Here is a 115343-nt window from a genome sequence, read left to right as displayed (position 1 = left end):
CTCGACCCGCCATCCGACAGAACCCAGTTCTCCCGCCGGCTCTCGCCGCTATAGGCAAGACAATCGTCAGGCGAAAGCTCGCTCGGATGCTGCATGTCGACAAACCGGCTGCCGGGGGCCGCGACCAGAATGCGCGGCACGACGCGGATTTTGCGCCAGATGGTGAATTTGTCTGACGGTTGCGACGAGATACGGATCGCCAGATCGTAATCGTCGTCGACGATGTTGACGAGACCATCGGAGAGCGAGATCTCGAAGCTCATCTTCGGATACCGTTCCTTGAAACCGGAGAGGATCGGCGGCAGCACTGCCTTGCCGAACCATGTGGGCGCGCTGATCCGCAGTCGTCCCTCATCGGTCTTGTGGGCGTTCATCACATCCCGGCGGGCATTTTCAAGCGACTCTATGGCCGGCTGGACCTGCGCCGCAAAAACCGCGCCGTCCGTCGTCAGTGAAACCTGCCTTGTGGTTCTGACGAAAAGCTGAACGCCGAGATCGGTTTCCAGTGCCGCAATGGCGCGCGTCACCGCCGCCGGCGTCATGTCGAGTTCGCGGGCCACCTGCGCGAAATTTCGCTTTTCGGCGGCAAGCAGAAAGATCCTGAGGGCTTTGTAATCGTTCATCTGATTATTTCAAAAATTGCAACTCAATCGAAAGCAATATTGCAATTCCGCGCGCTGATCAATCGGCCTAAATCTCTGTCCACGAACACAGACAACCGCCGAGAAAGAAAGGCACTCAGATGATCAAGGATATCAAGGGACTGCACCACGTCACGTCTATGGCGTCGGATGCTCGTCAGAACAACCGCTTCTTCACCGAAACGCTCGGCCTGCGCCGGGTCAAGCAGACCGTCAATTTCGACGACCCGAGCGTCTACCACCTTTATTACGGTGACGAAAACGGCTCTGCCGGCACGGTCATGACCTATTTCCCGTTCCAGCACATGATGCTTGGCCGCCCGGGCGTCGGCGAAGTCGGCGAAACCCAGTTTTCGATCCCCAAGGGCGGATTGAAGTTCTGGCAGGAGCGTTTTGCTGCACAGGGCGTCAGCGGGCTTGAAACCGATACCGTCTTCGGTTCCAACCGGTTGCGCTTCATGGGGCCGGATGGCGATGCGCTGGCATTGATCGAATCGGCCGATGACAGCCGTAAGCCCTGGCTTGCGGAAGGGATCCCCGATGATGCGGCGATCCGCGGTTTTGCCGGTGCACGTTTCAACCTGCATGACACGGCGGCGACGGAAGAACTGATCGGCTTCATGGGCTATCAGCGTGCCGAGACGGAAGGCGATGTTACGCGCTTCATCATCCCCGGTGGCAACGGTGCCGATACGATCGATCTCGTCTCCCTGCCGAAGACGCCATTTGCCCGTCAGGGTGCAGGATCGGTGCATCATATCGCCTTTGCCGTCGACAATCGCGAAAAGCAGCTCGAAGTCAGGAAGGCGCTGATGGATACTGGATATCAGGTGACGCCGGTCATCGACCGTGACTATTTCTGGGCGATCTACTTCCGCACGCCGGGCGGCGTGCTGTTCGAGATTGCCACGAACGAGCCTGGCTTCAACCGTGACGAAGACACGGCTCATCTCGGCGAAGTGCTGAAGCTGCCGACCCAGTACGAGCCCTTCCGCGACCGCATTGAGGCCAATCTTGAGCCGTTGGCCGCGTAACGGCTGGTAGAACAACAAAAATTGAGACGCCGCGTGTCCCAGTGACCGCGGCGTTTCAATGTTTATGCCGGGAGCGTCCGTAGCGCTTGGCAATATGGGCGTTGAACGCCAGCGCCACATGCACAAGCAGCCGGTCTCGCACATCGTCGGCCATATCGAAAAGCGGCATCAGGGCCGCGCCGATATTCTGCACCGTCCGGTCCTCGATCCCCCGACAGATCAACAGATCTTCGACGCGCGGTTCGCCCGCCTCGTCGGCAAGTTCCACCAAGTGCTGACGTGGAATATGGAAGACAAGCGCTTCGAAGCCGCCGCGTATCGCAATGCCCGCTCCCTGTCTCAGGCTGATCAGGCAGATGGAGCCTTTCGGATAAGACTTTATCGGTGCCGCAGGCCTGTCCGGCCAGACATCGCGATGCTCGACATCGGTCATATAGAGAACGACGAGAAAGGCATCGTCAGCCGGCAGGATAACCGGCTGGTCACCATCCTCATAATTCCGCCAGAGATGAGTAATCGAAAGCTCCGCTCGCCGCAGCGGTCTCGTCATCATCAATCGGGCATTGTCTGTCCCGAAATATTCAGCAATCCTCTCGCCGACCGGCAATGCTTCACTCACATGCGTCTCGCTTGTTCCCGTATCGGCAGCTTCTGTGCCGTTCGTGGCGGGTATTGAGAAAGGTTGCAGGGTCCAGTTAGCCATTTCGACTGAAGCGGTATGGCGTAATCAATCATAATCGACAATCATGTGCGGTATAGAACGGAATAGACTAAATCTCGCAGCCATGGCATCAAATAGCGTGTCACCCATAAGCGGTTGAAAGAGAAAGTAGTGCCCCTTGCTCCGTAAATCCATTAGCGGGTCGAAATATTCTGCCGGCCAGAAAACCGACAGTTTCGGATGCCCTTTCGACAAACTCTACAAGGATCAATCTCTCCAGGGGGCGGATATCTCTTTTTTCCGCAAGGGCACGCGTGAGAACAGGATCGAGCAGGTCGTAACGCCTGCCAGCGATCGTGGTTTTGCCATCGGCATATCTACGCTTGCGGGTCACACACGCCGGATCTTCCACGAACATCATTCGACCACCCACGCGTTTGAAGAAAATTCGCTCTACATCCGCAATCTCGCCGAGCCCTACAGGGCCGATCTCGTCGGGGCATTCGACATGCTCCTGCTTGAGATTTCCCCGGCGTCGCTGAGAAAGGTTGCCGAGGAGGCCGATTTTTCCGGCGTCGCAATGTTGGAGGCGGAAACCGCGTCGATCGACCCGGTGCTTGCCAATCTGGTGCGCGCGCTGATCCCGGCGTTGGAGCGCCCGGAGGAAGCGAGCAAGCTGTTCGTCGATCAGTTGGCAACGGCGATCGGCACGCATCTGGTCCAGCGTTACGGCGGCAGGATACAGCCACCCTTGAGCCGATCAAGGAAACTGTCGCGTGCACATGAGGCGCTTGCCAAGAATCTTCTTCTCGAAAACCTCGATGGAGACATATCCATTCTGGATGTCTCGCGTGCCTGCAATCTGTCGCGAGGCTATTTTATCCGCGCTTTTCGCGAAACGACCGGTGTGACACCCTATCAATGGCTCCTCAATGAGCGGATAATGCGCGCACGCGAATTGCTGAAAGATTCGGAGGCGCCGCTCTCCGAAGTGGCCATCGCCTGCGGTTTTGCCGACCAGAGCCATTTTACCCGCGTTTTCACCAATGTCGTGGGAACGACGCCCGGGCACTGGCGGCGCAACGCCTGAGCGGAAGCCGCTGATTTAAACTCTATCGGCCGCCGGCGCAGAGGTTTGCAGCCCCGCGGCCGTTTTTGCCGTCTGTCAAACTAACGTTCCTTACGTTCAATCCGCAGGACTTTAAGACAAGACCCTTGCCGGCAATTAAGCAATTTTCCGCAGAGCTGCCGAATGAGTGTTTGGCCACGGCCAACGATGCGAGCTGTAGAGAAGGTGCAACTACATTGTTTCGAAAATCGCAATTCATTCGCAATTAATATTGCAATTCCGTGAATTTCAAAATCGCTTTAGGTTCCTTCTCAGCAGCCAAGATGAACGAGAGTGAACGGAGCGGCAAAGCCTGAAAGGCTCCGAAAACTTGAGAACTTCCTGAAACGAGCGCCGACACCCCGGCGCCCGGCGGGGTGCTGCTGCCAAGTCAAAACCTGCCGCATCAGCGGTTCAACAAACGCCAAGAGGAACCTGAAATGTCCAAGCTCGAAGTCCTGACCCCGAAGAACAGCCAGCTTATCTTCATCGACCAGCAGCCGCAGATGGCTTTCGGCGTCCAGTCCATGGACCGCCAGGTGCTGAAGAACAATGTCGTCGGCCTCGCCAAGGCTGCCAAGATCTTCAGCGTGCCCACCACCATCACCACGGTCGAGACCCTTTCCTTCTCCGGCCACACGTTCCCGGAACTGCTGTCTGTCTTCCCTGAAAACGATATCCTCGAGCGCACCTCGATGAACTCCTGGGACGACCAGAATGTTCGCGATGCACTCGACAAGAATGCTGCCGAAGGCCGTAAGAAGATCGTCGTTTCGGGCCTCTGGACCGAAGTCTGCAACACGACCTTCGCCCTGTCTGCGATGAACGACCGCTCCGACTTCGAAATCTACATGGTGGCAGACGCCTCCGGCGGCACCACGTCCGATGCCCACAAATACGCGATGGACCGCATGGTTCAGGCGGGCGTCATCCCCGTCACCTGGCAGCAGGTGCTGCTCGAATGGCAGCGCGATTGGGCGCACCGCGAAACCTATGACGCCGTCACCTCGCTCGCCAAGGAACATTCCGGCGCCTACGGCATGGGCATCGATTATGCCTACACCATGGTTCACGACGCTGCCGAGCGCGTCACCCACGGCAAGCGCATCGGCCCGAACCCCGCCAACAAGTAAGGCCCGATGAGACCGCTCCGATAGCCCCTGATCGGAGCGGTTTTCTGTCACCGAGGAGGTTTCCCCATGAAAGTCTATCTTCTGTCTCTCGGCGCCGGTCTGCTGGTCGGCATCGTCTACAGCCTGCTCAACGTTCGCTCGCCCGCGCCACCGGTCATCGCTCTGGTTGGCCTGCTCGGCATTCTCGTCGGCGAACAGATCATTCCCCTGGCAAAGACCCTCTGGGCCAAGGAGCCTGCGGCGATCTCGTGGATCCAGCAGATCAAGCCGCACATGTTCGGCCATATGCCCAAGGGCAATGAGCGCACCGCCGATCTCGCCGGTAGCCGGATTTCCTCGACAAAGGAGCAAGGCTGATGCCGACGCGCCGGACCCTTCTCGGCGCGGCGTCCAGCCTCGCCTTTCCTTCGCTTTTCTCGTCGGCCCGCGCTGCCGATCCCGTCAAAATCGGAACCGATACAATGCATCCCGACACCATTCTCCATAACGGCCGGGTCACCACGCTCGACCGCACCAATCCCAACGCCACCGCGATCGCCATCAAGGATGGCCTGTTCCAGGAGGTCGGCACCGATGCCGAGATCATGGCGCTCGCCGGTCCCGATACGAAGATCGTCAACCTCAAGGGCAAGCGCGTCCTGCCGGGCCTGATCGACAACCACACCCACGTCGTGCGCGGCGGCCTCAACTACAATATGGAATTGCGTTGGGATGGTGTCCGCTCGCTGGCCGATGCGATGGATATGCTCAAGCGCCAGGTGGCGATTACGCCGGCCCCGCAATGGGTTCGCGTCGTCGGCGGCTTTACCGAACACCAGTTTGCCGAAAAGCGCCTGCCGACCATCGAGGAAATCAATGCAATCGCCCCCGATACGCCGGTCTTCCTGCTGCATCTTTATGACCGCGCGCTCTTGAATGGCGCTGCCCTTCGCGCCGTCGGTTACACCCGCGACACGCCGAACCCGCATGGTGGCGAAATCACCCGCGATGCCAACGGCAATCCGACGGGCATGCTGCTCGCCAAGCCGAATGCCGGCATTCTCTATTCGACGCTGGCCAAGGGTCCGAAACTGCCCTTCGATTATCAGGTCAATTCCACCCGCCACTTCATGCGCGAACTCAATCGCCTCGGGATTACCGGCGTCATCGATGCCGGCGGCGGCAACCAGAATTATCCGGATGACTACGAAGTCATCCAGAAACTGTCCGACGAAAACCAGCTCACCGTTCGGCTTGCCTACAATCTCTTCACCCAGAAGCCGAAGGAAGAGAAGGAAGATTTTCTCAACTGGACGCAGTCGGTCAAATACAAGCAGGGCAACGATTATTTCCGCCACAACGGTGCCGGCGAAATGCTCGTCTTCTCCGCTGCCGATTTCGAGGATTTCCGTCAGCCGCGCCCGGAAATGGGTCCGGAAATGGAAGGCGAACTGGAAGAGGTCGTGCGGGTTCTGGCCGAAAACCGCTGGCCCTGGCGCATGCACGCCACCTATGACGAAACCATCTCGCGCTCTCTCGATGTCTTCGAGAAGGTCAACAAGGATATCCCGCTCGAAGGCCTCAACTGGTTCTTCGACCACGCGGAAACCATTTCGGAACGCTCGATCGACCGCATCGCGGCGCTTGGCGGCGGCATCGCCACCCAGCATCGCATGGCCTATCAGGGCGAATATTTCGTCGAGCGTTACGGCCATGGCGTTGCCGAAGCCACGCCGCCGATCCGTCGCATGCTGGACAAGGGCGTCAACGTTTCGGCCGGCACCGATGCCACCCGCGTCGCCTCCTATAACCCCTGGGTATCGCTGTCCTGGATGGTAACCGGCAAGACGGTCGGCGGCATGCAGCTTTACCCGCGCGCCAATTGCCTCGACCGTGAAACCGCGCTTCGCATGTGGACCGAAAAGGTCACCTGGTTCTCTAATGAGGAAGGCAAGAAGGGCCGTATCGAAAAGGGCCAGTTCGCCGATCTCGTCGTGCCGGACAAGGACTTCTTCGCTTGCGCCGAGGACGAGATCTCGTTCCTAACTTCGGACCTCACCATGGTCGGCGGCAAGGTCGTCTACGGTGCCGGTGATTTTGCAGCACTCGACGAAAGCAACATTCCGCCCGCCATGCCGGACTGGTCGCCGGTGCGCAAGTTCGGCGGTTACGCCGCCTGGGGCGAGCCGGAAGGTGCCGGCGCCCGCTCGCTGCGCCGCACGGCGATCTCGACATGCGGCTGCGCCAGCGATTGCGGCGTCCACGGCCACGACCACGCCAGCGCCTGGACCTCGAAACTGCCGATCGCCGACATGAAGGGCTTCTTCGGCGCGCTGGGCTGCTCCTGCTGGGCGGTGTGAGGCCGGGGCATGCCGGCTGTCGGATATGGTGTTGAGGCGGTGCAGCTTGCTGCCTCTGATCTCCCCCCTTGTGGGGGAGATGTCACCGAAGGTGACAGAGGGGGGTGAGCAACGGTGCGGCAGATGGTTCAAACGTGGCATTTGCGCCGGAGGCACCCCCCTCTGTCCTGCCGGACATCTCCCCCACAAGGGGGGAGATCGGCTGGGCGCTCCCTTCGCATTCCATACGCAGTGGCCGCTGGTCTTCATCCGATCCAATAGTTTCCGAAATCGCAATTAAATCGACACGTTTACTGCAATTGTTGGCGGCAATCTTTCCGGCCAATATCGCTCCATCAACAGACAACAGCGCCGCTCGGTTCGACCGGCCAAACCTTAAGAGGAGCAGACATGACCGATCATTCTCCAGCCGCAACACGCCCGGGCACCGTGCTCGCCCGTGTCGCAACCGCCCCTGCGACGCGCACCGTGGCACTTCTGGCGCTCTGCGCTGCCTATATCCAGGGCCCGCTGACCAAGATCTTCGATTTCAACGGCGCTCTGGCCGAAATGGAGCATTTCGGTCTGCATCCTGCCGGCTTCTTCGCCGTTGCCGTCATCGCCTTCGAACTGACGGCCTCCGCCATGGTCGTGTCCGGCTTCCTGCGCTGGGCAGGCGCGCTTGCGCTGTCGGGCTTCACGCTTCTCGCAACCTTTATTGCCCTTCGCTTCTGGGAAATGGCACCCGGCATGGATCGCATGATGGCGACCAATGCCTTCTTCGAACATCTCGGCCTCGCTGGCGCTTTCGTCATCGTTGCCGCAATCGATCTTACCAAAGGACAAGGCAAATGAGCGCCGCACCCTCCAAATCTGGCGGAGGCAGCTTTGCCCCGCTCGCCCAACCGGTCTTCGCAGTCCTCTGGGCGGCAACGGTTCTCGGCAATACCGGCAGCTTCATGCGTGATGTCGCAAGCTCCTGGCTGATGACGGATCTTTCCGCTTCGCCGGCCGCGGTTGCCATGGTTCAGGCGGCAGGTACGCTGCCGATCTTCCTGCTCGCCATCCCGGCGGGCGTGCTCACCGACATTCTCGATCGCCGCAAGTTCCTCATCGCGGTGCAGATCCTGCTGGCATCGGTCAGCCTTACGCTGATGGCGCTCGCCCATACTGGCCTTCTGTCGATCAGCTCGCTGATCGCTCTCACCTTCGTCGGCGGCATCGGCGCCGCGTTGATGGGGCCGACATGGCAGGCAATCGTTCCGGAGCTTGTGCCGCGTCAGGATGTCAAAAGCGCCGTGGCATTGAATTCGCTCGGCATCAATATCGCCCGGTCGATCGGCCCGGCTGCCGGTGGTCTCCTGCTTGCCGCCTTCGGGGCAGGTGTCACCTATGGTGCGGACGTTGCGAGCTATATCGTTGTCATCGCCGCTCTCGTCTGGTGGCCGCGGGCAAAGAACGCCAATGATGCACTTGCAGAAGGTTTCTTCGGCGCATTCCGTGCCGGCCTTCGTTACACCCGTGCCAGCCGTCCGCTGCATGTCGTGCTCGCCCGTGCTGCAATCTTCTTCGCCTTCGCCAGTGCCGTCTGGGCGCTCCTGCCGCTCGTTGCCCGCCAATTGCTTGGTGGTGATGCAGGCTTCTACGGTATCCTGCTTGGTGCGGTCGGTGCCGGTGCCATCGGCGGTGCGCTGATCATGCCAAAGCTTCGTCAGCGTCTCGATGCCGACGGTCTTCTGCTCGGTGCGGCGATCATCACCGCTCTGGTCATGGGGGCGCTTGCACTCGCCCCTCCGAAATGGCTCGCCATCGTCGTTCTTCTTTTCCTTGGCGCCGCCTGGATCACGGCTCTCACCACACTCAATGGTGCTGCCCAATCCATCCTGCCCAACTGGGTGCGTGGCCGCGGACTTGCCGTCTACCTTACCGTCTTTAACGGCGCGATGACGGCAGGCAGTCTTGGCTGGGGTGCGGTCGCTGAAGCTGCCGGCATTCAGGGAACGCTGCTGATCGGCGCTGCCGGATTGCTCGTCGCCGGCGTGATCATGCACCGCCTGAAACTGCCGACTGGCGATGCTGACATGATCCCCTCCAACCACTGGCCCGAGCCGCTTGTTGCGGAACCCGTCGCCCATGACCGCGGCCCTGTGCTGATCCTCATCGAATACCATGTCGAAAAGCACCACCGTACCGCCTTCCTGCATGCTCTCGACGAACTTTCCCAGGAGCGCCGCCGCGATGGTGCCTATGGATGGGGTGTGACCGAAGACAGCGGTGATCCGGAAAAACTGGTGGAATGGTTCATGGTCGAATCCTGGGCCGAGCATCTGCGCCAGCACAAGCGGGTCTCGAATGCCGATGCCGATCTGCAGGGGAAAGTGCTCGCTTATCACAGCGGCCCGGAAAAGCCCGTCGTGCGTCACTTCCTGACAATCAACCGGCCCGGTACGGCTTGAGCAGCGACGGAGAGGCGGTGTCCGCCGCCTCTGATAATTTCAAAAATCGCAATTAATTCGAAATTATTGATGCAATTGTTGGCTGCAATATTTTTCGACAATATTCGGTGCATCAGACACGCATACCTTGGCTTTCAAAACCACACGGACACCCCCGGAGTTCAAGATGACCAACACGATCCTCCCCCTCACTCGCCGCGGCGCTCTGCTCTCTGGAGCTGCCGTTGCTGCAACTCTCGCAATTCCAACCTCGTTCCCCCTTGCAGCCAATGCTGCATCCACCAAGCACCCCACAGAAGGAAACAAGACCATGGCTTATGTAACCACCAAGGACGGCGTCGAAATCTTCTACAAGGACTGGGGCCCGAAGGACGCCCAGCCGATCGTTTTCCATCATGGCTGGCCGCTGTCGTCGGACGACTGGGATGCGCAGATGCTGTTCTTCCTCTCCAAGGGCTATCGCGTCGTCGCCCATGACCGCCGTGGCCATGGCCGTTCTGCCCAGGTCTCCGAAGGTCACGACATGGACCATTATGCAGCCGACGCATTTGCCGTCGCCGAGCATCTGGATCTGAAGAATGCGGTCCATATCGGCCATTCTACCGGCGGCGGCGAAGTTGCCCGTTATGTGGCCAAGCACGGCCAGAAGGCCGGCCGTGTCGCCAAGGCGGTTCTCGTCTCTGCCGTCCCGCCGCTGATGCTGAAGACCGACAGCAATCCGGAAGGCCTGCCGATGGAAGTTTTTGACGGTTTCCGTTCTGCACTTGCCGCCAACCGCGCGCAGTTCTTCCGCGATGTTCCGGCCGGCCCGTTCTATGGCTTCAACCGTGACGGCGCCAAGGTTCAGGAAGGTGTGATCCAGAATTGGTGGCGTCAGGGCATGATGGGCGGCGCAAAGGCACATTACGACGGCATCAAGGCCTTCTCCGAGACGGACCAGACGGAAGACCTGAAGGCGATCACCGTACCGACGCTCGTCCTGCATGGCGAAGACGACCAGATCGTTCCGATCGCTGATGCGGCACTGAAGTCGATCAAGCTTTTGAAGAACGGCCAGATCAAGACCTATCCCGGCTTCTCGCACGGTATGCTCACCGTCAACGCCGACGTCCTGAACGCCGATCTGCTGGCGTTTATCAAGGGCTGAAATTGAACAAGGGCCGCGGCATTGCATTGCCGCGACCCTTTCTGTCTGCGCCGGATAAGGACGCAGTGAGATTTGTTCCTGTTTCATGACAATGATCAATCTCCCCCTGCTCTCGATGCTTTAGCCATTATTTCGATCCCCCGCCTCGGCGGACGGCATTTCGCAATACCAGCCCTCAGGCGATCGAAATGAAACGTCTATGCGAAAGAGCCCGGTTCCCATGGCACTTCCTCCCAGCTCCCGCCAGGTGCGCGCCTTTCTCGCACTTGTCCATCATTTGAAATTCACCCGCGCGGCCCAGGAACTGAACGTCTCCCAGCCGACATTGACGGTGCAGATCAATCAACTCGAGGAACAGCTGGGCATCAAGCTATTCGACCGCAACAAGCGGCGCGTCGAGCTGACACCGGCCGGGCGCAACATCCTGCCGCTGATGGAACGCCTCGCCATGAACATGGACGAGATCCTGCTCGCGGCAACCGACCTCACATATGCGCGCAGGGGTATAGTCAAGATCGCCGCCCTGCCATCGGTTGCGGCAAGTTTCCTGCCGCGTGCGATCATGGTTTTCCGCGATCAGAACCCCGGCATCGAGATCAATGTCTGGGATGTCGTCGGTGAAGATATTATCAAGCTGGTAAAAGCCGAAGAAGTCGATTTCGGCATTGGCACGCGCATCAGTTCCGACCGGACGATCAAGGTCGAGGATTATGTGTCCGATAGCCTCTGTGCGTTCTTTCCTGTCGACCACCCGCTGGCCAATGCTGCGCCGGTTCTGCAGATCAGTGACTTTGCCTCCTATCCGCTGGTGCTGACGCGAAAAAACAGCACCGTCCGGGTGCTTTTCGAGCGTTCGATGGAGCGTGAAGGCTGCGAGGTGAGCGTCGTCATGGAAGCCAACTACATGTCGACGGCGCTGAGCATGGTGCGGGCAGGGGTCGGCGTCGCCATTCTGCCGACCTCCGCCGTCGAGGCAGGGAATATGACAGGTCTTGCCTACAAGCTCGTGGATGCTCCCTGGTTCAATCGCCGGGTGGGCATTATCCGCAAGGAGGACCGTTCACTTCAGCCGGTCGCGCAGCGTTTTATCGAAACCATGCACAGCATGCCGGATCTTCGCACCGACGAAAGTTTCAAATCGGTCCGCAGGCTCGATAAGGTGCCGGCCAGAACATCAGGACCGGGGGGCGGCAGATCGGATGGTTTACTGGCCTCGGCTCCATGAGGGTCGGCCTGATCGGCCGCGGCCAGTCCCGCCGAACTGGCCTTAAATTGCACAAGCCTCTGCGTAGGATTGTAGCCTAACCTTAAGCGGCGGCGATTGCCTCGATCTCAAGCAGCCAGTCCGGGTCGTAGACATCCGTGATGATCGTCGAGAGAGCGACAAGATGCTCGCCCATCACCTCGAAGCGCACCTTTGCATTGATATCGCGGTCTTCATAACGCTTGAGGAAGGTCGTGACCTTGACCAGGTTAGACAGGCCCATTCCTGCGGCTTCGAGCTGGGCAATGACATTGGCCCAGCAAAGCCTTGCCTGCTCTTCGAAGCCTGCAGGCACCTTGCCGTCCTTGTCTGCCGGTATCTGCCCGCTGATGAACAGCAGCCTGCTGTGGCCGGATAGATCGACCGCCTGCGAATAGCGCCGATGCAGGGATTGCGGTGCGTTCTCGGCATTGACTGGTGTGATCTTCAGTTCGTCTGTCATGCAAAATACTCTTCATCATTGAGCCGGGACGCGCGCACATGGCATGCCGCCTGCTCCTGCATACCAACCTTGACGAGCGGCGGCGGCTCGCGTCGGCAGATCTCTTCGGCCAGCGGACAGCGGGTGACGAAAGAGCATCCGACCGGCGGATTGGCCGGGCTCGGCAGGTCGCCCGTCAGAATTATCCTTCTGCGGGCGCGTTGCGCGATCGGATCGGGCAGCGGTACGGCAGAAAGAAGCGCCTCGGTATACGGGTGAACCGGCCGCGCGAAAACCGCTTCCGTAGGCCCGGTCTCAACCAGTTTTCCCAGATACATGACCGCCACGCGATCGGCGAAGTGACGCACGACCGAAAGATCGTGGCTGATGAACAGGTAGGAGAGGCAGAAGCGCCTCTGCAGGTCGAGAAGCAGGTTGAGGATCTGCGAGCGGATCGACACGTCGAGTGCCGAAACCGGCTCGTCGAGAATGAGCAGTTTCGGCTGCAGCGCCAATGCCCGTGCGATGACGATGCGCTGGCGCTGGCCGCCGGAAAATGCGTTTGGCCGCCGCTCTGCATGCTGCGGATGCAGGCCGACAAGCGAAAGCAGTTCGGCTACCCGCTCGGCCCGCGACTTCGCATCGCCCACGCCATGGATAGCCAGCGGTTCGGCAATGCTGTCGCCGACTGACATTTTCGGGTTGAGCGCCGAAACCGGATCCTGAAAAACGGTCTGGATATCGCGGGAAAGCCGGATACGGGTCTGGCGTTCTCCATGCCTGACCTCCTCGCCGGCAAAGGAGATCGTGCCGGCGGTCGGGATCTGCATTCCAAGGACGGCCGCACCGAGCGTCGATTTTCCACATCCGCTTTCGCCGACCAGCGCCATGCTTTCGCCGGGCGCGATATCGAAATCGATACCGTCCACGGCCTTCACATGACGGATATCGCGGCCCCAGAAGCCTTTGCTGATTGGGAAATGGACCTTCAGTCCACGAACCGAGAGAAGAGGTGCCATCAGATAAGCGCCTCCACGCGATCGCTGTGCCAGCAGGCGGCGCGGCCGGTGTCGGGCCTTGGCGCAAGTGCCGGCATTTCGCTCAGACACCTGTCGCCGGCCACCGGACAGCGTGGATTGAAACGGCATCCGGCCGGCCATGAGCCGATATCGGGCACCGTGCCCTCGATGACCGGCAGTTCGGTCTTTGCCTGCCCGTCGAGCCGGGGAATGGTGGAAAGAAGAAGGCGCGTATAGGGGTGGCGCTGGCTGGCAAAGATCGTCTCGACCGGTGCCTCCTCGACGATCCGGCCGGAATACATCACCGCAACACGGTCTGCCATATCCGCGACCACACCCATGTCGTGGGTGATCAGCAGAATGGCCGTGTCGGTCTCGTCCCTCAGCCGTTTCATCAGTTCGAGGATCTGCGCCTGGATCGTCACGTCGAGCGCGGTCGTCGGCTCGTCGGCGATCAGGAGTTTCGGTCGACAGATCAGCGCCATGGCGATCATCGCGCGCTGGCACATGCCGCCGGAAAGCTCGAACGGATATTGCCGGTACCGCAGCTGCGGCTCGGGAATGCCGACCTCCGCCAGCATGTCGATGGCGGCGGCCTTGGCCTCACGGGACGAGACGCCGCGATGGATGATCAGGCTTTCCTCGATCTGCCTGCCGATCGGCATCAGCGGATTGAGCGAGGCGACCGGTTCCTGGAAGATCATCGCCAGCTCCGCGCCGCGCCGCAGCCGTCGCCGTTCCTCGCTGATACTGACAAGATCGGAGCCGCCGAGGTCCACTCTGCCCCTGTCGATCTTCGCCACCTTGGGAAGCAGCCCCATCACGGCAAAGGCCGTCATCGATTTGCCGCAGCCGGATTCTCCGACCAGCGACAGGATCTCTCCTGCACCGATCGCAAGCGAGACACCATCGACCACCGTATTGCCGCGGATCGAGACCGAAAGATCGCTGACGTTGAGGACTGGTCCGCTCATCGCACCTCCTCGGCCGTTGCGGCCCATGGGTGGTTCGGATGCGCCATAGCGACGAATTCATCGCCATTGCGCATCACGGCGGAGGGGATGGCGAAATTGACGGGATAGAGCGTGTCCTCGACGATCTCGACGGGAAATTCGCCCGACAGCCGGTTCGCGACATCGGCCCGCGCCCGGCGGTCGACCATGATCGTCACCCCGCTCGCGTCGATGCGCGGGCTCATGAAAGCGTCTTCCAGCGACAGTCCGAAACATGCCACATAGGATAGAAGCTGCACCACGGCAGGCATGATCTGGCGTCCGCCCGCGGCACCAAGTGCCATATAGGGCCTGCCGTCGAGGGTGGCGATGATCGGGCACATGTTGGCGAGCGGTCGCACACCCGGTGCGATCGAATTCGGCTGTCCTTTTCGCGGATCGAACCACATCATGCCGTTATTCATCAGGAACCCGGTCTGCGGCAGCACCACTTTCGAGCCGAAACGGGAAAGCAGCGTATTGGTGAGCGACACCATCGTACCTGTGGAATCGACGACGCTGACATGGGTGGTGCAGCTCCCACCACCGGCATGGCCAAGGCTATGCAGGCGATATTCCGATGCCCGGCGCAGCGCCCGCGCGAAGGCGAGCGCGCTCTTGCCGGACAAGGGGTCTTCCGTCGGCAATGTCTTGTCGAGTTCGCTGATTGCGTCGATCATCGTCGGCCCGCCGGACAGGCCGCCCATGGCATAGATGTCGAGGCCGCGATAACCGTGTTTCAGCGGCTCGAGCCAGCGAGGACGGTAGCTTGCCAGATCCTCGGCACCAATGCGCGATCCGCCATCCTGAAGATCGGTAACGATCTTGCGGGCCGTCTCACCCTCATAGAAGTCGCGCGCCCCGGCCTTTGCCAGCCGCTCCAGCGTTACAGCCTTTACCGGCATAGGCAGAAAGGCGTCGACGCCGCGCTCGGGCGCACGAGGCGGACGGCCATCGACAAGGAATATTTCTGACGATGCGTGGAAACGCGACAAGCCTGCAGCATCTATCGCCAGCGCCAGAACGGTAAACCAATCGAGCCTGGTTCCGCGGCGCGCATGCTCGATCGCCGGCTGCAGAGCCTCTTCCCATGTAAGCGTCCCGAATTTCTCCAGCGCTTCCGCCAGTCCCGCAATGGCGCCTGGCGTGCAGATCGAGGAATAACCGATGAGATTTCGGTCGCCGACGATCGATGGCCAGTTGAACCAGTCGCCGTCGCGACCGGCAGTCAGCGGATAATCTTCCGTATCAAGGTTCTGCGCCGAGATCACGTTGAAATCGAGCGTGTCTACAACGCCTGTAGTGCCATCCGCCCGTAGCATGAAACCACCGCCACCGATGCCGGAAAGCCAGGGTTCGACGATACTCAGCACGAGTGTCGTCACGACAGCCGCATCGACGGCGTTGCCCCCGCGCGAAAGCACGGCGGCGCCTGCTTCGGCTGCAAGTCGGTTCTGGCAGGCAACCAGCCCGTTGCGGCTGCGTGTCTCGCCCTTGCGGATGGTCCAGCTCTCGGTCATGCGTTTTTTCCAAATCGCCGCGCGCCGATCGGCTGCGGTATTCTCGCCTCGACGGCGAAGCGTTTTTGATTGGCAGAGCCCTGATGAAAACGGGCGATCTCGTCTGCGGTGGCCACCCAGGCCGCCGGCTCGGCCGCAATCTCCTGCAGAAGATCTTCGAGCAGTGCGATGCGCTGGGCGCGACCGGAAATCCAGTCATGCACGGTCAGAGTGAAGAGACCGCCGAAACGGTGCAAGGTGCGCCACTCCGATTTCCAGTCCTCCAGCACCATCCGGCCTGACTGCATCGGAAAGCGATCCCGCCCGCCACCTTCGAATTTGAAGAATATAGCGTCATCGACGGCCCATTGAACCGGGATTTCCGTCACGCCCTCGATCTCATAAGGATGGTCGAAACCGGAAAGCGAGCTGTCATAGCTGAGCCCCAGCCGCCTGACCTCGGACAGCATATGCGGCGTCATCTCCCAGGCGGGCGAGCGAAAGCCTGTCGGGCGCTTGCCTGTCTGCTTGACGAACAGTTCGAGGCTCGCCTCGATCGCGCCGGTAAACTCTTCATCGGAAATTTCCGAGACGATCTCGTGGAAATATCCGTGCAGGCCAATCTCGTGCCCGGCATCCAGCAGGGCCGGCAGCATGTCCGGATGCTGTTCGGCGACATGGCCCGGCACGTAGAAACTCGCCTTGAAGCCGAACCGGGCGAAAAGTTCGACCAGCCGCCATAGCCCGGTGCGTGGGCCGAAATTGCGGATCTCGTGGGTGCCGAGCCGTTCCGGCGCATTATCCCCCTGCGACCACAAAAACGGCGAGTTGGCATCGACATCGACCGACAAAAGCACCGCGGACTGCTTTCCCTCCGGCCATTGATAGGCAGGGAAGGCGGAAAGTGGGGCAGCCGGATCCGGCTTCTCATCTGACATTGCGTCCTCGTCGGCCTAGAGGGCTTTCTTCTTGTCCTGATAGACGGCGAGCGATCCGATCGAATTGCCGCCATCGACTGCCAGCGTCGCGCCGGTGATGTAGGACGCGGCGGAAGACGACAGGAACAACACGGCATTCGACACGTCGTCGCTGCTTGATGCACGGCCGAGCGGAATGGCGTCGGTCACTGTCTTGATATGTTCCTTGCTCAGGGCGCTGACGCTGCTGCCGGCCGCAAAACCCGGCTCGACGATGTTCACGCGAATACCGTATTCAGCAAGCTCGATGGCAAATCCCTTTGTCAGCCGATCGAGTGCGGTCTTGGAGGTCGAATAGGTTACGGCGGTGCGCCGCATCTTGCGGGCGGCACCTGAGGAAATGTTGACGATCGATCCCTTCACGCCCTTGCCGACCATCTGCCGGGCAAACAGTTTCGACAGATAGAACGGCGCCCTGAGGTTCACGCCCATGATTGCGTCGAAATCGTCGATATCCATGTCGAGCAGAAAGCCCGAGGGATAGATGCCGGCATTGTTGACGAGAATATCCGGCGCACCCCATCGTTTGGCAATCTCGGCGGCGAAACGGTCCATGTCGGGCGAACTCATCAGGTTCGTCGTGATACCGAAAGCCTGATCTCCGTAGATGCCGACGGTTGCTGCCAGCGCTTCGGCGCGGTGGTCGGTGAGGCAGAGCTGCGCGCCAGCCTCCGCGAAGGCCTTGGTTATCCAGCCGCCGATGATGCCACAGGCACCTGTTACGATGACCTTCTTGCCGGCAAATTCATTCTTGAAATCCATGTCGGGATTACCTTGCTTTCGGATCGAGGCGGTCACGCACGTGGTCGCCGATCAGGTTGATCGATAAAACGAGAAGGAAGAGGGCAAGCCCGGGGAAGGTGGCGATCCACCAGGCCGTTGCCACATAGTTGCGGCCGGTCGAAAGCATCGCCCCCCAGCTTGCCGTCGGCGGCTGAACGCCGAGGCCGAGGAAGGAAAGCCCCGCTTCGAAAAGCACCATCAGGCCGAATTCGAGCGTCGCGACGACCGCAAGCGAGCCTGCAATATTCGGCAGCACATGCCGGCCGAGCAACCGCAACCAGCTTGCGCCCATGAAATGCGACAGCCGCACATAGGGCATGTTGGCGACCGAAAGCGTCTGGCCATAGGCGACGCGCGCATAACGCGGCCAGCGGGTCAGCGCCAGCACGATGACCACGTTGACGAGGCCCGGCCCCATCACCGCAACGGTGATGATAGCAAACAGGATCGCCGGTACCGACAGCACGATATCGACCAGCCGCATGATGACGATCTCGACCCAGCCGCGATAAAAGGCGGCGATCATGCCCAATATGCTGCCGAGCGTGCCGGACAGGAGGACCGAAGAAAAGGCGACGAACAGCGAAATCCGTGCGCCGTAGATCAGCCGGCTCAGGACATCGCGCCCGAGTTCGTCCGATCCGAGAATATAGGTGACGCCGCGCGAGACAGTGCCGGGTGCCTTCAGCCGGGCAAGAAGGTTCTGCGTGTTCGGATCGACCGGCGCCACCAGCGGTGCGGCGAGCGCGAGCAGCACCATGGCTGTGATGATTATGAGGAAGGGCAGGGCAGCCCAGGGTATATTGGAGGACCGTGCCGGTTTGGTGGGCGCGACAGATTGTGGTTGCGCACTCATGAGCCGGCTCCCATGCGGATGCGCGGATCGATCAGGCTGTAAAGCAGGTCGGCAACGAGATTGAGGCCGATGGCCGTGATCGCGCCGAGCATAACCACACCCTGCACGACCATGAAGTCGCGGGCGGTGATCGCCTGTATGGTCAATTGTCCAAGCCCCGGCCAGGCAAACACCGTCTCGACAATGACCGCACCGGCCAGAAGATTGGCGATCTCCAGCGCCGAGACCGTCACGACCGGGATCGATGCATTGCGCAACAGGTGGCGGAAGATGATGCGGCGCATCGGCAGGCCCTTGGCGTGGCCGGTTCGCACATAATCCTTCTCCAGTTCGTCGAGCACGGCCGTCCTTGCAACGCGAGCGAACGTCGCCATCGACAAAAGGCCGAGCGCGATCGAAGGCATGACGATGCTCGACAGTTCACGCGCACCCGATGGCGGTGCCCAGCCGAGCCAGACGCCGAAGACCATGATCATCAGGATGGCGCTCCAGAAGGTCGGCATGGATTGTCCGGCAAGCACGAGGGCGGAAAGCAGCCGCGCGATCGGCCTGCCGCGACGGATCGCCAGCGTGATGCCGACCGGAATGCCGATCCCGAAGGCCACCACCAGCGCGCCGGCGGCCAGCATCAGCGTATAGGGCACACGGGTCCAGATCAGTTCGGCGACCGGGATGTTCTGCACGTAGCTGCGCCCGAGATCGAAGAACATGAGGTTGCCGATATATTCGAGATACTGGATGGCGACCGGCCGGTCGAAGCCAAGCGCGATCCTCATCCGGTCGACATCCGCCTGCGAGGCATCCATCGGCACCAGCAGCAGAACCGGGTCGCCAGCCAGCCGCTGCAGGAAGAAAATCAGGGTCATCACGCCGAAGATGGCGATCAGCGCTTGAAAAAGGCGCTTGGCAAAGAAGATCGGCACTTGCTTTTCCGCTGGTTGGGAGGGCAGCAATCCGACGATTGCAGATCGCTGCCGGCTTCCATCAGTCGTTCCAGGACATACGGTTCAGGAACATGCTTTCGTTGGCGGTCGGCTGCCATTCAAGGTTTTTGGCTCCGCCGTAAAGAACGGCAGCTTCGTAGAGCGGTACCATCGGCACGTCGTCGGCGACAAACTTGGCGACGCCGTCATAGGCCTGCTGGCGTTCCTTGTCATCGAGCGTATTGCGGGCGGCGACAAGCAGCGCATCGATCTTCGGATCCCGCAGCGACGACCACGAGCTTGAGGAATGCAGAAGCGGGAAGAGCACGCCGTCGACATCCTGGCAGGCGCAGGACCAGCGGCCGAAGGCGAAATTCGCCTGCTGCGCCGGTTCGCTCTGGGCACGCTTCAGATACGCGGCCATGTCGGTCAGCTGGATCTCGACATTAAAGCCGACATCGGAAAGCATCTGGGCGAGCGCCTGTACGATACGCTGGTCGAAGACAGGCGAGGTCGCAAACGAAAGCTTGGTCTTGCCGGCGCCTGTCTCCTCGACGATCTTCTTGGCGCCTTCCGGGTCGAATTCCACGTTCTTCAGGTTAGGCACGAAACCGAAATAGGTATCGTTCGCCATCTGGCTTGCCGGCTTGTCGAAGCCGCCAAGCAGGCCTTCGACAATGCCCTGCTTGTCGATCGCCATGGCGACAGCCTGGCGGACTTTCGGGTTGTCGAGTGGCGCGATTGTCGGGTTGAGCTTCAGATAGGCGATACGCTCCGTCAGCGCACTCAGCACCTTGGCCGAACCACTGCCTTCCAGCTGCTTTGCCTGGTCGGCATCGAGTGTCACGATCAGATCTGCATTGCCGGCCTGGAGATCGGCAAGGCGCGTTGCGGCATCGGGAACTGCGCGAAATTCGGCCTTTTCGAACGGTCCCTTATCGCCCCAGTAATCGGCATTGCGGGAAAGTGCGACCAGCGAGCCGCGGTCCCAGCGGTCGAACTTGTAGGGGCCGGAGCCGACGGGTGCCGCATTGAAGGCGTCGTCGCCGATTTTCTCGACCACATGTTTCGGTACGATCGACAGCTTTACCAACTGAGCGAGCAGAACCGGATAAGGCCCGTCGGTCGTGATCGTGACCTCGTTCTCGCCTGTCACCGCAGCCGACTTGATCTTGTTGAACTGGCTGAGCTGCGGGCTCTTGAAGGCCGGATCGATGATCCGCGTGACCGAGAAGGCGACATCCTCGGCGGTCAGTTTCTCGCCGTCATGAAACTTCACGTCGCTGCGCAGCTTGAAGACGACTTCGGAGGGAGACTTGTATTCCCAGCTTGTTGCGATCTGCGGTGCGATCTTTCCCGCATCGTCGCGAGTGATCAGGTTGTCGAAGACGTTGCGGTAGACGTAATAGCTGTCGGGGTTCCACTGCTTCTGCGGATCGAGCGAGGATGGCTCGTTCACCAGATCGACGACGAACATGTCCTTGGCGCTCGCGGGGCCGCTAAGGAAAGTTGCTCCGCCCAGAGCGGCGGCAAGCAGAAGTGCCGAAGTAATACGTCTCAAACCTGGCATTGTCAGTTCGTCCTTGTTCGTTCCTGGTTCGGTTGAAATTCATTGGTCTCGGCCTTGGTCCTTGCGGCCCGCTTGCGGCGGGTGACCGGTTCGTTAAGGATGGCCGAAGATTCAAGAAAGCGTGCTGCAAGATAGGCTTCCAGCAGGTCGGTCGCGGCGGCGAAATGCGCTTTGACGCCTTCGCTGTCGCCGGCAAGCAGGCAGGCTCCAAGTGCCGCACGGTCAGCTCCCTTAAGCTTTGCCGTGCTGCGTGCCTCGAAGAATGTGACGAGCCGCGCCGAACGATCCCACAGGTCGAAAAGCCAGCCGCTCACCGTCGGCATGTTGAGCCGTGTTGCCAGCAGTGAAAGCAGGTCGCGTTCAGCGCGCCGCAGCGTTCCCTGCAGATCGAGAGACGGGTCGCTGCGTCCGTGAAGGGCCGCATACATGTCGCACAGCTTCGCTACATGTGCCTGGTCCGCCTCGGTCAGTTTCACCTCCGCCAGAATGGCTTCCAGATGCCGCCGCCCGGCAACGATTTCGCGAATCTCGCCGGCAGAAACCGGGGCGACCTGCCAGCCGCTTCTGGGTGCCGCCGTCACAAGGCCGCTCGCCTGAAGGCGCTGCAGGGCCATGCGCACCGCACCGCGGCCGATGGCGAACTCATCGCAAAGCCGGGCCTCCGAAAGCACTTCGCCGGGCTTCAATACGCAATGCACGATTGCGCTGCGCAGCGTCTGTTCGGCAGAGAGACCTTTGCCCAGACCGGGCACCGGCGACGAATAGGCATCACTATCAAGCATTCTGGTATCTCAATTCGTTATTCTGGCAGCCGAAATGGCCGTCCTCTGATCCCTTCATCGTCAGATTCACGAAACTTGTCAAAGCAGATTCCTGGAGCCGGAGCCGACCGTGTGGCCATACCCTCTAACCTTCAACTATTCCGGCTTTCTGGCATCAGGCTGTTCACCTCGACTTTCAGGATTGCATAGCGAAATTTAAGATGTCAACATGAGTTTATGAAATGTCATTTATTTTAATTGACATCTCAGAATTAGAATAAAGTTGCATGACCTGCGCCGGTCAGCAGTTCAAGCTAAGGCGTTTCGAGAACTGATTTTCGCTGATAAGGGGAACAACTCATGCGATCACACAGGCATATTCTCGCTGGCATCATTTTCGCCGCAACCAGCATTGCATTACCGTTACAGGCTTACGCCTCTAAGGATCTTTTTGTCATTGATCTGCCGGGCGAGCCGTCGTCGCTTGACCCGCATGTCCAGTGGAATCCGGACAGCTACAACGTCTATCGCAACGTCTTCGACAACCTCGTCACGCGTGATGACGAGGGCAAGATCGTCCCGCAGATTGCCACCAGCTGGGATTATCTTTCCGACACACAGATCCGCTTCAAGATCCGCGATGACGTCACCTTCCATGATGGGACTAAGCTGACAGCCGAAGATGTCGCCTTCTCGGTGAAGCGCATCACCGATCCCGCCTTCGCCAGCCCCCAACTCGGACAGTTCAACCAGATCACCGATGCGGTCGCTGACGATCCGACGACGATGACGCTGACCACCAACGGTCCGTATCCGCCCCTCTTCGCCCAGTTGGTCAAACTGTCGATCGTGCCGAAGGCCGTAGTCGAGAAAGTAGGCAAGGACGCCTTCAATCTCAGCCCTGTAGGCTCCGGCCCGTACAAGTTCGAAAAATGGCAGCGCGGCGTCGAGGTGACGCTCGCGCGCAATGAGAGCTATTGGGGTGACAAGGGCGCCTTCCCGAAAGCCGTCTTCCGCGCCGTGCCGGATGCCGCGACCCGCGTTGCCAATCTGCAGGCTGGTGCGAGTGATCGTGCGACCTATCTGAACGGCGACCTCGTTGCGCAGATCCAGTCGTCGGGCAAGGGCAAGGCCCTGGTTGGCAATACCGAGCGTGTCGCCTATCTAGGCATGAATGTCACCAAGGCGCCGCTCGACAAGCCTGCAGTTCGCGAGGCGATCGCCATGGCGATCGACAAGGTCGGCATTGCCGAGGGCATCCTGGCGACCGGAGAAAAGCCGGTCCCGGAAATCGCCTCACCCGCCCATATGGGCTGGGTCGAAGGCATCGAGGCGCTGCCTTTCGATGCGGCCAAGGCAAAGGAGATCATCTCTTCCACGCCCGGCGCAGACACACCCATCAAGCTCTTGACTTCGCCGGTCTATGACCAGCGCGTCGTGCAGGCGATCCAGCAGATGCTCAGCGATGCCGGCATGAAGATCGAGATCGAGATGACCGACATGCCCAACTGGCTGAAGCAGATGCAGGGTGGGCCTGGCGTCATCCCCGCAATCGCCTTCAGTCGTTGGAGCTGCGGATGCCAGGATGCCGACGGAATTCTCTATCCGCTGCTGCATTCGTCGAGCGGCTGGTCGAGCATCAAGGATGCCGAGATCGATGCAGCGCTCGATCTAGCCCGCAAGTCGCTGTCGCAGGAAGAGCGACTGGCCGCCTACAAAAAGGTGCATGAGAAGGTGAATGCGGAAAACCTCATCATCCCGCTCTATCAGGCCTCCGTTGTCTACGGCGCCGCCGAACAGGTCTCCTTTACGCCGACGCCGAACGAAAGCATTTTCCTCAACCGGATCGAATGGAACGATTGAGCGTCGCCTCGTGGAGGAGGATGTCTCGACCTCCTCCAGCGATATTTACGCTCCCCCGCCGAGCCTGGATTGCTGCTTGCGTGACGATCGACAAAAGTGCTCCGTGAAAAATCATTATATCCGGATAAATATAACGCTGGCCAAGGTGGTGCGTCTCGATATATTTGCCGGAATATTTCGATGATTGAGGGAGCCTGACAATGAAAATCGTTGACCGTCGCTGGATCAATAAAGCCGTAGTTGCGGCCGCAATGACCTTCACTGTCATGGCATCGGCCATGACACCTGCCTCCGCGCAGGAAAAAGTCACCGTATTTGCCGCCGCCAGCATGAAAAACGCGCTCGACGCAGCCAACAAGGCCTGGAGCGCTGAAACCGCTAAGGAAGTGACTGCCTCCTATGCGGCAAGTTCGGCGCTTGCAAAACAGATCGAAAGCGGCGCGCCGGCAGACATCTTCATCTCGGCCGACCTCGACTGGATGAAATATGTTTCCGACAAGAAGCTGGTGAAGGAAGACACCAAGTCCAACTGGCTCGGCAACCGCATCGTGCTGGTCGCACCGAAGGAAAATGCCAAGCCGGTCGATATCAAACAGGGCTTTGATCTCGCGGGTCTTCTCGCCGGCGGCAAGCTTGCCATGGGCGCACCGGACAGCGTTCCGGCGGGCAAATACGGCAAGGCCGCGCTTGAAAAGCTCGGCACCTGGGCATCGGTCGAAAAAAGCGTTGCCGGTGCCGAAAGCGTGCGCGCCGCACTCGCACTCGTCTCCCGCGGCGAGGCGCCCTACGGCATCGTCTACGCAACCGATGCCGCTGCCGATCCGGGCGTTGCCGTCGTCGGCACCTTCCCGGAAGAAAGCCATGCTCCGATCATCTACCCGATCGCTATCCTGTCCGAATCCAAGGCGCCGGATGCTAGTGCCTACCTCGACTATCTGAAGTCCTCCAAGGCCGCCCCCTTCTTCGAGAAGGAAGGTTTTACGGTTCTGAAGTAACGTCTTGAACAACAGGAAATGGCGGCTTCCGCTTCAGCGGAGGCCGTTTTCATGCGGAGTGGATCGTTGGACTGGCTGATATTGAGCGATGAGGAATGGGTGGCGATCAGGCTCAGTCTCTGGGTCTCCGGCATCGCCATGATCGTCAGTCTGCCCTTCGGCATCGTTACCGCCTATCTACTGGCGCGGGGAAAATTCTGGGGCAAGTCGATCCTCAACGGCATCGTCCATCTGCCGCTGATCCTGCCGCCTGTCGTTACCGGTTTCATCCTGCTCGTGCTTTTCGGCCGCCGCGGCGTTATCGGCTCTTTCCTCAACGAATATCTCGGCATCGTTCTTTCCTTCCGCTGGACGGGGGCTGCGCTTGCCTGCGGCGTTATGGGGTTTCCGCTGATGGTGCGCTCCATCCGCCTGTCGATCGAGAGCGTCGATCGCAAGCTAGAGGAGGCCGCCGGAACGCTTGGTGCAAGCCCTGCCTGGGTGTTCTTGACCGTCACGTTGCCGCTGATCCTGCCCGGTATCATTGCCGGCATGATCCTCGCATTTGCAAAGGCGATGGGCGAGTTCGGCGCAACGATCACCTTCGTCTCCAACATTCCGGGCGAGACGCAGACGCTGTCGGCCGCCATCTACACCTTCACCCAGGTGCCGGGCGGCGATCTCGGCGCCATGCGCCTCACCATCGTTGCGATCGTCATCTCCTTTGCCGCATTGCTCGCCTCGGAACTGCTTGCTCATGTCGTTGGAAAGAGGGTGAGCCCGCAATGACCCTTCTCGTCGAAGCAAGACAAAAACTCGGGGCCTTCTCGCTCGATGCCGGCTTTTCATCCGAAGGCGGGGTCACCGCGCTGTTCGGCCGTTCGGGGTCCGGCAAGACGTCCATGGTCCGGATCATTGCAGGTCTTTCGAAACCCGATCATGGTCAGCTGGTGATCGATGGCGAAGTGCTGGTCGATACGGAAAAACGCATTTTCGTGCCCACGCACAGGCGGCGCTTCGGCTACGTCTTTCAGGAAGGTCGACTTTTCCCGCATCTCTCGGTCCGCCAGAACCTCACCTATGGCCGCTGGTTCGCGCCAAAGAATGCACAATCGGCCGAGTTCGACCGGATCATCGACATGCTTGGCATCGATGCGCTGCTGGAGCGGCGGCCCGGTGGCCTGTCCGGTGGCGAAAAGCAGCGCGTGGCAATCGGCCGTGCCCTGCTGTCAGCGCCGCGCCTACTGTTGATGGACGAACCGCTTGCCGCACTCGACGAAGCCCGCAAGGCCGAAATCCTCCCTTATCTGCAGCGCCTGCGCGACGAGACGGCAACGCCAATCGTCTATGTCAGTCATTCGGTTGCCGAGGTGGCGCAGCTCGCCCATAAGGTGGTGATGATGAAGGATGGCCGGGTCGAAGCAACCGGTACACCATCCGAAATTCTCTCACTGCCATCCACCGACCGACGGGAAGCCGGTGCGGTACTGTCCGGCACAGTTCAGATGGCGGATACTGCGCACGGCCTTTCAACGGTCAATCTTTCGGCGGCCAGCATGACTGTGCCGACCGCAAGGCTTGTCGCCGGCCAGAACGTGCGCATTCATATTCCCGAACGGGATGTGATGGTCGCGACGATCCGCCCGGAAGGCCTGAGCGCGCTCAATATCATCGAAGGACATGTGTCTTCGATCGAGCCGGATGGCGAGGGAATGGCGCGTATCCACATCCGCTCAGGCGACGATATCGTGCTTGCCCGCATCACCACGCTCTCGGTGGAGCGGCTGCAGCTTGCCGTCGACAAATCCATCTTTGCGGTCATCAAGACGGTCGCTCTGGAGCGATAGGATACACTGTCGGAAACTGAGGGTAATCGATTTTCGTGCTCGCCGAAGGATTGACCGAGGATTGATAGCGATCAATCTATAGGCGCAATACTGCTTCGGCTCGGGAGGACGATGCACAGCCATGTTATCCGAAGGCCGAAAGAAAAATCGCGTCACGCTGCTGGATGTTGCCCGTCATGCCAGCGTCTCGCGCGCAACAGCGTCGCTCGTCATCCGCAAGAGCCCGCTGGTCAGTACCGAGACCCGCGCCAAGGTCGAGGCGGTGATGCAGGAGCTTGGTTATGTCTACAATATGGGCGCGGCAAGGCTCAGGGCCGATCGCAGCCTGACGATCGGCGTCGTCATTCCAAACCTCGTCAATCCGTTCTTCACCGAATTGCTGGCGGGCATTGATCGGGTCATCGATTCAGCCGGCATGGTGGTGATCCTGGTCAATAGCGGAGACCTCGTCGCCCGTCAGGAAACATTGCTGACGCGCATGCGCGAACACGGCGTTGATGGCATTATCCTCTGCCCGGCCGCTGAAACGGAGATGTCGCTGGTCGAGAAGATGGTCGAGTGGGACCTGCCACTCGTCCAGGTCCTGCGCCGCGTTACCGACGATTGCGATTATGCCGGTGTCGATTATGCTTTTGGCATGCGCCAGGCGGTGGATCATCTGGCGGAACTCGGGCATCGGGATATCGCTTTCGCCCTGCATGGTCCGGTTCATTCGGCCTACCAGGAGCGGGTCGACGGCTTTCGTGACGCAATGCAGGCGCGTGGGCTCGACCCCGAAAATGTCATCCGCGTGCCGCACCAGATTGCCGCAATCGCGGAGGCCGCCGGATTGTTTACCGAAGGTTCGCGTCGATCGAGCGCAGTCGTCTGCTTTAACGATGTCGTCGCTCTCGGCCTCTCTGCCGGGCTCTACGATCTCGGCATCAGCATTGGTCGCGATTTCTCGCTGGTGGGTTTTGACGATGTCGCGGATGCCGAGGCAATGCGCCCGCGCCTGACATCCGTTGCAACCTTTCCCGAAGCGATCGGGGAAGGAGCTGCAAAGCTGCTTCTGGATCGATTGGCCCAGCCGGATCTGGCGCCTCGCAAACTCGTGAAGGCACCGCAGCTGCATATTCGCCAATCAAGCGCCATTTGGCGTGGAAGCAGCTTGGGAAGACAGCAAGAATCGGGTTGACGTTGTCGGACAACTGATTTAGATCGATCTAAATCGTCGCATGGAGGTGCGGCATACGAGCGCGGAGGAGCCCTTGTACACTTTCAATTTCGAGCCCGTATTGGCGGGTTTTGACAAGCTCCTGCTCGGCGCCTGGGTAACGGTGCAGCTGTCCTGCGCCGCGATGGTGATCGGCCTGATCCTGTCGATCCTCTGTGCTGCAGGCAAGACGTCGCGGGTTGCGCCGCTGCGCTGGGTCATCGATGCCTATATCGAGATCATCCGCAACACGCCCTTCCTGGTGCAGATCTTCTTCATCTTCTTCGGCCTGCCGTCGCTCGGCATCCGGCTGTCGCCCAACAGCGCGGCGCTCGTTGCGCTGGTGGTGAATTTCGGTGCATACGGCACGGAAATCATCCGCGCCGGCATCGAGTCGATCCAGAGGGGCCAGGTCGAGGCAGGTACCGCGCTCGGCCTCTCCAAGCTGCAGATCTTTCGCTACATCATCATGAAGCCGGCGCTCCGGACGGTTTACCCGGCGCTGACCAGCCAATTCATCTATCTGATGCTGACCTCCAGCGTGGTCTCCGCGATCTCCGCCGATGATCTGGCTGCTGCCGGCAATGACCTGCAGTCGGCGACCTTCGCCAGCTTCGAGGTCTATATCATCATCACGGCCATGTATCTCATCATGTCGATCGGGTTTTCCGCGGTCTTCTCGATGATCGAAAAGGCCGCCTTCAGATATCCGTTGAGCCGCTGAGGAGGGCCGGATCATGCTTATCAGACCTTTTGGCATCAACGAGTTCTGGATCATCGTCATGGCAGCGCAGTGGACGATTGCGCTTTCCGCAATCGCCTTTGCCGGCGGTGGCGTCGGTGGTCTGCTGATCGCGCTTGCCCGCGTCTCCGATGCGAAATGGCCGCGGCTGCTTGCCACCGGTTTCATCCGCGTCTTCCAGGGCACGCCGCTCTTGATGCAGCTCTTCCTGGTGTTCTTCGGCATGAACATTATGGGCTTTGCCATCAATCCGTGGATCGCGGCGGCCGTCGCGCTGACCCTGCATGCCAGCGCGTTTCTGGGTGAAATCTGGCGCGGCTGCATCGAGGCGATCCCGCCCGGCCAGCGTGAGGCGGCTACCGCCCTTGGCCTGCGTTACTTCAACCGCATGCGCTACATCATCCTGCCGCAGGCAAGCCGGATTGCGATTGCCCCGACGGTCGGTTTTCTGGTGCAGCTGATAAAGGGCACATCGCTTGCCGCGATCATCGGTTTCACCGAGCTCACGCGTCAGGGCCAGATCATCAACAATGCGACATTCAGCCCGTTCATGGTGTTCGGCACCGTGGCTGCAGTCTATTTCATCCTGTGCTGGCCGCTGTCGCTGCTCGCACGTCGCATGGAAGTGAAGTTTTCCCGGTCGACAACGCGTTGACCGGTCCTTTGCCGGCGGGAGGATGCCGGTGGACAAGAAAGGGTAGGAACATGAGCATTTCGAGACGCATGGCAATGGCCGGCATCGGTGCCGCACTGGTCATCGGTGCAACCGCTTCATTCGCATCGGCACAGACGGTCGAAACCATCAAGTCGGCCGGTACGATCAAGATCGGCATGATGGTCGACTTCCCGCCATTCGGCATCATGAACACGTCGAACCAGCCGGACGGCTATGATGCCGACGTGGCCAAGCTGCTCGGCGCCGAATGGGGCGTCAAGGTCCAGATCGTTCCGGTCACTGGCCCGAACCGCATTCCCTACCTGCAGAGCAATCAGGTCGACCTGCTCGTCGCGTCGCTTGGCATCACCGAAGAACGCGCCAAGAATGTCGACTTCTCGCAGCCCTATGCCGGCATCTCGATCGGCGTCTTCGGCGCTTCCGACACCAAGGTTTCCAAGCCGGAAGACCTGTCGGGCAAGACGATCGGCGTCGCCCGTGCATCCACGCAGGATACGGCCGTCACCAAGGTCGCTCCGAAGGACGCCAAGATCCAGCGTTTCGATGACGATGCCAGCGCCGTTCAGGCACTGCTGTCCGGTCAGGTCGAACTGATCGGCGTTTCCAACGTCGTCGCCACCCAGATCGAGCAGGCAGCTCCGGGTCGTTTCGACCAGAAACTGCAGCTCAGCCAGCAGGTTCAGGGTATCGCCGCTCGCAAGGGTTCGGCCGAATTGTTGACCGCTGTCAACGCTTTCGTCGAAAAGGCCAAGGCGGATGGCGAGTTGAACAAGATCCACGAAAAGTGGCTCGGTTCGCCGCTGCCGGATTTCGTCGCCAAGAAGTAATTTAAGACTGAAGGAGTTCCTCGCATGACCGAGGCAAAAGCGAACGCAACAGCGGCGGCCGTGCGCGGGACTTCCGATCTGGCCGTGCATATGGAAGGCGTCAACAAGTGGTATGGCGCCTACCACGCCCTCAAGGACATCAACCTCGAGGTCAATCGCGGTGAGCGCATCGTCATCTGCGGGCCGTCCGGCTCGGGCAAGTCGACGCTGATCCGCTGTATCAACCAGCTGGAAATCATCCAGCAGGGCCGCATCGTCGTCGATGGTCACGACCTGACCGCCGGTGGCAAGAATGTCGATCTGGTGCGCCAGGAAACCGGCATGGTTTTCCAGAGCTTCAACCTCTTTCCGCATATGACCGTGCTCGAAAACTGCACGCTCGCGCCGATGAAGGTACGCGGCATTTCCAAGGCCGAAGCCGAGAAGACGGCGCGTCGATTCCTTGAGCGTGTCCGCATTCCCGAACAGGCCGAAAAATACCCGGCGCAGCTTTCCGGTGGCCAGCAGCAGCGTGTGGCGATTGCCCGCGCGCTCTGCATGAACCCGAAGATCATGCTGTTCGACGAGCCGACCTCCGCACTCGATCCGGAAATGGTCAAGGAAGTGCTCGATACGATGATCGACCTTGCCAAGGAAGGCATGACCATGCTCTGCGTAACCCACGAGATGGGATTCGCGCGTCAGGTGGCCGACCGGGTGATCTTTATGGATCGCGGTGAAATTCTGGAAATGGGGCCGCCGGATACGTTCTTCGAAAACCCGAAGAACGAGCGTCTGAAGAACTTCCTCGGCCAGATCGCCTGATCCAAAATCGATAAGGATACTGCAGATGAAACCGGACCTCCTGCTTCTCGAACAGATGATGAAGCCGATCGAGGAACAGCTCGATGCGCTCTACACCGTGCATCGCGCCTATGACCCAAGCCAGAAACAGTCGATCGAGGAAGCGCTGCCGCGCATCCGTGCGGCTGCAACCGGCGGCGGCGGCGGCATTTCCAAGGAGTGGATCGAAAAGCTGCCGAACCTCGGCGTTGTCGCCGTCAACGGCGTCGGCACTGATAAGATCGACCTGAAATTCGCCCGCGAGCGAAATATCGATGTTGCGACTACGCTCGGCGTGTTGACCGATGATGTCGCCGATGTCGGCATCGCCCTTATCCTCGCTACTCTCCGCCAGGTCGTTGCCGGCGATGCTTATGTGCGCAGCGGCAACTGGAAGAAGGGCGGTTTCCCGCTCGCCACCAGCCCCAAGGGCAAGAAGCTCGGCATTCTCGGCCTCGGCCAGATCGGCAAGGCCGTTGGACGCAAGGCTGAAGCCTTCGGCATGGATGTTCGCTACTGGAACCGTTCGCCGGTCAAGGACACGAGCTGGAAGGCCTGTGCTTCGCCGCTCGATCTCGCCCGCGACAGCGACGTCCTTTGCGTCGTCATCTCCGCCAATTCCGAGACCTTCAACATCGTCAATGCCGAGATGCTCGAAGCGCTTGGCCCGAACGGCTATCTCATCAACATCGCCCGCGGCACGGTGGTCGATGAAGACGCGCTGCTTGCCGCCCTGACCGCCGGCAAGATCGCCGGTGCCGGCCTCGACGTCTTCGTCAACGAGCCGAACATCCGCGAGGAATTCTTCACCGCGCCGAACACCGTGCTTCTGCCGCATGTCGGCAGCGCGACGCATGAAACCCGCATGGGCATGGGCGAAATGGTCCTGAAAAACCTTGCTGCCTACTTCGCCGGCGAAAAGCCGCCGACCACCGTCAACTGAGGATAGCCAGCGATGATCATCCGTCAGGCATTTTTCGAAGGCTCGATCCATGCTGGCAAGGAAGGCGCCTTCAAGGTCTATGTCGCGGAAAAGCTGATGCCGATGTGGCTGGCTTTCCCCGGCATCCGAGAGGTCAAGGTCCTGTACGCCGTCGAACGCGACGAGGGCGCTCCGCCCTTTCCGATGGTGCTTTGGACCGCCTATGACAGCCGCGAGGCGCTTGCCGCCGCACTGGACTCTCCGGTTCGCTATGAAAGCCGCGAGATGACCAAGGGCCTGCTGGAAATGTTCGACGGACATATCCATCACCACGTCTTCGATCTCGCGCACGGATAAGAAGATCACATAGCCCGGCTGGTGTTCGGCAGCCGGGCTATGAGCAATTCCAGCAAAAGTGGGAACCGGTTTTGCGTCCGGAATTGCGTTGAAAAAAATCGATAGAGCGGTTTCGCCTTTCACGGAAAGACGGAGCCGCTCTATCGTGTTACGGTTGGTCGAATGAGCCGTGACGAATTCGCGTGTTGCCGAGCGGCCCGCGCGTCACCGATGCGCCGCCGCATTTTTCCGGACCGCAGCCGCCGACAGCCGCCCGTCCGCCGCCATTCGGGCCTCTGGTGACGGCAGCGCCGCCGCAATTTCCATCATTGCACCCGCCGGCCGCAGCCCTCGCACCGCCGTAAGGTCCGCGCGTCACGGCTGCCGCGCCACAGCCGCGGTCTCCGCAGCCGGCCACGACCGAACGCGATCCACCGCCGACATAATAGCGGTCCCAATGCCCCTGCCAGGGCTGCGAATGGTAATGCGCATCCCAATAGGCGACGCTGAAGGCGACCGTGGCGATGCCGACGACCGGCGCGATCGATGCGGTCAGCACGGTCGGGCGGCCATTATACAAGACCTGGATATAGCTTGCCGCCACCCAGCCGCGAGCGCCCGATCCGCTGACATCGCACCACGACCGGTCTCCGGTGCAGCCATAGACGGCAAGCGAAGCACTCTGCGGCATGACCATCACCACCGGATACCGCGTGCTCGGCCCGGCGCGCAGGTTGACGCTGGTCACCGCAACGCCGTTGATTGCCGCGGAAGCCTTGTTGATGCCTCCGAAGCAGAAGAGTACCAGCAGCGCCAATATCGAAAGCGACGCGGCTTTGCGCATCGCGGGCATCGATTGGAGGGCTTCTGTGGCCCGGATGTCGTGTGAAAGGTAGATTGCAGACATGGAAAGCTCGGCTCCTTGTATTGAAGAAGTCGCCATTGTCCCGCGTCCGTTTTGAACGGCTGTTTCAGCTTTGCTACAAAAGTTTGCAGACGGGCATGCCGATTGGCCCAGCATTCCCGCGGCGCTGTAACAAATTGCAACAAATCCGAAATCGTCTCGAAATCGCAGTCCTGTCTGATAGGCTCATACTTGGCTGGATAGGCCCGGTTGGGTGATGGAGCAGCGTAAAATGGATGAACAGTTGAAAATTCTGGTTGTCGAGGACGACCCGGAAATTCGCGACCTGCTCGATGAATTCCTCACCGGTGAGGGGTATCTGGTGCAGACGGCCGACAGCCCGCCATCGGCCGACCGGCTGGTCGAGCGCCGCTGGCCGGATCTGATCATTCTCGACCTGATGATGCCGCGCGAAGACGGCCTGTCGTTCTGCCAGCGCATCCGCGCGCGGTCCCAGGTTCCGATCATCATGCTGACCGCCAAGACCGCCGAGATCGATCGCATCGTCGGGCTGGAATTCGGCGCCGATGATTATCTCGGCAAACCTTTCAATCCGCGCGAACTGCTCGCCCGCATGCGGGCCGTGATGCGCCGCACGACCGCGAAGGGGATTGCGTCGGATCCGGGCAATTCGGTCAAGCGCTTCGCCGGTCTCGTCGTCGATCCGCAGGCGCGCAGCATCATGACGGAAGACGGTGCGAGCGTGCCGCTCACCACAACAGAATTCGACCTTCTCGCCTGTTTCCTCGAACGGCCGAAGCGGGTTCTCTCCCGCGACCAGTTGCTCGATTTTACCCGCGGATCGTCCGCGGAGACCTATGACCGGACGATCGACGTAACGATCTCGCGCCTTCGAACCAAGCTCGCCGCCTGCTTGCCCCCGGATGTCCGGGTCATCACCACCGTGCGCAATGTCGGTTATCTGTTCAACCCCACTGTGACGGACGGCTGAATGTTGTTGAGAAAGATCGGCATTGTCGCCCGTATTGCGCTGATCGTCACGGCTGCGCTGTTCGTCAGCCAGTTGTTCGTGGTGATCTCCTATCTGCATGGCGAGCGATCTCCACCGCCGCCTTTCGCCATCGCCAAGCGGATCGTCGCCGTCGTTCGACTGCTGGATGAAACCGAGATCCGTAACCGTGAGGATGTGCTTGCTGTGTCGAGCGTCTCCGGGTTCCAGGTCTCGGTGATTTCCGCCATGCCCGAAGGCTTCGAGGATGACTTCAGCCTGGGACGCATGGGCGTGCTTACCCGAAAGATGATCGATGATCTCGAGCCCGGGCGGGTCGTCCGGGTGGGCGCGGTCCGATCCGGCGAGCACCGGCGCAATTCATCGCTGATGACATTCGTCGTCGGGCTCAAATCCGGAGAGATCGCCCGGTTCTCGGTTTCCGACGAGACGACATTGCGGGTCTGGAACTTGCCGGTCGGTTTTCTCGCGGGTTTCTTCGGCATTGTCGTCGCGATCATCGCTGTCCTTGCTGTGGCGCGTGAAACGCGGCCGCTTGCCCAGTTGGCACGAACCGTCGATGAGCTCGGAAACCGCATCGAGCCAGTGCAGGTGAAGGAGAGGGGAGCGCGGGAACTTCGCACCCTGATCCGGGCGATTAATGCCATGCAGGGGCGCATCCTCGGCCTTGTCAACAACCGCACCCTGTTTCTCGGGGCGATCTCGCACGATCTGAAGACTTACCTCACGCGTTTCCGCCTGCGGCTGGAGATGATGCCGGCAGGCACCCATCGAGAAAAGGCCATTCATGATGTCGAGACGATGGAGCAGTTGCTGAACGACGTGCTTCTGTTCGCCAGTGAAAGCTCTGCCGGATCCGAGAAGGAGACGGTGGAACTGAATGCAGCAGTCAGCACCTCGGCCATCGAAGTCGCCCCGTCCGGAGATGCGGTTCAACTCGCCCTCTCGGCCGATCCCCTCAATGTCCGGCTGCCGCGAAAGGCACTGCGAAGGGTGATCGACAATCTGTTGTCCAACGCTTTGCGCTACGGCACGCATGCCCGGATAAGAACCGAAAGGCGTGATGGCATGGCCTGTCTGATCATCGAGGATGACGGGCCGGGCATAGGGGAGAAGGACATGCCCTTCGTCTTCGAACCCTTTTTCCGCGCTGAACCGTCGCGAAACCGGAGCCATGGCGGCACCGGCCTCGGCCTTGCCATCGTCATGCAGATCCTCGATGCGCATGGCGGCACGATCACGCTTGAAAACAGGACGGCAGGTTCCGGTCTTGTCGCCACCGTCTGTCTGCCGGCGGAAGGAGCGGCGCGCTGAGCGGCGCGCGTTGATAATCGACGGCTACTTCAGGCGTCTTCGGCGGCATAGGCCTCCAGCAGGCGCGACGTATCCATTCTTAGCGCGTCATTGGCCTGCAATATGTCGGCAAGGCCGCGCTGAACAATATCCTGAAACGCCTCCAAATCCATGATCAGATCATTGACGACGGCGACGCTCAGCCGCCCCGATTCCACCTTGCCCATGATGCGGATTGCCGCGAGGCCGGAGGCCAGCCGCTTCATCTCGGAAACCATCTGGAAGAAGATCTTCAACTCGCCCTCGATGCCGGTCAGGCTCTTTAATGCTTCGGCCTGATAGGTCGACTGCTGCTGGTCGAGAAAATTCTTCTCGGTCGCGTGGTCTACCCCCTCGATGGGGACTTCATCTCTGAAACTGCAGGCGATCTCCCGCTGCACATAGGATGTGGAAAGCAGAAAAGCCCCGACGCTAATTGTGTGTGACACGGTTCGGGCGGCTTGCAGAAAGCCGTCCAGCCCTCGCTCTATTTCCTCCGACAGCGTGTTGTAATTCGTCGAGATGGTTGCAATCGCCGCACCCGCTTCACCGATCTGGCCTGCATGAACCAGTAGGTTGAGCGGCACGAAGCGGTAGGTCAGATACCCGTCGGAGATCTGCTGGGCCGCGGTCAGCAGCCGCGCGGCAGAGGGCATCAGTCGTCCATAAAGCGCAAGTGTCTGCCGCGACTGTTTCTGCAGGTTCACGTCGCGCAGCGAGAATTCGGCAGAAAGGCTTGTTGCCATGAAGGCATCGTAGGTTTCGAAACCGAGAGCCGAAAGGCGCGTCATCAGTCGCGCTGCACTTTCCGCCGGTGACAGCTTTTCCTCTATCTCCATCCGGGCAAGGGCAGCATATTCCGTCTGAACGATACTGAAAATCGGGCTGCTCGGCTTGATGCGAACGGAAAGATAACCGCCCTCGCATGGGGTTATGATGGCATAAACCCAGTAGAACCGGCCGTCCTTGCTCTTGTTCTTTACATAGGCGCCGGTTCGGAGGCCTTGTTTCAGACGATCCCACAGCAACCAGAATACGGCACGCGGCACGCCTTCATGGCGAATGATGTTATGGGGCTTCCCTGCAAGCTCGCTCCAGGAATAGCCGCTTATGCGCTGGAACACCTCGTTGCCGGACTGGATTTTCCCACGCGTGTCCGTTCTGGAGAAGAAGATCTCCGCAAAATCGAACGGGATTTCTATTTCGCGATATAATTGCGAATGATCGTGAAACTCTGAAACATCCATGAATTAAACTTTCGCCGTAAGAAATACCCTCCCTATTCCCTGATTGGGTTTCTTGCATCGAAATGAACTACTGTCATTCCGGATTTTGACCGAAACTGACGATGGTCAAATCTGCGACAATGTTTCAAATTTTAACGATTGCGGCCTCGCGAAAAGCCGCGTTTTTCGCTTCTTCGGCATAGGTCTGAAAATGCAGCAGCAGTTTCTGCGCGTAGAGGGGAAGCTGCTGCTGATTTCTCACACAGACATAGAGTTCGCGTTCCGCCCAGCCGTCGGCAATCTCAAGCGTCCGAAAACCCATGTCACGGCCATACCGCCGGGCAGCACTTTCCGGTACGATTCCAAGGCCCGCGCCGCATTCTACAATTCGGCAAAGCGACTCGAAGTTTTCGACCCGGATGCGGATATTCGCTCGTCTGCCAAGCTCGGTGGCTAGCCGCCGCAGGAATTGCGACAGGGCGACCGTCGTGTTAAGCGCGATCAGCGGATGATCCAGAATTCGCGCATAGGCAACCGGCCCTTCCAGAGCCCAGTCGCCCGGGACGATCAGCACCAGCCTGTCCGGCACGAAGCGCCAGCGCTCGAGACCGGTCATGTCCGCCGACGATGCGACAATGCCGATATCCGCCTCGCCGTTTCTCAGCAGGTTGACCACTTCCATGCTCGGCTTGTCGGCGACGGTGACAAATATATCCGGGTTCTGCCGCAGGAATGATCCGAGCAGTTGAGGCATGTGCTCGGAAAGCATGTTGGTGTTCGATAGCAGGCGGATCGTCCCGCCGCGCCCTTCCGAAAAGGCATCGAGTTCCACTTCGAGCTTTCTCGTATCATCAAGCACCTTGCGGGCGTGGCCGACCAGAATGTCGCCGGCAAGCGTCGGCCTGATGCCGCGCCCGGTCCGCTCCACCAGCGGAAGCCCGAAACTGACTTCCATCTTTCGCAGCCGCGCGCTGACCGCAGCCACCACGATATTGTTCTGCAAGGCCGCTGCCGTCAGGCTCCCGCCCTCTACGGCCGAGAGAAATATCCTGAGATCCGTGAGGTCGAATTTCATGGTTTTAAGCTTTCACAATTGGTGAAGGCTGTTTGTACGAAAAACCGACTACACAAGCTATCTTTTGCGGCGCTATGACACAAATCAAGTCGCGCCGCGACACATCGACACGCCTCAGGTTTAATCCTGAACCCGTTAATCAAGCTTTTTTGTTCAAGAATTGCTTCAACACGAGTGGCATTTTCACGATGTGCCACCTCGGTTTGCGGCGATGAAAATCGGCCCTGCGTGTGGGAGGCACGTTTGGAACCGATATTGATTGTTCATGCTTGATGAAAGCACGGGGATATATGCCTAAGCCTCCTGTCTCGCCCGGTACGTCTTTCGGCAGCACCTTGTTTGCGCCGATTTCCGCATCGCTCCGCCCCGCAATTCTCTGTCTTTCCGCGCTGGTCGCTTCGGCCGGCGCGAGCTTCGCAGATGAGACTTCCGATCTCGTGGCGCGCGGTCGTTATCTTGCGACGGCCGCCGACTGTGCCGCCTGTCACACCGCGCCGCATGGCGGCACGCCCTTTGCCGGTGGCTACGGCATCGACACACCGCTCGGCAAGATCTTCTCGACCAACATCACGCCGTCGAAGGAAGATGGTATCGGCACTTACAGCGAAGAGGATTTTTCGCGCGCCGTGCGTGAAGGTGTCGCCAAGGATGGCAGCCATCTTTATCCGGCAATGCCCTACACCGCCTATGCCAAGATCACCGATGACGACATGAAGGCGCTCTATGCCTATTTCATGAACGAGGTGAAGCCGGACGACCACAAGCCGCAAAAGACCGAGCTGCCTTTCCCCTTCTCGATCCGCACCTCGATGGCGGTCTGGAACCTGCTCTTCCTCGACAAGACCCGCTTCCAGCCCAATCCGGCCAAGTCCGCCGAATGGAACCGCGGCGCCTATCTGGCCGATGCGCTGGAGCACTGCGCCACCTGCCACACCCCGCGCAACGCCTTCATGGCTGAAGATGCCAGCCAGGCGCTTGCCGGCGGTTCTGTCGGCTCCTGGTATGCACCGAACATCACCTCCGACAAGCATGCCGGTATCGGCGGCTGGTCCGACGACCAACTGATCCAGTATCTGAAGACCGGCAATGTCGCCGGCAAGGCGCAGGCCGCCGGCCCGATGGCGGAAGCCGTCGAAAACAGTCTGCAGCATCTTTCCGACGACGATCTCAAGGCGATCGTTACCTACCTCAAGGACGTGCCTGCGATCGGATCGGGCGAGAAGACGTCGCGTGCCGATCTCGGCAAGGCTTCAGTCGAGGTGGAGGCTTCGCTGCGCGGCCTTCCCGGCCAGTCGCCGGAAGAAAACGGCTACCACATCTTCAGCGGCAGCTGTGCCGCCTGCCATCAGGTGGAAGGGCAGGGCAACGATCATTATCCATCGCTGTTTAACAACACCGCGACCGGCGAGGACCGTCCCGACAACCTCGTCTCAACCATCCTTTATGGCCTGCATCGCAAGGTTGGCGATCATGTCGCCTTCATGCCGGCCTTCGGTGCCGATGCGTCCTATACGGATCGCCTGTCCGACAAGGACATCGCCGATGTCAGCAATTATGTGCTGGCAAATTACGGCAATCCGTCCGTCAAGGTGGCGCCTGCCGATGTGGCACGCATCCGCGATGGCGGCGAGAAGCCTCTGATCGTCAAGCTCGCGCCGCTTGCGGCTCCCGCTGCGATCGTCGCTGCCGTCATCGTGCTTGCCGTGATCGTCTGGCTACTGTCGCGCCGTCGTCGTTCGCGCCCGGCGCTCGGCTGAGCCCTGCATCGCTTTTCCTTTTCGCATTGAACGCTCCCCCGGAGATCCTGATGCCTTTTGATCCTTCCTCCCCGGCCATGTCCGGCCCCAATCTCTCCCGCCGCAGCCTGTTGCGCGGCACTGCCGCCCTCGGTGGTCTGGCCGTTGCCGCAAGCTTCGCCGGCCCGATCTCGGCTTTTGCCGCTGACGACAGTGCCGCATCGTTTACCCAGCTGTCGGAATTCCTGACGGGCTACACGCTCGATCCGGTTCTCGGCGGCCGCTTTCTTGCGGCATTGAAGAAACGCGATGCCGGCCTGGATGCAAGCCTTACGGCGCTCTCCCAGCTCATCAAGCAATCCGGCGTGCCGAACATGGATGGTTTTCTGGCGCTGACCGGTACCGATCCGGCGCTTATGAAGACGGCCACCAAGGTGGTTTCCGCCTGGTATCTCGGCGTTGTTGGTGAGCCGGAAGATGCTGAGCTGATCACCTATGCCGATTCGCTGATGTACCGCCCGACCAAGGGCCTCCTTACCGTCCCGTCTTATGGTCCCGGCCCCAATGCCTGGGGACCGAAGCCCGGTAGCAAGATCTGACAGGAACAAAGACAATGGCTAACACATCCTATGATGCGGACCTGATCGTTATCGGCTCGGGCGTCATGGGCGGCATCGTTGCCGCCAATCTCGCCAAGGCAGGCAAAAAGGTGATCGTTCTGGAGGCCGGTCCGCGCGTCAATCGCCGCGAGATCGTCGAGACCTACCGCAATGCGCCGGTCAAGCTTTCGCTTGCCAATGCCAAGCTACAGGGCGCCGGCTCTCCCTTTCCGAGCCTGCCGCATGCGCCATCCACCTATGGCGACTATCTGCAATATGAAGGACCGGTGAAGTACAACACCTCCTATCTGCGCGTCGTCGGCGGCACGACCTGGCATTTCGGCTCGGCGCTGTGGCGGATGATCCCGAACGACTTCAAGATCCAGTCGCTCTACGGTCGCGGTCGCGACTGGCCGATCGGATACGACGATCTGGAGCAGTATTACAACAAGGCCGAACTGGAACTCGGCGTGACCGGCACGGACGGCCAAGACGAGAGCGGACAGGGCGGCGGACCGATGCCACCCCGCTCCATGCCCTTCCCGATGAAGCAGCTCAACACCAGCTACATGTTCGACACGCTGGCCGAAAAGCTTTCGGTCGGCGGCTTCAATCCGGTGCTCGAACCGCATGGCCGCGCCTCGCGCCCCTATGGCAATCGCCCGGTCTGCGCCGGCAACAACAATTGCAACCCGGTCTGTCCGATCGGCGCCAAATATGACGGGTCTATGCATATCGACGAGGCGGAGCGCCATGGCGCCAAGCTGCTCGACAATTCGCCGGTCTACAGGATCGAGGCCGGTGACGACGGCAAGATCGTGGCGATCTGGTACAAGAAGCCGGACAATTCCGAACACCGGCTGACGGCAAAGTATTTCGTGCTCGCCGCCTACGGCATCGAGAGCGCCAAGCTTCTGCTGATCTCGACTTCGGAAAAATATCCGAACGGCATCGCCAACTCTTCCGATCAGGTAGGCCGCAACCTGATGGACCATACCGGCATCAGCATGAACATGCTGACCAAGGAAGACATGTGGCCGGGTGAAGGCCCGACCGAGCTTCTGGTCTATCTCAACCAGCGTGACGGCGAATTCCGCAAGGATTATCCGAGCTACAAGATCAAGGTGCGCAATACCGTTCCGACCGCGCAGATGACCGAGGGTTTCATCAAGAAGGGCATTCTCGGCTCCAAGCTGGACGAGCAGATCCGCAAATATTCGGCCCGCTCGCTCAACTGGGCGATCGATTTCGAACCGTTGCCGCTGGCTGAAAACCGCGTCACGCCGTCGAAGACCAAGTTCGATGCGCTCGGCATCCCGGTTCCGGTCCTCTATTACTCGGTCACCGACTATTGGAACGCCGGCCGTGACCGTGGCCTGCAGGATCTGAACAAGATCGCCGAACTGCTGGATGCCGAAGTGCTGTCTACCGATGTCAAATGGCAAAACCGCCAGCACGTCATGGGCACGACCCGCATGGGCGACGACCCGACCGATTCCGTCGTCGATCGCGATTGCCGCACGCATGACCATCCGAACATGTTCATCGCCGGCACCAGCGTCATGCCGTCCGCATCCTGTATGAACCCGACGCTGACCGGGGCGGCACTCAGCGTTCGTATTGCAGAGCAGTTGATCAAGGAAATCTGACCTGCGCTGGAAGGCGGTCAGAGGACGAAGCCTGCACGATGACATGATGACATCGTGCAGGCTTCTAACCGCCATCATGGCGGCTGGAACAAACGGTGGATATTTGCTGCCGCGGCGTCAAATGAAGATTTTGTAATTCACAGTCATGTTCGGTTGAAGTGGCCTTGGGTCTCATCCACAGGAAGAATTAGAAAATTCGAATATTGCCTATTCGCTTGTGACGAGCTGAAACTAACGGGCCGAGAGCCGCAAAACAAAGACACCGAACAGATGCGCGGATCTGCTCGGTGCGAGATTATAGCACGGGCGTGACGTCCGGGGACGTCACGAAGGATGTTTTCAGCCGGCCGGATGCGGGGCCGGTCCGCGATCGCCGTCGAGACCGGTGGCAACCACCGAGACGCGGAATTTTCCGTCGAGATTGCGGTCGAAGATCGCGCCGACGACGATATCGGCATCGGCTTCCACCTCGTCCCGGATGCGGCTTGCCGCTTCATCGACTTCGAACAGGGTCATGTCCGAACCGCCGGAAATCGAGATCAGCACGCCCTTGGCGCCTCGCATCGAGATGTCGTCGAGAAGCGGATTGGCGATGGCCAACTCTGCTGCTGCGAGTGCACGATTGTCGCCGGAGGCCTCTCCGGTGCCCATCATGGCGCGGCCCATGCCGCGCATGACCGACTTCACGTCGGCGAAGTCTAGGTTGATCAGGCCTTCCTTGACGATCAGGTCGGTGATGCAGCCGACACCGGAAAAAAGCACGCGGTCGGCGATCATGAAGGCGTCGGCAAAGCTGGTCTTGGCGTCGGCGATGCGGAAGAGGTTCTGGTTCGGAATGACGATGACGGTATCGGCCGCATCGCGCAGTTCCAGGATACCCGCTTCGGCCGTCTTCATGCGCCGCTGGCCTTCGAAGGTGAAGGGTTTTGTGACGACAGCGACGGTGAGGATGCCGGCGGCGCGCGCAGCGCGCGCGATCGCAGGTGCCGCACCCGTGCCAGTGCCGCCGCCCATGCCGGCGGTGACGAAGCACATATGCGAACCGGCAAGATGATCCATGATCTCGTCGATGGATTCTTCAGCGGCAGCCCGCCCGATATCGGGCAGCGAACCTGCGCCGAGACCTTCGGTGATCTGGGCGCCGAGCTGGATGCGGCGCGACGCCTTGGACGTCGCCAGAACCTGTGCATCGGTGTTTGCCGCGACGAACTCCACACCGCGGAGTTCCTCTTCGATCATGTTGTTGATGGCGTTGCCACCGCCACCACCGACACCGATGACGGTGATCTGCGGTTTCAGTTCGACCAGGCCGCTTTTCATATCCGTCAAGCTCAGGCTCCTTCAAATCTTCCTGTCGTCTCTCAAGGACGACGAATCGGCCGTCAAATTATCTGTCGATTGCGTCGGAAGCTAGAAGGAAGCGAGAGGTGAAACGACTATCTGATGGCGCGCATGGCCTCGATGAACTGCTTTGCCTTCGCACCGACCGCCTCAGCGCTGTCGCCGGGCTTGTAGAGCGAACCGCCGATGCCGAAACCGGCGGCACCGGCATCAACGAAAGCCTTCATGTTGTCGGGCGTCACGCCGCCGACGGCCAGAACCGGTATTTCCTTCGGCAGCACGGCCTTCCAGGCCTTGATGACATAAGGCGGAATGGCTTCGGCTGGAAACGCCTTGACGCCGGTGGCGCCAGCGCCGATCGCGGCAAAGGCTTCCGTCGGGGTGGCGACACCGGGCAGGCTGACCATGCCCTTGGCGACGCTCGCCTCGATGACCGACAGGTTGGCGTTCGGCGAGATGATGACCTTGGAGCCGGTTGCGGCGACATCGGCGACCTGGGCAGGCGTCAGCACGGTGCCTGCACCGATCAGCGCCTTGTCACCGAAAAGCTTCTGCAGCTTTTCGATGCTTTTCAGCGGATCGGGCGAATTGAGAGGCACTTCGAGAATGCGCCAGCCGGCCTCGATCAGTGTTTCGCCCACCGCCTCGACCTCTTCCGGCTTGATGCCGCGGAGGATGGCGATCAGGTTGCATTCTTTCAGCGCGTCGTGGAGGTTCATGGGAAACGTCCTTATTTCGTCAATTGCAATTGGCCGGCGATTAGCTGCACGCCGCGTTTGGCGGCATCCGCCGGGCTTGGGATCACGGTGAGATTAAAGAGTGGCGCGACACGACCGTAACGGCTGTTCAGCACATTGTTGCCGACAATGCCGATCGCTTCGCCGGGGATGAGCCAGCCGGCGGCGCGGGCCTGGCGGAATTCGGAACCGATGACGAGGCCGGAGACGTAATCGCCGATATCTTCGGCCTTCAGGACGCCGGCGAGAACGCCAGTACGGGCGGAAAAGACGGCGGACAGAAAGGCATCGGCGGCACGGGCATCACTTGCTGCAAACTCTGCGCCGAGATCGAAGGCAGACCAGACTGGTTCGGCTCCGGGGGCAGGTTCCAGCGCCTTGGCGATGAAGGAATGTTTGGTGAGAAGCGAAAAGACCTCGCCCGTCGCATAGGTCTGGAAACCGGCGATGCGGCCTCCCTCGACGCGTGCCCATTTGCTGTGGGTGCCGGGCAGGACGACGGTGCAATCCTTGTTAAGACCGAAACCGACGATCTGCGTTTCCTCGCCGCGCATGACGTCCGGAAACGGCTTTGCCGCTGGATCTCGCATGCCAGGCAGAAAAGTGACGGTTGCGCCGTTCTGAAGCGTCAGTTGCTTCGTACCAGCGGCAAGCTCCGCCAAGCCGGCAGGTGCATCGACGTAAGGAACTTCGATCCAGCCGTTGCGGCTGGTGATCATGCCCGAGGCGATGACGGGAAGCGGGCCGTGAGAGGCAAACCAGCTGCCGACGGTTTCCATCAGTGCAGCCTCAAACGCGCCGTCCTTGACAAACTGGATGCCACCGCTCGTCGTGTCTCGGGTGTCGAGCGTCTCGCCCGTTTCCGACACGAGTGCTGCACGCAGCGAACTCGTGCCCCAGTCAAGGATGATCGACACAGGCTTAGGCATACCGGATTTCCTCCCGAGATTTATTGCGCCCTTCGATAGCGCGGGGGCGGTGCGGCTGTCGAGAACAATCGTCAATAAAGTCATACTTATCGGTATGATCTGGACAGGATGGACGCCTGGTTTTCGGTATACTTTCCAAAACGGAATAAGCCCCTGGGGATCATGAGATTTTTATCGTTGGCCTTGGCCAGAAGTCGGACGGGGCGCTGAAAGCTGCCTCGTAAGTTAGTTTATAGGTGACACCTCTCAGCGCCCCGTTCGGCAGTTTTTATCCACGACTCCGATCCCTCTGCCGTTGCCTTGCCGGATGATGTTCCCCTCGGGTTAAACCCTAGGGTGGCTCGATGGAAAACGGACGGATCCTCGGGTTAAACCCGAGGACTTATCGCCAACCTTCCATTTCACCGCCGCCGGGCCTTCCGTTCTCACGGACGGACTTGGTCGAAGCCCGGCGAGACCATCCTTCAGGCCACCATGTGTGCCGCACAGGCACATCCGACGCGCCGTTCGGGCATCAGAAGCGGCAGGCCGGTCCGAAAACCTTGCCGCTTCCCCCGTGTCGCCGGAGGGAGACCATTTTCCGCGGACCCCGGTGATGGAGAGTTACGTCCTCTCTCCACCACCAGCGCCGGTCCCGCCTCGCCGGCACGACTGCCGGTGTATCCGTGACGGAACGGGGAGATTGTAGGCACGAGGCGAGGCGGCGGGGATGAAATTTTGTCCAAGCGATTGAAATGATTGCAGGGAGGTTCGAAATCATCCCCGGCCTTGTGCCGGATCTCAAGGAGACCGTCCTTCAAAACGCTTAGCCGTCATCCCGTTTTGCTGAGGTCTTGGGCAGCAATTGCCCACGATGACCGGTATCCAGCCCATTGCGGTCATTGGATCAGTGCACCTGGGCCTCGATCCCGTCCCGGGCCCGCAAGGTGGCACCAGCGTCCTGCAGGTTTGATTAACCGTGCTAATTTGCGCGATTGTAATGATGCGTATGTTAGAAGCCGCTCATCAGTTGATGGGCGAACTTATGAATATACACATTGCGTGGCGCGGTATCCGGAACTTCATGTCGGTGCAAAACGAGAACCCTGAGCTTCTCAAAGCTCAATATCGGGCCTTCACGCGACAAATGCCGATGATGTATTTCATCCTGCTCTCCAGTACCTGGGCGCTTGCTATGACGCACATGCGGATCGCGCCCGCGTGGTTGACACTTGGCGTGCCGGTGCTGCTTACGGGCTGCTGCCTGCTAAGAGTGATCTTCTGGCTACGAACCAGGAATTCAGATCCATCTCCAGACCTTGCACATGCTGCACTCCTGCGCACCAATCGGCTTGCGGGCGCCATTGCCATGGCTTTCACACTCTGGTCTTTCGCGCTGATCCCATATGGCGATGCCTACACCCGCTCGCATGTCGCCTTCTACATGGCCATTACCGTCATCTCTTGCATCTTCTGCCTGATGTATGTCCGTTCGGCGGCCTTTATCGTGACACTCATCGTCAATGGCGCATTTATCGCTTTCTTCGCCTCGACGGCACAGCCAACATTTGTTGCCATTGCGATCAACGTCTTGCTGGTTTGCACCGGCATGATGTCCATCCTGCTGACGAACTACCGAAATTTCGAAAGTATGGTGGTTTCTAAGCAGCAAAGCGAGGCTCTGAGCTGCGAGAACTTCAGGCTCGCCAACCTCGATAGTTTGACCGGACTTGGCAATCGGCGTGCGTTTTTTGCAGAACTGGAAACAGAACTGGCGAAGGCGCAGGCTGACGGGGTGCGGTTGGCTCTCGGCGTCATGGATCTCGACGGTTTCAAGCCCGTCAACGACCTTTACGGCCATTCGGTTGGTGATCGTCTCCTGGCAGAGGTTGCCGCACGCCTATCTACCACGCTGACGGCCAGCACGGCTTTCAGACTAGGTGGTGACGAATTCGCGATCATCGCTCCTCTACCACCGGAAAATACACAGATGGTAATAAATGCCAACGCCATCGCGGCCAAGCTGAGGGAGCCCTACCGTCTACCGGAAGGTACTGTGCATATCTCGGCGTCAATGGGGATCGCGGTGTTCCCCGAGCTTGCGCTTAACTGCGAGCAGCTTTTCGAGCGCGCCGATTATGCGCTCTACCACGCCAAGAAAAAGCAGCGCGGTGGCGCGGTGTTGTTCGACTCTGATCATGAATATCAAATCAATTTCGAGGCGAAGATAGAAAGCGCGCTGAAGCAGGCCGATCTCGAAAACGAGCTGTCAGTGGTCTTCCAACCGATCATCGATGTCCGTGGTCCGCAGACGATAGGTTTTGAAGCTCTGGCACGCTGGGATAGCCCACAGCTTGGTAAAATCTCTCCAGCTTGCTTTATCCCTATCGCAGAACGAGCGGGAATCGTCGGCTCACTTACGAAGCCGCTCCTCTGGAAGGCGTTGGCCGCGGCCTCGCTGTGGGGACCATCTCTGCGCCTGTCGTTCAACCTGTCTGCCCACGACTTGAACTCCAACGACAGCGTCTTAATGCTGGTGGGCATCATTCAGAGAAGTGGCTTTGATCCCAAGCGCCTTGATCTCGAGATTACCGAAACGGCTTTCGCCCACGATTTTGAACAGGTCACGCAATCCGTCGAGACCCTTCGAAGACTGGGATGTGGGATCTCGCTTGATGATTTCGGAACCGGATACTCAAGCCTCACGCGCCTTCACGCCTTGCCGCTGACAAAGTTCAAGATTGATCGCAGCTTCGTCAAGGACCTGCATTTGCGGCCGTCCAGCTATAAGATCGTGAAATCTCTGCTGGCACTAAGTGCAGACATGGGGTTGGATTGCGTGATCGAGGGTGTCGAGACGGAAGAAGAGCTCGCGGCTCTCACAGCATTGGGCGGGACAAGTGTTCAGGGCTATCTGTTCGCTCCACCACTGCTGGAGCACGAGGCCGCAAAGTTCGCAGCCGAACCCAGTGGCGCCAACCTCAGGATTGCGGTCTAACGGCACCCTTTATAAAGCCGGCTGCTCCGGGCGACTTCCTTGACGCAAGAGAGAGTTTACCCGCGGCGCGGCCTCTCAAAAGCCCTGGAACAGAAAGTCGGTGGCTGCGGTGATTTCGGCCGAGTGGTGGGAGAGATTAAGGACGGACTCACCAATGAGCCGTTTCGGTACCGAGGCCATCGAAGGGATGAGGATGTAATAAGCTTGCCCTTCTATCTCGACGCGAGGACTCAATTTAACGAATACGGGTCCGATCTCGACGACAGGAACAAGGGGCGCGACAACACGGGTCTCTAAGGAGTCAAGAAGATCAGCCTGCAGATCCATGATAAAGCCATCACGGCCCTTGAGCTTGTGGATATGGAACCGGGTCATCAGAACGTGCGATATTCTTCGAGTGGCAGGCCGTTCTTCTCGACATATTCGTTGTAGACCCGGATCGCCTCGGCATTTTCTTCCAGCCAGCGACGTTCGCGCTCGGCCTTGACGGCCTTGGCGATGCCGTCTTCGGCGGCACGCGAGAGATTGATATCCAGCTCGCGCGCCTGGGCGAGAAGCGTTCTATCGAGCGAGAGGTTGGCGGCTTTGCGTGCGGGTGTCGGCATAGAGAACCTCCAGAATATACGCAGATTATATGCGCATATTTTCTTGATGCAACGCGTGGTCATTTCAGCCTGATGTCGCCAGACGAAAAAGCCCCTCGCTGGTTGGGCGAGGGGCCAAAGGCTGGAAAGTCAGATCGGAGCTCAGGTAACTCCGCCTTTATGACAGCATAGTAACATAAGCAAATCGTCACCCAAACAGGTGACGCAGTTGCAATAAGCGCCACATTCACCCTAGGGTAATGTAGGACAGCGGCAGAAATGCAATCGTGACCGCAAGGCAAACAATCGCAGTCCTGACGAGCCGTGCCCGGCGCGCCTTTCGAGCATCCCACTCGTAGACCATGTTTTCTCCCTTTTTATGCAGGAACCACAAGGCGAAGCCTCAATGGTATCCAGATGCCTCCATCTGCGTGAAGGCAAGGGACTATAATATTGACCGAAGCTTGCGCGGCGCAGGTTCAATCAGGGCGCGAAGGACGGCCTATTTCTCGGGAGCGAGAATGCAGCACTGCTCTGGAACTGGGACGAGAACCGCCTTGGCGCCGGGTTCGAACAGCTCCGAAAGGGCTCCGTTCGCGGTGATCTCGCCGGCGGCCGTCTCGCATTTGTACTGGTACGCGCGGCCGAGATAGGTGCGGGTGCCGAGCGTGGTCGGAATGCCTTCGCCCTGGCCGCGCACGACCAGACCATCGGGGCGGGTGGCGAGCACGAAATCATCCTTGATCGGGCCGAAGACATCCTGCGACAGGTGCAGTTTCGCGCCGCCTGCGGCTTCCACTGTCACGATCGCACCATCGCGTGCGACGGTCTTCATCGGGATGAGGTTTTCGAAACCGACGAAGCGGGCGACGAAGGCGTTGGCCGGCTTCTGGTAGAGCACTTCGGGCGTATCGAGCTGCATGATGCGGCCGGCATTCATGATCGCCACGCGGTCGGAGATCGAGAATGCCTCTTCCTGGTCGTGGGTGACGTAGAGCGAGGTCGTACCATTCGCCTTCTGCAGCTGGCGGATCTCGACTCGCATGTCGACACGCAGCTTGGCGTCGAGATTGGAGAGCGGCTCATCGAACATCAATAGCGGCGGTTCGATGACGAGCGCGCGGGCGAGCGCGACACGCTGCTTCTGGCCGCCGGAGAGTGCGCCCGGAAGGCGGTCGGCAAGGCTTGCAAGGCCGACGCGTTCCAGCATGGCGGTGGCGCGCTTTGCCCGGTCGGCGGCGGAGATGCCGCGCTGCTTCAGGCCGAAGGCGACGTTTTCCTGCACGGTGAGATGCGGGAAGAGCGCGTAGTTCTGGAATACGAGGCCGATATCGCGGGCATGCGCGGGAAGCGTTGTGAGGTCACGATTGCCGAGCTTCACGTGGCCGGATGTCGGCTGGAGGAAACCGGCGACGATGCGCAGCGTCGTGGTCTTGCCACAGCCGGACGAGCCGAGAAGCGAGACGAGTTCACCCGCCGCGACCGAGATCGACAGGTCTTTCAGGACCTGGGTCTGGCCGTAATGGGCGGAGAGGTTTTCGATGGTCAGCGATACGGTCATGGGATCGGGGCGTTCTTGTCTATTTGGTCAGGAAGGTGAGGCCGAGGGTCATCTCGACGATGGCCATGACGCCGACGGTGACGAGCATCAGGAGCACGGAAACCGAAGCGATGGTCGGATCGAAGAACTGTTCCATATGGGCCAGGATCTGGATCGGCAGGGTGGAAATACCGGGGCCGGTCAGAAACACCGAGATCGACACGTCGTTGATCGAGGTGATGAAGGCGAGAATGAAGGCGGCAATAACGCCGGCGCGGATATTCGGCAGCACGACGGTGAAGAAGGTTTTGAGCGGCGGGCAGCCGAGGCTGATGGCGGCTTCCTCGACCGAAAAGTCAAAGGAGGCGAGAGAGGCGCCGACGACGCGGACCGAATAGGGCAGCACGAGTAGCGCATGGCCGATGATCAGGCTCGGATAGACGGGCAGGCCCATGCCGATCGTGACCGATTTTAGGAGCGAGAAACCGAAGACGATTTCCGGCACCAGGATCGGCAAAACGAACAGGGTGCCTAGCCATTTCGGCAGGCCGATACGGTAGCGGTTCAGCGCATAGGCTGCCGGAATGCCGATCAGGAGAGATAGGCCGGTGCCGAGGATGGCGACCTGGAAGCTGGTGATTGCCGTGTTTCGGAAGGCGGAGATTTCAAAGATGTTCCAGAACCAGCGGAGCGTCAGGCCCTGCGGCGGGAAGGTGAGGTAGGTCGTGTCGCTGAGCGAAGCGCCGATAATGATGACCAGCGGCGCCAGCAGGAACAGGAAGACCAGGATGGCGAAGGCGCCGAGAAGCGGGTGGATACGGGCTGTCATATTCTACACCGCCCCCATTACACGGCCATAGGGTTGAGACGTCGCGCGATGCGGCTCATGATCGAAACGATGGCAATGGTGATGACCACCATGATTGCCGCGATAGTGGAAGCGCCGACCCAGTCGAAAGTGACCATGGCGCGCTGATAGAGAAGCGTGCCCATCATCATCATCTGCTCGCCGCCGAGGAGCTGCGGGGTGGCGTAGGAGGTGAAGCTGCCGGTGAAGACGAGGACCGCACCGACGATGAGGCCGGGCACCGCGAGCGGCAGGATGACCTGGAAGAAGGTGGCAATCGGCTTTGCGCCGAGCGAGGCGGAGGCTTCCACCACGTCACGCGGGATGCCTTCGAGCACGCCGGTCAGCGTCAGGATCATCAGCGGCACGAAGAGATAGACCATCGCCACGATGACCGAACCTTCGGTATAGAGCATCGACAGCGGTTCGGAGATGATGCCGAGCGACAGAAGCGAGCTGTTGAGGATGCCGTTCTTGCCGAGAATGATCAGCCAGGCAAACGAGCGTACCACGACGCCGGTCAGCAGCGGGAAGACGGCGGCGATGATGGCGATCGATTTCAGCCGGCCGGGCATCTGGGCGATGACGTAAGCCGTCAGGAAGCCGATGACGAGCGATATCGCCGTGGTGATCAGCGCGATCCTGAGCGTCCGGTAAAGGATGTTGGTGCGGAACCCACTGTTGAAAAAGGCGGTATAGGTGGAAAATACGCCCTTCGGCTCGCCGAATGTGGTGGCGATGGTGAGGACCACGGGGATGACGAGCAGCAGCACGACCGCAATCGTCGCCGGCAGCGTCAGTCCCCATTTGGCGAATTTGTTCATAAGTTTCGTCTCGATTTTGCTCGGCCCCTCATCCGCCTGCCGGCACCTTCTCCCCGCAGGCGGAGAGAAGGGCGGGTGTCGCATCCGTTCTGCCACATTTAAACGTCGAGTAGGGCACGTTCCCTCTCCCCGCAAGCGAGGAGAGGGTTAGGGTGAGGGGCAATTTTACGCCGAGCTTACTGCGCGAACAGCTCGTTCCACTGGTCGATCCAGTCGGTCTTGGCTTCGTTCATCTTGGCATAGTCGATGCGCGACAGGCTGTTGACCTGTTCGGCGCCGTAGGTCCACATTTTTGCCTGTTCCGGCGTCAGCTCGACCTTGGTGTTGATCGGCGCATCGACGCCCTGTTCGGCTTCCTTCTGCTGCACTTCCTTCGACAACACGAAGTTGATGAACTGGTAGGCGAGCTCGACGTTTTCGGAACCCTTCGGGATATTGACCGTGTTGACGGTGGCGATGTCACCATCGGTAAGCTTTGCCCAGGTCATGGTCGGGACCGCTGCCTGCATGGAGGCGAGCGTGAAATCCTGGGCGATTGCGACGCGCACTTCGCCGGTGGAGATAAGGTTCACCAGTTCGGAACCGGTATTGTAGTTCTTCACGACGTTCGGCTTCAGTTCCTCGATCGCCGAGAATGCAGCTTCGCTATCCTCAAACGCATCCGTGCCGCCATGCTTGCCAGCCTGCAGCACGACCATCGGGCCGGCCGTGGTGGTGATGCCCGGCAGCGAGATCGACTTTTCCAGATCGGCGCGCCACAGATCGTTCCACGAGGTGATCGGCGGATTGACCTTGGCACTGTCGTAAACGATGCCGACGCGGCCAATCGTGTAGGCCGGGCCGTACTTGCCTTGCGGCTGGCGGCCAAGTTCGTAGATTTCCGCGAGGTTCGGGATCTTGGCCGGGTCGATTTCGAGGAACTGGCCCTGTTCGATGCCGAGCTGCGAGAAACTGTCGGAGAGGTAAATGACGTCGACACCCTTGCCGTCGCGCAGGCGCAGCTTGTTCAGGCGGTCGGCATTGTTGCCGGTCTCGAAGACGATATCGCAGCCGCAGATCTTCTTGAACGGCTCGATGATATTGGCGTTCATCTTCTCGCCGTTATAGCCCCACCAGGAAATGGTGAGGGTCTTCGACTGGGCGCTGGCGGCGGACGCGCCGGCGAAGGAGGCGATGACGGCGACAGCCGACGCGCGAAGAAGACGGGAGACGTTCACGGGACGAAGACCTTTCGGAAAACCGGTTGACCGGGAATACCCCCGGACTTTGGGGGCAATTCTATTTTTTGAGCGATCGGCTCGCAAGCCTGTTTGGCGGGCAGTCCACTTTTTTCAAGGCGCATTTACTGTGGTTTTTGCCGGCAGGAGAAAGTTTTTCGAAAAAAGCCCCTTGCAGCTCTAGTCACTAGAGGTCCTAGAAGAACTACTCGAAGTTATGGCGGAGAGTGACATGTCGGATAGCCGGACGAAAGACGGAACCTCGCATCAGGCGCGCTACAAGGTTGGCGGCATGGATTGCGCCAGCTGCGCGGCGAAGATCGACACGGCGGCGCGGCGCATTGCGGGCGTCGAGGATGTTTCCGTCTCCGTCGCTGCCGGCACGATGACGGTGAGCCACGATGGCAGTGCCGATCTTGCTGCCATGGAGAAGAAGGTTTCCGGGCTTGGCTATTCGCTCAGGGCTTTGGGAAAGAAGGGCAGGGTAGAGGGTGGCGTACCCTCCTCTGTACTGCCGGACATCTCCCCCTCAGGGCGAGAAGATGCCCCGTCGCACGATCACCACGAGCATGGTCCCGGTTGCAGCCATGATCACGGGGGTCATCATGGCGGTGGACACGATCACGAGGATCACGACCATGATCACGCCGAAATCGAAGGCTTGCATGGTCACGATCACGCGCCGATGGATGGGCCGTGGTGGAAATCGAAGAAGGGTCGGCTGACGATCGTCGTCGGGCTGGCGCTTGTCATCGCTTACGGCGTTGGACATCTCATCCCGGCTTATGACAGCTATATTTTCACTGCAGCGATGCTGTTCGGTCTGGTGCCGATCGCGCGACGGGCGATCATGGCGGCTTTTGCCGGCACGCCGTTCTCGATCGAGATGCTGATGACGATTGCCGCTGTCGGTGCCGTTATCATCGATGCGTCGGAAGAAGCGGCCGCCGTTGTCTTCCTGTTTCTGGTCGGAGAACTCCTGGAAGGCGTTGCCGCCGGCAAGGCACGTTCCAGCATCCAGAGCCTGACGGCATTGGTGCCGAAGACAGCTTTGCTGGAGGAGGGCGGCAAGACACGCGAGGTGCCGGCGGAAACCCTTGCTGTCGGCTCGGTCATTCTGGTGCGGCCGGGCGACCGGATTTCCGCCGACGGCATCATCATTGCCGGGACAAGTGCGATCGACGAAGCACCGGTGACGGGCGAAAGCACGCCGGTTTCCAAGAGTGAAGGCGAGCAGGTGTTTGCCGGGACGATCAATGGCGATGCGGCTTTGCGCATCCGCGTGACGGCTGCAGCCGAGGACAATACGATTGCCCGCGTCGTGCGGCTGGTGGAAGAAGCGCAGGAAAAGAAGGCCCCGACCGAACGCTTCATCGATCGTTTTTCGCGTTATTACACGCCGGGCGTCGTGGTCGTGGCCGCACTCGTTGCCATTCTGCCGCCGCTCGTTGTCGGCGCAGACTGGAGTGAGTGGGTTTATAAGGGCCTGGCCATTCTTCTGATCGGTTGCCCTTGCGCTCTGGTCATATCGACGCCTGCCGCAATCGCCGCCTCGCTTTCATCCGGTGCGCGCCGGGGCCTGCTGCTGAAGGGCGGTGCGGTTCTGGAAACGCTCGGCAAGCTGACGGCCGTCGCCTTCGACAAGACCGGGACGCTGACATCGGGCAAACCGCAGGTGACCGACGTGATCGCCTTCGGTCGTAATGCCGACGACGTGTTGCGGATCTCGGCGGCGCTGGAAACAGGTTCCAGCCATCCGCTGGCAATGGCGATCCTGGCAAGGGCTGCAGAATACGAACTGGACGTTCCCGCGGCCAGCGAGGCGAAGGCACTGGGCGGCAAGGGCGTGACGGCAATCGTCGAGGGCGAAGAGGTGTTTCTCGGGTCGCCGAAGGCGGCGGTGGAGCGCGTGTCGCTGCCGATGGCGCATTCACGCCGAATTACCGCTCTCAATGATGAGGGCAAGACGGTTTCCGTGCTGATCGTCGGTGGTGTTCTGGCGGGCGCGATCGCCATGCGCGATGAACCGCGTGCCGATGCCAAGGCCGGGTTGAAGCTGCTCGCCGATGCAGGTGTCAAGACGGTGATGCTGACCGGCGACAATGCCCGCACGGCAGGAGCGATCGGCAAGGATCTCGGAATCGAAGTGCGCGCCGAACTGATGCCGGAAGACAAAAGCCGCATCGTCGACGAACTGCAGCGCGAGGGATTCGTTGTCGGCAAGGTCGGCGACGGGATCAATGACGCGCCGGCGCTGGCAGCGGCCGATATCGGCATCGCGATGGGCGGTGGCACCGATGTGGCGCTGGAAACCGCCGATGCGGCCGTGCTGCATGGCCGAGTTTCGGACATTGCAGCCATGATCGAGCTATCGAAGCGCACGATGCGCAATATCTGGCAGAACATCACCATCGCGCTCGGGTTGAAGGCCGTGTTTCTGGTGACCACCATTATCGGCGTCACCGGATTGTGGCCGGCCATCCTAGCCGATACGGGGGCGACTGTGCTGGTGACGATCAATGCGCTGAGGTTGCTGCGGCGATAGCTGGTATTTACGCGCTACGACGGATCACGACGGGGGCTATGGGCTCGGCTTCTGGCCGGGCAAGCTGGATATCGCTCGAAAGGATCGCGCTGCCGCGATGGGACGCCTTGGCATAATAAAGTGCGGCGTCGGCTGCACCTAGCGCCGTATCGCAGGATGTCTCACCCTTTTCGACCAGTTTGATGCCGAATGAAGCCCCTATCGACACATCGCCCTTAGATAGTCCGATCGGTTGCGCCAGCGAGTGCGAAAGATCCCGGCAGATGTTCTCGGCCTCACTCGCAGAAACCTCCGGCATGAGGATCGCAAATTCGTCACCCCCCAGGCGGAAGAGCCTGTCGGCCTGGCGGATGCCGGCGCGTAGCCGAGATGCGACTATCTTCAACAAGTCGTCGCCCGCCGCGTGTCCGTAAGTGTCGTTGACCGATTTGAAGCCATCGAGGTCGAGGCAAATAACGGCGAGGCGTCCCTGTTCGCTCAGCGACCTGAATTCCGGCTGCAACAGCGCCCGATTGGCGAGGCCTGTCAGGAAGTCGTGTGTCGCGGCGTGGCGCATGCGTCTTTCGCGCAACAGCAGCGTGCGGGCGGCGTTTCTGGATATACGGACCGCGAATATGCCCGTTGCCAGCAAAAGTATGCCGACGGTGATGAGCAACGGAAGCGAGCGGTACATAAGGTCGGCGGCCGGACTTGGCGGGCGCCAGGACAGGACCTGCGGTTCGCCACCCGGGCCGACCGCGATCTCGACATGAGCGCGATCCGGCGCGACACGCGCAAGCGTCCCCATCCGTGAATCGTCGAGCAGGAAGCGGGTGCCGAAGAATTCCTGAATGGTGCCGGTGATTGGCATGGCGGTGATCAGGATCGGCGCGCGTTCGCCCTTCGGCCTGGCGGTTCCGAAATCCGACTGAAACAGCGCAGCCGTCATCAGCACCGCATCGTCTCCCAGAACTTCGATCCGGCTGATGCTGACCGGTTTCGGGATGCCTTCGATGACGCGTCCAATTTCTCTGGATCGGACATTTGCAACCAAGGCAGCCGCATCCTTGACGACGGCAGGAATGCCGCGGGTGAAAAAGCCGCGATCCTTCACACTGTCGTCCGCACGGGAATAGATCAGCTGATCGTCGTGGTCGAGTACTGCGACAAAGCGGGTACGGGATGTTCCGATGAGAGAGGCGCCGATATTGCGGTCGGTCCATTCGAGATCGAAGCTGTTATCGATCTTGGAGATGGATTCATCCCATATGGTCCATGCGGTCAGCGAGAACTCGATGTCGCTGATCCACAGGTCGATATTGTGCTTGACCAGCGTCTCCTGTCGCTGGCGAAGATCCGCGTCGATCTGGGCAATGCCCACATAAGGGATTGTCGCCATGCCAGTGATGAGCACCGCCACCGCAATGATGGCCGGGCCAACCAGCCTGAAGTGAATGAAGCGCATGAGAGTGGAAACGCCGTTGGGAATTGGCTTATGTCAATAAGGCGAGTATCGGACGCAAGTTCTTAACAATGGTGTTACTATCGGGCCTGCCCACGCGATAATCATCGATTATTTTATTAGCTTCCGCTGGCGAATGCCGGCGAAGTGAACGACTCGTAAAGATTGCATTTAGGTTTTTTCGGTAACGTCCCGTTAGTCAAATCCTGTGTTGCGCCTGAAAACAGGCAGTCAGGGCGGGATCGGTGTTTTGCGTACGGGTCATCATGCGTTTTTCTGCTGCCACTTCGGCCATCATCGCCACCTGTATCGGCTTGTCCAGCTGTACCTCGTCCAGCACAGAGACAGCGCTGACCGTACCGCCCGCGTCAGTCAAGACCGCGCGGGTCGCGCCGTCACAGGCAATCGTTCCGCCGTCAATGCCGGCAGCGTCTGTTCCTTCAATCGATCCGACACCGGTTGCGGCGATCACGCCGCCGGCCGGCTTGAGAGATCCGCATGAGCTGGCTTGGAATGGCGGTGCACACGAAACACAGGCATTCGACGGCTTGGCGACCACTGTCGGCATGCCGGTGCCTGCCGAGCGCCCTGTCGCCTCGCTCAGGCCGGCACTCAATTCTTCACGCAGCCAGCCACCATATAGCCAGCCAATGCCGCCTTCTGCAGGTTTCCAGCGTCTGAAGGTTTACGGCCACCGCTTCAGCGATGCCAAGCCGATGAATTTCGGCCGGGTCGCGCCCCGACACTTTGCCGTGCATGGCGTCGACGTATCGCGTTGGCAGGCCAATATCGATTGGGCGAGACTGCGCACCCAGGGCGCCAACTTCGCCTATATCAAGGCGACCGATGGCGGTGACCACATCGATCCGATGTTCAAGACCAACTGGAACAGGGCGCAGCAGGCGGGTATCCGCCGTGGCGCCTATCATTTCTTCTACTGGTGCCGCACCGCGGGCGAGCAGGCCGACTGGTTCATCCGCAACGTCCCGCGCGATCCCGATGCGCTGCCGCCTGTGATCGACGTGGAATACAATCACCAGTCCGACTGCAAGATGCGGCTTTCGACCGAGCGCGTGCTCGAGAAGATGCAGGTCTTCATGGACAAGCTGGAACGGCATTACGGCCAGCGCCCGGTCATTTATACCGCACCGGATTTCTACAAGGATCACCTGCGCGGCCAGTTCCGTGACTATCCTTTCTGGCTGAGGTCGGTGGCCGCTCACCCGTCAAAGATCTACCCGGATCGCAAGTGGCTGTTCTGGCAGTATTCGGGATCGGGCCTGTCGCAAGGTGTTGAGGGCAAGATCGACCTCAATGTCTTCAATGGCGGCGTTGAAGGCTGGCATGACTGGGTGGAGCGATCCACCGGTGCCGGGAGCGCCGTCGCGCAGCGCTAAAAAAATAGACAGATAAGATGGAGAAAGCCCCGCGCCGGGATGCTGAACAGGGCGCGGGGCTTCTTTTTGTCCGGAAAGGGCGGGGCGGACTGACGAAAAGGTCAGTTGCCCTGTGCCAGAGCTGGTCCACTTTGCTGCGCGAGGTCAACGCTGGCAACGACCGACATGCCGGGGACGAGGCTATCGGTAAGTGGTTGGTTCGGCTCTATTGCGATCCGGACGGGAATACGCTGGGCGACCTTGGTGAAATTGCCGGTCGCGTTATCGGATTTGATGACGGAGAATTCGGAGCCGGTCGCCGGCGCGAAACGCTCGATACGGCCCTTGAGACTCTGGTGCCCGAGAGCATCAACCGTGAAGGTGACCAGCTGGCCGGGCTTCATTCCTTCGAGCTGGTTTTCCTTGTAATTGGCGACGACCCAGACATGATTGGGCACGAGCGATGCGATCTGTGTGCCGATCGAGACGTACTGGCCGAGGCGGCCTGTCACTTCACCGAGCTCGCCGTCCTGCGGGGCGGTGATGCGGGTGTTCTGCAGGTCTATATCGGCAAGCGCGACGGAAGCCCTGGCGCCCTCGACGGTCGCTTCCAGCGTCCGGCGGTTGACGACGATCGTGTTGAGGTCCTGCTCGGCGACGAGGACTGCCGCGTCTGCCTGGTGAACCGATGCCTGGGCCTGATCATAGGTCGCCTGGGCTTTTTCGAAATCGCTCTGGGTCGAGACATTGCTCTTTAGGAGCGACTGGGTGCGGTTATAGGCGGTCTTGGCCGCATCGAAGGCGGCGTTGGCACTTTCGACGGCTGCCTTGGCCGAAACGATCTTGGCGTCAGCCGACTTGCGGCTCTGCTCGGAATTGGCAAGCGAAGCCTCGGCCGATGCCAGGGTGGCCTTCGCCTGTTCCAGCTTCTGCGTGTAGATGCGGTCGTCTATCCTGGCAATCAGGTCGCCTTTTTTGACCCTCTGATAGTCCTGAACAGGCACTTCTACAATATAGCCGGCGAGCTGCGGGCTGAGCAGGGTAACCTGGCCACGCACATAGGCATCGTTGGTGGTCTCGATAGAGCCCTTGAACGGCGGCAGGTTCCAGACATAGAGCACGATGAGGACACCGGCGATGCCGACGGCAGCCGCGAGATAGGTGGCGAGAGAGCGAAATACGGATTTCATGGTCTTTGACTTGTGTTTTGGGCCAGGTTGCGAGCGTCAGGCAGTTTGTGGGGCGTCTGTGCTGTGCAGGAACCGGTGGCGGTTATTCCAGAGGATGTGGAGCAGCAAAAGGCCGATGGCCACTGCCGCGAGAACGAATGTCGCGAAGAAGGCGTCGTTATAGGCAAGCACATAGGCTTGCTGCTGGACCTGCTTGGCGAAGGTGCTGGTGCCCTGGATCGTGTGCTGCGTGGCATCCGAGCCGGTGCGGCTATAGGCGGAGACGTACTGGTTGATGCGCTGCACGACGAGCGGATCGGTGGGCAGGAGGCGCGAGGTCAGGATGGCGGAGTGATATTGCTCCCGCCAGGTGACGAAGCTGCCGAACAGGGCGCTGCCGATGAAGGCACCGACTTTCTGGGTAAAGAGAAACACAGCGATGAAGCTGATGATGTAGGTCAGGCCCTTCTTCAGCGCGGCGGCAAAGCCGACGGCCATGGCCGGAGGAAGGAAGAGGCCCGAGCCGAATGCGATCAGCGACTGGCTGAGCAGCATCTGGTCCGGACGCGTCAGAACCGTTGACTGGCTGTCCATGAAGGTACCGGCGGCAATCAGGATCAATGCGAGCAGATGGATGGCGGCCTCACGACCGGGCTTCATGAAGACCGCGCAGAGCAGGCCCGAGGCAACGCTCGCAATCAGCACCGCCCAATAGAGGTGAGCCATCTGCTCGTTGAATAGGCCGAGCTGGCGGAAGAAATTGATCGCGCCCGTCGACTGTTCGGTGAGCAGCATGCGGAAGACAAGCAACACGCCGGCGAAGTGGACGATCTCCCAGGAGCCTATCCAGCGCACGTCGATCAGGTTGTTCTTGCGATTGAGCTCCAGCATGATGCAGAGCGTGCCGCTGACGATGCCGGTGATCAGCACCCAGGCGAGCCAGTTGGCTTCCAGCCACCAGTAGAGGCGGCCCATGGTGAAGAAGACCGCAAGACAGCCCATCGACGTGGCGAGCAGGCCGTAGCTCACATAGTCCATCGATGAGATGACCTTGGCGCGGGGCGGGGATGTCAGCGGCAGAATGTAGATGAGGCCAAAGACGATCAGCGCCAGGGCGAGCTCGACGAGGTAGAGGCCGCGCAGGTCGTGAATATCGAGAAGCGACGGCGAAATGAGGCCGGCGATCGGCGTCGACAGCGACAGGCCGATCAGGGCGAGGCAAAGACCGATATTGAGCTTCTTCTCCGGTGGAAAGATTTCCAGCATATAGAGGAAGGCCATCGACGAGATCGGCGCTGCCGCCGCACCGGCGAAGAAACGAAGTGCGATGCTCAAGCCGAGATCATTGACCCACAGATGCGCAAGGCTGATGATCACGTAAGGGATGATCGCCAGCTCGCAGAACTGGCGGATGCCGTATTGGGTGCGGACCTTGAACAGGAACAGGCCGAGGCTGGCGTTCGGGAAGAGATAGGCTGCCATCAGCCATGCTGCTTCGTTCTGGGTCGCTTCAAGCGGTCCGGCGATCTGCTGCAGGTTGGTCGAGATCATCGCCGTGCCAAGCCCCTGCATGACGGCGGCCGTGAGCGACGTAATTGCATAAAGAAGTGCGATCGGTAACGGTTTCGGCACGAAAGGCGGTGGGCTTGCAGGAGCGGGGGCCGGCGCAGGCGCCTGCACGTCGGTTGCCGCAGTTTCCAGCCGTTCTGTCTGTAGATCTTCGCTTCTGGCCGCTGCCTCACGCGTGGACATCGTCGATCTCCACATTCGAGACGTTTTCGGAGATCGTCTCCATCAGTGCGATGGCTTGCTTCAACTCGGCCTCGTCAATGCCTTCAAAGAACTGGTGACGGATCTGGTCTGCCAAGGCACGCACGAAGGCAGCCTGTTCTTCTCCGTGTTCGGTCAGGGCGATGAGTTTGACGCGCCGGTCGTTTGCATCGGGGCGGCGTTCGATCAGCCCATTTTCCTCCATACGGTCAAGCAGGCGCACAAGCGTTGCCTGTTCCAGCTCCAGATCGCAGGCGAGCTCCGTCTGAGTCATGTTCTGCTTTTTCGCCAGACGGAAAAGCGCACGCGCACGGGGATAGGTGAGTCCGTGGGCGGTCACCTTCTTGTTGAAAGTCGTGCGAATCTTGCGGCTGACCTTGGTCAGCTCCTCAAGGAATTCCGAGGCTGTTTGATCGATATAGGGCATTATAGTTAGCACACTAAGGTTGTCTATGGCATTAGTTAGCACCCAAAGTATTTCATTTCAATCCTTGACCATGCGCAAATCAGGTCTCCAGAATTTGCATAGGTCGCAAGAATTTCTGCCCGATCGCGCGTCAGCGAGGTTGTCGGGTCAGCGCAAAAGTCCCTGACCGCCATCGACATAGACCGGAGTTCCTGTGACATGCCGCGACTGGTCGGAGGCAAGAAACAGGATGACCGAAGCGACGTCCTCGCTTCGACCCGCCTTGCCGCCAGTGATGGGAATATCGCCGGTGGGGAACTCCACCGGAACGGCAGTCTCGTCTTCGCCACGCACTTTTGTGTTGTTATCAATGCTGGTCTCGATAGCGCCCGGGCAGACCGCGTTGACGCGAACCCGGTGGCGACCCAGTTCAAGCGCCAGTTGCTGGACGATGGCCACTTGAGCCGCTTTTGTCGCGACATAGGCCGTTGCACCCGGCGTATTGAAGGTGCGATTGCCATTGATGGACGATACGACGATCACAGAGCCGCCCTGCCTTTTCAGATGCGGGATGCTGGCATTGAGCGTCAGATAGGTGCCGCGCAGGTTGACGCGGATCGTCTGGTCCCACTCATCCGGCTTGAGATCATCAATAGGCGCCCAGACGCCGTTTATGCCCGCATTCGCCACCACCACATCCAGCCTGCCGGTCTCCTCGACCAGCGTTTCCACGGCGCGATGCATGGCTTTTTCATCCGCGACGTCGGCGTTCAGAGAAATGGCTCTGCCGCCGGTGGCCTCGATCAATTCCGCTGTTTCGTTAAGTTCGCCGGGCGTGTGGCCCAGAATTCCCACGACAGCTCCGGCTTCCGCCAGCTTGATTGCAGAAGCGCGGCCGATGCCAGAGCCTGCGCCGGTGACCAGAGCGACTTTCGACTGAAGTTCCATCGGCGATCCTTCCGTTTCGGGCAGTGGTCCAACCGCCGCAACGAAAGAGACAGGCCAAAGTTCCGGTCAAGCCGGATAGGTTTCACCGAGAATGCGAAGGCCTTCGGCAAATTTTCCGCCATCGCCGCCCATCTGCCGCATCTGAGCGAGATTGTCGGTGAGGTCGGCCCGTTTGACCGGGCGGGCCAAAGGGCTTTCGATCGAACGGCGGACGAAGTCGAAATAATCCTCGCCGTCACGCTTGCTCATCGCGTCGACAGCATCGATGACCCTTTGTGAAAAACCTTCTTCGCGCAGCCGCTCGAAAGTCCAGCCGGGGCCTTTTTCGACGACGTCGTGAAGCCATGCGACCAGCGTTTCATCCTCTCCCGTTACATGCTCGGCCACACGCCGCACATGATCGATGAACGGGCCGCCCGTTTTGCTGGACTGCCCTTCATGCGCCTTCGTGGCGATGTCGATCGCTTTTTTCAGTTGTGCTTCATAGGTCATCGGGATCTCACCGTGCCATGTTTTGTGCTGGTGAGCAGGCATATCAAAGCAACGTACAAATAGCGATACGGATCAGAGACGGTCTTCCTCGAACTGCTCGGCGCCATCCAGCGGTGCCAGCCAGTCTTCGCGGCGCTTGACCCATAATTCATAGGTTGGCTGGATATCGGTCGGAGCCATGTCCAGCGTGCCGACCCGGATCTCGACCTCATCCTCGGCTGGCTCGGAAAAGATGCGGGCGCCGCAGTTCACGCAGAAGCCACGGCCTTCATAATATCGAACCTCTCCCGATGCCTCGAAGGCATGTGCGGGCCAGATACCGAATGTGGCAAAGACCGAACCGCTTTCCTTGCGGCAGTCCATGCAATGGCAAAGCCCGATGCGAATGGGGTCCGATTTAACTTTGTAGCGGACCTTTCCGCACAGGCAGCTTCCGGAGCGGATGATCATGATGCCTCCTCAATCCTCACAGGCTTGAGATAGCGTCTATGCGCGCAACGGCCAGAGGGGATTTCCAGACCTGCGGGCTCGACCTTATCTCGCCCTGGGATTTTTAACGGGAAGCCCAAGGTTACCGGATATTCAGCGCCATGCGTATGTCATCCTCGTTTTCCAGCCGCTGAACGACCACTCCATACCAGCCGAGACCGTCGTAATCTTCGTAACCGAGCGTTCGGGCATAGGCGACGATCGAGCCGTTATTGTCGTAGTAGCTGCCGGATGCCTGGCCCCCCGGATTGACGAGTGCGAAATGCGTGAACAGCAGGGCGGGGTTTGTCGTTGCGATGACGCGGCTGTTTCCGTCCAGCAGAAGGACGGTGGTCTTGTTCGCCACATGCGGCGGAAGGTTTGCTTCCTTCTCGACAATCGACTGGCCCTGGTTTTCCCAGTCGAAATAGACGCCGAGTGTACCCAAAAGCTCACCGTCGACTTTGCCCCCGTCACGGATGCCTGTTGCATAGACAAGGGCCGTGCGGTTGTCATGCGGACCGGAGCGCTTCACCTCATCGACGACATAATCGTCCCCCGAGGCACAACGGCGGGCGGCAGCGAACCACGGTTCATCCGACAGCGATGTACCAATCAGCTTTCGCTGGAATTTCGGGTTGGCCGAGGCGATCACCTTGCCGGAAAGGTCGGTCATGACGAGATCGAGATAGACGGTGTAAAAGCGGTTGATGACACCCAGGCGTTCCGCTGCGAATGTGCGGCGCTCGGCGGACGGATCATTGAGGGCCTGCCAGAGCGCCGTATCAGTCGCCCACCAGCGGACATCGGCAGTGCGTTCAAAGAGGTTGCGGACGATCAGTTGTACGAGCGTCTGCGCGAGATCCGTGAGCCTGATGCCCTCCATCTCGTGAACCAGAGAATCGGCCATGCTGCGCGTCAGTCCAATGCGGCCGAGCACATTGCTTTCGAATTTCGAGGCAATGTCGGAGGCGATCTGCGCTAGTCGCTGCACCTCGTTGGCGACGACGGCAAATCCCTTGCCCATCTCGCCGGCACGCGCTGCTTCGATCAGCGCATTGATCGCCAAAAGCTTGATCTGCTTGACGACATGGGTGTTGTCGGCGCTGAAGCGCTCGAGATCGTTGCCGATGCCGTCGGTTATGACCTGCATTGAACGGGGCGTTGCTGCATGCTGCTGCTTTTCTGCCTGTGCCGGTACCATCTTGCAGATCCTGAACTGAAAAGTTGAGATGTGACAATGTGTCTATATTTTGCACGCCATGGTTTTTGCTTGGTTAATGCTCAGCTTATCTGCTGATAATAAATGCTGTGATTTCCCGTAACCTCTAAAGCATGGCCGGGTCGAAGTCGGACTGCTGCCCCGGCAAAGAATTGCGCAGTGGATATTCTGCTGACCCTCTGGCGGATTCTGGCTGCCGGGAACTTGTACTGAAAGTGAGCGTTAGGCCTGCATCTTTTGATGGAGGTTGTCATGCATGCGCAGTTCCTCGCAATTCTGACAGCAGCATTGGTCCTTCCAATGGGAATTGCCGGTTCGGCAACGGCCGCCGAAGGAGAGTTTTTGAAATCCATCGATGGAAAATGGTCAGGCAAGGGAACGGTTCTGACCCGGATCGGCGGAAAATCTGTTAATGTGAGCTGTAATGTAGATTTTTCTGCAGGCGCTGACGATCTTGCGATGCAGGGTTCCTGTCGCGCGCTTGCTGTCGTCAGCCGATCCATCTCCGCAGCGCTGAAGGCCTCCGGTACGCGTTATAGCGGAACCTACACAGGGCCTTCGGGCCAGCCCTCTTCGCTTTCGGGAACCCGGCAAGGAGATTCCATAAATCTGGCCGTGCGCTGGGCGAGGAATATCAACGGCGACCGTAAGGCGATGATGACAATCGCCAAACTTGGCGAAAACCGGCTGCGGTTGCAGACCATCGATAACGACCCGGCAAGTGGCAAGTCGGTCGTGACCAGCAGAATCGATCTGAGCCAGTAACCGCGTCTCACGCCATTCATTCCTTCGCTAGTCCCGCGATATGGGAACATTCGAGGCGGTTACCGTGCTGTCTGAATGATATCGACTGTGCTGATCTCAAATCATCTCCCAGCGTCAACTTGCCTCACTGCTGCGGCGGCTTGCGCACTTTCGATCAAATCCAACTGATATATAAGTATACACATCTTGCATGAGATGAGTTCTCTCATCGACCTGGACCGCTTTTAGGGGAGGCGTTTTTGGCGGGTGCAAGGCTTTGGGTTTGTGCCCGCGCTTGCGGGCAGCGTGGGGAGACGCGCCGAAAATGTTTCAACAGGTTTATGATCCGGTCGCTCAGTCGCTCGGGCTGAGTTCGTTCTTTGCGGCTTTGCCGCTTCTGACGATGTTCATGATGCTCGGAGGGTTCAGGCTTTCGCCGCAGCTTTCCGGTCTATGCTCACTTATCGTCGCGATGGGTGTTGCCATCATCATCTACGGCATGCCGGTTTCGGTGGCCGCCAATTCCGCGCTTTATGGTGCGGCATTCAGTATTCTTCCGATCATCCTGATCATCATCAACGCCATCTGGATCCACAACATGATGGTGAAGTCGGGATATTTCGACATCCTGCGGCGCAGTTTCGGGGTGATCAGCACCGACCTGCGTGTACAGTCGATCATCATCGCATTCTGCTTCGGCGGCCTGCTTGAGGCGCTTGCCGGTGCCGGTACGCCGATTGCGATTGCCGGCGTGATGATGGTGGCAATCGGCATGGATCCGCTGAAAGCCGCACTCTGCGCGCTTGTGGCCGATACCGCGCCGGTCGCCTTCGGCGCGCTCGGCGTTCCGATCACCACATTGGCCGCCGTTTCCAGCCTGCCTTATGACGAGCTGGGTGCGATCATCGGTCGCCAGACGCCGATCCTTGCAATGTTCATTCCGCTGATCCTCGTCTGGATCGTCGACGGCGGCAGAGGTCTTCGCCAGACATGGCTGCCCGCGCTGGTCGCCGGCTTTGCCTATGCCGTGACACAGTTCGTCAGCTCGTCCTGGATCTCGGTGCCCTTGACCGACGTTCTCGGCGCGCTTGCCGGTGCTGCGGCACTGGTCGCCTTCCTGCAGGTGTGGAAGCCGAAGGAAACTGTCGAATGCGCCATCGTCAATGAAGGCGAAAACTCGAAAATCCCGTTCAACAGCCGCAGTGTTTCGATCGCCTTCCTGCCCTATGTCGCGATCATCGTGATCTTCACGCTGTCGCAGCTCGGGCCGATCGCCCAGGCTCTGTCTGCCGGAGTCAGCAAGTTTGCATGGCCGGGGCTTGCCATTGTCAATCCGACCGGCGGGGCTATCGGCACGTCGCTGTCACTGCCATGGCTGCCGGGTACCGCCACGCTTCTCGGTGTCGCCGGCCTGTTCTCGATGCCTTTCCTGAAGGTTTCGGGCGGTGAGGCGGTGCAGACTTACGGCGCAACGCTCAAGCAGCTCAAATGGGCCATTCCGACGGTTCTCTGCGTGCTCGCCGTCGCATTCGTCATGAACTTTTCCGGACAGACCATCACGCTCGGGCGCTGGCTCGCCACGACCGGACATGCGTTCGCATTCCTGTCGCCGGCCATCGGCTGGATCGGCGTGGCGATTACCGGATCCGACAATTCCGCCAACGCGCTCTTCGGTGCTCTGCAGGTCGCGGCGGCTCATGAAACCGGCCTGTCACCCTCGCTTCTGGCTGCGGCCAACAGCTCCGGTGGCGTGCTCGGCAAGATGATTTCACCGCAAAGCCTGACAATCGGCGCCGCTGCGGTCGGCATCATCGGACGCGAAGGGGATATTTTCCGCAAGACACTTCCCTGGAGCATTGCACTGACGCTCGTCCTTTGCGCGATCGTCTACCTCCAAACGACACCTGTGCTTTCGTGGATGCTTCCATAAAGCTTTGGAATTGATGGATAAATAGGAGAAATAACGATGGTTTACAAAGCAACTAACAAATCGAAATACTGCTACACGATCGAGGATATTCCGCTGGTGCCGCTGACAGAACAGTCCAGCACGCGCTTCGTCGCTGCAGGCCCCGCCCTGCTCAGCTTCATCACCAACCCTCCCGGATGCGTATTTCCGATGCACAGCCATGAAGCCGTGCAGATCCTGGTCATTCTTGAAGGTACGGAAGAGCATACCTGCGGCGATGAAACCTTCCTGATGGAAGCCGGCGATGTCTGCGTCCATCCGTCGAATGTGCCGCATGGCGGCCGCACGACGACCGGTTTCCGCGGCATCGACATCTTCGTTCCGCCGCGGGAAGACTACCTGCAGCTGATGGCCAAGCATGGCCTTCCAATCGAGGGTCCTAAGTGATATATTAAAATTCAATAGGCTGTCTTTGGCGACCCCTAAGCGCTTTGATGGCTTGATCGGAGGAGCGGATAAGGGCGGGGCTGATCACCTCTCCAACTCCGCTCCTTTGTCTTGTCCAAGACGCGGAATTGCCGGCGGCCTATTGGTTTTTGAAGAACGTAAAAGATATTGGAGTGACAAAGATGACGGGTTCGAATTGGAATTTCAGCTTGCCGACCGCGGTTCATTTCGGTTGGGATCGCCTGTCGACCCTACCCGATATGATTTCGAATTTGGGCGGCCGTCATGTGTTTGCGATGATTGGACGCAGTTTCCTCAACCGCGTCGGCGAAGCCGGATTGAAGGAGCTGGTCGGCTCTGCCGAACTGACGATTTTTACCGATATCGAGGAAAACCCGTCGATCCTGACGGTCGATACCGCCGCCGCCCGCTGCCGCGAAAGCGGGGCGGATGTGGTCGTTGCGATCGGTGGCGGCAGTGTGCTGGATGCGGCCAAATGCGTGGCGCTGCTGCAGAAGAATGAAGGCTCCATCCGCGATTATCTTTACCGGGTGAAGAAGCCGGCAGGCCGTGGCCTGCCGCTGATTGCCGTGCCGACGACTGCCGGGACCGGCAGCGAGGTGACGCCGTTTGCCGTCGTTACCGACAAGGAAAAGAATGCCAAACCGGCGATTGCCTATCCGGAGTGCTTTCCGGATCACGCGATCGTCGATCCCGCGCTGACGCTCAGCATGCCGACGGCTGTGGCGGTGTCCACCTCGCTCGATGCGATGACGCAGGCGCTCGAAGGGTTCTGGTCGACCCGCGCCAACGACATGACGCGGGCGATGGCGTTTCGCGCGATCGTGCTGATCTTCCGCAATATCGAGGCGGCCTGCCTCGACAAGGACCGTGATGCTATCGAGCAGGTGACGCTCGGAAGCGTGATCGGCGGAACGCAGATGGCGATGATCGGCAATACGGCGCTGCATCCGCTCTCCTATCCGCTGACGCTGGATTACGATCTTCGGCACGGGCTGGCCTGCGCGATCTATGTTCCGGCCTTCCTGCGTTTCAACGAACCCGAGCTTGGGCCCTGGTTCGGCGATCTTCTGACGGTTCTCGGTTTCGGGACGGTCGAGGAATTCGCGGACGCTTTCGAAGCGAGGATGGAGAAGCTCGGCGCGCCGACACGTCTCTCGGCGCTTGGCGTCACACGGGAAGCTATCCCCGATATCGTCACGAACGGCGTAGGCCGGTCGACGGATTTCAATCCGCGCAAGCTGACTTCGGAAACCATGGTGGAAATCCTCGAAACCATGCTGTGATCTGAGCGCACCGCACCTTTGACAAGCCGATCGCTGCCGGGCCATGCTCGGCAGCAAAGAGGGGCGGATTCGCAAGTGCGGCCCGCAATACCAAGAACAAGTGGTGAGAAGGTCTATATGGAGGATACCAATCCCCCGCAGGAGCAGCGAAAAAACCTGGCGAGCATCCGCGACGAACTGGACCTGCGCAGTGCCAGCACCTCGGCGCTGATCTATCAGGTCCTGTGGAACGACATCGTCTCACTGCGCCGTTATCCGGGCGACCCCATCCTGGAGAAGGAGATCGCCGCGCAGTTCGGTGTCAGCCGCACGCCCGTGCGCGAGGCGATCCTGCGGCTGTCGAACGAAAAGCTGATCGAGATCCTGCCGCAATCGGGAACGTTCGTTGCGCGTATCGCGCTCGATACGCTGCCGGAGGCGATCGTTGTCAGAAAGGCGCTGGAGGACGTGACGGTGCGGGCGGCTGCTGTGAAAGCCAACAGGACGCAGATCGCTACGCTGCGCGCTAATCTCGAATTGCAGAAGGTGCAGGCGGCGGAAGCTGATTACGAAGGGTTCCGCAGGACCGACGACCTGTTTCATACGCTGATTGCCGAGGCGGCCGGATATCCCGGTATATGGGAGATCATCAAGTCGGTGAAGATCAAGGTGGACCGTTATTGCCACCTCAGCCTGCCGAAGCCGGGCCGCATCGCGCGGCTGATCAAGGAACATACGGCCATCTTTAATGCCATACGGGACCATGACCCCGACCGTGCGGCCGAGGCTATCCACACCCATCTCGATGCCATCATGACGGGCGTCGAGATGCCGGAAAACCTTGCGGTTTTTACCGTGACGCGGTGAGAACGCCCGGCGCCTCGGCGCCGGGATAGCAGTCACGGGATGTGGCGCAGCCACTCCTCGCGGCTAAATTTTTCGGCCGCGAGCTTTTCAGCTGCCGCATATTCCTCATCCGAAATCGTGCCCGGCGTGCCGCCGTTCAGCGAAACGAAGGTCTCCTTCATCCGGCGGATGATTTCCTCGCGCGGCAGGCCGGTCTGGCTGCGCAGCGGATCTACGCGCTTGACGGCGCTGGTCGTGCCCTTGTCGCTGAGCTTTTCGCGGCCGATGCGCAGGACCTTGACCATTTTTTCCGCATCCATGTCATAGGCCATGGTGACGTGGTGGAGGACGGCGCCGGAGGAAAAGCGCTTCTGCGCCGCGCCGCCGATCTTGCCCTTGGAGCTGGAGATGTCATTGAGCGGCTTGTAGAAGGCGTCGATGCCGAGCGACTGCAGCGCTTTCAGCGCCCAGTCATCGAGGAAGGCGTAGGAATCGGCAAAGCTCATGTCGCGCACCAGTTCGGCCGGTGCGTAGAGCGAATAGGTGACGCTGTTGCCCGGCTCGACCAGCATCGCGCCGCCGCCGGTGACCCGGCGGACGGTTTCGATGCCGAGTTCCGCCGTGGCTTCCATATCCACCTCGTTTCTCAGAGACTGGAAACCGCCGAGAATGATGGCGGGGCGTTCCCATTCCCAGAAACGCAGGCACGGGCCGCGGCGGCCGGAAGCGACTTCCTTGGCCAGAACCTCGTCCATCGCGAGATGCATGGTGGGGGTGAGCGCGGGCGTCTCGATGATCTGCCATTCGTAATCGCGCCATGTGCCGGTGACGCCGAGCGCGCGGCGGATGGCGATCGCGACGGCTTCTGGGCTGAAACCGATCATTTCGGCGCCGGTACGAAGACCGGTGCGGACAGCGGCGATAATGTCCTCCACCGTGGCCGATGCCGAGAGGCCTTCGAGGGAGGCGCGGATGTCTTCCAGCGCTTCTGCCGGTTCGAGGAAGAAATCGCCCGAGACCTGGACCTTCGAGAGGCGTCCATCGGCAATTTCGAGATCGACGACAACGAGCTTTCCGCCCTGAACCTTGTATTCACCGTGCATCTTCTGGCTTCCCAATCTGAAACTGTCTGCTTTTCGTCGCCCACTTACGGAAATGAAACGAGGTCTCCGTAAAGCGAGCGAAGCTTTGCCTTTACAGCGTCAGAACCGCGGTAGATGTCAATGAATTTGCGCAGGCGCGGATCGTCGCGCATGTCGGGCCGGGTGACGAACTGGAAGGCGTAGATTGGGTCGTTTTCGAAGATCAGGCCGGAGGCCGGATCGAGGCCTGCGAGTTTTGCGAAGGTCGGATAGGTCGCGGCGGCATCCACATCATCCAGCGCGCGGGCGATCTGCGGGCCGTCGAGCTGGGTGATCTGCAGCGGCTTCACCCACTTGACGACGTCTTCGAGCGTGGCGCGATGGCCGGTACCGGGCTTCAGTTCAACCAGCTTGGCCTGCTGGAGGAGGAGGAGCGAACGACCGGTGTTGACCGCATCGCCGGAGAAGGCGATCTGGGCGTTGTCGGGTAGGTCTTGCAGCGACTTGTATTTCTTCGAATAGAGGCCGAAGGGCGTGGCATATGCCGGGGCGACAGCGACAAGATCGCGGCCGCCGGCCTGATTGGTGAATTCCAGATAGGGGATGTGCTGGAAGAGGTTGGCATCCATCTCGCGATCAGCGACGGCCATGTTCGGCGTGTTCCAGTCGTTGAACTCGGTCAGTTCGACCTTGAGGCCTTGGGCCTTCGCCTCCTCGACGGCGACTTCTGCCGCCTGATTGGAAATGCTGGTGGCAAGCGCGATGCGCAGCGGCTTGTCGTCCTGCGCCATGCTGGCAGAGGCGGTGAGGGAGGATGCGATGAGGATTGCTGCCGAAAGAATATGCCGGAGAGAGACCATGGGTGTGCTCGCAAATGGGGTAGGCGCGGCGGCACTGTCACTGCACCGCAGTTTTGCGGTGCTTTACCCCTGTTTGGCGATGCAATCCATGGGGGAAATGAAAAATTATACTCGTTGAGTCAAGTTTTTCGATGGGAGCGAAGTTGCCGACGCTTTTTCCGGTAGCCGAGGACTACTGACAAAGCTGCTTTCGGGGAAGTTGGGTTGCCGCTCATGGTCCAAGCAAATCTCGGCGACACTGAACCGTAAGCCTTGCCAGTGATCTGGACTACCGACATTGCCGTCGGTAGTCGGTAGTCGGTAGTCGGTAGTCGGTAGTCGGTAGTCGGTAGACGAAAAATTATAGGCCCATGGCTTTCAGTTCCTGCAGCGGCGGGATGGTGTCGAACATGTGCTGGTCGAGGCGATCCCAGATGATGCCGCAGGTCGGCTTGTGCGGGCCCGAGACGTTGATCGAGCGGGTGGGCGTGAAGATTACGTCGACGACGGTGTCGTAGACATCGGGGTTGAGCTTTTCCGACAGGACCTGGCAGTCGTGGACGACGGCGGCGCAGGGGGTTTCGACGGAAATCTTGCCGAGCTGGTAGAGCATGCCCCATTCGGCATCGAAGAAACCGTGACCCTTGCCGAAGCGCACGCCTTCCAGATTGATCGCGCCGGTGCCGGTGACCATGTAGTCGACATTCGGGAGCTTGGTCTGGATATCAGCAAGGGTCATGTGCTCGCCGACGCGTTCCATGCCATCGAGGGTCGAGGCATAGAGATAGATTTCCGGCGCGATCTTCTTCGGGTCGAGCAGCCAGAAGCCGCGCTTGATCGAATAGGTGGTCATCAGCACCAGCTTGCCATCCTTCAGCGCCTGAAGGCGCAGCCGGTCGAGGCAGTTGTCGGGCGTGATGAAGATCAGGCGCGCGTCACGGTAATAGGGGTTGTCGAGTAAGCGCTCGACGGCCGCCTCACCGCCTTCGAAATCGGCGATGAATTCGCCGAAATCGAAATGAAAACGGCTGTCAGCGACGGCGACCTTTCGCAATTCGGTCCAGACGCGTTCGCGCACGGAAGACTTGTGATCGGCGATTTCAGCGTAATTGGACGTCTGAGGGGACATGGGGGTGCTCCTTTAAAACTTTAGGCGGCCGGCTGCATGCCGCGTTTGCGCAGCACCTGCCGTTCGATGACGATGACGATTTGGTAGAAGAGAACCGAGATGAGGACCGAGACCACGGCGACCGTCCAGATCATGCCGTAATCGAGATAACCTCGCGACTGGTTCAGAAGATTGCCGAGCCCGTTGCCGGTGGCGAGCCACTCGGCGATCATCACGCCCAAAAGCGCGCGTGGAACGGCAAGCCGCATGGCGGCGAAGAGATAGGGCAGGGATGCCGGGATCGAGACGAGCCTGAGCTGGGTGAAGGGGCTTGCGCCATAGGCGCGCACCACATCGAGCGCGCCGCGCGACACCATGCCGAGGCCTTGCGCCAGCGTAACGAAGGCCGGGAAGAAGGTGACCGAGATGGTGATCCACAGGATGACCGAAGGACCGCGGCCGAGAAGCAGCACGAGCAGCGGCGTCAGCGCCACGAGCGGCATGGTCTGCGTCACCAGTGCCACCGGCATGAACGAACGGACGATGCCGGGGCGCACGACCGAGGCGAGGGCAAGCCCGAAGGCGAAGGCGAGGCCGGCGGCCATGCCGATCAGCGTCATCGGCAGCGTCTGGCCGAGTGCTGCGAGAAGGCGGGTCTGCGCCGAGGTCGCCGATGGGGCGAGGAAGAGATAGTCGAAGACGCCAGCCGGAGTTTTGGCGATCATGGCCGGTGTGCCAAGGATTTTGAGCAGCAGCCACCAGACGATGAAGGGAAGTGCGATCGAGGCGAGTGTGATGGCGATTGTGGAAAGCCAGTTGCCTTCGGAACGGATGCCGGGCGGCGTTGCCGCGACGGTGACGGCGCGGGTGGAACGGGTGAGGCGGGCTTCTATGAGGGCGAAAATGCCGTAGGCGATCAGCGCCATGGCGGTGGCAGCAAGACCGATGCCCCAAAGACGGGCGGGATCGGCACGGCCGAGCGAGCCGATCAGATAGGCACCGAGGCCGAAACGGCCGCCGCCGCCGAATTCCGCCAGGATCGAGCCAAGCACGGCAGCGGGTGCCGCAATACGCAGGCCGGCGAGGATGGCGGGCAGGGCGGCGCGGATTTCGACAAGGCGCAGGAGGGCAAGACGGTCGCCGCCATAGGCGCGAACGACGTCGAGCATGCGCCTATCCGTCTGGCTGATGCCGGTGACGGTGGCGCTCATGGTGACGAAATAGCAGCCGAGCGCAGCCAGCACGACGCGCGGGGTCATGCCGGAAAAGGTCAGCACGAGGATCGGGGAGATGGCGATCGGCGGCAGCGCGAAGATCGCGACATTGAGGCCGCGACCGAGGCGTGCCGCAACCGGCGAAACGGCGAAGAGGATGCCGGCGAGGATGGCAAGGCCATTGCCGATCAAGAAGCCGAGTGACGCGCCTTGAAACGTGGCGAGGATATGGGCGGGATAATCACCGCGATCCGACCAGAAGCGGATAAGGACTTCGGACGGAGCAGGCAGTGCGCCGCCGGCGACGAGCTTGAAACGGCCGAGCACTTCCCAGAGGACAAGCAGGATTGCTGCGTTTCTGAGCGCGGACCAGTGGCGGAAACCGCTGGTTCCCCTGGTCATACCCGAAGAAGCCTTCAGCGCCGTCTCAGTGGCCATCCAGCGCCTCCGCGACCTGATCTTCGAGGGCGTGGAATTCCGGTGTGGTAAACACTTCCGGCAGGCGAGGGCGCGCGAGCGGGATGTCGACGATCTTGCCGATGCGGCCCGGTCGGCTTTGCATGACGACGACACGGTCGGCGAGGAAAACGGCCTCGTCTATGCCGTGGGTGACGAGCAGGGTCGTCGCGCGGTTTTCCATCCAGATGCGCTGCAACTCGATATTCATCTGGCGACGAAGAATTTGATCGAGCGCGCCGAACGGTTCGTCGAGGAAAAGAACCTTGGGATCGGTGACGAGGGCACGGGCGATGGCGACGCGCTGGCGCATGCCGCCTGAAAGTTCGCCGGGAAGCGCCTTTTCGAAACCCTTGAGGCCGACGAGTGCGATCAGTTCGGCGATCTTGGCGGTAAAATCGGCGCGTTTGCGGCCGAGCACGTCGAGCGGCAGGGCGATATTGTCCTCGACACTGCGCCAGGGCATCAGCGCGGCATCCTGAAAGGCGACGCCCGTCAAGCCGGCTTTTGCCGCCTGCTGCGGTTTCATGCCGGCAATGCCGATCTCGCCCGATGTCGCGTCATCGAGGCCGAGTGCCAGGCGCAGCATGGTGGACTTGCCGCAGCCGGACGGGCCGATCAGCGCCGTGAACGAGCCTGCGGGGCAATCGAGAGAAACATTGTCGAGCGCCTGAACGACAGTCCCGCGCCCCTGAAAGGAGCGCGAGACGGTTTCAAGCGCAATGCCGGTTTGAGAGGTCATCAAACTTCTTCGAGAACGGTGGTGTCGAAGTGTTCGCGCTTGGCGGTGATGCCGACGGCGGCAAGTGCCTCGATATTGGCGGCGATCGCCTCCTCGCTCATCGAGAAGATGCCCTTGGCATTTTCGATCAGCGGCTTCTGCGCAGTGTTGAAATAGACCTCGTTCTCGATCGAACGGCCGGTGCCCTTGAACCAGGTATCGGCAAAGGTCTTCGGGAAGGCTGCCGGATCCTTGAGGTTTTCTTCCCAACCCTTGCGGCTGGCCTTGAGGAAGGCGACGATTTCCTTGCGCTTGGCCTTCAAGGTTTCTTCGGTGACGACGACGGTGTCGTTGAAGATGGTGAAGCCGAAATCATAGAGCAGGAAGGAGGTTGCTTCTTCGCCGGCCTGCTTGATGGTGAAGGGAACGTTGGTGGTGAAGTCGACGGAAGCGTCGATCTCGCCCTTGATCAGCGGGGTCGGGTCGTAGGCGTAAGGCACGATGTTGACCTGTGCGCGGTCGATGCCCGAAATTTTCAGCATGGCTTCGACAGAGATGACGTTGACCGGCGGAACGGCGAGCGTCTTGCCGATCAGGTCCTTTGGCTCCTTGATCGGGTTCTTGGCGAGAGACACGATGCCGATCGGGTTCTTCTGGTACTGGGCACCGATGATCCTGAACGGTGCGCCCTGTTCGACGATCGCCTTGATCGTGGTGTCGGGGGTGGTGAGCGTCAGGTCGGCCTTGCCGGCGATGATCGAGCTTTCCGGGATGACGTCCGGGCCGCCGGAGAGATATTCCAGCTCAAGGCCTGCTTCCTTGTAATAGCCCTTGTCGGCGGCGAGGAAATAACCAGCGAATTCGGCATCGTTGATCCACGAGGCCTGGAAGTTGAACGGGGTGGCGGCGGAAGCCATGCGGCCCATCATCGGCATGGTCGCGGCGGCGCCCATCAGGCCCATGAAATGGCGACGGTTGAGGGAAAGATGCATCGGGCTGTTCCTTATTGTCGGGGTGAAGTCTTGAAACTCTGGGTCAGGCGATGCCGCGCATGCGGGCAAGCTCTTTCAGCGGCGGCGTATCGGCGATCTCGTCGCGCGTCAGCTGCTCCCATTTGATGCCGCGGGGGCGCCGGTTGTGGCGCTCGACCGTTGCAAGGCGGCTCGGGGTGGCGATGAAATCCACCTGGATGTCGGTTTCGCTGGGGCTCAGCTGTTCATCGACCACCTGCACGTCATGGACGATTGCCGCGACCGGCGTCTTTTCGTCTACGAGGCCCAGATCGGTGAACATGCCCCATTCGAGATCGAAATAGGTGTGGCCCTTGCCGAAACGAATGCCGTCCTTGGTCACAGCCGATGCGCCGGTGGCAAGCAGGTCGAACCGGCCGATCCCGGTCAGTTCCTCAAGGCTGATGGGGCGGGCAAAATACTCCATTCCATCCAGCCATGCCGCAAATGGGGCGGCTTCCGGCGGAACAATGCCGCGGGCCATGTAGAGAAAACCGCGCTGCATGTTGTAGGTCGACATGACGAAGGCTTTGCCCTCGACGATCAGCCGGCGGCGCAACTCGGTCATGGAATTGTCGGGTGTGACGAAGGCGAGTTTGGAGTGGGCGAAGGCCGGCAGGGCCGTCAGCCGATCGGTCGCCTGCTCGACGCCTTCGAAATCGGGAATGAACTCGCTGAAGCTTAGATGGAAGCGCGTGTCAGGGCGTGCGACAGCCTTAAGGTTGTCCCATATTCTCTGACGGATGACGCGTGGTTGTGCCATCATGGCCTCTGTTTCAATGTTTCATAATTGTGAAACAATAGTTTCATTGTTGCAAGAGGGGTGCTAATCTTTTTATGCAGAGCGGCAAACCGGAGAAATCATGGCCTCGCGTCTCGTCTTGCGCATTCAGGAACGCTACCAGCGGCTGACGGCCGGTGAGCAAAAGCTTGCCCAGCTGATCCTCGACCGGCAGGACGATATCCTGACACATTCGGCAACCGAGATCGCAGAGATGGCCGGAGTATCGAAGGCAACCGCCGCGCGTTTCTTCCAGCATCTCGGCTATGCGGATTTTAACGAGGTAAAGCTTCAAGCGCGTGAAGAGCGCAACCGCACGGAGCCTTACGGCTATTCCGTGACGCAGTCGGAACAGGTGGCGCTGGGGCGTACGATCGGTGCGCATCTGGAACTGGAACTGAAAAACCTCACCAAGACATTTGAGGAAATGCGCTCCGACAAGGTGCGGCAGGCCGCCGAACTGATCGGTGCTGCGCCAAAAGTTTGGGTTCTCGGGCTTGGTGTGGAAGAGGGTGTGGCGCGCTATGCGAGGCTGGTCTTTTCGCGTCTCAGGCACAGCGTCATGATCCTCGGCATCAACCAGGGCTCCTGGGCGGAAGATCTTGCAATGACCGGGCCGAAGGACGTACTGCTTCTGGTGACCTTGCCACCGCACCAGCCGATCCTGAAACCGATCCTCAGCCATGCTGCGACGAGCCGTCTCAATATCATCACCATTACCGACCGAAATTCGATGCTGGAAGCGCAGCGATATTCGAATGTCGTATTACCCTGCCATGTGGCGAGCTTCGCGCTCGGCCCCTCGCATACGACTATTCTGAGCACAGTGAGGCTGCTGGCGCTGACCTATGCGGCGCATGCCGGGCGTTCGGCCCAGCAACGCGCCGAGATTATCTCGGCAATCCATGAAGAGCTTGGCGATCTTTACTGATCGAATGTTACGTTTTTGCTTCATGAGATCCCGCGCATCCTTACCAAGATTTAATCCGCAGGCCGCTGTGTTCGCTGGCTTTTCGCCGTTTTGAGCGCAATATCCTCCTCCACAGAGGCAAGGCCCTGATGGAGAACTACCGGCATGAAGAAGATCTGGATCGTGGCTTGTTTTGCCGTAGTGGCAGCTGCCGGATGGCATTTTCGAGCGCAGCTTCCCTTTCTCGATCAGCTCAATCCGCAAGCTTCGGCGGGTAAGACGGCAGCAAACGAGCAATCGCAGGATGGTGGCCGGAACGGGCAGCGTGGGCGAGGCAATGGCCAGCCCCCGGCAGTCAAGACCGTTGCTGCCGTGAAGATGGCTTTGCCGCTCGATGTCACTGCCACGGGGGCAGCTGTTGCCGATGAAAACACCACGATCGCCGCCCAGGAAGCCGGATCGGTGCTGTCGATCACCGCGCATGACGGCGATGTCGTCAAGGCCGGCGACCTGATCGCCAAGCTGGATGATCGCAGCCTTGTGGCGGTACTCGACAAGGACAAGGCACTGCTGGCGCGGGATCAGGCAACGCTGAGGGGGGCCGAGACCGCGCTTGCCCGGGCGAAAACGCTCGTCGATCGCAGTGCCGGCACGCAGCAATCGGTCGACGAGGCGCAGGCCACGCGCGATACCAGCGCCGCAACGGTCCAAAGCGACAAGGCAACGATCGCAGCCGATCAGGTCAATTTAGAGCACACCGAAATCCGCGCGCCTTTCGAAGGGCGTCTCGGCGATATCGCGGTCAGTGTCGGTGCCTATCTCGGGGTCGGATCCACCGTGGTGACGATCGAGAAATATGACCCGATCTATGTCAGCTTTCATCTGCCGGAAGGGTATCTCGGTGAATTGCGCCGGGGATTTTCGGGTAGTGAAATTACCGTCGATGCGCTGCCTCAGTCTTCGTCGGATGAGGTCGTTTCCGGCAAGCTCAGCTTCTTCGACAACACGGTGGACACGGCCTCGGGTACCATTCTGGCAAAGGCGCAGTTCGATAATCCGGGTGGAGAGCTATGGCCTGGCCAGTCCGTCAACGTGACGGTGCATTTCAACGGCGGTGAAGAGAATATCGTGGTGCCGACCGTTGCGGTCAATCCGGGTGCCGACACTCCCTTCATCTACACGATCGGGGATGACAGGAAGGCTCACAAGACGCTGGTGACGGTTTCCCGCTCCAACGGAAGCGATACGGCAATCACCAAGGGGATAGAGGACGGTGCTCACGTTGTCGTGGAAGGGCAGTCGCAGCTTGCCGATGGGGCGACGGTTCATGAGGATTTTTCGAACGCCGGCCGGGAAACTGCCTCGGTCAATAGCGTGATTGAACCGGGGGCAAGCAATTGATCTCCGAATTCTGCATCAGGCGTCCCGTCGCCACCACGCTTCTTGCCATCGGCGCGATATTGGCCGGTCTTGCCGGATACCGGATGTTGCCGGTCGCGGCATTGCCGCAGGTGGATTTTCCGACGATCAATGTGTCCTCGTCGTTGAGCGGCGCTTCGCCCCAGACGATGGCGACGGCGGTTTCCACGCCGCTGATCAAGAAATTCGAGACCATTCCGGGCATCAGCGAAATCAGCGCGACCAACTCGCTCGGCAGTTCCTCTATCGTGCTGCAATTCGATCTGAGCCGCAATATCGATGCCGCCGCCGCCGACGTGCAGGCGGCGATCTCGCAGGCAAGCCGGCAATTGCCGGACAACATGACGACGGCGCCGAGCTATCGCAAGACCAACCCGGCGGATGCGCCGGTGCTGCTTCTGACCGTCAAAAGCGACAGCCTGCCGCCGAGCAAGGTGGACGAGATCGCCGAGAACGTCATCTCGCCGACGCTTTCGACACTGCCCGGCGTTGCCGAAGTGTCGATCTTCGGGGCGAAGACCTATGCCGTTCGTGTCGAGGTTGACCCGGACAAGCTGCAGGCGCGCGGGCTCGGTGTGCAAAGCGTGACAAACGCGATCGAGGCCGCCAACAGCCAGGCGCCGGTCGGCTCGCTGCAGAATGGCAGCCAGAAGCTGACGATCAATGCCGACACCCAGCGCACCAACGCGCAAGAATTCCGTTCGCTGGTGATCGCCTCGCCCAACGGTGCGCCGATCCATCTCGGGGACATCGCGCGGAGGACAGTGTCGAAAACCTCGATGCGGGCAGCTGGTATGACGGCCAGTCGGCCATCGTGCTTGCCGTGCAGCGCCAGCCGGATGCGAATACGGTTGCCGTCGTCGATGCGGTGAAAGCCAAGCTGCCGGCGCTGACGGCAGAGCTTCCGGCATCGGTGCAGCTCAATGTGATGAACGACTCGTCCGTTTCGATCCGTGAATCGATCTCCGATGTGCAGTTCACGCTCGGGCTGACGATCGCGCTGGTCGTGCTGGTGATCTATCTCTTTCTCGGGCGTGTTTCGGCGACGATCGTGCCGGCGCTTGCGGTGCCGCTGTCGCTGGTCACGACGTTCGGGGCCATGTACCTGTTCGGCTACAGTATCGACAATATCTCGCTTCTGGGGCTGACGCTTTCCGTAGGCCTCGTGGTCGACGACGCGATCGTGATGCTCGAAAACATCATGCGGCATATCGAGGACGGCATGCCGGTGCGGCAGGCGGCGCTGCAGGGGGCCGCGGAGGTCAGTTACACGATCGTCTCGATGTCTATCTCGCTGATTGCCGTGTTCATCCCGATCCTGCTGATGGGCGGGGTGGTCGGCCGGCTGTTCAACGAATTCGGCATGGTGGTTGCCCTTGCGATCGTCGCTTCGGCCGTTGTGTCGCTGACGGTGACGCCGATGCTCGGATCGCGGATGTCGGACCGGCATCACCGCCCAAGCCTGATCGTCAGGATATTCGATCGCGGTTTTGAGAAGACGTTGCGCGGTTATGATCGCTCGGTCGGCTGGTGTCTCAGGAACCGGACGGTGATCATGCTGGTCTTCCTGGCTTCGGTCGGTGGCTCGATCTATCTGTTCAAGACGCTGCCGAGCAGTTTCTTCCCGACCGAGGATATCGGCAGGCTTTCGGTTTCGACGCGTGCGCGCGAAGACATTTCCTATACGGCGATGCGTGATCTGCAGGCTCAGGTCGTGGCTGCGATCCGCGCCAACCCGGCGGTCAACCATGTGACCTCCACGGTCGGCGGCAACAGCCGAAGCCCGCTCAATAACGGCACGATCTTTGTCGAGCTGAAAGACCGTGACGCAAGGCCGCCATTGCAGCAGACGCTGCAGGAACTGCGGCAGGTGACGGGCAGGATCGCCGGTATAAGAGCTTTCATCACGCCGCAGCAGAGCCTGCGTTTCGGCGGGCGCAGCACGGCCAGCCAATATCAGCTCGTCGTCCAGGCCGTAGATGTGGACGATACGAATGAATGGTCCGGCAAGCTGCAGGATGCAATGCGCAAGGACCGGCAGCATTTTACCGACGTGACGTCGGATGCGCAGAACAACGCGATCGAGGCCGATATCAAGGTCGATACGGAAAAGGCCGCCCGTTTCGGCATTACCGACGATACGCTGCGCAAATCGCTGCAGATGGCGTTCGGCGGATATAACGCTGCCGAAATCCAGTCGACGGGTGACAGTTACGAGGTGATCGTCGAGTTCGACACCAGCCGGGAGTGGAACGACCAGTTGCTGCAGCAGGTGCGGGTCATGTCGTCCAACGGCACGCTGGTGCCATTGTCGAACTTTGCCCATGTGGAGCGGAAAACCGCGCCGGTGACGATCAGCCAGACAGGCCAGCTCGTTTCGACGACGATTTCGTTCAACCTGCCGGAGAATGTCTCGCTCAGCGATGCGACGGCGGCGATCGACCAGATCAAGGCATCGATGGATATGCCGGCCGACGTGTTCACTTCATACGGCGGCACGGCGCAGATTTTCCAGCAGAGCCAGGGCAATACGCCGCTTTTGATCCTTGCGGCGGTTCTCACCATCTATGTCGCGCTCGGGGTGCTTTATGAAAGCTTCATCCATCCGCTGACGATCCTTTCCGGCCTGCCGGCGGCGGCATTCGGCGCGCTTCTGGCGCTGAAACTGTTCGGTTTCGACCTCTCGATCATCGCATTGATCGGGCTTCTGATGCTGATCGGCATCGTCAAGAAGAACGCCATCATGATGATCGACGTGGCGGTGGAGACGATGCGGGAAAAGGGGGAGAGTGCGGCTGCCGCGATCCATGAGGCGAGCGTGCGCCGTTTCCGGCCGATCATGATGACGACCTTCTGCGCGCTGCTCGGGGCTTTGCCGATCGCGATCGGCGGCGGGGCGTCTTCGGAGCTTCGCCAGCCGCTCGGCGTCGCGGTGGTCGGTGGCCTGATCGTCAGCCAGGCGCTGACGCTGTTCATCACGCCGGTGATTTTCGTCGAGATGGACCGTTTCGGCCGGTTCCTCAGTCGCCTTGGCCGGCGGAAAGATGAGGAGCGGAGCGAGACGAACGACGATCATCGCCCGGCAATCGCCGCAGAATGAAAGCGGTGCTATCTGAGGAAACGTCTGAAACGGCGCAGAGCCAGCCAGAACAAGACCGAGCCGATAACCAGCAGCGCCAGAAGCTGCGGCCAGACGACGTCGAGCTGCGCGCCGCGGAACAGCACGGCCTGGGCGAGGATGACGAAATGCGTGTTGGGGGCGAGAAGCATGATGTACTGGATGATATCAGGCATGCTTTCGCGCGGCGTCATCGCGCCTGACAGGACCTGAAGCGGTAGAAGCACGAGGATCAGCAGCAGGCCGAATTGCGGCATGGAGCCGGCGACGGTCGCTAAAAATATGCCCATTGAGGTGGTGGCGAACAGGAACAGCGCCGTGCCGAGAAGGAAGACGGCGGGCGAGCCTTCGATCGGGATCGCCAGCAGCCCCTTGACGATGACGAAGAGGGCGAAGCTGGACGCCAGCAATACGACGAGGCCCATCGACCAGATCTTGCTGATCATGATTTCCGTCGGCGTCACCGGCATGACCAATAGGTGCTCGATCGTGCCGTGCTCGCGTTCGCGGATGAGCGCGGCACCGGTCAGGACGATCGACAGCATGGTGATCGAGGTGATGATATTGGTGATCGAGCCGAACCAGGACTTGTCGAGCGACGGATTGAAGCGTGCTCTGAGCGTGAGATCCACCGGGACGCTGCTTGCGCCGCGGTAGCGATTGAGGAATTCGCCGACCTCGTTTGAAACGATCGTCTGGATATAGCCGCTGCCGCTGAAGGCCTGGCTCATGCGCGTTGCATCGACATTGAGCTGGATGACAGGCTGCTGGTTTGCCAGCGCATCGCGCTGGAAATCCGGCGGGATGTTGAGCGCGAATGTGTCGAGGCCGGCATCCATGCGGCTGTCCATCTCGGCAATCGAGATCTGCTTCGGGGGGACGAAATAGGGGGGCATGAAGGCAGTGCTGATGCGGCCCGACAGCGGCGACTGATCCTCGTCGACAATGGCGACGGCCGCATTGTTGAGCGTCTCGGGCATCGCACTCGAGCCGGTATAGATCTGCAGGCTGAAGGCGTAGACGATCAGCAGAAGCAGCATCGGATCGCGGGCGAGACCGCGCAATTCCTTGAGACCGAGCTGGAAGATGTTTGACGAGAACATGGGTCAGCTCTCCTGCTTCTTGAGAAGCACCGCTCCGAGCGCGGCCAGAATGGGGATGGTGATCAGAAGCGGCACGAAGGAGCCGGCCAATCCGGCAAAATCCAGCGCCTTGGAGAATGTGCCGCGCGAGATCGTCATGAAATAGCTGGTCGGGTAGATCTGGCCGATCAGGGCGCCCGCACCCTGAAGCGAAGAGACCGGGTCGGTCATGCCGGAATATTGGGTGGCAGGGATCAGCGTCAAAAGAGCGGTGCCGAAGATGGCGGCGATCTGGCTCGACATGAAGGTGGACATCAATATGCCGATCGAGGTGGCGATGATGACGTAGAGAAGGGCCGCCGTCGCATAGGTGATGAAACTGCCGGTGAAGGGCACGCGAAAAATCAGCGTCGCGAAAGCGACCAGCAGCAGGAAATTCAGCATGCCGAGCACGATATAGGGCAACTGCTTGCCGAACAGGAATTCCAGCCGTGTTACCGGCGTGACGTAGAGATTGATGATCGAGCCAAGTTCCTTTTCGCGCACGACGCTGAGGGCCGAGAGCATGGCGGGGATGAGGATCAGGAGAAGCGGGATGACCGCCGGCACCATGGCGACGAGGCTCTTGACGTCGGGATTGTAGCGAAAGCGGGTTTCGATGGAGAACGTTCCTTGCGTGGCCACTGCCCCGTTGATCTCCTTCGCCTTGCGGTTCAGCCAGTTGGCATGCATGCCCTGGACGTAACCGCTGACGGTCTCGGCCCTTTGCGGCATGGCCCCGTCGATCCAGGCGCCGATCTCGACGGTGTCGCCGCGCAGCACGTTGCGGCCGAAGCCGGGCGGGATCTCGATCGCCAGACTGATCTCGCCCTCCCGCATCCGCTTGTCCATATCGGCATAATCGCGGATCGGCTCTTTTTCGATGAAATAGCGCGAGCCGGCGATATCCAGCACATAGTCGCGGCTGATCGTAGAGTCGTCGCGGTCGAGCACGGCAAATGTCAGGTCCTCGACATCCATGTTGATGCCGTAGCCGATGACGAACATCAGGATGACGCTGCCGAGCACGGCGAGCGTGGCGCGGATCGGGTCGCGCTGCAGCTCCAGCGTCTCGCGCCGCGTATAACTGAACATGCGGCGGAAATCGAAGAGGCGGCGCTTTTTCGGCGCATGGGTGTCGTGGGAGAGGACCAGCTTTGCTGGCGCCGGATCAGCTTTCTTTTCGGTCTTTTCGGTCTTTTCGGATGGCGTGATGCCGGACGCTTCTTCCAGATAGGCGATGAAGGCTTCTTCGAGTGTTGCGGCATTGCGGCTTCTGGCGATCCCGTCCGGCGTGTCGCTGATCAGAACCTTGCCGGCATGCATGAGCGAGATGCGGTCGCAGCGTTCCGCCTCGTTCATGAAATGGGTGGAGATGAAGATGGTGACGTTATCCTTGCGCGAAAGGTCGGCAAGGATCTGCCAGAAGGCGTCGCGAGCGATGGGATCGACGCCGGAGGTCGGTTCGTCAAGGATCAGCACATCCGGCGCATGGATCATCGCAACCGCAAGTGACAGGCGCTGGCGGATGCCGAGCGGCAGGCCGTCGGGCAGCGTTTCCATCACATCGGCAAGGCCGAAGCGGCTGGCCATCTCGTCGATCCGCGCCGGGATCTTGTCTTCCGGCAGCTTGAACAGGCGGGCGTGCAGGTCGAGGTTCTGGCGCACGGTGAGTTCGCTATAGAGCGAAAAGGCCTGGCTCATGTAACCGACACGGCGGCGCACGGCCATGTCGCTGGCATCGACCGTGCGGCCGAAGAGCTTTGCCTCGCCTTCGCTGGCGGCCAGAAGCCCGGTCAGCATTTTCATCGTCGTCGACTTGCCGCAGCCGTTTGAGCCGAGGAAGCCGAAGATCTCGCCGCGCGGGATCTGGAAGCTGACATTATCGACGGCGGTAAAGCTGCCGAAGCGCATGCTGAGATGGCTGGCCTCGATGGCGTAGTCTTCCGCGCCATCGTGGTCGCGCGGCGGGATGACGACATCGACATGGCCGCGGCGCTCGGCTTCGGGAAGAAGTGCGATGAAGGCGGCGTCGAGATTGTCGGTGCCGGTGCGCGACAGCAGTTCGGCCGGCGTGCCGGTATCGAGTACCTTGCCCGCATTCATCGCGACAAGCCAGTCGAAGCCGGCGGCCTCTTCCATATAGGCGGTGGCGACGATGACGCTCATGCCGGGGCGGCCGGCGCGGATTGTATCGATCAGTTCCCAGAACTGTCTTCGGGAAAGGGGATCGACGCCCGTTGTCGGCTCGTCGAGGATCAGAAGATCGGGATCATGGATCAGGGCGCAGCAAAGGCCGAGTTTCTGCTTCATGCCCCCCGAAAGTTTTGCGGCTGGCCGATCTGCGAAGGGGCCGAGGCCGGTGCTTTCGAGCAGTTCCTTGATGCGTGCCTCGCGTTCGGCCCTGTCCTGGCCGAACAGGCGGGCGAAAAAATCGACATTCTCGAAGACGGACAGCGTCGGATAGAGGTTCTTGCCAAGCCCTTGCGGCATATAGGCGATCCTGGGGCAGGTCGTGTCGCGATGGCGGACATCGGACATGTCGCCGCCAAGCACCTCGACCTTGCCCTTCTGGATCGCGCGGGCGCCGGAGACGAGCGACAGAAGGCTCGACTTGCCGACGCCATCCGGCCCGATCATGCCGACCATGCAGCCGGACGGGATATCGATCGACACATCGTCGAGCGCGACCGTCTTCTTGTATGCAAGCGATACTTGCTGCAGCCGGACCACCGGGCTGGCACTGTCAGTCGGGACTTCTGTCTTTGCGGCGTCCATCTCGGCGCCGTCACTTCACGAGGTTGCGTTCGAGATTTTCCGGCCATTCGGCCTCAGGATCCAGCCGGACATAGGCCATGCCGGGCAGGCCGGTCTTGACGTACTGGATATATTTCTGGAGCAGTTCCTGCGGGATCTGGGCGCGCACGCGGAATGTCAGTTTCTGGCGCTCTTCCTCAGTTTCAACCGTTTTCGGCGTGAACTGCGCGACATCGGCAACGAAAGAGACTTTTGCCGGGATCGTGTATTGGGGCGCCGCGTCGAGGACGAGGCGGACGTCGGAGCCGATCGGGGTCTGGCCGGCCTGCTCGGTGGGCAGGAAGAAGGTCATGTAGACATCGCCGAGATCCACGAGATTGAGAACGCGGCCGCCGGCGGACAAAACCTCTCCCGGTTGGGCGACGCGGTACTGGACCCGGCCGTCGCGCGGTGATGTCAGCGTGCTATCAGCGATATCGGTATCGACGCTGTCGATCTGGGCCTTGGCTGCATCGACCGAAGCCTCTGCATCGACAACCTGCGCCTTAGCGGCGTTGATTGCCGCATCGGATGCCGCAAGCGAAGCTTCCGCGGAGGCGAGCGTGGCACGGGCCGCCTGTTCGGCCGCCTCGCTGTCATCGACCACCTGCTGCGAAACGGTATTGTTGGCGAGCAGTTGCCGCGAGCGGGCGTTGGTCTTTTGCGCCGAGTCGAGCTGTGCCTTGCGTTGCTCGATCACCGCGAGGGCCGATTTGCGTTCGGCCTCGCGCTGGGCGACGAGGCTGTGGGCGGTATCGACGGAAATTTCTGCGCGGCGAAGCTGCGCTTGCGCCTGACGCTTGCTGGCTTCCAGCTGGGCGGTATCCATCTTGGCCAGAATCTGGCCCGCCTTGACGAAATCGCCTTCGCGAACCAACAACTCCTTCAGCCGGCCGGCGGTCTTGGTGGAGATGTCGATTTCCACCGCTTCGATGCGGCCGTTGCTGGAGGTAAAGCCTGCGGGAAGACTGTCGCCGCGGAAAACCGTCCAAGCGTAATAGCCGATAGCAACCAACACGACGGCGATTACGCCCCAGACCCATCCCCTTGCGGATTTCGTCATCACTGCCCCCAGGCAATTGCAAATGTTCCCGTGACGATAGACTTATCGCGCCATGGCGAATTGACCACGGTCAATGCAACTTTTTGCTGAATGTCGGCGCGCACCTTCAGTGAGGCTGGTTTCCCCGGACAAAGACGCCGATGCAGCGCCGCAGATGGCGGTTCCGATCCGCCCGGTCTTTCCAGTCGCGGCTACCCGGCCCGGCCATGCCGCCGAACAGGAGATCCATCAGCATTCGCGCGCCGCTCAACGTGTTGTCGATCGCAAGCGTCTTGCGGGCCACCTGAAGATCGAGCCATTCCGCGAGAAGCTTTCGTGATCGGTCGACACCCTCTCGGTGCAAAATATCGACCAGTTCGGGAACCTGCTGCGATTCCCGTATGACGAAGGAGATGAAGGCTTCGCGTTCCCGTTCCGCTGCCTCATCGATGTCGATCATGAAGATATCTGCTAAAACTTCGTCGACGGGCCTGTCTTCATCTTCGGGGCGCGGCAGAGCGAGCATCATCCGGCGATGCGAGCCGACGACCGCGAGGAAGAGATCCGCCTTGCTTTTGAATACCCGATAGAGGGTTTGCTTGGAGATATGACATCGCGCCGCCACGATATCGGTCGTGGTGCCGCGATAGCCGAGTTCGACGAAGGTGCGCTGGGCCTCCTCGACGATCGCCTGGCGGCGCTCGTCGTCGCTCTGCGTTTTCGGGCGTCCCCTTGAACGTTTGATTTCGGGCATCGTGTCGTTGTTATCCATCAACCGCAGTGTCGGCTGTTCGCCGGCATCACGCAAGAGCCGCCACCGGATCAAGTCGCGACGCGTTGCGTGCCGGAAGATAGCCGAAGGCGATGCCGATGAGGCAGGACGAGACTACTGCAAGAACGATGGGTGCAGTCGTGAACACAAGGCTGAAGCTCGAACCGAACAGGCTGAATGTCGCGCCGAACAGAAGCGCGAGCGCCACGCCGAGCACGCCGCCGATCAGGCAGACGAGCACGGCCTCAATCAGGAACTGCTGCAGGATATCCTGTCGTCTGGCTCCGACCGCCATGCGCACGCCGATTTCGCTGACCCGTTCCGACACCGAGACCAGCATGATGTTCATCACACCGATGCCACCGACGATCAGCGAAATGACCGCGATCGCGCCGATCAGCAGCGTCATCGTTTGTGTCGTGCTGGTGATGGTCTGGCGGATGTCGTCGGTATTTAAGACGAAAAAGTCCTTCGTGCCGTGGCGGCCGGTAAGGAAGGTGGTGACCGCCTGTTCGGCGACGCTCGTGTCGGCATCATCGCTGATCCTGAGCGTGATACTGCGCAGCGACTGGTCGCCGGTGAAACGGGTCTGCACGCTGGTATAGGGCAGGTAGATCGAGAGATTGTCGCTGGAGCCGAAACCGCCCTGCTGCGACGAGATCACGCCGATCACCCGCGACGGCACGCTGCCTGCGAGAAACACCTGGCCGATTGCCTGTGTGGTGTCGCTGCCGAACAGGGTTTTGGCCGTGTTTTCGTCGATGACCGCATCCTGTTCCATGGCCTGCACGCCGGCATCGTCGAAGAAACGGCCGGCGACGAGTTTCGACCCCTTGACCTCGAAATATCTGCTGCCGACGCCGTTGATCAGGGCATTGGCTTCGGTTGCGCCGAAACGTGCCGTGGTGCTGGTCGAGACCGTTGGCGTCGCGGCGGCGATATAGGGCAGTTTCGCCAGTGCATTGGCGTCGGAGACCACAAGGGTTTTCACCCGGCCTGATCGCATGTCGCCAAAGCCGTTGCCGGGAAAGACTTCCAGCGTGTTGGTGCCGAGACTGCTGATGTTTGCCAGCACCTTCTGCTGGCTGCCGGCGCCGAGCGCCACGACCGAGATGACCGAGGCGATGCCGATGATGATGCCGAGCATGGTCAGGAAGGAGCGCATGCGATGTGCTTTCAGCGCCTTGCAGGCCATCAGGAAGGCTTCGCGAAAACGGTCGAGGCTTGCGCCGACGCGGTTGGCAGGCGCGGCGGTTCGCGGCGCTGTTTCCTTTACCGGAGCGGGAAGCTCCCTGGAGCGGGTATCGGAAATGATCCGGCCGTCGGATATTTCGATGATCCGTTCAGCGCGGGCTGCCACAGTCGCATCATGGGTGACGATGATGATCGTGCGGCCTTCGGCATGCAACTCGTCCAGGATGCGCAGGACTTCCTCGCCGCTTGCCTTGTCGAGCGCGCCGGTTGGCTCGTCTGCCAGGATCACGTCGGCATCGTTCATCAGCGCGCGGGCAATCGACACGCGCTGCTGCTGGCCGCCGGAGAGATGGCCGGGGCGATGCTCGGTGCGATCCGCCATGCCGAGTCGTCCGAGCAGGGCGGCAGCCCGTTCACGCCGCTGGCTGCGGTCGCGGCCGGCATAGACCGCGGGGATCTCGACGTTTGTGAGCGCCGAAATCTCATCCAGCAGGTGATAGCGCTGGAAGATGAAGCCGAAATGCTCGCGCCTCAGCGCCGAGCGGTCGACATTGTCGAGCGCCGACGTTTCGCGGCCGGAAATCTTGTAGGTGCCGGCGGTCGGCCGGTCGAGCAGGCCGAGAATGTTCATCAGGGTCGATTTGCCGGAGCCGGAGGCGCCGATGATCGCGACCATCTCGCCGCGTTCGATCGTCAGGTCGACGTCTTTCAGGACGGTGATCGTGCCATCGCCGGAAGCATAGTCGCGGCGAAGGCCGGAAAGCGAAATCAGGGGTTCGGTCATCGCTTGCCTCCCAATCAGAACATCGGCGGCGGGCCGCCTCGGCGGCTGGATGCCGACGGCGTGGCGGAGCCTTCGCTGATCACCACCCGCTCGCCTTCGGAGAGGCCGGACTTCACTTCGGCGGTGATCTTGTTGTTGAGGCCGATCTCGACCTTGCGGGCCTCTATTTTGCCGTCCTTCTCGACGCGGACCTGAGCGTTGCCCGTCGCGGCGGTTTCTGGCAGAGCGGAGGATGGGATGGTAAGCACATCTGCTGCCGAACCGAGGATGATATTGACCTCCGCAGACATGTAGGTGCGGAAACGGCCGTCTTCGTTTGGGATGTCGAAGACGCCGATATAATAGATCGCCGAAGAGGATGAGGACGAGGAGGATGACGAGCCGGTGCTGGAGGTGGCGACGCTGCTGTCATCGACGATCGATTCCGGGGCAGGCTCGATCGCCGCAAGCGTTGCATCATAGGATCTCGCCCGGTCACCGATGACGTTGAAGCGCACCTTCTGCCCGGCTTCGACGCGGGTGATATCGGCTTCCGAAATCTCGGCACGGACGGTCATGCGGGTCAGGTCGCCAAGCGCAACGATGGTGGGGGCTGATTGCGTGGCGTTGACGGTGCGGCCTTCCTGGTTGACGATCGCGAGAACCGTGCCGTCCATCGGGGCGCTGATCCGCGTATAACCGACATCCGCCTGCGCCGTCTCGACGGCAACCTCGGCCTCTGTGATCTGCGCATCGAGCGCCTCTATCTGTGCCGTGACGACCTTCACTTCGGCTTCGGCGGTCTGCAGATCGGCGCGGGAGCCTGCCTGTTTCTCGTAGATCGCCTGCTGGCGAGCGAGGGTGAGGTTGGCGTTCTCCAGCTCTGCGACGCGCTCGTTGCGCTGCGCCTGAACATTGGCAAGTGCCGCATTGGCGGTTTTCAGCGCGTTGTCCTGCGTAGTGGAATCAATGAGCGCGATGAGATCGCCCGCCTTCACCGTGTCGCCGACGGCAACCTTCAGCGAGGTAATGCGACCAGATGCCTGCGAACCGACGGCGACAAGCCGTGATGGCTTGAGCGTGCCCGTTGCGAGAACCGTCGATTCCACATTGCCGCGCGCCACGGGCGTAGTCAGCACTGCCGGGGTGGAGGCCGATGACGACAGTGTAAAGGCGGTGCCGACACCTATGATGACAAGCGCGGTAAGCAGGAGTGGCAGGGCCGTCTTGAGACGCATTCGAGATACTCAACCTTTGTAAAACCGATGAGTACCGATATTGTTTTTCGCCGCCGGCCTGTCAACGCAGCAAAGATTAAATGATGTTCATGCTGGCGCGGTACGGCACTCACCCGCAGTAATCTCCCTGCCCGTTTTCAAATTTGTGGCTGCTTCTCATCAAAACTATGTTAGATTGGTGGCAGGCTGTTGCATCGGGCGGCACGGCCGTATCCAATGCTATCGAGGCGATTGTATTCCCTCGATAATACCGATCAAGATACTGATTTCATTATTTTATTTGTCGATTTTTGGCTTTGCGGATCGCTTGGGCGGTAATGACGCATGTTTCTGCGGGTTGTCGCAACGCTTCTCGGTTGAGCAATTCTGGCATGCAGTGATATGCCCTTGCTCAACCACTGTGATATTCAAAATCAACTTGCGATAATTTATATACGTATTAGTTTGTATGTAAATTTTCTCCCCCTTCAGTTGGAGCTTTCCGATGCAAAAGACGCCGCTGCGCGCTCTCGCACTTTTGTCTGGTCTCGCATTTCTGGCAGGGTGCCAGCAGGAGCAGCAGGGGCAGGCCCAGCAGGCGCCGCCGCCCAGCCCGGTCGGCGTCATGACGATTGCCGCTGAATCCCTGCCGATCATCAACGAATTGCCCGGCCGCATCTCTCCGACAAGGCTTGCCGAAGTTCGCCCGCGTGTCTCCGGCATCGTTGTCGAGCAGGTCTTCGAGCAGGGCTCGCATGTCAATCGCGGTGATGTTCTTTACCGGATCGATCCGGCCACTTTTCAGGTTCAGGTCGATAGCGCCAAGGCTACCGTAGCACGTGCCAAGGCAGCCCAGCTGCAGGCGCGCCAGACCTCCGATCGTCAGCAGCAGCTGCGTCGCTCCAATGTCGCCTCCCAGCAGGAATTCGACAACGCGATCTCCCTGCTGGCGCAGGCCGATGCTGAGGTTGCCGTTGCCGAGGCCGGCCTCGCACAGGCAAATCTCAATCTGCAATATTCGCAGGTCACCGCGCCGATCAGCGGCCGCATCGGTCGTGCGCTGATCACCGAGGGCGCGCTTGTCAGCGCCAACAGCACCGAAAATCTTGCGACCATCCAGCAGCTCGATCCGATCTATGCCGACTTTACCCAGCCGGCTGCCGACCTGATCCGCCTGCGCAAGGCGCTCGAAGACGGCAAGTTGATGACCGGCGACAATGAGGCGGAAGTAAAGCTGCTTCTCGATGACGGCACCCCCTACGCCCAGACGGGACGCCTGCTGTTCTCCGAAGCCGCCGTCGATGAGACGACCGGCCAAGTGACACTGCGTGGCGAATTCCCCAATCCGGACGGGGACCTTCTGCCGGGCATGTATGTGCGCGTCCAGATCCAGCAGGGTGTCGAGAGGGAAGCCTTTGCGGTTCCGCAGCAAGCGGTTCAGCGTGATCCGGGTGGTCAGGCAAGCGTGCTTGTCGTCGGTGAAGGCAACAAGGTCGAACAGCGCCGCGTCAATGTCGGTCGTGCGCTCGGCGATCGCTGGGTCATCTCGCAGGGACTGAAGGCCGGCGACCAGGTCATCGCGGATGGCTTCCAGAAGACTGCACCCGGCGCAACCGTCAATCCGCAGCCTTGGAACCCGGAAAAGCCTGCGGCAGAAGCCGCAGGCGCAGCGCCGGCAGCACAGAAGTAAGGACCCGATCGTATGGCAAGTTTCTTCATCGATCGGCCGATCTTTGCGTGGGTCGTCGCGATCTTTATCATGCTGGCGGGCGTGCTCGCTATCCCGATGCTGCCGATCGCGCAGTATCCGAATGTCGCACCGCCGCAGATCTCCATCTCCACCAGCTATCCTGGTGCGTCTCCTGAAAACATCTACCAGAGCGTCACGCGTCCGATCGAAGACGAGCTGAACGGTGTTCCGGGACTGATCTATTTCGAATCCACGTCCGAATCCTCCGGCCGTATCTCGATCAATGTCACTTTCGCCCCCGGTACCAATATCGGTGAAGCGCAGGTCGAAGTTCAGAACCGCATCGCACGCGCCGAGCCGCGTCTGCCGCAGGCCGTTACCTCGCAGGGTATCCGCGTCGAGCGCGCCGGCACGTCGTTCCTGATGGTCGTCTCTCTGACCTCGACTGACGGCAATACCGACGCAATCGGCCTTGGTGACTATCTGCAGCGTAACGTCATCGGTGAAATCCGCCGTGTCGACGGCGTCGGCAGCGCCCAGCTGTTTGCCACCCAGCGCTCCATGCGTATCTGGATGGATCCCGACAAGATGGTCGGCCTCAGCCTGACCTCCGCGGATATCGTCAGTGCCATCTCGGCGCAGAACGCCCAGGTTGCCGGCGGCCGCATCGGTGCGACGCCGAACCCGATCGGCCAGCAGATTTCGGCCACCGTCAATGTCCAAGGGCAGCTTACCTCGCCCGAACAGTTCGGCGCGATCGTGCTGCGCGCCAATCCCGATGGTTCGTCGGTGCGTCTTCGCGATGTTGCCCGTGTCGAAGTTGGTGGTGAAAGCTACAACTTCTCCAGCCGCCTGAACGGTCAGCCGAGTGCCGCCATCGGTATCCAGCTGTCGCCGACCGGTAACGCGCTTGCGACCTCGGAAGGCGTCAAGGCGGTCATGGAGGAACTGTCAGGGTATTTCCCCGCCGGCGTACAGTATGAGATCCCTTACGACACCAGCCCGTTCGTGGCGGTGTCGATCGAGAAGGTTATCCATACGCTGATCGAGGCGATGATTCTCGTCTTCGTCGTCATGTTCATCTTCCTGCAGAACATCCGTTACACCGTCATTCCGGCCTTGGTCGTGCCTGTCGCGCTGCTCGGCACCTGTGCTGTCATGTATGCGTCCGGATTCTCGATCAACGTGTTGACGATGTTCGCGATGGTTCTGGCGATCGGCATTCTCGTCGATGACGCGATCGTCGTCGTCGAAAACGTCGAACGCATCATGGCCGAGGAAAAGTTGTCGCCGAAGGAAGCGACACGCAAGGCGATGGGGCAGATTTCCGGCGCCATCATTGGCATCACGCTGGTGTTGACGGCGGTGTTCGTGCCGATGGCCTTCTTCCCGGGCGCCGTCGGCATCATCTACCAGCAGTTCTCGCTGACCATGGTCGTGTCGATCCTGTTCTCCGGTTTCCTCGCGCTTTCGCTGACGCCCGCGCTTTGCGGCTCGTTCCTCAAGCCGATCAAGGAAGGCCACCACGAGAAGAAGGGCTTCTTCGGCCTCTTCAATCGCGGCTTCAACAAGGCGTCTCACGGTTATTCGAGCACGGTCGGCGGTATCATCAAGCGCTCAGGCCGCTTCATGATCATCTATCTTGCGCTGGTCGCGGGTCTCGGCTGGGCCTATATCCAGCTGCCGACATCGTTCCTGCCGAACGAAGACCAGGGCTTTCTGATCGTCGACGTGCAGGCGCCGGCAGAGGCCAGCACCGACCGTACGATCGACGTCATTTCGCAGATCGAGAAGATCGCCATGGCGGAAAAGGCTGTCGATCGCATCATCGCCATCAACGGCTTTTCGTTCTCGGGTTCGGGTCAGAACGCCGGTCTCGCCTTCATTACGCTGAAGGACTGGAGCGAGCGTGGACCGGAAGACAGTGCCAATGCGCTGGCCCAGCGGATCAACGGCAAGATCTTCGGCATTCGCGATGCAATCGCGTTTTCGCTGTCGCCGCCGCCGATCCAGGGTCTTGGTAACTCGTCCGGCTTCACCTTCCGCCTTCAGGACCGTGCGGGCGTTGGACAGGCCGCTCTTGCTGCCGCGCGTGACCAGTTGATGGCGGAAGCTCGCAAGAGCCCTATCCTTGCCGGCCTTCGTATCGAAGGCATGCCGGATGCGGCTCAGGTGAACCTGCTGATCGATCGCGAAAAGGCCAACACGTTTGGTGTGACCTTCGGAGACATCAACTCCACGATCACCGCAAATCTTGGCTCTTCCTATGTCAACGATTTCCCGAACGCGGGCCGTATGCAGCGTGTGACGGTGCAGGCGGACGGCAACCAGCGTATGCAGACGGCGGATCTTCTAAAGCTGAACGTACGTAATGCCAGCGGGGGCATGGTGCCGATGTCATCCTTCGCAACGGTCGAATGGATGCGCGGCCCGTCCCAGGTCGTCGGTTACAACGGCTATCCGTCGGTTCGTATCGCCGGCCAGGCCGGTCCAGGTTATTCGTCAGGTGATGCGATTGCGGAAATGCAGCGCCTCGCCGGGCAGTTGCCGAGCGGCTTTGGTTACGAATGGACCGGCCAGTCACTGCAGGAAATCCAGTCGGGTTCTCAGGCTCCCGCGCTGATCGGGCTCTCGATCTTGTTCGTCTTCCTGCTTCTGGCGGCACTCTACGAAAGCTGGTCGATCCCGATTGCGGTCATGCTGGTGGTTCCGCTTGGTGTCATCGGTTGCGTGGCTGCGGTGATGATCCGCAACATGCCCAACGACGTCTACTTCCTCGTCGGGCTGATCGCGATCGTCGGTCTGTCTGCCAAGAACGCGATCCTAATCATTGAGTTCGCCAAGGACCTGCGCGCCGAAGGCAAGACGACTTACGAGGCGACTGTGGAAGCGGCGCATCTTCGCTTCCGCCCGATCCTGATGACGTCGATGGCGTTTACCCTCGGCGTCGTGCCGATGGCGATTGCCACCGGCGCAAGTGCTGCCAGCCAGAACGCCATCGGTACCGGCGTTCTCGGCGGCATGATCTCCGCCACCGTTCTCGCGATCTTCTTCGTGCCGGCCTTCTTCATGTTTGTCATGAGGCTGTTCAGCAAGAGCGCCCGCGCAGAACCGATGGGCGGCAAGTACGAAGCCAAGAACGGCACGTCGACACATTAAGATTGTTACCCCCGGAAGCTCAGCTTTCCGGGGGTAACCACCACCTTGGCCCGATAGCGTGGAGTATTCGGGCATGATGGAAAGGAGGAGGGATGAGACGAACCAAGGCAGAGGCCGCCGAGACGCGCTGCTCGATCCTTGCGGCGGCTGAAAAACTCTTCTTCGAGAAGGGCGTCGCTACCAGCACGCTTGATGAAATCGCGACGGCAGCCGGCGTGACCCGCGGCGCTATCTATTGGCATTTCAACAGCAAGAGCGATCTGTTTCTCGAGCTTTACAACGCGGCCGATCTTCCGCGTGTCAACATGGCAGATGTCGATGCGCCATGCGATGACGGCCGCGATCCGTTGTCTCTCGTGGAAAAGATGGCATGTGACTGGCTGCAGGTGCTGGCCGAGGACAGGCATCGCCAACGGCTGCTTTCCATACTGCTGCGGACCAATTTCACGGAAGAATTCCAGCCGGTGATGGACGAGCTGGACAAGCTCGATCGTGAACATACGGGCTATCTGGAGAGCATTCTGGAGCGAGCCGCGAACGACAACCGGCTCGCCGCCGCGTGGACGCCGCATTCGGCCAGCAAGACGTTCAAATGGCTGATGAAGGGTATTTGCTGGGACTGGCTGCTTTACGGCCAGAAGTTCGATCTCAGCAAGGACGGCAGTGACAAGGTCAGGAGATTGCTGGCCAGCTTTCGCAGCAACACGGTCTAGGGGCTGTAGAATCGGAAAGCTGCCGGCATTTGCTGTGATGCGCGGGTATCAACTCCAGCGCGGTCCTGTTCCCCGGCCATCCGCCAACCAAGCGACGCTCACCTGCAAAACGCTCGCCATCATCTCGAGGCGGTCGAAGAGCGGTTCTGAACGGTCGTTTTCCCAATCTGACCACGTTACGGGTTCAATCCCGAGGGTCTGCGCCGCCTCCTCTACCGAGATATCCCGCGCATCGCGCGCCAGGGAGATACGGCCCCCCAGTGTGTCGTCAATGCCGTAGGCGGGCTGGAATTTGCGATTGCTCATCAGGTGTCCCCACAGGTGAAGTGCGGCCGCTCGTCAGGCGAGCGGCCGCCGCTATTCAGCCTTCGTCGCCGACCCAGGCCTTGATCTGGTCCGGATGGTCCTCGATATACTTCGCCACGGCCTCGTCGTAAGAGGTTTCCTGGGCGTTGAACATGGCGGCCTCGAGGTCATCGAGCGGCACCTTCATGCGCGACAGAAATTCTGCGGCCTTCGGGTTTTCGGTCTTGAAATCCTTCGAGGCGAGAATGTCGACATGTTCGGCTTCACCGAGCGACTTCTTCGGGTCGTCGATGTAGCGCAGCTTATATTTGCCGAACATCCAGTGGGGGCTCCAGGACGTGGCGACGAACCACTTTTCGCCACGCATTGCGCGGTCGACCGTCGTCAGCATTCCGGCTTCACTGGAAATCTGCAGCTTGTAGTCGTCGAGCGCGTAATCCTTCACGGCCTGCTGCGAAAGGCGTGTCAGGCCGGCACCGGGATCGATGCCCTGGATCGTACCGGAGAGCTTTTTCTGCACGTCCGGCTTCTTCAAATCCTCGATCGAGGCGATCTCGCTTTCCGGAATATAGGTCGGGACGACCCAGCCCAGCTTGGCGCCGTCATACACTGTGCCGAGCGTTTCGACACGGTTCTTCACCTTGTCGTAATAGTCGGCATGGGTTGCCGGCAGCCATGCCATCATCATCGCGTCGATATCGCCACGGCTGACGCCTTGGTAGAGAGGCGCCACGTCGGTCTGGACCAGTTCGACCTTCTGGCCAAGCTTGTCGGTCATCAGCTTGGCTGCAAGCTTGGTGACGAATTCGGCGTCGGACCACGGCGCGAAACCGAGCTTAACCGTCTTGGCGTCCTGCGCCATGGTCGGCATGACAGAACCGCCGACGAGTGCCGCGGCAAGTCCGAGCGTTGCCGTAAGTGTCGCCCTGCGGGTTTTGGAAAATGACTTGAACATGCATGCTCCTTCTTGGGAGTTTGAATTCGCGGGTTCGGCACCCGCATGGTTCGGCGCGGGATCGGCTCAGGCGGTCGCCGTTGCCAGTTGCTCGCGCTCGGTCTTTTTGAAAAGCACGCTCCAGAAGGCGGCGCGGGGCTTTCCGAGGGATTGGGTAAGCCGGTCGAGGATGACGGCCAGGATGACGACGGCAAGGCCGCCTTCAAAACCGGTGCCGACGTCGAGACGCTGGATGCCGGTCAAGACCGTGTTGCCGATGCCGCCGGCACCGATCATCGAAGCGATCACGACCATCGACAGCGACAGCATGATCGTCTGGTTGATGCCGGCCATGATCGACGGCATGGCGTTGGGCAGCTGTACCTTGAACAGAAGCTGTGTCGAGGTGCAGCCAAAGGCATTGCCGGCCTCGATGAATTCGGCATGCACCTGGCGGATGCCGAGATTGGTGAGGCGCACGACGGGCGGCATGGCGAAGATCACGGTGGCGATCGCGCCCGGTACGGCGCCGAGGCCGAAGAACATCGCAGCCGGGATCAGATAGACGAAGGCCGGCATGGTTTGCATCAGGTCAAGGATCGGGCGAACGATGGTTGCGACCGTATCCCTGCGCGCCATGGCGATGCCGAGCGGGAGGCCGATCAGCATGGCCATCAGCGTAGACGCGATGACCAGCGACAGGGTTTCCATCATCGCGCTCCACAGGCCCATGTGATTGACGAGCCAAAGGGCAACGCCCGTTAGAATGCCGAAGCCGAGACCCACTCTCCAGAGGGACAGAAGGACGAAGATAGCTATGCCAATCGGCAAGGGGATGCCGACAAGAGCGTTTTGAATATTGCCGGTCACGAAACCGATCAGGCTGGCGATGAAGTCGAGGACGGGCGAAAAGTTGTCCAGAACGTAATTGACGGCGGCGTCGATGCCGTCTCCGATATCGAAATTCATAAGTCTGTCTCCGGTGGTTGGCCGGTTATTGGGAAAGGCTCAGGATCCTGCTTGGCGATCAACTGGCGCGGTCAAGCGTTTCGAGCAGCGTCGACTTGCTGATGGAGCCGAGATAGCGCTTGGTCTCGTCGACCACTGGAACCGGCCACGGACTTGCGGCGACCTTGCCGAGGACATTCGACAGGGGCTCGTCGGCCGGGATAGGCTCGATCTCGGACAGGAATGCGCCGCGATAGGGATCGGCCGCCTTGGCCCGCATCTTTTCGATCAGCGAGGTCTGGCTGACGACACCGTGATAGGTCTTGTCGCGACCGAGAATGATCGCATATTCGCGGTCATAATGCTTCATCCGCTCCAGCGCCGCAGCAGCCGTGGTGCCTTGGCGATCGATGATGGTGATCTGCGTCTTGCGCGCGACATCGCCGGCCTTGAAGACCTGGCTTACATCGACATTGCGGAAGAAGGATCGGACATAATCGTTAGCCGGGCTCATGACGATCTCGTCCGGCGTACCGACCTGGATGACATTGCCGTTCTGCATGATGCAGATCCGATCGCCGATGCGCATGGCTTCGTCGAGATCGTGGCTGACAAAGACGATGGTGCGGCTCTGCTCGGCCTGGAGGCGAACGAGTTCGTCCTGCATCTCCGTGCGGATCAGCGGGTCGAGTGCGGAAAACGCCTCGTCCATCAGAAGGATGGTCGGCTCGCTGGCAAGCGCGCGGGCAAGGCCGACACGCTGCTTCATGCCGCCGGAAAGCTGGTCGGGCATGCTGTCGGCGTAACCATCGAGACCGACGGCCTTGAGGGCTGCGAGCGCCTTCTCCTTGCGCTCGGCTTCACCGACGCCGGCAACTTCCAGCCCGAAGGCGGCGTTGTTGAGAACCGTGCGATTGGGCAACAGTGCGAAAGACTGGAACACCATGCTGATATCGCGACGACGGACATCGATCAGTTCGCGGCGGGACATCTTGGTGATGTCGCGGCCATCGATCTCGATCGAACCGGCAGTCGGCTCTATCAGACGGTTGAGAAGGCGAAGAAGGGTGGATTTGCCGGAACCCGACAGGCCCATGATGACAAAGATTTCGCCGGCCTTGATGTCGAAACTGGCATTGTTGACGCCGACCGAACAGCCGGTCTGGGCGTGGATTTCCGATTTTGTCTTGCCGGCGCGGACCATCTCCATGGCCTTTTCAGGCCGCTCGCCGAAAACCTTGTAGACATTGTTGAGACTGATCTTGGTCGAAGCCGGCTCAGCCGACGCGTCATTTTCAGTTGCAAAAGCCATTCAATACTGGGCCCGGGCTCGATAGCGCGGGCATTCTCCTTTTGTGATTTCCCGAATGCAGCGCCCGCTTGATCGGCGCTAAGGATATCAAGACAACAAAAAGCGGCGAAACAATATCGCCGCCGCGGATATGAGCTGCAGCCGATGCGACGAAACGCATCAAGAAGGCTGCGAAAAACATGTTTGGCGGATCGATCTGGTTTTACTCTCGGCAATACCTTCGATCGGCCAGCTACGTTTCGAAAGGTAGGGAGGAGGGGGGTAAATGTCCATAAAAAAACACAATTCTATTAAGTTGAAGCCTTTGCGTTGCTGCCTGAATGTGTGACGATGACCTTAAATGACAGGGGCTTGCGGCTGTTCGGCCATGGGCGCAAAATATCGATCACGAAGCCGTGATATGGTCGATCGAACCATCTTGGTCGCATGGAAATCATGCCCGGCTGAGACTAAGCGTCCCTTCGGCGCGACGATGAAGATTGTCATGGATGCTCATTTGATGAGCAGTCAGTTTGCTTGACACTGTTTTGTGCGCTGCCTACAGAATTGACCATACAAAAAGAGGGGATTTCCGTCCATGACGCATGAATTCAAACTGTCCCGCCGTGCACTGATCGCGTCGGCTACCGCCGTCGGCGCAAGCGCTTTTCTTCCTTCCATCGCGCGTGCTGCTCCGCTGAAAGTGGCCGGCATTCACGGATCGCCGGTGGAAAACGCCTGGAACTCGGTTCTGCATGCAGCCCTGCAGGAAGCCGCCAAGGAAGGCGTGATCGAATATGTCTTCTCTGAAGGCGTTTCGGGCACCGATTATGGCCGCGCGATGCGCGAATATGCCGAACAGGGCAACAAGCTGATCATCGGTGAAGCCTATGCTGTCGAAAGCGAAGCCCGTGAAGTGGCTGGCGAATATCCGGAAACCGCCTTCGTTCTCGGCTCCAGCGGTAAGCAGGCCGGCGATAACTTTGGCGTCTTCGGTACCTGGAACCATGACGGCGCCTATCTCGCCGGCATGCTGGCCGGCAAGATGACCAAGAGCAACACGGTCGGCGCCGTCGGCGCCATGCCGATCCCGGAAGTTAACATGCTGATCAACGCTTTTGGCGAAGGTGTAAAGGCCGTCAATCCGAACGCCAAGGTACTTGTCTCGTTCATCGGCACGTTCTTCGATCCGCCGAAGGCACGCGAGGCAGGTCTTGCCCAGATCGATGCCGGCGCGGACATCCTGTTCGGCGAACGTATCGGCACGGCGGATGCCGCGAAGGAACGCGGCATCAAGGCCGTCGGCTCGCTGATCGACTACACGCCGCGTTATCCGGAAACCGTATTCGCCAACGCGCTCTGGGGCTTCCGCCCGATCCTCAATGCGGCCATCGCCGATGTTGCGGCCGGCAAGCCGGTCGGCAAGGACTACACCCCCTTCGGTCTTCTGAAAGAGGGCGGCAGCGACATCGCCTTCGTCAAGGGCGTAGCGCCTGCAGATGCCGAGGCTGCGATGGAAGCCAAGCGCGCCGAGATCAAGGCCGGTACGTTCGAAGTGCCGCGCAACATGAACGAGCCGAAGTAAGCCGGACCGATGCATGCCGACGCGACAGCACTTGCCGAAGCGATCGGCTGCGGACAACTGACGGCGCGGCAGGCGATGGAAAGATCGCTTGCCGCAGCCGAAAAACACGAGGCGCTCGGCGCCATATTTTATCTCGATACCGAACAGGGACTGGCCTCGGCCGATGCCTTCGATGCGCTGCCTGTCGAGCAACGCAAATTCAGGCCATTCGGCGGTGTGCCGACGCTTGCCAAGGATCTTGGCGGGCCGTTCAAGGGATTTCCGGTCAGCGCTGGATCGAAGTCCCTGCCGAGGCAAGGCGGCGAGGCGGATTCCGATCTCGCGGCCCGTTATCGTGATGCTGGTTTCTGTCTGTTCGGGATTACAACGACACCGGAATTCGGCCTGTCCTTAGCAAGCGAGCCGCTGATCGGCCCGATATCGAAAAATCCGCTTGATCCATCGCTGACATCCGGCGGGTCCTCCGGTGGAGCCGCTGCTGCTGTCGCGGCCGGCATCGTTTCGATTGCGCATGCGACCGATGCCGGTGGGTCGATCCGCGTTCCGGCCGCCTGTTGTGGTCTGGTGGGGTTAAAGCCCGGGCGCGGGGCGATGGCGGCGGGGCCGCTGTTTACCAACCATCTCGGCGGCATTGCCAGCGAACTTGCCGTCTGCCGCTCGGTTCGCGATGTGGAGCGGGCATTTTCGGTGCTCGCAGGCTCTGCGCGCGGGCCTTATCCGCCGGTCGAGCAGGCCGTGGCCAAGGCCGGGAAGCTTAGAATCGGGCTGCTGACGGAGCTTGGATCGGATTTTGCGATCGATCCGGTTCGTGCTGAGGCCGTTGCGGATGCTGCCCGTGTCTCGGAGGCGGAGGGGCACGAGATCGTTTCACTGGCATGGAGCGATATTCGCGCGGTCATTGAAGCATCGGGCAGGGCATTTCGCGATGTGATTGCCATCAATCTCGCAAGCCTTGCGAAGCTGCCCGGTATCGATGCTGCTCTGTGGGAACCGATGACGCAGGCGGTTGCCGAAGAGGGCGGCCGGATGAGCGGCGTTGCGGTCTGGGATCTGGTGCAGGCGATGGTTTATGTCAGCCGCGATCTGCATGCGCTGTTCGACCGTTTTGACGTGCTGCTGACGCCGATGCTGGCGTCTGCGCCAAGGCCGATCGGGTCTTTTCCGAGCGATCACCGCGATACCGACTTGCATTTTGCCCGCATGAGTTCTTTCGCCCCGCTTGCGGCGATTGCCAATATCTCCGGTTTCCCGGCAATTACCCTGCCCTTCGGCGTGGATAAGGCCGGTCTGCCCTTGCCGGTGCAGATGATAGCTCCTATGGGGCAGGAGGCGCTGCTTCTGGCCCTTGCCGCAAGGCTTGAGGGCGAACAACGCTGGTCGCACCCTTTCCCAATCACAGGCCTCGACCGATGACGGATACCGTTCTCGACATCAGAAATGTCAGCAAGCGTTTTGGCGATAATCTTGCCAATGACGATATTTCGCTGTCGCTCGCAAAGGGCGAGATCGTTGCGCTGCTCGGCGAAAACGGCGCCGGCAAGACGACGCTGATGAGCATTCTTTTCGGCCATTATGTGCCGGACACGGGTTCCGTTTCGGTGATGGGGCAGATGCTGCCGCCGGGAAAGCCGCGCGCCGCGATCCGCGCCGGTGTCGGCATGGTGCACCAGCATTTTTCGCTGGCGCCGAACCTGACCGTGCTCGAAAACGTCATGACCGGGACGGAAAGCCTCTGGTCTCTCGGTTCCAATGTCTCTGCCGGGCGTAAAAAGCTTCTCGATATTTCGCAGCGTTTCGGGCTGAAGGTCGATCCGGATGCGCGGCTCGGCGATCTTTCGGTCGGCGAGCAGCAGCGCGTCGAAATTTTGAAGGCGCTTTATAACGATGCGCGCATTCTTGTGCTCGACGAGCCGACGGCGGTTCTGACCAAGCTCGAAGCCGAGACGCTGTTTTCGACCTTGAAGGATATGGCGCGGCAGGGGCTGTCGCTGATCTTCATTTCCCACAAGCTGGACGAGGTGATGGCGACGGCCGACCGCATCGTCGTGCTGCGCGGCGGCAGACAAGTCGCCGAGCGCAAGGTGGGCGATACCAGCAAGGCCGAACTTGCCGAACTGATGGTTGGCCGCAAGGTGACGCGCCCGGTGCGCGAGGCTTCGACGCCGGGCGAGATCGTGCTGGAAGCGGCGGGTATTACCGTGCGCTCCGGCGGCGTGGATCGGCTGAAATCCGTCGATTTCCGGCTGAGAGCTGGTGAAGTGCTCGGCATTATCGGTGTGTCCGGTAACGGGCAGGCGGTGCTGGCGCAGCTCTTGAGCGGTACGATCGGCCGCAGCGCCGGCGATCTGGTCCTGTTCGGCAAGGGTGTCGGCGACCTGACGGTGGCGGATGCCGTGTCCTCCGGTATCGGGCGCATTCCAGAGGATCGCAATCGCGACGGCGCGATCGGCGAGATGGCGATCTGGGAAAATGCGGTGCTGGAAAGGCTACCGGAATTTTCCAAGGCCGGACTGGTCGATCGCAAGGCGGGGATCGCCTTTGCGACAAGGATCATCGAGGGCTTTGATGTGCGTGGTGGAACGCCGACCAGCCGTATCCGGCTCTTATCCGGCGGCAACATGCAGAAGCTGATCCTTGGCCGCAACCTGATCGAGCACCCGAAAATCCTGCTTGCGGCGCAGCCGGCGCGTGGACTGGACGAAGGGGCCGTGGCGGCCGTGCATGAACGTATTCTTGAGGCGCGCAAGGCAGGTACCGCCGTGCTTCTGATTTCCGAGGATCTCGACGAGGTGATGGCGCTGGCCGACCGGATCCAGGCGATTGTCGGCGGGCGGCTGTCACCCTCCGTGAATGCCGAGGATGTCGATGCACAAAGGCTCGGGCTGATGATGGCCGGGGAATGGGGAGGTGCGTCCGATGCGGTTTGAGAGGCGCGAACATCGCTCGACGCTGCTGGTCATATCAACGCCGATCCTCGCCGTGATTGCAGCGCTTGCCATAGCAGGCGTGCTGATCGCCGCTGCCGGTGCGCCGGTTTTCGAGGCCTATTGGAAGATCCTGACCAGCGCCTTCGGCTCGCGGCTTTCCGCGACCGAGACTTTGACACGCGCTTCGCCGCTGATCCTGACCGGACTTGCCGCTGCCGTCGCCTTCCGTGCGCGGCTCTGGAATATCGGCGGGGAGGGGCAGTTCTATCTCGGAGCGATTGCCGCCGCTGCGGCCAGCGCGCATCTGTTTGCCGGCTTGCCGTCACTGCTGCAGATCCCGTTGCTTTTCATCGTCGGCGCGTTTGCCGGCATGGTTCTGCTGCTTGTGCCGTTGTGGCTGCGGTTGCGCTTTTCCGTCGATGAAGTGGTGACGACGCTGCTTTTGAATTTCGTCGCACTTCTGTTCGTCTCGATGCTGATCGATGGCGTGCTGAAAGACCCGGCGGCATTCGGCTGGCCGCAGTCGGAAGCGGTGGATGCCGCCGCCCGCCTGCCTAAACTGCTGGCCCGCTCGCGGCTGCATATCGGCCTCGGCATTGCGGTGGTGATCGCCTTCCTGATCTATTTCGTCCAGACGCGCACGGTGTTCGGCGTGCAGTCGCGCGCTGCGGGCCTCAACCCCTCCGGCGCCGTTTTCGCCGGTGTGCCGCTGGGGCGGACGCTGGTGATCGTCGCGATGATTTCCGGTGGTCTGGCGGGTCTTGCCGGCACGATCGAGGTTCTCGGCGTCAAGGGTTATGTGACGACCGATCTTTCGCCCGGTTATGGGTATTCCGGCATCGTCGTTGCCATGCTCGCCAACCTCAACCCGCTCGGGGTCGTGCTGGCGGCGCTGTTTACCGCCACGATGTTCGTCGGCGCAGACGGGATGAGCCGCAGCATGGGCATTCCGACCTATATTGCCGATGTGACGGTGTCGCTGTCGCTGCTGTCCATGCTGGTCGCGGTGTTCTTCACGCAATACAGGATACGCCGATGAGCGCGCTTTTCGACATCCTCGCCTCTGCCGGCCTCTGGGCCGCCGTGCTGCGTATCGCCACGCCGCTGATCCTTGCCACGCTCGGCGCGCTGATTTCCGAACGCGCCGGCGTGCTGAACCTCGGCATCGAGGGGATCATGACGTTTGGCGCGATGCTCGGCTGGCTGGCCGTCTATAATGGCGCGGATCTGTGGGTTGGGTTGCTGGTTGCCGCACTGGGCGGGGCGATGTTCGGGCTTTTGCATTCGGTGCTGACGGTGACGCTCGGCCTGTCGCAGCATGTCTCTGGTCTCGGCGTGACGCTGTTTGCCTCGAGCTTTGCCTATTACGTCTTCCGGCTGATGGTGCCGGTGGCTGGAACGCCGCCGACGATCGAGCCGTTCCAGCCGCTCGACATTCCGGTTCTTTCCGATCTGTCCTTCTTCGGTCCGGCATTCTTCACCCAGACGGCGCCGACCTATCTGGCGATTGGGCTTGCGATCGCGCTCGCCTATCTGATTGCCCGCACGCCTATCGGGCTTACGATCCGCATGACGGGTGAAAACCCGCATGCGGCGGAAGCGCAGGGGCTGAACCCGATGGCGATCCGTTATGGGGCGGTGATTTTCGGCAGCGCGATGATGGGCGTCGGCGGTGCGTTCCTGACGCTTTCCGCCTTCAACAGCTTCTTCCCGACCATGGTGCAGGGGCGCGGCTGGATCTGCATCGCGCTTGTCGTCTTCGCCTCGTGGAAGCCGGAGCGGGCGCTGCTTGGCGCAATCCTGTTTGCGCTGTTCGATGCCTTCCAACTTCGGCTGCAGACGGTGCTGAGCGGCGTCGTGCCCTACCAGATCTTCCTGATGATCCCCTATCTGCTGTCGATTGCAGCGCTTGCCGTCATGGCGCGGCGCGCCCGTGTGCCACAGGCGCTGATGCAGCCCTATCGCCGCGGTGAGCGCTGAGTTTTCAATTGCGAGGAGCCTTTCATGTTCGATCTCATCATCAAGAACGCCAACCTACCGGATGGCCGAAAGGGCGTCGATATCGCCGTTTCGGGTGGCAAAATTACTGCGATAGAGGCGAATATTGCAGGTGAAGCGCGGGAAACGATCGATGCGACGAACCGGCTTGTCAGCACTTCCTTCGTCGATCCGCATTTCCATATGGACGCCACGCTGTCGCTCGGTCTGCCGCGGATGAACACATCGGGCACGCTGCTGGAAGGGATCGCGCTCTGGGGCGAGCTTCGGCCGCTGTTGAAGAAGGAAGCGCTGGTCGAGCGGGCGCTTGCCTATTGCGATCTCGCAGTCTCCCAGGGCCTTCTGCATATCCGCACCCATGTCGACACCTCCGATCCGAGGCTGGTGACGGCGGAAGCCATGCTGGAAGTGAAGGAGCGTGTTGCCCCCTATATCGACCTGCAGCTCGTCGCCTTCCCGCAGGACGGTTATTATCGTGCTGCCGATGGCGTGAAGTCGCTGGAACGTGCGCTCGACATGGGCGTCGATATCGTCGGCGGCATTCCGCATTTCGAGCGCACCATGCAGGATGGCGCGGCTTCCGTTGAAGCGCTTTGCCGCATCGCCGCCGATCGCGGCCTGCCGGTCGACATGCATTGCGACGAGACGGATGATCCCATGTCTCGCCATATCGAGACGCTCTCGGCTGAGACCGTGCGTTTCGGCCTGCAGGGCCGGGTTGCCGGTTCGCACCTGACCTCGATGCATTCGATGGACAATTATTACGTCTCGAAACTGATTCCACTGATGGCGGAAGCCGAAATCAACGTCATTCCAAACCCGCTGATCAACATCATGCTGCAGGGTCGCCACGACACCTATCCGAAGCGTCGCGGCATGACGCGGGTGCGCGAGCTGATGGCGGCGGGCCTCAACGTCTCCTTCGGCCATGACTGCGTGATGGACCCCTGGTACTCGATGGGCTCCGGCGACATGCTGGAAGTCGGACATATGGCGATCCATGTGGCGCAGATGTCGGGCGTCGAGGACAAGAAGAAGATTTTTGACGCGCTGACCGTCAATTCGGCCAAGACGATGGGGCTGGAGAACTACGGCCTGTCGATCGGCTGCAATGCCGACCTCGTCATACTGCAGGCGGAGGACGTGCTGGAAGGGCTGAGGCTGAAGCCGACGCGGCTTGCCGTGATCCGTCGCGGCAAGGTGATCGCCCACACCGAGCCGAAGATTTCGCATCTTCAGCTCGATGGACGTCCGGGGGAGATCGATATGGGCCGTAATCCGACTAGCCGGGGTTAGGCGATAGCCGCTTCCGGTGAAGTCTGCGCAGCCGCCTGCCGGCGCAGCAACATGCCGAAAAGGTCGCGCGGCTCGTCCGGGTCGGCCACAAGGTCGAGCTTTTCGAAGCGCGTGCTGCCCTTCAGCTTGTCATAGACGTAACGGAGGGCGGAAAAGTCTTCCGTTGCGAAGCCGACGCTGTCGAAGAGTGTGATCTGCGTGTCGCTCTCGCGGCCGGTCGTCTGGCCGGTAATGACCTTCCAGAGTTCGGTGACCGGATGATCGGGGGCAAGCTGCTGGATTTCGCCTTCGATGCGGGTTTGCGGCGGGTATTCGACGAAGATCGACGAGCGCAACAGGATGTCCCGGTGCAGCTCGGTCTTGCCGGGGCAATCGCCGCCGACGGCGTTGATATGCACGCCGGGGCCGATCATGTTGTCGGAAAGGATCGTTGCATTCTGTTTGTCGGCGGTGGCTGTGGTGATGATCTGCGCCCCTTCAACCGCTTCTTCCGCTGAGCGGCAGGCGGTGATGTTCAGACCAAGATGCGAAAGGTTGCGGCGGCAGCGCTCCGCGGCGGCCGGGTCGATATCGTAGAGGCGCAGGTTTTCGATGCCGAGAAGTGAGCGGAAGGCGAGCGCCTGGAACTCGCTTTGGGCGCCGTTGCCGATCAGCGCCATGGTTTTTGCGCCCTTGGGCGCGAGGTGCTTTGCGGCGACCGCCGATGTGGCGGCGGTGCGCAGCGCAGTCAGGATCGTCATCTCCGACAGAAGCAGCGGATAACCGCTCTCGACATCGGACAGCACGCCAAAGGCGGTCACCGTCTGGCGGCCGCTTTTCGTGTTCTTCGGATGGCCGTTGACATATTTGAAGGCGTAGAGCGTGCCGTCACTTGCCGGCATCAGTTCGATCACGCCGTCACGCGAATGCGAGGCGATGCGGGCGACCTTGTCGAACAGCTCCCAACGCCGAAAATCCTCCTCCACATAGGCGGCGAGCTCCTTCAGGAACGTCTCGGTGCCGGTGGACAGCACGAGATCCATCATGTTCTCGACGCTGATGAAGGGGACGATGTTGAGATTCTGTTCGGCCGGCATCAGTTACTCCTTGTCGGTCGGTCGAGGACGGTGCGTCCCATCAGGCTGGCGGTGAGATCGACGAGAAGCGTGGCGGTGCGGCCGCGATCGTCGAGGAAGGGGTTGAGTTCGACCAGATCGAGGCTGGTGACGAGGCCGCTGTCATGCAGCATTTCCATCACCAGATGCGCCTCGCGAAAAGTGGCGCCGCCTGGAACGGTGGTGCCGACAGCGGGCGCAATCGAGGGGTCGAGAAAATCGACGTCGAGGCTGACATGCAGCATGCCGTTTGCCGCTTCCACCTGTTCGATGAAGCGCCGGACGAGAACGGCGACGCCGTGTTCGTCGATGCTGCGCATGTCGTGCACGGTGACGGCATTGCGTTTGATCGTTTCACGTTCGGCGGGATCGACGCTGCGGATGCCGATCATGCAGAGATTGGCCGGGTCGACGGCATGGGAAAGCGGTGGCAGGTAGCCTTCAAAGCCGGGCTGGCCGGTGTAATAGGCGGCGGGGAGGCCGTGAAGGTTGCCGCTGGTGGTGGATTCCAACGTGTGGAAATCCGTGTGCGCGTCGAGCCAGAGGACGAAGAGCGGGCGGCCCTCATCGGCCGCATGGCGGGCGACACCGGCGATAGTGCCGGCGGAGAGCGCATGATCGCCGCCCATGAAGATCGGCATGCCTTTGCCCGCTTCACGATAGGCGACATCGGTCAGGAGTTTCGTCCAGGCGGCGATCTGCGGCAGGTTGCGCACAGCCGGGTTGGGGTGGCGGATGTCGGGAAGCTCATCAATGACGACATTGCCGATATCGGTGACCTCGTGGCCGAGACCTTTGAGCGCGCCCGCAAGATCTGCGACGCGCAGCGCGCTCGGTCCCATTTCGCAGCCAAGTTGGGACGCGCCGTCCTGAAGAGGAATACCTATCAGTCTGCAATGCATTGTGTCACTCCGTTTCCTGAAAATGATCATGGTTATCTGGCGGATTGAATAGATCGATTTGCCAAAATCGATAAAATGGCTTTCCATTTCGGCAGCATGATCTATCAATCTGTTCATGGATGAATTCGACCACAAGCTGGTGACGCTTTTGCGTCACGATGCCCGCCGCAGCATTTCGGATCTGGCGGCCGACCTCGGTACGTCAAGGGCGACGGTGCGGGCACGCATGGAAAAGCTGGAGCGAAACCGCGACGTTCTCGGTTATACGGTGATCCTCAGGGCCGATGCGGTGGAGCTGCCGGTGCGCGGCATCATGATGGTGGAGATCGAGGGGCGTGTTGCCGACCGGGTGATCCAGACGCTGGGCGGTTTTCCCGAGGTTTCCGAGATACACACCACCAATGGACGTTGGGATCTGATCGTCGAACTGGGGACTGCGACGCTGGCTGATTTCGACAATGTGCTTCGTCGCATAAGGCTTGTTCAGGGCATCACGGCCAGCGAAACGAACCTGCTTCTGGCGACGCCGCGTAGCACACGAGCGCGGCTCTGAGCATTTTCGCGTGCCGCGCCGGTTCTGCCCGTTGACGGCCACAATCGACGCGCTTACTCCTTGCGCCCTGCAATTTGATTTTCTTCAAGTCGAGACACCCTCCATGAATTTTATCAGACCGGATATCAGCGCCCGCGCCGCGTCAGCACCGCGCAGCGGTATTGGCGAGATTGTCACCTATGCCAGAGGGCGCGAGAACCTGATGCCGCTCTGGATCGGCGAGGGTGACCTGCCGACGCCGGATTTCATCACCAAGACGGCGGCGGATGCGCTTGTCGCGGGTGAGACCTTCTATACGTGGACGCAGGGCATTCCCGAGCTTCGCCAGGCAATCGTGCGTTATTACCAGCGCCATTACGCAAACGAGCTTTCGGTCGACAATATCTATGTGACCGGGTCGGGCATGCAGTCGATCGTGCTGGCGATCCAGGCGACGGTCTCGGCCGGTGACGAGATCATCTATTTTTCGCCGTCATGGCCGAATGCGATGCATGCCGCTTTGGTGGCTGAGGTGAAGCCGAAAGCCGTTGCGCTGGATTTCGTCGACGGGCAATGGAAGATCGATATCGATCGCCTCGCTTCCGCGATCACGCCGAAGACCAAGGCGTTGTTCATCAACTCGCCGTCAAATCCGACCGGCTGGACCGCGACGAAGGAAGATCTGGCCGCCGTGCTCGATCTGGCGCGCAAGCATGGTCTCTGGATCATCGCCGACGAGATCTATGGTCTTTATTATTTCGATGGCGCCCGCGCGCCGTCCTTCATGGATGTGATGGATAAGGCTGACCGGATCATCTTTGCCCAGTCCTTCTCCAAGAACTGGTGCATGACCGGCTGGCGGGTCGGCTGGATGGTGGCGCCGGCGGAAATCGGCCAGACGCTGACAAATCTCATCCAGTATTCAACCTCCGGCGTGGCGCAGTTCATGCAGAAGGGGGCGATTGCGGCGCTCGACCAGGGCGACGATTTCGTCCGCACCAATATCGAGCGGGCGCGGACCTCGCGCGACATCCTCTGCGATGCGCTGGTGGCGACAAACCGGGTCGAGACCGGTCGTCCTCCGGGCGCGCTCTACGCCTTCCTGAAAATCGACGGCGTGACGGATGCGCGTGCGGAAGCCTTCAAAATCGTTGATGCGACGGGTGTGGGTCTTGCACCGGGTACGGCCTTCGGCCTAGGTGGCGAAACCTTCCTGCGCGCCTGTTATCTGCGTGATCCCAAGCAGATCGATGACGCTGCCGAGCGGTTGAGCGGCTATATCCGCGCGCTTTAAAGCTCTCAGTTTTCAAGCCAGCGGCGGCCTGACGCAGTGAGGTGCGTATGCATCGCCGCCTGTGCTGCCAGTGGATCGCGGGCTTCCAGCGCCGCCAATATGGCGTGGTGTTCGGTAAGTGCTGCCGTCCAGCTATCGGCCGTCTCGAAATGGCCGCGGATGCCGGCAGATAGCGGGCTGTGGCGTTCGTCGAACAGGTTTTCGACGATCTCCGCAAACAGCGTGTTGCCGGTGCTTTCCGCGATGATCAGGTGGAAGGCCCGGTCCTGTTCGATCGGTTTTCGCGTGTTGGCGATATCGTCCGCCATGGCATTGAGTGTCGCGCGCAGCATGACCAGCGTCTTTTCCGACATCGTTGCTGCCGCCTGGACAATGATGGCGCTTTCAATGACGGCGCGCGCCTGCATCAGTTCCGACGGGCTTTCACCCAGGGATCGGCCGTTGCCGGCCGGTTTTGTTGTGTTGAGCACGTAGATGCCCGACCCCATGCGGATCTCGATCGTACCGTCGATTTCGAGCGCGATCAGCGCCTCCCGAAGCGAAGGGCGTGAGACGCCGAGTTGCTGGGCGAGTTCGCGCTCTGCGGGCAGGCGTGCGCCGGCCTGATAATCTCCCCTGGCGATAAGCTGCCGGACGCGGTCTGCAGTCTGCTGGTAGAGGCGTCGTGTATCCGTCATTGAGGTCTGGCCAATTGAGTATTTAACAAGCAGTTGTCCGTCAATTGGCGTCAATAATTGGCATGATGCAAGAAAAATCTGCAAATTGGCTTGACCAAATGACGCGGCCGCGATTTGATAATCCGCAAGAGCCCTGGGAAGCTCTTGCGCGAAGAGGAGATCGCGATGGGAGGAGTGCCGCAACCTGCAGGCATGGCTGGTCATGCCGTTGGGCATGCCGTGCTGTTGAAGCTTGAGGGTGTGTCCAAGGAATTTCCGGGCGTAAAGGCGCTGTCGGGCGTCAGTTTCGATCTGCGCGCCGGCGAGGTGCATGCCGTCTGTGGAGAGAACGGGGCGGGAAAATCGACGCTGATGAAGATCATCAGCGGCGTCTACCAGCCGAATTCCGGTTCGATCACCTTCAAGGGTCAGCCGGTGCAGTTTGCCTCGACGCTTCAATCGGAAGCGGCCGGCATTGCCATCATCCACCAGGAACTCAATCTCGTTCCGCATCTGACAGTGGCGGAAAACATCTATCTCGCCCGCGAGCCGCGGCGCGGTTTTCTCGTCGACCGGAGACGACTGATCGCCGACGCAAAACGCTGTCTCGACCGGCTTGGCGTCGATATCGATCCGAATGTTCAGGTGCGCACGTTGTCGGTCGCACAGTGTCAGATGGTGGAAATCGCCAAGGCGCTGTCGCTCGATGCGACCGTGCTGATCATGGACGAGCCGACCTCGTCGCTGACCGAGCAGGAGGCACAGCTTCTGTTCAAGGTGATCCGCGACCTGAAAGCCCAGGGCACCGGCATCATCTATATCTCGCACCGGTTGGACGAGATGGTGGAGATCGTCGATCGCGTCACTGTGCTGCGTGACGGGCGCTATATCTCGACCGATGATTTTTCTTCGCTGACTGTCGACGACATCGTGGCGCGGATGGTGGGGCGGTCGCTGGAGGACAAGTTTCCCGAGCCGACGCGGGTGCCGGGCGACAAGGTGATCTTTTCCGCAACCGGCCTGACCAGTCGCGGCGTGTTTTCCGACATCAATTTCGAGATCCGCCGTGGCGAGATCCTCGGTTTTGCCGGGCTGATGGGGGCGGGGCGCACGGAGGTGGCACGTGCCATTTTCGGCGCCGATCCGCGCGATGCCGGGACGATCATGCTCGACGGAAGCGAATTGAAGATTTCCGATCCGCGCAGCGCGATCGACGCGGGCATTGCCTATCTTTCCGAAGACCGCAAGGCGCAGGGGTTGGCGGTAAAAATGCCGGTCGATGCCAATCTGGTCATGGCGCGGATGGGCGCGGTCGCGAGCCGTTTCGGCGTGATCGACCGCAAGCGGCATCGCGAGGCGGGCCAGCGCTATGTCGATCTTTTGAACATCCGCACGCCGAGCCTCAGCCAGCCGGTTCGCCTGCTTTCCGGCGGCAACCAGCAGAAGATCATCATCGGCAAATGGCTGTTTCGCGAGCCGCGCATCATGTTTTTCGACGAACCGACGCGCGGTATCGATGTCGGGGCGAAATTCGCCATCTACCAGATCATGGACGAGCTTGCGGCACGTGGCATCGGCGTTGTGCTGATCAGTTCCGAACTGCCGGAAGTGCTCGGCATGTCCGACCGCATCGCCGTCTTCCATGGTGGGCGGATCACAGCGACGCTTGAAACGCGGACGACCTCCCAGGAAGAAATTATGCATTACGCGTCCGGCAGCGGCCGGCGCGGCGAACAGGGATTGTGAAAGCATGGCCGATATGACCAGCGAAAAACCGGCGCAGCAGCCGGCCCCGAAGGCCGCCGGTCAAGGGCGTCGCCTGAGCGAGCGGCAGAAGGATATCATCCAGAAATTTGCAGCACTCGGCAGCCTGCTCGCGCTGGCGGCAGTGTTTTCCGCCACAAGCAGCGCTTTCTTCACCGTCGGCAACGGCATGACGATTGCGCTTCAGGTGACCTCCATTGCGCTGCTGGGCATCGGTGCGACCTATGTCATCATCACCGGCGGGATCGATCTGTCGGTCGGCTCGGTTCTGGCGCTGGCCGGCGTGGTGGCGGCACTTGCGGTGAAGGAACTGCAACTGCCGATCTGGATCGGCATGCTGCTCGGTATCCTGACCGGCTCGCTCTGTGGACTGATCAACGGTTTCGTCATCACCCAGTTGAAGCTGCCGCCCTTCATTGCGACGCTCGGCATGATGCTGATTGCGCGTGGTGTGGCACTGCAGATCACCGGCGCTCGTGCTGTGTCCGGCCTTGGTGAGGCTTTTGGCGAGCTGGGTAACGGTTCTCTGTTCCGGATCGAATCCATCGACGACCAGGGATTTCCGGTCGTGACATTTCCCGGCATTCCCTATCCGGTCGTGCTGATGATCGTCATCGCTTTCATTGCCGCCTTCGTGCTGAACCGCACGGTGCTCGGCCGTTATATCTATGCGATCGGTTCCAATGCCGACGCGGCGAGACTTTCTGGCGTAAACGTTTCTCGCGTGACCGCCTTTACCTATGTCGTGTCAGGCACGCTCGCCGGCCTAACCGGCTGCGTGCTGATGTCCCGCCTCGTCACCGCGCAGCCCAATGAGGGCGTGGCTTATGAGCTCGACGCGATTGCCAGCGCCGTGATCGGCGGCACGTCGCTGATCGGCGGTGTCGGGACGATTTCCGGCACGATGATCGGTGCCTTCGTCATCGGCATATTGCGCAACGGATTGAACATGAACGGCGTCTCGGCCTTCACCCAGCAGATCATCATCGGCCTCGTCATTCTGGTCACCGTCTGGATCGATCAGCTGCGCAATCGCCGCTGAAGATAAGGGAACGGCCGGGGGCCGGGCCTGACTATGGAAGCCACGGGGAGGGGAGGAGCCTTCCCTTTAAACGGACCTTTGAGGGATATCCCGGGGTCATTCGAGGAGGAAAGACATGCGTAGACTTGCAACGGTCCTGATGGCGTCAGCACTTGCCTTTGCCGGGACGACAGCCGCGTCGGCCGGCGAAATCGCCGTCATCGTCAAGACGGTCAACTCGACTTTCTGGCAGAATGTGCAGAAGGGTGCGGAAGCCGCAATCGGCTCAGCCAAGGGCGAACACACGATGACCTTCCAGGGCCCGGCGGCAGAATCCGCCATTGCCG

Annotated in this window: 101 protein-coding genes and 1 pseudogene (2 of these 102 running past the window's edge); 50 read left to right on the top strand and 52 right to left on the bottom strand. The window is 60.4% G+C overall.

Features of this window, described 5'->3' with window-relative positions:
* On the bottom strand, positions 1-623 hold the 5' portion of the coding sequence (locus MRBLMR1_RS21455) for a LysR family transcriptional regulator (protein ID WP_148146996.1). 277 nt of this gene lie to the left of the window's left edge; the window shows 623 of its 900 coding nt (coding positions 1-623); the start codon lies at positions 621-623; its stop codon lies beyond the left edge, outside the window.
* A 119-nt stretch (positions 624-742) separates the two neighbouring features.
* On the opposite strand from MRBLMR1_RS21455, the gene MRBLMR1_RS21450 reads away from it, so the two are divergent.
* Positions 743-1675: a VOC family protein gene (locus tag MRBLMR1_RS21450; protein ID WP_500066108.1), complete on the top strand. Its 933-nt coding sequence runs from the start codon at positions 743-745 to the stop codon at positions 1673-1675.
* Between the two features lie 55 nt (positions 1676-1730).
* On the opposite strand, the gene MRBLMR1_RS21445 is transcribed toward MRBLMR1_RS21450, so the two are convergent.
* Positions 1731-2294: a hypothetical protein gene (locus MRBLMR1_RS21445; protein ID WP_500066106.1), complete on the bottom strand. Its 564-nt coding sequence runs from the start codon at positions 2292-2294 to the stop codon at positions 1731-1733.
* A gap of 220 nt (positions 2295-2514) precedes the next feature.
* On the opposite strand from MRBLMR1_RS21445, the gene MRBLMR1_RS21440 reads away from it, so the two are divergent.
* From MRBLMR1_RS21440 to MRBLMR1_RS21405, 8 genes are all read left to right on the top strand, one after another.
* Positions 2515-3426, top strand: a complete 912-nt coding sequence (locus MRBLMR1_RS21440) for a helix-turn-helix domain-containing protein (RefSeq protein ID WP_500066104.1) — start codon at positions 2515-2517, stop codon at positions 3424-3426.
* Between the two features lie 458 nt (positions 3427-3884).
* A complete protein-coding gene (locus MRBLMR1_RS21435; protein ID WP_500066102.1) occupies positions 3885-4577 on the top strand; it encodes a hydrolase in 693 nt (230 codons plus the stop codon).
* A gap of 66 nt (positions 4578-4643) precedes the next feature.
* The gene (locus MRBLMR1_RS21430; RefSeq protein WP_500066100.1) at positions 4644-4934 is read left to right on the top strand and encodes a XapX domain-containing protein; all 291 of its coding nucleotides are present in this window, start codon (positions 4644-4646) and stop codon (positions 4932-4934) included.
* Positions 4934-6916, top strand: a complete 1983-nt coding sequence (locus MRBLMR1_RS21425) for an amidohydrolase (RefSeq protein ID WP_500066098.1) — start codon at positions 4934-4936, stop codon at positions 6914-6916. The genes MRBLMR1_RS21430 and MRBLMR1_RS21425 overlap by 1 nt, the downstream gene beginning before the upstream one ends.
* Positions 6917-7306: 390 nt before the next feature.
* On the top strand, positions 7307-7750 hold the full coding sequence (locus MRBLMR1_RS21420) for a DoxX family protein (RefSeq protein ID WP_500066096.1): 444 nt from the start codon (positions 7307-7309) through the stop codon (positions 7748-7750).
* The gene (locus tag MRBLMR1_RS21415; RefSeq protein ID WP_183685637.1) at positions 7747-9351 is read left to right on the top strand and encodes an MFS transporter; all 1605 of its coding nucleotides are present in this window, start codon (positions 7747-7749) and stop codon (positions 9349-9351) included. The genes MRBLMR1_RS21420 and MRBLMR1_RS21415 overlap by 4 nt, the downstream gene beginning before the upstream one ends.
* A gap of 310 nt (positions 9352-9661) precedes the next feature.
* The gene (locus MRBLMR1_RS21410; RefSeq protein WP_183685820.1) at positions 9662-10498 is read left to right on the top strand and encodes an alpha/beta fold hydrolase; all 837 of its coding nucleotides are present in this window, start codon (positions 9662-9664) and stop codon (positions 10496-10498) included.
* Positions 10499-10718: 220 nt separating this feature from the next.
* On the top strand, positions 10719-11723 hold the full coding sequence (locus MRBLMR1_RS21405) for a LysR family transcriptional regulator (protein WP_500066093.1): 1005 nt from the start codon (positions 10719-10721) through the stop codon (positions 11721-11723).
* An 82-nt stretch (positions 11724-11805) separates the two neighbouring features.
* Here MRBLMR1_RS21405 and MRBLMR1_RS21400 read toward each other — a convergent pair whose 3' ends face one another.
* From MRBLMR1_RS21400 to MRBLMR1_RS21355, 10 genes are all read right to left on the bottom strand, one after another.
* A complete protein-coding gene (locus MRBLMR1_RS21400; RefSeq protein WP_183685641.1) occupies positions 11806-12204 on the bottom strand; it encodes a RidA family protein in 399 nt (132 codons plus the stop codon).
* A complete protein-coding gene (locus MRBLMR1_RS21395; RefSeq protein WP_286194782.1) occupies positions 12201-13205 on the bottom strand; it encodes an ABC transporter ATP-binding protein in 1005 nt (334 codons plus the stop codon). Before MRBLMR1_RS21395 ends, MRBLMR1_RS21400 begins: the two co-directional genes overlap by 4 nt.
* Complete coding sequence (locus MRBLMR1_RS21390) at positions 13202-14176, bottom strand: ABC transporter ATP-binding protein (RefSeq protein WP_183685645.1); 975 nt, start codon at positions 14174-14176, stop codon at positions 13202-13204. The genes MRBLMR1_RS21395 and MRBLMR1_RS21390 overlap by 4 nt, the downstream gene beginning before the upstream one ends.
* Entirely contained in the window at positions 14173-15714 is a 1542-nt protein-coding gene (locus MRBLMR1_RS21385; RefSeq protein WP_183685647.1) for a gamma-glutamyltransferase, read from the bottom strand. The genes MRBLMR1_RS21390 and MRBLMR1_RS21385 overlap by 4 nt, the downstream gene beginning before the upstream one ends.
* On the bottom strand, positions 15711-16631 hold the full coding sequence (locus tag MRBLMR1_RS21380; RefSeq protein WP_183685649.1) for a polysaccharide deacetylase family protein: 921 nt from the start codon (positions 16629-16631) through the stop codon (positions 15711-15713). Before MRBLMR1_RS21380 ends, MRBLMR1_RS21385 begins: the two co-directional genes overlap by 4 nt.
* Before the next feature lie 15 nt (positions 16632-16646).
* Positions 16647-17432, bottom strand: coding sequence for an SDR family oxidoreductase (locus MRBLMR1_RS21375; protein ID WP_183685650.1), 786 nt, complete (start codon positions 17430-17432; stop codon positions 16647-16649).
* Between the two features lie 7 nt (positions 17433-17439).
* Positions 17440-18309 carry an ABC transporter permease gene (locus MRBLMR1_RS21370; protein WP_183685652.1) on the bottom strand — a complete coding sequence of 290 codons (870 nt, stop codon included), beginning with the start codon at positions 18307-18309 and terminating at the stop codon, positions 17440-17442.
* Positions 18306-19232, bottom strand: coding sequence for an ABC transporter permease (locus MRBLMR1_RS21365; protein ID WP_148147025.1), 927 nt, complete (start codon positions 19230-19232; stop codon positions 18306-18308). Before MRBLMR1_RS21365 ends, MRBLMR1_RS21370 begins: the two co-directional genes overlap by 4 nt.
* A 61-nt stretch (positions 19233-19293) precedes the next feature.
* Complete coding sequence (locus MRBLMR1_RS21360) at positions 19294-20802, bottom strand: ABC transporter substrate-binding protein (RefSeq protein ID WP_500066089.1); 1509 nt, start codon at positions 20800-20802, stop codon at positions 19294-19296.
* A 2-nt stretch (positions 20803-20804) separates the two neighbouring features.
* A complete protein-coding gene (locus MRBLMR1_RS21355; RefSeq protein WP_183685656.1) occupies positions 20805-21584 on the bottom strand; it encodes a GntR family transcriptional regulator in 780 nt (259 codons plus the stop codon).
* Positions 21585-21923: 339 nt separating this feature from the next.
* Here MRBLMR1_RS21355 and MRBLMR1_RS21350 point away from each other — a divergent pair, with 339 nt between their 5' ends.
* The 11 genes from MRBLMR1_RS21350 (at position 21924) to MRBLMR1_RS21300 (ending at position 31788) form a co-directional block, all read left to right on the top strand.
* Positions 21924-23426, top strand: coding sequence for an ABC transporter substrate-binding protein (locus tag MRBLMR1_RS21350; protein WP_500066087.1), 1503 nt, complete (start codon positions 21924-21926; stop codon positions 23424-23426).
* A 200-nt stretch (positions 23427-23626) separates the two neighbouring features.
* Entirely contained in the window at positions 23627-24421 is a 795-nt protein-coding gene (gene modA / locus MRBLMR1_RS21345) for a molybdate ABC transporter substrate-binding protein (protein ID WP_183685660.1), read from the top strand.
* Between the two features lie 51 nt (positions 24422-24472).
* Positions 24473-25189, top strand: coding sequence for a molybdate ABC transporter permease subunit (modB, locus tag MRBLMR1_RS21340; protein WP_500066085.1), 717 nt, complete (start codon positions 24473-24475; stop codon positions 25187-25189).
* Entirely contained in the window at positions 25186-26247 is a 1062-nt protein-coding gene (gene modC, locus MRBLMR1_RS21335) for a molybdenum ABC transporter ATP-binding protein (RefSeq protein WP_500066083.1), read from the top strand. The genes modB and modC overlap by 4 nt, the downstream gene beginning before the upstream one ends.
* A gap of 121 nt (positions 26248-26368) precedes the next feature.
* Positions 26369-27424, top strand: coding sequence for a LacI family DNA-binding transcriptional regulator (locus MRBLMR1_RS21330; protein ID WP_206826732.1), 1056 nt, complete (start codon positions 26369-26371; stop codon positions 27422-27424).
* A gap of 73 nt (positions 27425-27497) precedes the next feature.
* Positions 27498-28166: an amino acid ABC transporter permease gene (locus tag MRBLMR1_RS21325; RefSeq protein WP_148147036.1), complete on the top strand. Its 669-nt coding sequence runs from the start codon at positions 27498-27500 to the stop codon at positions 28164-28166.
* A 13-nt stretch (positions 28167-28179) separates the two neighbouring features.
* Positions 28180-28839, top strand: coding sequence for an amino acid ABC transporter permease (locus MRBLMR1_RS21320; protein ID WP_148147037.1), 660 nt, complete (start codon positions 28180-28182; stop codon positions 28837-28839).
* A gap of 50 nt (positions 28840-28889) precedes the next feature.
* A complete protein-coding gene (locus MRBLMR1_RS21315; RefSeq protein WP_500066080.1) occupies positions 28890-29687 on the top strand; it encodes a transporter substrate-binding domain-containing protein in 798 nt (265 codons plus the stop codon).
* A 24-nt stretch (positions 29688-29711) separates the two neighbouring features.
* Positions 29712-30491 (top strand): amino acid ABC transporter ATP-binding protein, encoded by a 780-nt coding sequence (locus MRBLMR1_RS21310; protein WP_183685668.1) that lies wholly within the window; start codon positions 29712-29714, stop codon positions 30489-30491.
* Positions 30492-30546: 55 nt separating this feature from the next.
* Positions 30547-31452: a 2-hydroxyacid dehydrogenase gene (locus MRBLMR1_RS21305; RefSeq protein WP_183685821.1), complete on the top strand. Its 906-nt coding sequence runs from the start codon at positions 30547-30549 to the stop codon at positions 31450-31452.
* A gap of 12 nt (positions 31453-31464) precedes the next feature.
* Entirely contained in the window at positions 31465-31788 is a 324-nt protein-coding gene (locus MRBLMR1_RS21300; RefSeq protein WP_183685669.1) for an EthD domain-containing protein, read from the top strand.
* Positions 31789-31936: 148 nt separating this feature from the next.
* On the opposite strand, the gene MRBLMR1_RS21295 is transcribed toward MRBLMR1_RS21300, so the two are convergent.
* Positions 31937-32674 (bottom strand): SH3 domain-containing protein, encoded by a 738-nt coding sequence (locus MRBLMR1_RS21295; protein ID WP_183685671.1) that lies wholly within the window; start codon positions 32672-32674, stop codon positions 31937-31939.
* A gap of 229 nt (positions 32675-32903) precedes the next feature.
* Here MRBLMR1_RS21295 and MRBLMR1_RS21290 point away from each other — a divergent pair, with 229 nt between their 5' ends.
* A complete protein-coding gene (locus tag MRBLMR1_RS21290; RefSeq protein WP_183685673.1) occupies positions 32904-33623 on the top strand; it encodes a response regulator in 720 nt (239 codons plus the stop codon).
* Positions 33624-34955 carry an ATP-binding protein gene (locus tag MRBLMR1_RS21285; RefSeq protein WP_500066076.1) on the top strand — a complete coding sequence of 444 codons (1332 nt, stop codon included), beginning with the start codon at positions 33624-33626 and terminating at the stop codon, positions 34953-34955.
* A gap of 29 nt (positions 34956-34984) precedes the next feature.
* On the opposite strand, the gene MRBLMR1_RS21280 is transcribed toward MRBLMR1_RS21285, so the two are convergent.
* Both MRBLMR1_RS21280 and MRBLMR1_RS21275 read right to left on the bottom strand, forming a co-directional pair.
* Positions 34985-36220, bottom strand: coding sequence for a PAS domain S-box protein (locus tag MRBLMR1_RS21280; RefSeq protein ID WP_148147045.1), 1236 nt, complete (start codon positions 36218-36220; stop codon positions 34985-34987).
* Between the two features lie 124 nt (positions 36221-36344).
* Positions 36345-37274 (bottom strand): LysR family transcriptional regulator, encoded by a 930-nt coding sequence (locus MRBLMR1_RS21275; RefSeq protein ID WP_148147046.1) that lies wholly within the window; start codon positions 37272-37274, stop codon positions 36345-36347.
* Positions 37275-37564: 290 nt separating this feature from the next.
* On the opposite strand from MRBLMR1_RS21275, the gene MRBLMR1_RS21270 reads away from it, so the two are divergent.
* From MRBLMR1_RS21270 to MRBLMR1_RS21260, 3 genes are read left to right on the top strand one after another with little or no spacing between them, the layout of a single operon-like run.
* Positions 37565-39031, top strand: a complete 1467-nt coding sequence (locus tag MRBLMR1_RS21270) for a cytochrome c (protein WP_183685678.1) — start codon at positions 37565-37567, stop codon at positions 39029-39031.
* A 50-nt stretch (positions 39032-39081) separates the two neighbouring features.
* A complete protein-coding gene (locus tag MRBLMR1_RS21265) occupies positions 39082-39609 on the top strand; it encodes a sugar dehydrogenase complex small subunit (RefSeq protein ID WP_183685680.1) in 528 nt (175 codons plus the stop codon).
* A 14-nt stretch (positions 39610-39623) separates the two neighbouring features.
* Positions 39624-41258, top strand: coding sequence for a GMC family oxidoreductase (locus tag MRBLMR1_RS21260; protein WP_148147049.1), 1635 nt, complete (start codon positions 39624-39626; stop codon positions 41256-41258).
* Positions 41259-41597: 339 nt separating this feature from the next.
* Here MRBLMR1_RS21260 and ftsZ read toward each other — a convergent pair whose 3' ends face one another.
* From ftsZ to MRBLMR1_RS21245, 3 genes are all read right to left on the bottom strand, one after another.
* On the bottom strand, positions 41598-42578 hold the full coding sequence (gene ftsZ, locus MRBLMR1_RS21255; protein WP_373289484.1) for a cell division protein FtsZ: 981 nt from the start codon (positions 42576-42578) through the stop codon (positions 41598-41600).
* A 116-nt stretch (positions 42579-42694) separates the two neighbouring features.
* Positions 42695-43318 carry a 2-dehydro-3-deoxy-6-phosphogalactonate aldolase gene (locus MRBLMR1_RS21250; RefSeq protein WP_148147051.1) on the bottom strand — a complete coding sequence of 208 codons (624 nt, stop codon included), beginning with the start codon at positions 43316-43318 and terminating at the stop codon, positions 42695-42697.
* Positions 43319-43329: 11 nt separating this feature from the next.
* Positions 43330-44265, bottom strand: coding sequence for a 2-dehydro-3-deoxygalactonokinase (locus MRBLMR1_RS21245; RefSeq protein WP_148147052.1), 936 nt, complete (start codon positions 44263-44265; stop codon positions 43330-43332).
* A gap of 1024 nt (positions 44266-45289) precedes the next feature.
* On the opposite strand from MRBLMR1_RS21245, the gene MRBLMR1_RS21240 reads away from it, so the two are divergent.
* Positions 45290-47242: a putative bifunctional diguanylate cyclase/phosphodiesterase gene (locus MRBLMR1_RS21240; protein WP_500066316.1), complete on the top strand. Its 1953-nt coding sequence runs from the start codon at positions 45290-45292 to the stop codon at positions 47240-47242.
* 75 nt (positions 47243-47317) lie between these two features.
* On the opposite strand, the gene MRBLMR1_RS21235 is transcribed toward MRBLMR1_RS21240, so the two are convergent.
* From MRBLMR1_RS21235 to MRBLMR1_RS21210, 6 genes are all read right to left on the bottom strand, one after another.
* Positions 47318-47617 carry a CcdB family protein gene (locus MRBLMR1_RS21235; RefSeq protein WP_500066073.1) on the bottom strand — a complete coding sequence of 100 codons (300 nt, stop codon included), beginning with the start codon at positions 47615-47617 and terminating at the stop codon, positions 47318-47320.
* Entirely contained in the window at positions 47617-47847 is a 231-nt protein-coding gene (locus tag MRBLMR1_RS21230) for a type II toxin-antitoxin system CcdA family antitoxin (protein ID WP_500066071.1), read from the bottom strand. Before MRBLMR1_RS21230 ends, MRBLMR1_RS21235 begins: the two co-directional genes overlap by 1 nt.
* 481 nt (positions 47848-48328) lie before the next feature.
* Entirely contained in the window at positions 48329-49387 is a 1059-nt protein-coding gene (locus tag MRBLMR1_RS21225) for an ABC transporter ATP-binding protein (RefSeq protein ID WP_500066069.1), read from the bottom strand.
* 19 nt (positions 49388-49406) lie between these two features.
* Positions 49407-50195, bottom strand: coding sequence for an ABC transporter permease (locus MRBLMR1_RS21220; protein WP_183685686.1), 789 nt, complete (start codon positions 50193-50195; stop codon positions 49407-49409).
* 17 nt (positions 50196-50212) lie between these two features.
* A complete protein-coding gene (locus tag MRBLMR1_RS21215) occupies positions 50213-51037 on the bottom strand; it encodes an ABC transporter permease (protein WP_183826111.1) in 825 nt (274 codons plus the stop codon).
* A 176-nt stretch (positions 51038-51213) separates the two neighbouring features.
* Entirely contained in the window at positions 51214-52212 is a 999-nt protein-coding gene (locus MRBLMR1_RS21210; protein WP_500066314.1) for an ABC transporter substrate-binding protein, read from the bottom strand.
* Positions 52213-52486: 274 nt separating this feature from the next.
* Here MRBLMR1_RS21210 and MRBLMR1_RS21205 point away from each other — a divergent pair, with 274 nt between their 5' ends.
* Positions 52487-54799 (top strand): heavy metal translocating P-type ATPase, encoded by a 2313-nt coding sequence (locus tag MRBLMR1_RS21205; RefSeq protein WP_500066066.1) that lies wholly within the window; start codon positions 52487-52489, stop codon positions 54797-54799.
* 7 nt (positions 54800-54806) lie between these two features.
* On the opposite strand, the gene MRBLMR1_RS21200 is transcribed toward MRBLMR1_RS21205, so the two are convergent.
* A complete protein-coding gene (locus tag MRBLMR1_RS21200) occupies positions 54807-56243 on the bottom strand; it encodes a diguanylate cyclase domain-containing protein (protein ID WP_148145132.1) in 1437 nt (478 codons plus the stop codon).
* A 347-nt stretch (positions 56244-56590) separates the two neighbouring features.
* On the opposite strand from MRBLMR1_RS21200, the gene MRBLMR1_RS21195 reads away from it, so the two are divergent.
* Positions 56591-57637 (top strand): glycoside hydrolase family 25 protein, encoded by a 1047-nt coding sequence (locus MRBLMR1_RS21195; RefSeq protein WP_500066312.1) that lies wholly within the window; start codon positions 56591-56593, stop codon positions 57635-57637.
* Positions 57638-57738: 101 nt separating this feature from the next.
* Here MRBLMR1_RS21195 and MRBLMR1_RS21190 read toward each other — a convergent pair whose 3' ends face one another.
* From MRBLMR1_RS21190 to MRBLMR1_RS21160, 7 genes are all read right to left on the bottom strand, one after another.
* Entirely contained in the window at positions 57739-58806 is a 1068-nt protein-coding gene (locus MRBLMR1_RS21190; RefSeq protein WP_148145130.1) for an HlyD family secretion protein, read from the bottom strand.
* A gap of 36 nt (positions 58807-58842) precedes the next feature.
* A complete protein-coding gene (locus tag MRBLMR1_RS21185; RefSeq protein WP_148145129.1) occupies positions 58843-60537 on the bottom strand; it encodes an MFS transporter in 1695 nt (564 codons plus the stop codon).
* Entirely contained in the window at positions 60524-60982 is a 459-nt protein-coding gene (locus MRBLMR1_RS21180) for a MarR family winged helix-turn-helix transcriptional regulator (RefSeq protein ID WP_148145128.1), read from the bottom strand. Before MRBLMR1_RS21180 ends, MRBLMR1_RS21185 begins: the two co-directional genes overlap by 14 nt.
* Before the next feature lie 147 nt (positions 60983-61129).
* The gene (locus MRBLMR1_RS21175) at positions 61130-61909 is read right to left on the bottom strand and encodes an SDR family oxidoreductase (RefSeq protein WP_183685687.1); all 780 of its coding nucleotides are present in this window, start codon (positions 61907-61909) and stop codon (positions 61130-61132) included.
* 66 nt (positions 61910-61975) lie between these two features.
* Positions 61976-62401: an HD domain-containing protein gene (locus tag MRBLMR1_RS21170; protein WP_148145126.1), complete on the bottom strand. Its 426-nt coding sequence runs from the start codon at positions 62399-62401 to the stop codon at positions 61976-61978.
* Between the two features lie 72 nt (positions 62402-62473).
* Positions 62474-62851: a GFA family protein gene (locus MRBLMR1_RS21165; protein WP_148145125.1), complete on the bottom strand. Its 378-nt coding sequence runs from the start codon at positions 62849-62851 to the stop codon at positions 62474-62476.
* A gap of 121 nt (positions 62852-62972) precedes the next feature.
* Positions 62973-64073 (bottom strand): methyl-accepting chemotaxis protein, encoded by a 1101-nt coding sequence (locus MRBLMR1_RS21160; RefSeq protein ID WP_500066062.1) that lies wholly within the window; start codon positions 64071-64073, stop codon positions 62973-62975.
* A 270-nt stretch (positions 64074-64343) separates the two neighbouring features.
* On the opposite strand from MRBLMR1_RS21160, the gene MRBLMR1_RS21155 reads away from it, so the two are divergent.
* The 5 genes from MRBLMR1_RS21155 (at position 64344) to MRBLMR1_RS21135 (ending at position 69344) form a co-directional block, all read left to right on the top strand.
* Complete coding sequence (locus MRBLMR1_RS21155; RefSeq protein WP_183685691.1) at positions 64344-64856, top strand: hypothetical protein; 513 nt, start codon at positions 64344-64346, stop codon at positions 64854-64856.
* 304 nt (positions 64857-65160) lie between these two features.
* A complete protein-coding gene (locus MRBLMR1_RS21150; RefSeq protein WP_183685693.1) occupies positions 65161-66765 on the top strand; it encodes an L-lactate permease in 1605 nt (534 codons plus the stop codon).
* Positions 66766-66801: 36 nt separating this feature from the next.
* Complete coding sequence (locus MRBLMR1_RS21145; RefSeq protein WP_112458259.1) at positions 66802-67191, top strand: cupin domain-containing protein; 390 nt, start codon at positions 66802-66804, stop codon at positions 67189-67191.
* A 182-nt stretch (positions 67192-67373) separates the two neighbouring features.
* Positions 67374-68498: an iron-containing alcohol dehydrogenase gene (locus MRBLMR1_RS21140; RefSeq protein ID WP_183685695.1), complete on the top strand. Its 1125-nt coding sequence runs from the start codon at positions 67374-67376 to the stop codon at positions 68496-68498.
* Between the two features lie 117 nt (positions 68499-68615).
* A complete protein-coding gene (locus MRBLMR1_RS21135) occupies positions 68616-69344 on the top strand; it encodes a GntR family transcriptional regulator (RefSeq protein WP_148145122.1) in 729 nt (242 codons plus the stop codon).
* 32 nt (positions 69345-69376) lie between these two features.
* Here MRBLMR1_RS21135 and lplAB read toward each other — a convergent pair whose 3' ends face one another.
* The 7 genes from lplAB to MRBLMR1_RS21100 all read right to left on the bottom strand — a co-directional run bounded on the left by lplAB (position 69377) and on the right by MRBLMR1_RS21100 (position 76516).
* A complete protein-coding gene (lplAB, locus tag MRBLMR1_RS21130) occupies positions 69377-70426 on the bottom strand; it encodes a lipoate-protein ligase LplAB (protein ID WP_148145121.1) in 1050 nt (349 codons plus the stop codon).
* A gap of 44 nt (positions 70427-70470) precedes the next feature.
* Positions 70471-71265, bottom strand: a complete 795-nt coding sequence (locus MRBLMR1_RS21125; protein WP_148145120.1) for a MetQ/NlpA family ABC transporter substrate-binding protein — start codon at positions 71263-71265, stop codon at positions 70471-70473.
* Between the two features lie 340 nt (positions 71266-71605).
* On the bottom strand, positions 71606-72373 hold the full coding sequence (locus tag MRBLMR1_RS21120) for a 5-formyltetrahydrofolate cyclo-ligase (RefSeq protein ID WP_148145119.1): 768 nt from the start codon (positions 72371-72373) through the stop codon (positions 71606-71608).
* Between the two features lie 20 nt (positions 72374-72393).
* A complete protein-coding gene (locus MRBLMR1_RS21115) occupies positions 72394-74004 on the bottom strand; it encodes an ABC transporter permease (protein ID WP_500066057.1) in 1611 nt (536 codons plus the stop codon).
* Entirely contained in the window at positions 73994-74764 is a 771-nt protein-coding gene (locus tag MRBLMR1_RS21110; protein ID WP_148145118.1) for an ABC transporter ATP-binding protein, read from the bottom strand. The genes MRBLMR1_RS21115 and MRBLMR1_RS21110 overlap by 11 nt, the downstream gene beginning before the upstream one ends.
* Positions 74764-75735: an ABC transporter substrate-binding protein gene (locus tag MRBLMR1_RS21105; protein ID WP_148145117.1), complete on the bottom strand. Its 972-nt coding sequence runs from the start codon at positions 75733-75735 to the stop codon at positions 74764-74766. The genes MRBLMR1_RS21110 and MRBLMR1_RS21105 overlap by 1 nt, the downstream gene beginning before the upstream one ends.
* A 43-nt stretch (positions 75736-75778) precedes the next feature.
* The gene (locus MRBLMR1_RS21100; RefSeq protein ID WP_148145116.1) at positions 75779-76516 is read right to left on the bottom strand and encodes a 5-formyltetrahydrofolate cyclo-ligase; all 738 of its coding nucleotides are present in this window, start codon (positions 76514-76516) and stop codon (positions 75779-75781) included.
* Positions 76517-76616: 100 nt separating this feature from the next.
* Here MRBLMR1_RS21100 and MRBLMR1_RS21095 point away from each other — a divergent pair, with 100 nt between their 5' ends.
* The 3 genes and pseudogenes from MRBLMR1_RS21095 (at position 76617) to MRBLMR1_RS21085 (ending at position 81963) form a co-directional block, all read left to right on the top strand.
* Complete coding sequence (locus MRBLMR1_RS21095; RefSeq protein ID WP_148145115.1) at positions 76617-77465, top strand: MurR/RpiR family transcriptional regulator; 849 nt, start codon at positions 76617-76619, stop codon at positions 77463-77465.
* Positions 77466-77609: 144 nt separating this feature from the next.
* Positions 77610-78845: an efflux RND transporter periplasmic adaptor subunit gene (locus MRBLMR1_RS21090; protein ID WP_500066053.1), complete on the top strand. Its 1236-nt coding sequence runs from the start codon at positions 77610-77612 to the stop codon at positions 78843-78845.
* Positions 78842-81963, top strand: a pseudogene (locus tag MRBLMR1_RS21085) (efflux RND transporter permease subunit). Before MRBLMR1_RS21090 ends, MRBLMR1_RS21085 begins: the two are co-directional and overlap by 4 nt.
* 8 nt (positions 81964-81971) lie before the next feature.
* On the opposite strand, the gene MRBLMR1_RS21080 reads toward MRBLMR1_RS21085, so the two are convergent.
* The 6 genes from MRBLMR1_RS21080 to MRBLMR1_RS21055 all read right to left on the bottom strand — a co-directional run bounded on the left by MRBLMR1_RS21080 (position 81972) and on the right by MRBLMR1_RS21055 (position 90907).
* On the bottom strand, positions 81972-83084 hold the full coding sequence (locus tag MRBLMR1_RS21080; protein WP_500066051.1) for an ABC transporter permease: 1113 nt from the start codon (positions 83082-83084) through the stop codon (positions 81972-81974).
* Between the two features lie 3 nt (positions 83085-83087).
* On the bottom strand, positions 83088-85880 hold the full coding sequence (gene rbbA / locus MRBLMR1_RS21075) for a ribosome-associated ATPase/putative transporter RbbA (protein WP_500066049.1): 2793 nt from the start codon (positions 85878-85880) through the stop codon (positions 83088-83090).
* A gap of 10 nt (positions 85881-85890) precedes the next feature.
* Entirely contained in the window at positions 85891-86961 is a 1071-nt protein-coding gene (locus MRBLMR1_RS21070; RefSeq protein WP_500066047.1) for an HlyD family secretion protein, read from the bottom strand.
* A 106-nt stretch (positions 86962-87067) separates the two neighbouring features.
* Positions 87068-87712 (bottom strand): TetR/AcrR family transcriptional regulator, encoded by a 645-nt coding sequence (locus MRBLMR1_RS21065; RefSeq protein ID WP_183685825.1) that lies wholly within the window; start codon positions 87710-87712, stop codon positions 87068-87070.
* Between the two features lie 28 nt (positions 87713-87740).
* Entirely contained in the window at positions 87741-89690 is a 1950-nt protein-coding gene (locus tag MRBLMR1_RS21060; protein ID WP_500066045.1) for a MacB family efflux pump subunit, read from the bottom strand.
* 14 nt (positions 89691-89704) lie between these two features.
* Complete coding sequence (locus MRBLMR1_RS21055; RefSeq protein ID WP_183685709.1) at positions 89705-90907, bottom strand: efflux RND transporter periplasmic adaptor subunit; 1203 nt, start codon at positions 90905-90907, stop codon at positions 89705-89707.
* A gap of 484 nt (positions 90908-91391) precedes the next feature.
* Between MRBLMR1_RS21055 and MRBLMR1_RS21050 the strand changes: the two genes are divergently transcribed.
* The 3 genes from MRBLMR1_RS21050 to MRBLMR1_RS21040 all read left to right on the top strand — a co-directional run bounded on the left by MRBLMR1_RS21050 (position 91392) and on the right by MRBLMR1_RS21040 (position 96448).
* Positions 91392-92576, top strand: coding sequence for an efflux RND transporter periplasmic adaptor subunit (locus MRBLMR1_RS21050; protein WP_148145107.1), 1185 nt, complete (start codon positions 91392-91394; stop codon positions 92574-92576).
* 12 nt (positions 92577-92588) lie between these two features.
* Positions 92589-95735 carry a multidrug efflux RND transporter permease subunit gene (locus tag MRBLMR1_RS21045; RefSeq protein ID WP_183685711.1) on the top strand — a complete coding sequence of 1049 codons (3147 nt, stop codon included), beginning with the start codon at positions 92589-92591 and terminating at the stop codon, positions 95733-95735.
* A gap of 92 nt (positions 95736-95827) precedes the next feature.
* Positions 95828-96448: a TetR family transcriptional regulator gene (locus tag MRBLMR1_RS21040; protein ID WP_148145105.1), complete on the top strand. Its 621-nt coding sequence runs from the start codon at positions 95828-95830 to the stop codon at positions 96446-96448.
* 48 nt (positions 96449-96496) lie between these two features.
* Here the strand turns inward: MRBLMR1_RS21040 and MRBLMR1_RS21035 are convergent, their stop codons facing one another.
* The 4 genes from MRBLMR1_RS21035 to proV all read right to left on the bottom strand — a co-directional run bounded on the left by MRBLMR1_RS21035 (position 96497) and on the right by proV (position 99948).
* Positions 96497-96754 carry a helix-turn-helix domain-containing protein gene (locus MRBLMR1_RS21035; protein WP_148145104.1) on the bottom strand — a complete coding sequence of 86 codons (258 nt, stop codon included), beginning with the start codon at positions 96752-96754 and terminating at the stop codon, positions 96497-96499.
* 55 nt (positions 96755-96809) lie between these two features.
* Positions 96810-97709 (bottom strand): glycine betaine ABC transporter substrate-binding protein, encoded by a 900-nt coding sequence (locus MRBLMR1_RS21030; protein WP_404945600.1) that lies wholly within the window; start codon positions 97707-97709, stop codon positions 96810-96812.
* 66 nt (positions 97710-97775) lie between these two features.
* Positions 97776-98657 (bottom strand): ABC transporter permease, encoded by an 882-nt coding sequence (locus tag MRBLMR1_RS21025; protein ID WP_148145103.1) that lies wholly within the window; start codon positions 98655-98657, stop codon positions 97776-97778.
* A gap of 58 nt (positions 98658-98715) precedes the next feature.
* Positions 98716-99948: a glycine betaine/L-proline ABC transporter ATP-binding protein ProV gene (proV, locus tag MRBLMR1_RS21020; protein WP_183685713.1), complete on the bottom strand. Its 1233-nt coding sequence runs from the start codon at positions 99946-99948 to the stop codon at positions 98716-98718.
* Between the two features lie 577 nt (positions 99949-100525).
* On the opposite strand from proV, the gene MRBLMR1_RS21015 reads away from it, so the two are divergent.
* From MRBLMR1_RS21015 to MRBLMR1_RS20990, 6 genes are read left to right on the top strand one after another with little or no spacing between them, the layout of a single operon-like run.
* Positions 100526-101512, top strand: a complete 987-nt coding sequence (locus MRBLMR1_RS21015) for a BMP family protein (protein WP_148145102.1) — start codon at positions 100526-100528, stop codon at positions 101510-101512.
* Positions 101513-101521: 9 nt separating this feature from the next.
* Positions 101522-102925: an amidase gene (locus MRBLMR1_RS21010; RefSeq protein WP_500066040.1), complete on the top strand. Its 1404-nt coding sequence runs from the start codon at positions 101522-101524 to the stop codon at positions 102923-102925.
* A complete protein-coding gene (locus tag MRBLMR1_RS21005; RefSeq protein ID WP_148145100.1) occupies positions 102922-104439 on the top strand; it encodes an ABC transporter ATP-binding protein in 1518 nt (505 codons plus the stop codon). Before MRBLMR1_RS21010 ends, MRBLMR1_RS21005 begins: the two co-directional genes overlap by 4 nt.
* The gene (locus tag MRBLMR1_RS21000; RefSeq protein ID WP_148145099.1) at positions 104429-105478 is read left to right on the top strand and encodes an ABC transporter permease; all 1050 of its coding nucleotides are present in this window, start codon (positions 104429-104431) and stop codon (positions 105476-105478) included. The genes MRBLMR1_RS21005 and MRBLMR1_RS21000 overlap by 11 nt, the downstream gene beginning before the upstream one ends.
* A complete protein-coding gene (locus MRBLMR1_RS20995; protein WP_148145098.1) occupies positions 105475-106419 on the top strand; it encodes an ABC transporter permease in 945 nt (314 codons plus the stop codon). The genes MRBLMR1_RS21000 and MRBLMR1_RS20995 overlap by 4 nt, the downstream gene beginning before the upstream one ends.
* A gap of 24 nt (positions 106420-106443) precedes the next feature.
* Positions 106444-107733, top strand: a complete 1290-nt coding sequence (locus tag MRBLMR1_RS20990) for an amidohydrolase family protein (protein ID WP_183685717.1) — start codon at positions 106444-106446, stop codon at positions 107731-107733.
* On the opposite strand, the gene ocd is transcribed toward MRBLMR1_RS20990, so the two are convergent.
* On the bottom strand, positions 107730-108809 hold the full coding sequence (gene ocd / locus MRBLMR1_RS20985; RefSeq protein WP_148145096.1) for an ornithine cyclodeaminase: 1080 nt from the start codon (positions 108807-108809) through the stop codon (positions 107730-107732). The genes MRBLMR1_RS20990 and ocd overlap by 4 nt on opposite strands.
* Entirely contained in the window at positions 108809-109729 is a 921-nt protein-coding gene (gene rocF, locus MRBLMR1_RS20980; protein ID WP_148145095.1) for an arginase, read from the bottom strand. The genes ocd and rocF overlap by 1 nt, the downstream gene beginning before the upstream one ends.
* A 115-nt stretch (positions 109730-109844) precedes the next feature.
* Between rocF and MRBLMR1_RS20975 the strand changes: the two genes are divergently transcribed.
* Both MRBLMR1_RS20975 and MRBLMR1_RS20970 read left to right on the top strand, forming a co-directional pair.
* A complete protein-coding gene (locus MRBLMR1_RS20975) occupies positions 109845-110282 on the top strand; it encodes an Lrp/AsnC family transcriptional regulator (protein ID WP_148145094.1) in 438 nt (145 codons plus the stop codon).
* 103 nt (positions 110283-110385) lie between these two features.
* A complete protein-coding gene (locus MRBLMR1_RS20970) occupies positions 110386-111555 on the top strand; it encodes a pyridoxal phosphate-dependent aminotransferase (protein WP_500066036.1) in 1170 nt (389 codons plus the stop codon).
* 5 nt (positions 111556-111560) lie between these two features.
* On the opposite strand, the gene MRBLMR1_RS20965 is transcribed toward MRBLMR1_RS20970, so the two are convergent.
* Positions 111561-112232 carry a FadR/GntR family transcriptional regulator gene (locus MRBLMR1_RS20965; RefSeq protein ID WP_183685723.1) on the bottom strand — a complete coding sequence of 224 codons (672 nt, stop codon included), beginning with the start codon at positions 112230-112232 and terminating at the stop codon, positions 111561-111563.
* 165 nt (positions 112233-112397) lie between these two features.
* Here MRBLMR1_RS20965 and MRBLMR1_RS20960 point away from each other — a divergent pair, with 165 nt between their 5' ends.
* The 3 genes from MRBLMR1_RS20960 to MRBLMR1_RS20950 all read left to right on the top strand — a co-directional run.
* Positions 112398-113957: a sugar ABC transporter ATP-binding protein gene (locus tag MRBLMR1_RS20960; RefSeq protein WP_500066033.1), complete on the top strand. Its 1560-nt coding sequence runs from the start codon at positions 112398-112400 to the stop codon at positions 113955-113957.
* A 4-nt stretch (positions 113958-113961) separates the two neighbouring features.
* Positions 113962-115017, top strand: a complete 1056-nt coding sequence (locus MRBLMR1_RS20955; protein WP_183685727.1) for an ABC transporter permease — start codon at positions 113962-113964, stop codon at positions 115015-115017.
* A gap of 115 nt (positions 115018-115132) precedes the next feature.
* Positions 115133-115343: the 5' portion of an ABC transporter substrate-binding protein gene (locus MRBLMR1_RS20950; RefSeq protein WP_500066031.1), read on the top strand. It continues 734 nt past the right edge of the window; only the first 211 of its 945 coding nucleotides appear in the window; the start codon lies at positions 115133-115135; its stop codon lies off the right edge, out of view.

The sequence above is a fragment of the Neorhizobium sp. LMR1-1-1.1 genome (genome assembly GCF_040675795.1).
GTDB lineage: Bacteria > Pseudomonadota > Alphaproteobacteria > Rhizobiales > Rhizobiaceae > Neorhizobium > Neorhizobium cellulosilyticum.
This window is presented reverse-complemented; position numbering and strand designations above follow the sequence as displayed.

Excerpts from the sequence above, each read along its gene's own strand:
- MRBLMR1_RS21275 (WP_148147046.1), bottom strand. The coding sequence starts at position 37,274 with ATGAAATTCGACCTCACGGATCTCAGGATATTTCTCTCGGCCGTAGAG.
- MRBLMR1_RS21185 (WP_148145129.1), bottom strand. The coding sequence starts at position 60,537 with ATGTCCACGCGTGAGGCAGCGGCCAGAAGCGAAGATCTACAGACAGAA.
- MRBLMR1_RS21065 (WP_183685825.1), bottom strand. The coding sequence starts at position 87,712 with ATGGATAACAACGACACGATGCCCGAAATCAAACGTTCAAGGGGACGC.
- MRBLMR1_RS21415 (WP_183685637.1), top strand. The coding sequence starts at position 7,747 with ATGAGCGCCGCACCCTCCAAATCTGGCGGAGGCAGCTTTGCCCCGCTC.
- MRBLMR1_RS21165 (WP_148145125.1), bottom strand. The coding sequence starts at position 62,851 with ATGATCATCCGCTCCGGAAGCTGCCTGTGCGGAAAGGTCCGCTACAAA.
- MRBLMR1_RS21030 (WP_404945600.1), bottom strand. The coding sequence starts at position 97,709 with ATGTTCAAGTCATTTTCCAAAACCCGCAGGGCGACACTTACGGCAACG.
- MRBLMR1_RS21265 (WP_183685680.1), top strand. The coding sequence starts at position 39,082 with ATGCCTTTTGATCCTTCCTCCCCGGCCATGTCCGGCCCCAATCTCTCC.
- MRBLMR1_RS21055 (WP_183685709.1), bottom strand. The coding sequence starts at position 90,907 with ATGCGTCTCAAGACGGCCCTGCCACTCCTGCTTACCGCGCTTGTCATC.
- MRBLMR1_RS21390 (WP_183685645.1), bottom strand. The coding sequence starts at position 14,176 with ATGAGCGGACCAGTCCTCAACGTCAGCGATCTTTCGGTCTCGATCCGC.
- MRBLMR1_RS21250 (WP_148147051.1), bottom strand. The coding sequence starts at position 43,318 with ATGAACCTCCACGACGCGCTGAAAGAATGCAACCTGATCGCCATCCTC.
- MRBLMR1_RS20975 (WP_148145094.1), top strand. The coding sequence starts at position 109,845 with ATGGATGAATTCGACCACAAGCTGGTGACGCTTTTGCGTCACGATGCC.
- MRBLMR1_RS20990 (WP_183685717.1), top strand. The coding sequence starts at position 106,444 with ATGTTCGATCTCATCATCAAGAACGCCAACCTACCGGATGGCCGAAAG.
- MRBLMR1_RS21285 (WP_500066076.1), top strand. The coding sequence starts at position 33,624 with ATGTTGTTGAGAAAGATCGGCATTGTCGCCCGTATTGCGCTGATCGTC.
- MRBLMR1_RS20995 (WP_148145098.1), top strand. The coding sequence starts at position 105,475 with ATGAGCGCGCTTTTCGACATCCTCGCCTCTGCCGGCCTCTGGGCCGCC.
- ftsZ (WP_373289484.1), bottom strand. The coding sequence starts at position 42,578 with ATGAAAAGCGGCCTGGTCGAACTGAAACCGCAGATCACCGTCATCGGT.
- MRBLMR1_RS21190 (WP_148145130.1), bottom strand. The coding sequence starts at position 58,806 with ATGAAATCCGTATTTCGCTCTCTCGCCACCTATCTCGCGGCTGCCGTC.
- MRBLMR1_RS21400 (WP_183685641.1), bottom strand. The coding sequence starts at position 12,204 with ATGACAGACGAACTGAAGATCACACCAGTCAATGCCGAGAACGCACCG.
- MRBLMR1_RS21420 (WP_500066096.1), top strand. The coding sequence starts at position 7,307 with ATGACCGATCATTCTCCAGCCGCAACACGCCCGGGCACCGTGCTCGCC.
- MRBLMR1_RS21160 (WP_500066062.1), bottom strand. The coding sequence starts at position 64,073 with ATGGTACCGGCACAGGCAGAAAAGCAGCAGCATGCAGCAACGCCCCGT.
- MRBLMR1_RS21450 (WP_500066108.1), top strand. The coding sequence starts at position 743 with ATGATCAAGGATATCAAGGGACTGCACCACGTCACGTCTATGGCGTCG.
- MRBLMR1_RS21270 (WP_183685678.1), top strand. The coding sequence starts at position 37,565 with ATGCCTAAGCCTCCTGTCTCGCCCGGTACGTCTTTCGGCAGCACCTTG.
- MRBLMR1_RS21430 (WP_500066100.1), top strand. The coding sequence starts at position 4,644 with ATGAAAGTCTATCTTCTGTCTCTCGGCGCCGGTCTGCTGGTCGGCATC.
- MRBLMR1_RS21350 (WP_500066087.1), top strand. The coding sequence starts at position 21,924 with ATGCGATCACACAGGCATATTCTCGCTGGCATCATTTTCGCCGCAACC.
- rbbA (WP_500066049.1), bottom strand. The coding sequence starts at position 85,880 with ATGGACGCCGCAAAGACAGAAGTCCCGACTGACAGTGCCAGCCCGGTG.
- MRBLMR1_RS21225 (WP_500066069.1), bottom strand. The coding sequence starts at position 49,387 with ATGACCGTATCGCTGACCATCGAAAACCTCTCCGCCCATTACGGCCAG.
- MRBLMR1_RS21180 (WP_148145128.1), bottom strand. The coding sequence starts at position 60,982 with ATGCCCTATATCGATCAAACAGCCTCGGAATTCCTTGAGGAGCTGACC.
- MRBLMR1_RS21090 (WP_500066053.1), top strand. The coding sequence starts at position 77,610 with ATGAAGAAGATCTGGATCGTGGCTTGTTTTGCCGTAGTGGCAGCTGCC.
- MRBLMR1_RS21105 (WP_148145117.1), bottom strand. The coding sequence starts at position 75,735 with ATGCATCTTTCCCTCAACCGTCGCCATTTCATGGGCCTGATGGGCGCC.
- MRBLMR1_RS21405 (WP_500066093.1), top strand. The coding sequence starts at position 10,719 with ATGGCACTTCCTCCCAGCTCCCGCCAGGTGCGCGCCTTTCTCGCACTT.
- MRBLMR1_RS21315 (WP_500066080.1), top strand. The coding sequence starts at position 28,890 with ATGAGCATTTCGAGACGCATGGCAATGGCCGGCATCGGTGCCGCACTG.
- MRBLMR1_RS21125 (WP_148145120.1), bottom strand. The coding sequence starts at position 71,265 with ATGGTCTCTCTCCGGCATATTCTTTCGGCAGCAATCCTCATCGCATCC.
- MRBLMR1_RS21025 (WP_148145103.1), bottom strand. The coding sequence starts at position 98,657 with ATGAATTTCGATATCGGAGACGGCATCGACGCCGCCGTCAATTACGTT.
- ocd (WP_148145096.1), bottom strand. The coding sequence starts at position 108,809 with ATGCCGGCCGAACAGAATCTCAACATCGTCCCCTTCATCAGCGTCGAG.
- MRBLMR1_RS21310 (WP_183685668.1), top strand. The coding sequence starts at position 29,712 with ATGACCGAGGCAAAAGCGAACGCAACAGCGGCGGCCGTGCGCGGGACT.
- modB (WP_500066085.1), top strand. The coding sequence starts at position 24,473 with ATGCGGAGTGGATCGTTGGACTGGCTGATATTGAGCGATGAGGAATGG.
- MRBLMR1_RS21015 (WP_148145102.1), top strand. The coding sequence starts at position 100,526 with ATGACGCATGAATTCAAACTGTCCCGCCGTGCACTGATCGCGTCGGCT.
- MRBLMR1_RS21330 (WP_206826732.1), top strand. The coding sequence starts at position 26,369 with ATGTTATCCGAAGGCCGAAAGAAAAATCGCGTCACGCTGCTGGATGTT.
- MRBLMR1_RS21060 (WP_500066045.1), bottom strand. The coding sequence starts at position 89,690 with ATGACCGAACCCCTGATTTCGCTTTCCGGCCTTCGCCGCGACTATGCT.
- MRBLMR1_RS20970 (WP_500066036.1), top strand. The coding sequence starts at position 110,386 with ATGAATTTTATCAGACCGGATATCAGCGCCCGCGCCGCGTCAGCACCG.
- MRBLMR1_RS21385 (WP_183685647.1), bottom strand. The coding sequence starts at position 15,714 with ATGACCGAGAGCTGGACCATCCGCAAGGGCGAGACACGCAGCCGCAAC.
- MRBLMR1_RS21080 (WP_500066051.1), bottom strand. The coding sequence starts at position 83,084 with ATGTTCTCGTCAAACATCTTCCAGCTCGGTCTCAAGGAATTGCGCGGT.
- MRBLMR1_RS21155 (WP_183685691.1), top strand. The coding sequence starts at position 64,344 with ATGCATGCGCAGTTCCTCGCAATTCTGACAGCAGCATTGGTCCTTCCA.
- MRBLMR1_RS21380 (WP_183685649.1), bottom strand. The coding sequence starts at position 16,631 with ATGTCAGATGAGAAGCCGGATCCGGCTGCCCCACTTTCCGCCTTCCCT.
- MRBLMR1_RS21290 (WP_183685673.1), top strand. The coding sequence starts at position 32,904 with ATGGATGAACAGTTGAAAATTCTGGTTGTCGAGGACGACCCGGAAATT.
- MRBLMR1_RS21235 (WP_500066073.1), bottom strand. The coding sequence starts at position 47,617 with ATGACCCGGTTCCATATCCACAAGCTCAAGGGCCGTGATGGCTTTATC.
- MRBLMR1_RS21045 (WP_183685711.1), top strand. The coding sequence starts at position 92,589 with ATGGCAAGTTTCTTCATCGATCGGCCGATCTTTGCGTGGGTCGTCGCG.
- MRBLMR1_RS21360 (WP_500066089.1), bottom strand. The coding sequence starts at position 20,802 with ATGCCAGGTTTGAGACGTATTACTTCGGCACTTCTGCTTGCCGCCGCT.
- MRBLMR1_RS21425 (WP_500066098.1), top strand. The coding sequence starts at position 4,934 with ATGCCGACGCGCCGGACCCTTCTCGGCGCGGCGTCCAGCCTCGCCTTT.
- lplAB (WP_148145121.1), bottom strand. The coding sequence starts at position 70,426 with ATGCACGGTGAATACAAGGTTCAGGGCGGAAAGCTCGTTGTCGTCGAT.
- MRBLMR1_RS21295 (WP_183685671.1), bottom strand. The coding sequence starts at position 32,674 with ATGTCTGCAATCTACCTTTCACACGACATCCGGGCCACAGAAGCCCTC.
- rocF (WP_148145095.1), bottom strand. The coding sequence starts at position 109,729 with ATGCATTGCAGACTGATAGGTATTCCTCTTCAGGACGGCGCGTCCCAA.
- MRBLMR1_RS21355 (WP_183685656.1), bottom strand. The coding sequence starts at position 21,584 with ATGCTTGATAGTGATGCCTATTCGTCGCCGGTGCCCGGTCTGGGCAAA.
- MRBLMR1_RS21070 (WP_500066047.1), bottom strand. The coding sequence starts at position 86,961 with ATGACGAAATCCGCAAGGGGATGGGTCTGGGGCGTAATCGCCGTCGTG.
- MRBLMR1_RS21215 (WP_183826111.1), bottom strand. The coding sequence starts at position 51,037 with ATGAACAAATTCGCCAAATGGGGACTGACGCTGCCGGCGACGATTGCG.
- MRBLMR1_RS21240 (WP_500066316.1), top strand. The coding sequence starts at position 45,290 with ATGAATATACACATTGCGTGGCGCGGTATCCGGAACTTCATGTCGGTG.
- MRBLMR1_RS21205 (WP_500066066.1), top strand. The coding sequence starts at position 52,487 with ATGTCGGATAGCCGGACGAAAGACGGAACCTCGCATCAGGCGCGCTAC.
- modC (WP_500066083.1), top strand. The coding sequence starts at position 25,186 with ATGACCCTTCTCGTCGAAGCAAGACAAAAACTCGGGGCCTTCTCGCTC.
- MRBLMR1_RS21115 (WP_500066057.1), bottom strand. The coding sequence starts at position 74,004 with ATGGCCACTGAGACGGCGCTGAAGGCTTCTTCGGGTATGACCAGGGGA.
- MRBLMR1_RS21140 (WP_183685695.1), top strand. The coding sequence starts at position 67,374 with ATGACGGGTTCGAATTGGAATTTCAGCTTGCCGACCGCGGTTCATTTC.
- MRBLMR1_RS21035 (WP_148145104.1), bottom strand. The coding sequence starts at position 96,754 with ATGAGCAATCGCAAATTCCAGCCCGCCTACGGCATTGACGACACACTG.
- MRBLMR1_RS21370 (WP_183685652.1), bottom strand. The coding sequence starts at position 18,309 with ATGAGTGCGCAACCACAATCTGTCGCGCCCACCAAACCGGCACGGTCC.
- MRBLMR1_RS20960 (WP_500066033.1), top strand. The coding sequence starts at position 112,398 with ATGGGAGGAGTGCCGCAACCTGCAGGCATGGCTGGTCATGCCGTTGGG.
- MRBLMR1_RS21280 (WP_148147045.1), bottom strand. The coding sequence starts at position 36,220 with ATGGATGTTTCAGAGTTTCACGATCATTCGCAATTATATCGCGAAATA.
- MRBLMR1_RS21245 (WP_148147052.1), bottom strand. The coding sequence starts at position 44,265 with ATGCCTAAGCCTGTGTCGATCATCCTTGACTGGGGCACGAGTTCGCTG.
- MRBLMR1_RS21320 (WP_148147037.1), top strand. The coding sequence starts at position 28,180 with ATGCTTATCAGACCTTTTGGCATCAACGAGTTCTGGATCATCGTCATG.
- modA (WP_183685660.1), top strand. The coding sequence starts at position 23,627 with ATGAAAATCGTTGACCGTCGCTGGATCAATAAAGCCGTAGTTGCGGCC.
- MRBLMR1_RS21010 (WP_500066040.1), top strand. The coding sequence starts at position 101,522 with ATGCATGCCGACGCGACAGCACTTGCCGAAGCGATCGGCTGCGGACAA.
- MRBLMR1_RS21100 (WP_148145116.1), bottom strand. The coding sequence starts at position 76,516 with ATGGCACAACCACGCGTCATCCGTCAGAGAATATGGGACAACCTTAAG.
- MRBLMR1_RS21110 (WP_148145118.1), bottom strand. The coding sequence starts at position 74,764 with ATGACCTCTCAAACCGGCATTGCGCTTGAAACCGTCTCGCGCTCCTTT.
- MRBLMR1_RS21435 (WP_500066102.1), top strand. The coding sequence starts at position 3,885 with ATGTCCAAGCTCGAAGTCCTGACCCCGAAGAACAGCCAGCTTATCTTC.
- proV (WP_183685713.1), bottom strand. The coding sequence starts at position 99,948 with ATGGCTTTTGCAACTGAAAATGACGCGTCGGCTGAGCCGGCTTCGACC.
- MRBLMR1_RS20965 (WP_183685723.1), bottom strand. The coding sequence starts at position 112,232 with ATGACGGATACACGACGCCTCTACCAGCAGACTGCAGACCGCGTCCGG.
- MRBLMR1_RS21135 (WP_148145122.1), top strand. The coding sequence starts at position 68,616 with ATGGAGGATACCAATCCCCCGCAGGAGCAGCGAAAAAACCTGGCGAGC.
- MRBLMR1_RS21410 (WP_183685820.1), top strand. The coding sequence starts at position 9,662 with ATGGCTTATGTAACCACCAAGGACGGCGTCGAAATCTTCTACAAGGAC.
- MRBLMR1_RS21170 (WP_148145126.1), bottom strand. The coding sequence starts at position 62,401 with ATGACCTATGAAGCACAACTGAAAAAAGCGATCGACATCGCCACGAAG.
- MRBLMR1_RS21305 (WP_183685821.1), top strand. The coding sequence starts at position 30,547 with ATGATGAAGCCGATCGAGGAACAGCTCGATGCGCTCTACACCGTGCAT.
- MRBLMR1_RS21095 (WP_148145115.1), top strand. The coding sequence starts at position 76,617 with ATGGCCTCGCGTCTCGTCTTGCGCATTCAGGAACGCTACCAGCGGCTG.
- MRBLMR1_RS21175 (WP_183685687.1), bottom strand. The coding sequence starts at position 61,909 with ATGGAACTTCAGTCGAAAGTCGCTCTGGTCACCGGCGCAGGCTCTGGC.
- MRBLMR1_RS21200 (WP_148145132.1), bottom strand. The coding sequence starts at position 56,243 with ATGCGCTTCATTCACTTCAGGCTGGTTGGCCCGGCCATCATTGCGGTG.
- MRBLMR1_RS21000 (WP_148145099.1), top strand. The coding sequence starts at position 104,429 with ATGCGGTTTGAGAGGCGCGAACATCGCTCGACGCTGCTGGTCATATCA.
- MRBLMR1_RS20955 (WP_183685727.1), top strand. The coding sequence starts at position 113,962 with ATGGCCGATATGACCAGCGAAAAACCGGCGCAGCAGCCGGCCCCGAAG.
- MRBLMR1_RS21260 (WP_148147049.1), top strand. The coding sequence starts at position 39,624 with ATGGCTAACACATCCTATGATGCGGACCTGATCGTTATCGGCTCGGGC.
- MRBLMR1_RS21040 (WP_148145105.1), top strand. The coding sequence starts at position 95,828 with ATGAGACGAACCAAGGCAGAGGCCGCCGAGACGCGCTGCTCGATCCTT.
- MRBLMR1_RS21005 (WP_148145100.1), top strand. The coding sequence starts at position 102,922 with ATGACGGATACCGTTCTCGACATCAGAAATGTCAGCAAGCGTTTTGGC.
- MRBLMR1_RS21220 (WP_183685686.1), bottom strand. The coding sequence starts at position 50,195 with ATGACAGCCCGTATCCACCCGCTTCTCGGCGCCTTCGCCATCCTGGTC.
- MRBLMR1_RS21150 (WP_183685693.1), top strand. The coding sequence starts at position 65,161 with ATGTTTCAACAGGTTTATGATCCGGTCGCTCAGTCGCTCGGGCTGAGT.
- MRBLMR1_RS21375 (WP_183685650.1), bottom strand. The coding sequence starts at position 17,432 with ATGGATTTCAAGAATGAATTTGCCGGCAAGAAGGTCATCGTAACAGGT.
- MRBLMR1_RS21120 (WP_148145119.1), bottom strand. The coding sequence starts at position 72,373 with ATGTCCCCTCAGACGTCCAATTACGCTGAAATCGCCGATCACAAGTCT.
- MRBLMR1_RS21050 (WP_148145107.1), top strand. The coding sequence starts at position 91,392 with ATGCAAAAGACGCCGCTGCGCGCTCTCGCACTTTTGTCTGGTCTCGCA.
- MRBLMR1_RS21145 (WP_112458259.1), top strand. The coding sequence starts at position 66,802 with ATGGTTTACAAAGCAACTAACAAATCGAAATACTGCTACACGATCGAG.
- MRBLMR1_RS21300 (WP_183685669.1), top strand. The coding sequence starts at position 31,465 with ATGATCATCCGTCAGGCATTTTTCGAAGGCTCGATCCATGCTGGCAAG.
- MRBLMR1_RS21230 (WP_500066071.1), bottom strand. The coding sequence starts at position 47,847 with ATGCCGACACCCGCACGCAAAGCCGCCAACCTCTCGCTCGATAGAACG.